This is a genomic window from Streptomyces sp. NPDC048254 (genome assembly GCF_043201895.1).
Lineage (GTDB): Bacteria > Actinomycetota > Actinomycetes > Streptomycetales > Streptomycetaceae > Streptomyces.
The window spans coordinates 1-115343 of record NZ_JBICZJ010000011.1; the positions used below are offsets into that span (position 1 = coordinate 1).

Annotated in this window: 94 protein-coding genes and 5 pseudogenes (1 of these 99 running past the window's edge); 59 read left to right on the forward strand and 40 right to left on the reverse strand. The window is 69.4% G+C overall.

Annotated elements, in window-relative coordinates; all coding sequences use genetic code 11:
- Positions 1 to 160: 160 nt before the first annotated feature.
- The 7 genes from ACGFZQ_RS28890 to ACGFZQ_RS28920 all read left to right on the forward strand — a co-directional run bounded on the left by ACGFZQ_RS28890 (position 161) and on the right by ACGFZQ_RS28920 (position 9129).
- The gene (locus ACGFZQ_RS28890) at positions 161 to 658 is read left to right on the forward strand and encodes a hypothetical protein (protein ID WP_393842810.1); all 498 of its coding nucleotides are present in this window, start codon (positions 161 to 163) and stop codon (positions 656 to 658) included.
- 800 nt (positions 659 to 1458) lie between these two features.
- Complete coding sequence (locus tag ACGFZQ_RS28895; RefSeq protein WP_393842811.1) at positions 1459 to 2007, forward strand: hypothetical protein; 549 nt, start codon at positions 1459 to 1461, stop codon at positions 2005 to 2007.
- Between the two features lie 269 nt (positions 2008 to 2276).
- Positions 2277 to 4331: a hypothetical protein gene (locus ACGFZQ_RS28900; protein WP_393842812.1), complete on the forward strand. Its 2055-nt coding sequence runs from the start codon at positions 2277 to 2279 to the stop codon at positions 4329 to 4331.
- On the forward strand, positions 4315 to 5076 hold the full coding sequence (locus tag ACGFZQ_RS28905) for a hypothetical protein (RefSeq protein WP_393842813.1): 762 nt from the start codon (positions 4315 to 4317) through the stop codon (positions 5074 to 5076). The genes ACGFZQ_RS28900 and ACGFZQ_RS28905 overlap by 17 nt, the downstream gene beginning before the upstream one ends.
- A gap of 185 nt (positions 5077 to 5261) precedes the next feature.
- Complete coding sequence (locus ACGFZQ_RS28910) at positions 5262 to 6638, forward strand: hypothetical protein (RefSeq protein ID WP_393842814.1); 1377 nt, start codon at positions 5262 to 5264, stop codon at positions 6636 to 6638.
- On the forward strand, positions 6635 to 7201 hold the full coding sequence (locus ACGFZQ_RS28915; RefSeq protein WP_393842815.1) for a hypothetical protein: 567 nt from the start codon (positions 6635 to 6637) through the stop codon (positions 7199 to 7201). The genes ACGFZQ_RS28910 and ACGFZQ_RS28915 overlap by 4 nt, the downstream gene beginning before the upstream one ends.
- Positions 7198 to 9129 carry an AAA family ATPase gene (locus tag ACGFZQ_RS28920; protein ID WP_393842816.1) on the forward strand — a complete coding sequence of 644 codons (1932 nt, stop codon included), beginning with the start codon at positions 7198 to 7200 and terminating at the stop codon, positions 9127 to 9129. The genes ACGFZQ_RS28915 and ACGFZQ_RS28920 overlap by 4 nt, the downstream gene beginning before the upstream one ends.
- Positions 9130 to 9266: 137 nt before the next feature.
- Here ACGFZQ_RS28920 and ACGFZQ_RS28925 read toward each other — a convergent pair whose 3' ends face one another.
- The 5 genes from ACGFZQ_RS28925 to ACGFZQ_RS28945 form a co-directional block, all read right to left on the reverse strand.
- Positions 9267 to 9578, reverse strand: coding sequence for a hypothetical protein (locus ACGFZQ_RS28925; RefSeq protein ID WP_393842817.1), 312 nt, complete (start codon positions 9576 to 9578; stop codon positions 9267 to 9269).
- Between the two features lie 127 nt (positions 9579 to 9705).
- The gene (locus tag ACGFZQ_RS28930) at positions 9706 to 10566 is read right to left on the reverse strand and encodes a hypothetical protein (protein WP_393842818.1); all 861 of its coding nucleotides are present in this window, start codon (positions 10564 to 10566) and stop codon (positions 9706 to 9708) included.
- Positions 10563 to 11276 (reverse strand): ParA family protein, encoded by a 714-nt coding sequence (locus ACGFZQ_RS28935; RefSeq protein ID WP_393842819.1) that lies wholly within the window; start codon positions 11274 to 11276, stop codon positions 10563 to 10565. The genes ACGFZQ_RS28930 and ACGFZQ_RS28935 overlap by 4 nt, the downstream gene beginning before the upstream one ends.
- Positions 11277 to 11465: 189 nt before the next feature.
- On the reverse strand, positions 11466 to 12053 hold the full coding sequence (locus ACGFZQ_RS28940) for a helix-turn-helix domain-containing protein (RefSeq protein WP_393842820.1): 588 nt from the start codon (positions 12051 to 12053) through the stop codon (positions 11466 to 11468).
- Positions 12035 to 13540: a transcriptional regulator gene (locus tag ACGFZQ_RS28945; protein ID WP_393842821.1), complete on the reverse strand. Its 1506-nt coding sequence runs from the start codon at positions 13538 to 13540 to the stop codon at positions 12035 to 12037. The genes ACGFZQ_RS28940 and ACGFZQ_RS28945 overlap by 19 nt, the downstream gene beginning before the upstream one ends.
- A 670-nt stretch (positions 13541 to 14210) precedes the next feature.
- On the opposite strand from ACGFZQ_RS28945, the pseudogene ACGFZQ_RS28950 reads away from it, so the two are divergent.
- Positions 14211 to 14582, forward strand: a pseudogene (locus ACGFZQ_RS28950) (SMI1/KNR4 family protein); the annotation flags it as partial.
- 309 nt (positions 14583 to 14891) lie between these two features.
- Here the strand turns inward: ACGFZQ_RS28950 and ACGFZQ_RS28955 are convergent.
- Both ACGFZQ_RS28955 and ACGFZQ_RS28960 read right to left on the reverse strand, forming a co-directional pair.
- A complete protein-coding gene (locus ACGFZQ_RS28955; RefSeq protein WP_393843041.1) occupies positions 14892 to 15335 on the reverse strand; it encodes a hypothetical protein in 444 nt (147 codons plus the stop codon).
- A 43-nt stretch (positions 15336 to 15378) separates the two neighbouring features.
- Entirely contained in the window at positions 15379 to 17865 is a 2487-nt protein-coding gene (locus tag ACGFZQ_RS28960; protein ID WP_393842822.1) for a hypothetical protein, read from the reverse strand.
- A 341-nt stretch (positions 17866 to 18206) separates the two neighbouring features.
- Between ACGFZQ_RS28960 and ACGFZQ_RS28965 the strand changes: the two genes are divergently transcribed.
- Positions 18207 to 20093, forward strand: a complete 1887-nt coding sequence (locus tag ACGFZQ_RS28965) for a DNA/RNA helicase domain-containing protein (protein ID WP_393843027.1) — start codon at positions 18207 to 18209, stop codon at positions 20091 to 20093.
- Between the two features lie 192 nt (positions 20094 to 20285).
- Positions 20286 to 22394, forward strand: a complete 2109-nt coding sequence (locus tag ACGFZQ_RS28970) for a DNA/RNA helicase domain-containing protein (protein WP_393843028.1) — start codon at positions 20286 to 20288, stop codon at positions 22392 to 22394.
- Between the two features lie 73 nt (positions 22395 to 22467).
- Here the strand turns inward: ACGFZQ_RS28970 and ACGFZQ_RS28975 are convergent, their stop codons facing one another.
- From ACGFZQ_RS28975 to ACGFZQ_RS28985, 3 genes are all read right to left on the reverse strand, one after another.
- Positions 22468 to 22596 (reverse strand): DUF6408 family protein, encoded by a 129-nt coding sequence (locus tag ACGFZQ_RS28975; RefSeq protein ID WP_388711075.1) that lies wholly within the window; start codon positions 22594 to 22596, stop codon positions 22468 to 22470.
- Positions 22597 to 22972: 376 nt separating this feature from the next.
- The gene (locus ACGFZQ_RS28980) at positions 22973 to 23392 is read right to left on the reverse strand and encodes a hypothetical protein (protein WP_393842823.1); all 420 of its coding nucleotides are present in this window, start codon (positions 23390 to 23392) and stop codon (positions 22973 to 22975) included.
- Positions 23389 to 25719 carry a competence protein CoiA family protein gene (locus tag ACGFZQ_RS28985; RefSeq protein ID WP_393842824.1) on the reverse strand — a complete coding sequence of 777 codons (2331 nt, stop codon included), beginning with the start codon at positions 25717 to 25719 and terminating at the stop codon, positions 23389 to 23391. The genes ACGFZQ_RS28980 and ACGFZQ_RS28985 overlap by 4 nt, the downstream gene beginning before the upstream one ends.
- 397 nt (positions 25720 to 26116) lie before the next feature.
- On the opposite strand from ACGFZQ_RS28985, the gene pglW reads away from it, so the two are divergent.
- Complete coding sequence (gene pglW / locus ACGFZQ_RS28990; protein WP_393842825.1) at positions 26117 to 30826, forward strand: BREX system serine/threonine kinase PglW; 4710 nt, start codon at positions 26117 to 26119, stop codon at positions 30824 to 30826.
- Positions 30823 to 34437 (forward strand): BREX-2 system adenine-specific DNA-methyltransferase PglX, encoded by a 3615-nt coding sequence (gene pglX, locus ACGFZQ_RS28995; protein WP_393842826.1) that lies wholly within the window; start codon positions 30823 to 30825, stop codon positions 34435 to 34437. Before pglW ends, pglX begins: the two co-directional genes overlap by 4 nt.
- On the opposite strand, the gene ACGFZQ_RS29000 is transcribed toward pglX, so the two are convergent.
- Entirely contained in the window at positions 34364 to 34948 is a 585-nt protein-coding gene (locus ACGFZQ_RS29000) for an ATP-binding protein (protein ID WP_393843029.1), read from the reverse strand. The genes pglX and ACGFZQ_RS29000 overlap by 74 nt on opposite strands.
- Positions 34949 to 35153: 205 nt before the next feature.
- Here ACGFZQ_RS29000 and ACGFZQ_RS29005 point away from each other — a divergent pair, with 205 nt between their 5' ends.
- From ACGFZQ_RS29005 to ACGFZQ_RS29015, 3 genes are all read left to right on the forward strand, one after another.
- Positions 35154 to 35984, forward strand: coding sequence for a helix-turn-helix domain-containing protein (locus ACGFZQ_RS29005; RefSeq protein WP_393842827.1), 831 nt, complete (start codon positions 35154 to 35156; stop codon positions 35982 to 35984).
- Positions 35981 to 36175, forward strand: coding sequence for a DUF397 domain-containing protein (locus ACGFZQ_RS29010; protein WP_393842828.1), 195 nt, complete (start codon positions 35981 to 35983; stop codon positions 36173 to 36175). The genes ACGFZQ_RS29005 and ACGFZQ_RS29010 overlap by 4 nt, the downstream gene beginning before the upstream one ends.
- 381 nt (positions 36176 to 36556) lie before the next feature.
- The gene (locus ACGFZQ_RS29015; RefSeq protein WP_393842829.1) at positions 36557 to 37420 is read left to right on the forward strand and encodes a hypothetical protein; all 864 of its coding nucleotides are present in this window, start codon (positions 36557 to 36559) and stop codon (positions 37418 to 37420) included.
- Between the two features lie 125 nt (positions 37421 to 37545).
- Here ACGFZQ_RS29015 and ACGFZQ_RS29020 read toward each other — a convergent pair whose 3' ends face one another.
- Together ACGFZQ_RS29020 and ACGFZQ_RS29025 are read right to left on the reverse strand one after the other, a co-directional pair.
- Positions 37546 to 38181 (reverse strand): DUF6879 family protein, encoded by a 636-nt coding sequence (locus ACGFZQ_RS29020; protein ID WP_393842830.1) that lies wholly within the window; start codon positions 38179 to 38181, stop codon positions 37546 to 37548.
- Positions 38174 to 38443, reverse strand: a complete 270-nt coding sequence (locus ACGFZQ_RS29025) for a hypothetical protein (RefSeq protein ID WP_393842831.1) — start codon at positions 38441 to 38443, stop codon at positions 38174 to 38176. The genes ACGFZQ_RS29020 and ACGFZQ_RS29025 overlap by 8 nt, the downstream gene beginning before the upstream one ends.
- A 229-nt stretch (positions 38444 to 38672) precedes the next feature.
- On the opposite strand from ACGFZQ_RS29025, the gene ACGFZQ_RS29030 reads away from it, so the two are divergent.
- From ACGFZQ_RS29030 to pglZ, 4 genes are all read left to right on the forward strand, one after another.
- Positions 38673 to 39083 carry a hypothetical protein gene (locus ACGFZQ_RS29030; RefSeq protein WP_393842832.1) on the forward strand — a complete coding sequence of 137 codons (411 nt, stop codon included), beginning with the start codon at positions 38673 to 38675 and terminating at the stop codon, positions 39081 to 39083.
- Positions 39080 to 41236: a tetratricopeptide repeat protein gene (locus ACGFZQ_RS29035; RefSeq protein WP_393842833.1), complete on the forward strand. Its 2157-nt coding sequence runs from the start codon at positions 39080 to 39082 to the stop codon at positions 41234 to 41236. Before ACGFZQ_RS29030 ends, ACGFZQ_RS29035 begins: the two co-directional genes overlap by 4 nt.
- A gap of 443 nt (positions 41237 to 41679) precedes the next feature.
- Positions 41680 to 45567: a phage resistance protein gene (locus tag ACGFZQ_RS29040; RefSeq protein WP_393842834.1), complete on the forward strand. Its 3888-nt coding sequence runs from the start codon at positions 41680 to 41682 to the stop codon at positions 45565 to 45567.
- The gene (pglZ, locus tag ACGFZQ_RS29045) at positions 45564 to 48467 is read left to right on the forward strand and encodes a BREX-2 system phosphatase PglZ (RefSeq protein ID WP_393842835.1); all 2904 of its coding nucleotides are present in this window, start codon (positions 45564 to 45566) and stop codon (positions 48465 to 48467) included. The genes ACGFZQ_RS29040 and pglZ overlap by 4 nt, the downstream gene beginning before the upstream one ends.
- A gap of 519 nt (positions 48468 to 48986) precedes the next feature.
- Here the strand turns inward: pglZ and ACGFZQ_RS29050 are convergent.
- Positions 48987 to 50033, reverse strand: a complete 1047-nt coding sequence (locus ACGFZQ_RS29050) for a CBS domain-containing protein (RefSeq protein WP_393842836.1) — start codon at positions 50031 to 50033, stop codon at positions 48987 to 48989.
- Positions 50030 to 51847 carry a DUF262 domain-containing protein gene (locus ACGFZQ_RS29055; protein WP_393842837.1) on the reverse strand — a complete coding sequence of 606 codons (1818 nt, stop codon included), beginning with the start codon at positions 51845 to 51847 and terminating at the stop codon, positions 50030 to 50032. Before ACGFZQ_RS29055 ends, ACGFZQ_RS29050 begins: the two co-directional genes overlap by 4 nt.
- A gap of 198 nt (positions 51848 to 52045) precedes the next feature.
- Between ACGFZQ_RS29055 and brxD the strand changes: the two genes are divergently transcribed.
- Together brxD and ACGFZQ_RS29065 are read left to right on the forward strand one after the other, a co-directional pair.
- Positions 52046 to 53386 carry a BREX system ATP-binding protein BrxD gene (brxD, locus tag ACGFZQ_RS29060; RefSeq protein WP_393842838.1) on the forward strand — a complete coding sequence of 447 codons (1341 nt, stop codon included), beginning with the start codon at positions 52046 to 52048 and terminating at the stop codon, positions 53384 to 53386.
- Positions 53386 to 55581 carry a DEAD/DEAH box helicase gene (locus ACGFZQ_RS29065; RefSeq protein WP_393842839.1) on the forward strand — a complete coding sequence of 732 codons (2196 nt, stop codon included), beginning with the start codon at positions 53386 to 53388 and terminating at the stop codon, positions 55579 to 55581. The genes brxD and ACGFZQ_RS29065 overlap by 1 nt, the downstream gene beginning before the upstream one ends.
- Positions 55582 to 55664: 83 nt before the next feature.
- Here the strand turns inward: ACGFZQ_RS29065 and ACGFZQ_RS29070 are convergent.
- Positions 55665 to 55850 (reverse strand): annotated as a pseudogene (locus ACGFZQ_RS29070) (helicase); the annotation flags it as partial.
- Between the two features lie 548 nt (positions 55851 to 56398).
- Between ACGFZQ_RS29070 and ACGFZQ_RS29075 the strand changes: the two are divergent.
- From ACGFZQ_RS29075 to ACGFZQ_RS29090, 4 genes are all read left to right on the forward strand, one after another.
- Positions 56399 to 56962: a hypothetical protein gene (locus tag ACGFZQ_RS29075; RefSeq protein WP_393842840.1), complete on the forward strand. Its 564-nt coding sequence runs from the start codon at positions 56399 to 56401 to the stop codon at positions 56960 to 56962.
- 23 nt (positions 56963 to 56985) lie between these two features.
- The gene (locus tag ACGFZQ_RS29080; RefSeq protein WP_393843030.1) at positions 56986 to 57156 is read left to right on the forward strand and encodes a DUF4291 family protein; all 171 of its coding nucleotides are present in this window, start codon (positions 56986 to 56988) and stop codon (positions 57154 to 57156) included.
- 486 nt (positions 57157 to 57642) lie between these two features.
- Positions 57643 to 57888, forward strand: coding sequence for a hypothetical protein (locus ACGFZQ_RS29085; protein ID WP_393842841.1), 246 nt, complete (start codon positions 57643 to 57645; stop codon positions 57886 to 57888).
- Positions 57889 to 57936: 48 nt separating this feature from the next.
- Entirely contained in the window at positions 57937 to 58176 is a 240-nt protein-coding gene (locus tag ACGFZQ_RS29090; RefSeq protein WP_393842842.1) for a DUF4291 family protein, read from the forward strand.
- Between the two features lie 283 nt (positions 58177 to 58459).
- Here the strand turns inward: ACGFZQ_RS29090 and ACGFZQ_RS29095 are convergent, their stop codons facing one another.
- The gene (locus ACGFZQ_RS29095) at positions 58460 to 62179 is read right to left on the reverse strand and encodes a S8 family serine peptidase (RefSeq protein WP_393842843.1); all 3720 of its coding nucleotides are present in this window, start codon (positions 62177 to 62179) and stop codon (positions 58460 to 58462) included.
- Between the two features lie 311 nt (positions 62180 to 62490).
- On the opposite strand from ACGFZQ_RS29095, the gene ACGFZQ_RS29100 reads away from it, so the two are divergent.
- The 3 genes and pseudogenes from ACGFZQ_RS29100 to ACGFZQ_RS29110 all read left to right on the forward strand — a co-directional run.
- Positions 62491 to 63459: a winged helix-turn-helix transcriptional regulator gene (locus tag ACGFZQ_RS29100; protein WP_393842844.1), complete on the forward strand. Its 969-nt coding sequence runs from the start codon at positions 62491 to 62493 to the stop codon at positions 63457 to 63459.
- Positions 63460 to 63821: 362 nt separating this feature from the next.
- Complete coding sequence (locus ACGFZQ_RS29105) at positions 63822 to 64331, forward strand: hypothetical protein (protein ID WP_393842845.1); 510 nt, start codon at positions 63822 to 63824, stop codon at positions 64329 to 64331.
- A 132-nt stretch (positions 64332 to 64463) separates the two neighbouring features.
- A pseudogene (locus ACGFZQ_RS29110) lies at positions 64464 to 64571 on the forward strand (SAM-dependent methyltransferase); the annotation flags it as partial.
- A 56-nt stretch (positions 64572 to 64627) separates the two neighbouring features.
- Here ACGFZQ_RS29110 and ACGFZQ_RS29115 read toward each other — a convergent pair.
- The 3 genes from ACGFZQ_RS29115 to ACGFZQ_RS29125 are packed head-to-tail and all read right to left on the reverse strand — an operon-like array spanning position 64628 to position 68306.
- Positions 64628 to 66931, reverse strand: coding sequence for an FtsX-like permease family protein (locus tag ACGFZQ_RS29115; protein WP_393842846.1), 2304 nt, complete (start codon positions 66929 to 66931; stop codon positions 64628 to 64630).
- Positions 66932 to 66978: 47 nt separating this feature from the next.
- On the reverse strand, positions 66979 to 67776 hold the full coding sequence (locus tag ACGFZQ_RS29120; RefSeq protein ID WP_393842847.1) for an ABC transporter ATP-binding protein: 798 nt from the start codon (positions 67774 to 67776) through the stop codon (positions 66979 to 66981).
- The gene (locus tag ACGFZQ_RS29125) at positions 67773 to 68306 is read right to left on the reverse strand and encodes a PadR family transcriptional regulator (RefSeq protein ID WP_362577717.1); all 534 of its coding nucleotides are present in this window, start codon (positions 68304 to 68306) and stop codon (positions 67773 to 67775) included. The genes ACGFZQ_RS29120 and ACGFZQ_RS29125 overlap by 4 nt, the downstream gene beginning before the upstream one ends.
- A 126-nt stretch (positions 68307 to 68432) precedes the next feature.
- Between ACGFZQ_RS29125 and ACGFZQ_RS29130 the strand changes: the two genes are divergently transcribed.
- The 6 genes from ACGFZQ_RS29130 to ACGFZQ_RS29155 all read left to right on the forward strand — a co-directional run bounded on the left by ACGFZQ_RS29130 (position 68433) and on the right by ACGFZQ_RS29155 (position 76455).
- A complete protein-coding gene (locus tag ACGFZQ_RS29130) occupies positions 68433 to 69701 on the forward strand; it encodes an ABC transporter substrate-binding protein (protein ID WP_393842848.1) in 1269 nt (422 codons plus the stop codon).
- 145 nt (positions 69702 to 69846) lie between these two features.
- Positions 69847 to 71508, forward strand: a complete 1662-nt coding sequence (locus ACGFZQ_RS29135; protein ID WP_362577720.1) for a glycoside hydrolase family 13 protein — start codon at positions 69847 to 69849, stop codon at positions 71506 to 71508.
- 40 nt (positions 71509 to 71548) lie between these two features.
- On the forward strand, positions 71549 to 72880 hold the full coding sequence (locus ACGFZQ_RS29140; RefSeq protein WP_393842849.1) for an ABC transporter substrate-binding protein: 1332 nt from the start codon (positions 71549 to 71551) through the stop codon (positions 72878 to 72880).
- 5 nt (positions 72881 to 72885) lie between these two features.
- A complete protein-coding gene (locus ACGFZQ_RS29145) occupies positions 72886 to 74250 on the forward strand; it encodes an ABC transporter permease subunit (protein ID WP_393842850.1) in 1365 nt (454 codons plus the stop codon).
- On the forward strand, positions 74247 to 75086 hold the full coding sequence (locus ACGFZQ_RS29150) for a carbohydrate ABC transporter permease (RefSeq protein WP_393842851.1): 840 nt from the start codon (positions 74247 to 74249) through the stop codon (positions 75084 to 75086). Before ACGFZQ_RS29145 ends, ACGFZQ_RS29150 begins: the two co-directional genes overlap by 4 nt.
- A 259-nt stretch (positions 75087 to 75345) precedes the next feature.
- The gene (locus ACGFZQ_RS29155) at positions 75346 to 76455 is read left to right on the forward strand and encodes a polyprenyl synthetase family protein (protein ID WP_393842852.1); all 1110 of its coding nucleotides are present in this window, start codon (positions 75346 to 75348) and stop codon (positions 76453 to 76455) included.
- A 69-nt stretch (positions 76456 to 76524) separates the two neighbouring features.
- On the opposite strand, the gene ACGFZQ_RS29160 is transcribed toward ACGFZQ_RS29155, so the two are convergent.
- On the reverse strand, positions 76525 to 77088 hold the full coding sequence (locus tag ACGFZQ_RS29160) for a PadR family transcriptional regulator (RefSeq protein WP_393842853.1): 564 nt from the start codon (positions 77086 to 77088) through the stop codon (positions 76525 to 76527).
- 151 nt (positions 77089 to 77239) lie between these two features.
- Here ACGFZQ_RS29160 and ACGFZQ_RS29165 point away from each other — a divergent pair, with 151 nt between their 5' ends.
- Positions 77240 to 77914 (forward strand): RNA polymerase sigma factor, encoded by a 675-nt coding sequence (locus ACGFZQ_RS29165; RefSeq protein ID WP_393842854.1) that lies wholly within the window; start codon positions 77240 to 77242, stop codon positions 77912 to 77914.
- A 4-nt stretch (positions 77915 to 77918) separates the two neighbouring features.
- Here the strand turns inward: ACGFZQ_RS29165 and ACGFZQ_RS29170 are convergent, their stop codons facing one another.
- From ACGFZQ_RS29170 to ACGFZQ_RS29180, 3 genes are read right to left on the reverse strand one after another with little or no spacing between them, the layout of a single operon-like run.
- Positions 77919 to 78101 (reverse strand): hypothetical protein, encoded by a 183-nt coding sequence (locus tag ACGFZQ_RS29170; RefSeq protein WP_393842855.1) that lies wholly within the window; start codon positions 78099 to 78101, stop codon positions 77919 to 77921.
- Position 78102: 1 nt separating this feature from the next.
- Positions 78103 to 78735 carry a DUF1345 domain-containing protein gene (locus tag ACGFZQ_RS29175; protein WP_393842856.1) on the reverse strand — a complete coding sequence of 211 codons (633 nt, stop codon included), beginning with the start codon at positions 78733 to 78735 and terminating at the stop codon, positions 78103 to 78105.
- Between the two features lie 40 nt (positions 78736 to 78775).
- A complete protein-coding gene (locus ACGFZQ_RS29180; protein ID WP_393842857.1) occupies positions 78776 to 79189 on the reverse strand; it encodes a MazG-like family protein in 414 nt (137 codons plus the stop codon).
- A 164-nt stretch (positions 79190 to 79353) separates the two neighbouring features.
- Between ACGFZQ_RS29180 and ACGFZQ_RS29185 the strand changes: the two genes are divergently transcribed.
- From ACGFZQ_RS29185 to ACGFZQ_RS29230, 10 genes are all read left to right on the forward strand, one after another.
- On the forward strand, positions 79354 to 79779 hold the full coding sequence (locus ACGFZQ_RS29185) for a hypothetical protein (RefSeq protein WP_351731889.1): 426 nt from the start codon (positions 79354 to 79356) through the stop codon (positions 79777 to 79779).
- Positions 79780 to 79938: 159 nt separating this feature from the next.
- A complete protein-coding gene (locus ACGFZQ_RS29190) occupies positions 79939 to 80766 on the forward strand; it encodes an ABC transporter ATP-binding protein (protein ID WP_351731892.1) in 828 nt (275 codons plus the stop codon).
- Positions 80767 to 80779: 13 nt separating this feature from the next.
- Positions 80780 to 81634: an ABC transporter permease gene (locus tag ACGFZQ_RS29195; protein ID WP_351731895.1), complete on the forward strand. Its 855-nt coding sequence runs from the start codon at positions 80780 to 80782 to the stop codon at positions 81632 to 81634.
- Positions 81635 to 81761: 127 nt separating this feature from the next.
- Complete coding sequence (locus tag ACGFZQ_RS29200) at positions 81762 to 82877, forward strand: ABC transporter substrate-binding protein (RefSeq protein ID WP_393842858.1); 1116 nt, start codon at positions 81762 to 81764, stop codon at positions 82875 to 82877.
- Between the two features lie 35 nt (positions 82878 to 82912).
- Positions 82913 to 83974, forward strand: a complete 1062-nt coding sequence (locus ACGFZQ_RS29205) for an LLM class flavin-dependent oxidoreductase (protein ID WP_393842859.1) — start codon at positions 82913 to 82915, stop codon at positions 83972 to 83974.
- On the forward strand, positions 83974 to 84639 hold the full coding sequence (locus ACGFZQ_RS29210) for a cysteine hydrolase family protein (protein ID WP_393842860.1): 666 nt from the start codon (positions 83974 to 83976) through the stop codon (positions 84637 to 84639). Before ACGFZQ_RS29205 ends, ACGFZQ_RS29210 begins: the two co-directional genes overlap by 1 nt.
- Before the next feature lie 5 nt (positions 84640 to 84644).
- On the forward strand, positions 84645 to 85970 hold the full coding sequence (locus ACGFZQ_RS29215; protein ID WP_393843031.1) for an NtaA/DmoA family FMN-dependent monooxygenase: 1326 nt from the start codon (positions 84645 to 84647) through the stop codon (positions 85968 to 85970).
- Position 85971: 1 nt separating this feature from the next.
- Positions 85972 to 87381, forward strand: coding sequence for an MFS transporter (locus ACGFZQ_RS29220; RefSeq protein ID WP_393842861.1), 1410 nt, complete (start codon positions 85972 to 85974; stop codon positions 87379 to 87381).
- Positions 87381 to 87641: a hypothetical protein gene (locus ACGFZQ_RS29225; RefSeq protein ID WP_393842862.1), complete on the forward strand. Its 261-nt coding sequence runs from the start codon at positions 87381 to 87383 to the stop codon at positions 87639 to 87641. Before ACGFZQ_RS29220 ends, ACGFZQ_RS29225 begins: the two co-directional genes overlap by 1 nt.
- The gene (locus ACGFZQ_RS29230) at positions 87638 to 88138 is read left to right on the forward strand and encodes a flavin reductase family protein (RefSeq protein ID WP_351731912.1); all 501 of its coding nucleotides are present in this window, start codon (positions 87638 to 87640) and stop codon (positions 88136 to 88138) included. The genes ACGFZQ_RS29225 and ACGFZQ_RS29230 overlap by 4 nt, the downstream gene beginning before the upstream one ends.
- A 107-nt stretch (positions 88139 to 88245) precedes the next feature.
- Here the strand turns inward: ACGFZQ_RS29230 and ACGFZQ_RS29235 are convergent, their stop codons facing one another.
- Complete coding sequence (locus ACGFZQ_RS29235) at positions 88246 to 88791, reverse strand: DoxX family protein (protein WP_393842863.1); 546 nt, start codon at positions 88789 to 88791, stop codon at positions 88246 to 88248.
- A 119-nt stretch (positions 88792 to 88910) separates the two neighbouring features.
- On the opposite strand from ACGFZQ_RS29235, the gene ACGFZQ_RS29240 reads away from it, so the two are divergent.
- Together ACGFZQ_RS29240 and ACGFZQ_RS29245 are read left to right on the forward strand one after the other, a co-directional pair.
- Positions 88911 to 89237 carry a nuclear transport factor 2 family protein gene (locus tag ACGFZQ_RS29240; RefSeq protein WP_351692568.1) on the forward strand — a complete coding sequence of 109 codons (327 nt, stop codon included), beginning with the start codon at positions 88911 to 88913 and terminating at the stop codon, positions 89235 to 89237.
- Between the two features lie 58 nt (positions 89238 to 89295).
- Positions 89296 to 90282: an aldo/keto reductase gene (locus ACGFZQ_RS29245; protein ID WP_393842864.1), complete on the forward strand. Its 987-nt coding sequence runs from the start codon at positions 89296 to 89298 to the stop codon at positions 90280 to 90282.
- An 18-nt stretch (positions 90283 to 90300) separates the two neighbouring features.
- Here ACGFZQ_RS29245 and ACGFZQ_RS29250 read toward each other — a convergent pair whose 3' ends face one another.
- Together ACGFZQ_RS29250 and ACGFZQ_RS29255 are read right to left on the reverse strand one after the other, a co-directional pair.
- Positions 90301 to 91083, reverse strand: coding sequence for an ABC transporter ATP-binding protein (locus ACGFZQ_RS29250; RefSeq protein WP_393842865.1), 783 nt, complete (start codon positions 91081 to 91083; stop codon positions 90301 to 90303).
- An 86-nt stretch (positions 91084 to 91169) separates the two neighbouring features.
- Entirely contained in the window at positions 91170 to 92642 is a 1473-nt protein-coding gene (locus tag ACGFZQ_RS29255) for an ABC transporter permease (protein ID WP_393842866.1), read from the reverse strand.
- A 200-nt stretch (positions 92643 to 92842) separates the two neighbouring features.
- Between ACGFZQ_RS29255 and ACGFZQ_RS29260 the strand changes: the two genes are divergently transcribed.
- Positions 92843 to 94030 (forward strand): D-alanyl-D-alanine carboxypeptidase family protein, encoded by a 1188-nt coding sequence (locus ACGFZQ_RS29260; protein ID WP_393842867.1) that lies wholly within the window; start codon positions 92843 to 92845, stop codon positions 94028 to 94030.
- A 239-nt stretch (positions 94031 to 94269) separates the two neighbouring features.
- Here ACGFZQ_RS29260 and ACGFZQ_RS29265 read toward each other — a convergent pair whose 3' ends face one another.
- Positions 94270 to 95028, reverse strand: coding sequence for an SDR family oxidoreductase (locus ACGFZQ_RS29265; protein ID WP_393842868.1), 759 nt, complete (start codon positions 95026 to 95028; stop codon positions 94270 to 94272).
- 124 nt (positions 95029 to 95152) lie between these two features.
- Complete coding sequence (locus ACGFZQ_RS29270; protein WP_393842869.1) at positions 95153 to 96154, reverse strand: Gfo/Idh/MocA family protein; 1002 nt, start codon at positions 96152 to 96154, stop codon at positions 95153 to 95155.
- A 132-nt stretch (positions 96155 to 96286) separates the two neighbouring features.
- On the opposite strand from ACGFZQ_RS29270, the gene ACGFZQ_RS29275 reads away from it, so the two are divergent.
- From ACGFZQ_RS29275 to ACGFZQ_RS29290, 4 genes are all read left to right on the forward strand, one after another.
- Positions 96287 to 97630, forward strand: a complete 1344-nt coding sequence (locus tag ACGFZQ_RS29275; RefSeq protein WP_393842870.1) for a multidrug effflux MFS transporter — start codon at positions 96287 to 96289, stop codon at positions 97628 to 97630.
- Positions 97570 to 98769 (forward strand): serine hydrolase domain-containing protein, encoded by a 1200-nt coding sequence (locus tag ACGFZQ_RS29280; protein ID WP_351731937.1) that lies wholly within the window; start codon positions 97570 to 97572, stop codon positions 98767 to 98769. Before ACGFZQ_RS29275 ends, ACGFZQ_RS29280 begins: the two co-directional genes overlap by 61 nt.
- 55 nt (positions 98770 to 98824) lie before the next feature.
- Entirely contained in the window at positions 98825 to 99817 is a 993-nt protein-coding gene (locus ACGFZQ_RS29285) for a small ribosomal subunit Rsm22 family protein (RefSeq protein WP_393842871.1), read from the forward strand.
- Positions 99818 to 99914: 97 nt separating this feature from the next.
- A complete protein-coding gene (locus ACGFZQ_RS29290; RefSeq protein ID WP_393842872.1) occupies positions 99915 to 100658 on the forward strand; it encodes a bifunctional DNA primase/polymerase in 744 nt (247 codons plus the stop codon).
- A 173-nt stretch (positions 100659 to 100831) separates the two neighbouring features.
- Here the strand turns inward: ACGFZQ_RS29290 and ACGFZQ_RS29295 are convergent, their stop codons facing one another.
- From ACGFZQ_RS29295 to ACGFZQ_RS29320, 6 genes and pseudogenes are all read right to left on the reverse strand, one after another.
- Positions 100832 to 101842 carry a hypothetical protein gene (locus ACGFZQ_RS29295; protein WP_393842873.1) on the reverse strand — a complete coding sequence of 337 codons (1011 nt, stop codon included), beginning with the start codon at positions 101840 to 101842 and terminating at the stop codon, positions 100832 to 100834.
- Positions 101781 to 102674 carry an iron uptake transporter permease EfeU gene (gene efeU / locus ACGFZQ_RS29300; protein ID WP_393842874.1) on the reverse strand — a complete coding sequence of 298 codons (894 nt, stop codon included), beginning with the start codon at positions 102672 to 102674 and terminating at the stop codon, positions 101781 to 101783. The genes ACGFZQ_RS29295 and efeU overlap by 62 nt, the downstream gene beginning before the upstream one ends.
- A 3-nt stretch (positions 102675 to 102677) precedes the next feature.
- Positions 102678 to 103931, reverse strand: a complete 1254-nt coding sequence (gene efeB / locus ACGFZQ_RS29305) for an iron uptake transporter deferrochelatase/peroxidase subunit (protein ID WP_393842875.1) — start codon at positions 103929 to 103931, stop codon at positions 102678 to 102680.
- A 10-nt stretch (positions 103932 to 103941) separates the two neighbouring features.
- Positions 103942 to 105078 (reverse strand): iron uptake system protein EfeO, encoded by a 1137-nt coding sequence (efeO, locus tag ACGFZQ_RS29310; RefSeq protein WP_393842876.1) that lies wholly within the window; start codon positions 105076 to 105078, stop codon positions 103942 to 103944.
- Positions 105079 to 105240: 162 nt separating this feature from the next.
- Positions 105241 to 106115 (reverse strand): annotated as a pseudogene (locus tag ACGFZQ_RS29315) (heme ABC transporter ATP-binding protein).
- Positions 106112 to 106222 (reverse strand): annotated as a pseudogene (locus tag ACGFZQ_RS29320) (iron chelate uptake ABC transporter family permease subunit); the annotation flags it as partial. The pseudogenes ACGFZQ_RS29315 and ACGFZQ_RS29320, both read right to left, overlap by 4 nt.
- A gap of 292 nt (positions 106223 to 106514) precedes the next feature.
- Here ACGFZQ_RS29320 and ACGFZQ_RS29325 point away from each other — a divergent pair.
- Positions 106515 to 107225 (forward strand): PhzF family phenazine biosynthesis protein, encoded by a 711-nt coding sequence (locus ACGFZQ_RS29325; protein ID WP_393842877.1) that lies wholly within the window; start codon positions 106515 to 106517, stop codon positions 107223 to 107225.
- On the opposite strand, the gene ACGFZQ_RS29330 is transcribed toward ACGFZQ_RS29325, so the two are convergent.
- From ACGFZQ_RS29330 to ACGFZQ_RS29340, 3 genes are all read right to left on the reverse strand, one after another.
- On the reverse strand, positions 107215 to 107397 hold the full coding sequence (locus tag ACGFZQ_RS29330) for a hypothetical protein (protein WP_351731959.1): 183 nt from the start codon (positions 107395 to 107397) through the stop codon (positions 107215 to 107217). The genes ACGFZQ_RS29325 and ACGFZQ_RS29330 overlap by 11 nt on opposite strands.
- An 80-nt stretch (positions 107398 to 107477) precedes the next feature.
- Complete coding sequence (gene npdG, locus ACGFZQ_RS29335; RefSeq protein WP_393842878.1) at positions 107478 to 108206, reverse strand: NADPH-dependent F420 reductase; 729 nt, start codon at positions 108204 to 108206, stop codon at positions 107478 to 107480.
- 37 nt (positions 108207 to 108243) lie between these two features.
- On the reverse strand, positions 108244 to 109323 hold the full coding sequence (locus tag ACGFZQ_RS29340) for an exo-alpha-sialidase (protein WP_393842879.1): 1080 nt from the start codon (positions 109321 to 109323) through the stop codon (positions 108244 to 108246).
- An 80-nt stretch (positions 109324 to 109403) separates the two neighbouring features.
- Between ACGFZQ_RS29340 and ACGFZQ_RS29345 the strand changes: the two genes are divergently transcribed.
- Positions 109404 to 110006 carry a hypothetical protein gene (locus ACGFZQ_RS29345; protein WP_351731967.1) on the forward strand — a complete coding sequence of 201 codons (603 nt, stop codon included), beginning with the start codon at positions 109404 to 109406 and terminating at the stop codon, positions 110004 to 110006.
- A gap of 85 nt (positions 110007 to 110091) precedes the next feature.
- Positions 110092 to 111360 carry an MFS transporter gene (locus tag ACGFZQ_RS29350; RefSeq protein WP_393842880.1) on the forward strand — a complete coding sequence of 423 codons (1269 nt, stop codon included), beginning with the start codon at positions 110092 to 110094 and terminating at the stop codon, positions 111358 to 111360.
- On the opposite strand, the gene ACGFZQ_RS29355 is transcribed toward ACGFZQ_RS29350, so the two are convergent.
- Positions 111361 to 111594, reverse strand: coding sequence for a hypothetical protein (locus ACGFZQ_RS29355; protein ID WP_351731972.1), 234 nt, complete (start codon positions 111592 to 111594; stop codon positions 111361 to 111363). It lies immediately after the preceding gene.
- Positions 111595 to 111652: 58 nt separating this feature from the next.
- On the opposite strand from ACGFZQ_RS29355, the gene map reads away from it, so the two are divergent.
- The gene (map, locus tag ACGFZQ_RS29360; RefSeq protein WP_393842881.1) at positions 111653 to 112510 is read left to right on the forward strand and encodes a type I methionyl aminopeptidase; all 858 of its coding nucleotides are present in this window, start codon (positions 111653 to 111655) and stop codon (positions 112508 to 112510) included.
- 156 nt (positions 112511 to 112666) lie between these two features.
- Entirely contained in the window at positions 112667 to 113314 is a 648-nt protein-coding gene (locus ACGFZQ_RS29365; RefSeq protein ID WP_393842882.1) for a heme oxygenase (biliverdin-producing), read from the forward strand.
- A 28-nt stretch (positions 113315 to 113342) separates the two neighbouring features.
- Here the strand turns inward: ACGFZQ_RS29365 and ACGFZQ_RS29370 are convergent, their stop codons facing one another.
- A complete protein-coding gene (locus tag ACGFZQ_RS29370; RefSeq protein WP_393842883.1) occupies positions 113343 to 114143 on the reverse strand; it encodes a site-2 protease family protein in 801 nt (266 codons plus the stop codon).
- A gap of 139 nt (positions 114144 to 114282) precedes the next feature.
- Between ACGFZQ_RS29370 and ACGFZQ_RS29375 the strand changes: the two genes are divergently transcribed.
- Positions 114283 to 114828, forward strand: coding sequence for a Uma2 family endonuclease (locus ACGFZQ_RS29375; RefSeq protein WP_393842884.1), 546 nt, complete (start codon positions 114283 to 114285; stop codon positions 114826 to 114828).
- Positions 114829 to 114863: 35 nt separating this feature from the next.
- Positions 114864 to 115343 carry the beginning of a BTAD domain-containing putative transcriptional regulator gene (locus ACGFZQ_RS29380; protein ID WP_393842885.1) on the forward strand. The gene runs 2787 nt beyond the window's last position, so the window shows 480 of its 3267 coding nt (coding positions 1–480); the start codon lies at positions 114864 to 114866; its stop codon lies off the right edge, out of view.

The following is a 115343-nucleotide window of genomic DNA, read 5'->3' on the forward strand; positions in this document are numbered from 1 at the left end:
TCAGGGAGCGGAACTCACCCGTGGAAGTGCGCCCCGGGCAGACGCCCGCGCACTCCCAGCCACTGATCCCGTACACCACGACGAGGGACACCATCCGCTGAGGCGACTGGACCGAGACCCGGCCACCGCCGGAGGCCGGGCACGCCTGCTCCTGCACGACATGCTGACGAACCCACTCGACAGCCACGTCGAATGGACTGTCCTCACCGCCCGGCTTCTGCGGCTGCTGCCGGACCTGACCCAGAGCCCCTTGAAGGGCGTCACCCGTCTCACCGACCCCCTTGCCCACATCCCGTACGTCACCCAGCCAGCGCCCGTGCCCGATGCGCCGGCTGACGCGGACCACGGTGTAGTGGCGTCGGTTGCGGGATCGATCCAGAGCGCCAAGGGCGAAACCCACGCGGCCACACTCATCCTCGAATGCCTGGAACGCAGCGGCAAGAAGCATGACGTACACGAGGTCCTCGGACTCCTGAGCCGACAACAGGACGCCTCCAAAGCCCTGGTCACCATCCAGCGTGCGGCACAACTCGTCTTCGTGGGCGCCACCCGCCCCACCCACCTGCTCGCCTTCGCCGCGCACCGCACAAGAGCCGAACCGCACATCGAGGCGATGACCGCCCGTCGCTGGTCTGTCCACGACATCCGCACTCTTTGAGCGGCTGCTGGCTGGTCACGCACGACCGGGCAGGTGACCGGGACGTTGCGTAACTGCCTCTAGGCTGGATGGCGATCTTGGCGCGCCTCCGGACGACCATGCGGTGCGATCGGCCGAGCAATCGGCCTGTGCTGGAGCGTGAGGAGCGGCACAGGCTAGAACGCGCCCTTGCGTCCGGTCAGAAAATGCGATCAGGAAATCGCTTCGGGTGCGATGTCAGGGGGAGTGCGGCTCTGCCTGGAAGGAACTGGAGTATGCAGGCCTTAAGAGGGAAGGCCCTTGCTCGCCAATATTCCGATGTCTGGTTCGTGATGCGGGCGCGTTCTGCGTCGCAAGAGTGCGAGAAAAGCGTCAGTCGGCCGCAATCTGAGCGGTCACGCTGAATGGCATGCGTCTGACTCTCGCGCGATTACTGCTGTCCCCCGTCACCAGTGGCCGTGCCGCCTGGGCGGTGGCCCGTAGTCGTGGACGGCTCTCCTTCGATGTTGCGTGGCGCCGAGAACGCCTGGCCAGGCACCCTGATGAGTTGGTCTACCGGCTACACGGACACCTCCCGCCGCAGAGTCCAGGAGCCGGACGTGACACCGGACCTGTACACGGGCAACCGGACGCAGAACCGGGCCGCGAATACGAGACGTGAAGTCATTAGCGTTCGCGCTTAAGTGACTCCTGATACGGGAGAAACATGTGTGACAGAGGGGGAGCGGATGTCTTTCGGTCACGTTTTCAAAGAGGTGATTTCGCCGTTGGAGTGCGAGCGAGAATTTCTGGCATGAATCGACGCGAGCCAGGGGGAGTTCATGTCTGACTTCAGTGCTCTATCCGCGTTGCTCGGTGCCGGGCTGCCGGCCACGTTCACGTTCCTCTACCAGCGTCTTGCGAACCTTCTGGACGGGCATGGCGCACCTGAGGCCGACTTGACGGCACCAGTGCCGCTGCGAGGCGAGTTGGCCCTGCCTCTGACCGCCGATGAGGAGCAACTCGCGACGCATCGGGGAGAGCTGGAACTGCTGCGCGATGCTCTCGGCTCGTACCACCGCGGTGAGTCGCCCGTCGACGTGGGCAATCCCGAGCTGCTACGGGTACTGGGGCGACTGCGCGGCAGGCTAGAGGAGCTCTACGGACAGCGGCTGACGTTCCAGGGTGAGGAGGACCGGCAGCCTTCTGGTCCGTTCTCGCGGCAGAAGATCGACACCGTGCACGGCCACGTCACCGGCATGCATGCCGACGAAACCATCAGTGGATACGCGGAGACAGACCAGGACATCACCACGGTCGCCGAAGGGGCCACAGTCACCGGCATGCGTGCCCGGAACATCGGAAGCCCTGCCAGGCGACCTAAGGACTGAACCGTCACTTCCCGTGCCAGCCTCCAGAAGGGCTTCCTGTGACCTCCAGTGCTGCCTCGCCGCAAACCCCGGACGCACCCCCGGCCACTGCCTCATTCCCTGCACCACACCTCGTCTCGGGCCCCGCTCCTGACCCAACCACGGGGTCATCCAACGCATCCGAACCCGGCGAGCATGAAGCCTCCCCTGTCCCCGGCTTCCCCGAAGACGTCCCGACACCCCACGTCCCGGAGAAGTCGGACGTTCCCGCGCAACAGGGAGCCCCTGAAGTGGACGGCAGCTCCGAAGACACCGACCTCCACGATGAGATCACCGAGCCCGGCTGGACCGGACAGGTCAGCCAGCGCATCGGCACAAACCGCGGCACGGTCATCGGCACTCTCATCGAGCAGGGATTCCGCCGGCTGCGAGGCGTCACACTGCCTCCCGTGGAAGTCGCTGCGCAGCTGAAGACCTACGTCCGCCACGAAGACGACGACCAGGCCATACACAAGATCCTGGACCAATGGCCGGTCGTCGTCCTGACGGGAGCAGATGGCAGTGGCCGCTTCAGCACCGCCCTGGACGTACTGCGCCGCCGTGTTGGCGAGAACATCCGCCAAGTGCGCCGGGAACCAGATGAAGCGTTCCACATGGCTGGACTGCAAGAGACCGAGACCGGATGGATCCTGGACCTGCGCGCGGAACAGCCCCCAGCCGGCTTCGGCCGCGAACTGGTCGAGGACGCAGACCGGCTGCCCGAGGGATCCTGTCTCGTCGTCCTGATGAGCACCACGGCCTGGGGCAAATGCGGTCAGGGAGCAACGGAAATCGCCAGGCCACTGGAAGGGCCAGCACGCAAGGACATCCTGCGCAAGCAGCTGAAACAGGCTCCGTTCGCCATAAAAATCGACAAATGGCTCGCGCCCGAGCCCATCAGCAGGAGCCTCGACTCCCTTCTGCCGACGCAAGTGGCCGCCTGGGCGAATGCCATCATCACCACCGAGGACATCGAACGCCGCAACGGCCGCCCGGCATCCGACGCGTCGCCCGACACCGACTACTTCAAGGGCTTGGTCCTTGAGGTGGTCAAGGCCGCTGAAGACTGGCGCACCGAGCTTCTCAACTGGCACAACACCCATAGCGACAGCGCCTACCGCAACTACCTCCTGGCGGCCGCTGTACTGGAGGGCGCGAGCTCGGACAAGATCTACGACGCATCCGCCAGCCTGGCCACGGCACTCAAAGAGACGCCCGAGCCCCGCAGCGGCCAGCAGGGGCTGGGGGTCGTCGCACTGACACACACAGCCAACGCCGACCTGCAGCCCGACGGCACCATCCGCTTCCGGTACCACAACTACGCCGAAGCAGTCGTCGACTACTTCCTCGACGACCGCCCTCACCTTCTGGAGGAGTTCACCCGCTGGACCGCCGCCCAAGTCACCACCCTGGGCGAAGCAGATCTGGCCGCACCACTGGCCCAGCGAGTCAGCCACTGGACCGTGCGCTACACCGCGCGCCACCGCAGGACGAGCCTCCTGCGCTCGCTGGCCGAACAATGGTCCTCCTCCTACGCCGACGCCGCATGCGACCTGCTGGTCCTCGCCGCAATCGACGACCACGCCGGCGCTCTGGCCCGCAGCGCCTACCGGAGATGGACCAAAGAGACGGACACTCTCGGCACCGGCTTCAAAGTCGTCCTCATCCGGGCCTCCCAGCGCCTCGCCACCATCTACCCGACCAGCATGCTGAGCAGAATCGCTGAACTGGCCACCCCCGCACACCAGGACACCGTCCACAGCGACAAGGTCACCGCAGCCATCAGTCAGGCCCTAAACGCCCTGTGGGACCAGGACGACCAACGATCGGCCATCCATAAGCAGCTCACCCAGTGGGCTGGGGACCACCGCAAGCCCCAGCAGTCGGCGGCGCAAAGCACCTTCGCCCACCTCGCCACCCGCCGCACGCCTAACGGGCCAGCCCTGCTGACAGACTCACAGATCACGACTGAGTGGCTGACCGACATGTGGCGCAGCGCCCTGCCCACGAACGTCTGGTCCCCGACCGTGGCCCAGGCATTCGCGTACTGGATGCAGACCGCACTGGACACACCCGACTTCAGCCCCACCATTCAGCAGATCTTCCTGCACGCTGTACATCGCCCCACCGACCCCCACTACAGCGCACCACGCATGATCGCCATGCAGAACCTTCTCTACAGCTGGGCCCCCGCGCCGCCTTCGCAACAACCCAGCGACGCCACCCAACTGCGCGACCAGCTGTTGACCCGCCTGTGGGCCGAAGACCCCGCCGCACCCCCTGACGCCCATGCGCCGCGACCGTAACCGAGCCGGCTGGCCCGCTCCCCGGGCCGGCAAGCTCACCGACAGCGACAGCATGTACGCGCTGCCCAGCAACGCCCCCGGTTACAACTTCCACACACACCTGACCGGACGATGGGAGGAAACACCCGCCGCCCGGCAACACCACGACCCCCGTGCGGCAGCCACCCACCACGCTCTTGAAACAGCCCGCGTCGTGACACGCCTGTATCCCCTTACTGAACATCAGGCTGCTCAAGCTCACATCAACAGCCGACTCGGCACCTCACACGACCTCGTCGATGCTCCCGTCCGCCTCCTATGGGCGCGAGTGCAGCTGACAGCTGACACATCAGACATCGAGGCGGTCGTCTGCCTCCAACGTCGGATCCACGACGAGGCACTGAACGAACAAGCCAACCGCCAACGCCAGCGCCAGGCGGAGGAACTGCACCGGGCCTTGTCCACGACGCCCACACTGGCTCTCGCCCACTGGCTCATCCACCAGCCACAAGCCGCCGACCAGAACACCATCGAAGCCTTGAGTCAGCTGACACGAGAAATCACCACCTACGCTCCGCATACTGTCTGGGTCCAAGTCGCCCACCTGCTCCAGTCCTTTGTGCAGGACCTCGACGTGCCTGCCCGCATGAACCTCGTCGACAGCCTCGCTCAGATCTTCACCCGTTACGACCAGCCAGAACTTGCAGACCATCTGCGTTCTATCGCAACGCAGATGCAGTCCGTCAACGGACACTCGCCGAGCTAACCGCGCCCCGGCGCGAGAAATGCGGCATTTGGCATGCCTGTCGCTGATGACGCCGGCGTTAGGGGCACTGATAGCCGGGCCGCTGCGCGCCATCTCAAGAGGTGTATGGCCCGCCGGTCGCGCAGCAGGACTTGACCGTGAGCTTGCGAACACGGAAAGTTACGCCTGTGATCCAGGGGGTGTAATTGGACGCGAACGCAACGGGCCCGACCGCTGTTGAGCTGTTCTGGACGGTGCCGCAGCCGGACGACGCAGGCGCGCAAACGGCCGACCTGTTTGATTGGCAAGCAGCGATGGCTACCGCCGACGGTCTGTCCCTCTACGAGACGGCGCTCGACAGCGATGGCCTCCTTGCAGCAGATAACACCTGCCGCATCGTCTGCGAACGCCACGAGGACTGGGCAGTCGTGGTCGACGACGACGTCGAACTGGTTTCAGCAAAACACCGAGATGCCCCTTACGGCGCCTACACCACCATCAATCAGCTCGCTGACGATGGCGGAATCGCCCACCTGTTCAACCGATGGCACACCCTGGGCGAGAAGCCCACCTGCCGCCTGGTGACCACTCCTGGACTGTCGGGTACCGCCCAAGACCTGGCCACCACCATCCAGCACCTCCGCGCACTGCGCATGAGCGGCCTTCCCCTCGCCACCGGCGAAGAGCAGCAGAAGCCGATCAAGGACTTGTGCCGGTGCATACGGCAGCACACCAAACCGGAGCGCCTCCCAGCCCTCTGGAATCAGAACAGCAACCCGAGGGAACCGACAGAGGAAGAACAAGCCCAGGTTGCCCGCTTTCTCTCCATGCTCGTCATCGACCACACCCGTCTTCCACGGGGCTTCGTCGCATACGCAGCGGCCAACATGTACGCCAAACCCGTACTGGAACGACTCCGCACGCAGGCGGCACCAGACCCGGTGTGGCAGGCCGTTCACGACCTCATGCGCGTCCGGATGAGGGCAGCAGGCCCCATACCTCGCGGGAAGCTCCCAGCGGTCCTCGCCTACAAGCCAGGCACCCCGCTGCCCAGCACCGCGGACCTGGAACGCGCGGACGTCAGTCGCATCGTTGCCATGACAGATATCGACATCGCGATCAGAACGGCAATAGCCCATCCGCGAGGCTTCCAACCGCTCGTCCCCCAACCTCGTCTCAGCCACCTGTCGGTCAAGATGAACGCCGGCCACTGTGGCGACAACAGCATCGAACGGGCAGAAGAACTGCACCGCGAGTACCGGGACTACTGGCGCCAACGGCTCAGCGGAGATCCTGCTGCCCGCGCCGAGCAGGCCAGACTTCGCCGACGCCTGCACCGTGTGAGTGACGAGGCCGCAGCAGCGGCATCGAATCCCACCATTCAAGGAAGAGCGCTCTGGCGAGAACTGCAACGGCGCGTTGATGACCTCCCCGAAGAGGCGCTGCCCGTGGGCATGGACGCTGACCTGGTCCTCGGCGGTATCTGCGACCTCACCAGCGAGTGCAAGGTGTGGTTCAGTGAGCGCTTCGACGTCGAAGGTGAAATCGCGCGCCTTCGAACCCAGCGAGGAGATGCATCATGAGCCACGATGCCATCGAACTGGCTCTGTTGCGCGAAGACCTTGCCTACCACCAGGCCCGAGTCCTACTCCTCGTGACGGCCGTCGCTTCCACGCCCGGACATCAGAGCAAGCTCGACGGCCTCACCAAACTGGCGAAGCTCGATTTTCTGGTCCGCTACCCCGCACTCGCACCGCAGGTTCTTGAAGAACTCCAGCCCGCAGATCCGCGGCTGCATCTCACACCGGCTGACGACGCGCACCCCACAGATGTCGAAGCGCCCATGACCCGCTACAAATACGGGCCCTGGGACGATCGCTACTACTCGGTGATCGGTGCCCTCGTCGGACGCGGACTCGTCATCTACAAGCGCGGCCGACAAGGAAGTGTCGCCCTCGCCCCCACCGCCGCCGGCAAACGACTCAGCAGAGACATGTCTGCCACGAACCAGTGGGCGCCGATCAGCGACCGGTGCCACGCAGTCGCCGAAGCAGCCACCGGACTCACAGGGAACGCCTTGAAGGACCGCATCTACCAGCGACTTGCACCGCTCATGAACCGCCCCCACCGGCAGGTGATCCGATGAGCACACAGTTCCGGATCAATGCGGTCACTCTTGCCACCACGGAAGGAGAGGTCAACTACCGCTTCCCTTCCGACCTGACCGTACTCGCCGGACCGACTGGCGTCGGCAAGACCACCTTGCTGGAACTCATCAAGTTTGGCTTCGGCGGCGATGCGAGGCTGGCCACCGTCGCCCAAGAACACGTCAACGACGTCATCCTCGACGTCACGATCGGCGACCAAAGGCTGCGCATCGCGCGCAGTCTCGACAGCACCAAGCGCAAGAAGGCACGCGTCACCGACCTCACTGCGCAAGAGCGTCTCCCGGACCACCACATCGGCACGGCCCAGCCCAGCCTCAATACTCTCCTGCTCAGCGCTCTGGGACTCCCCGACGACATGAAGGCTGCGGCATCCGGACAGAGCACCAAAGCCGGCAGCCGAATCACATTCAACGATGTCTTCTCCGTTCTGTACCTTCCCCAGTACGAAATCAATATCGACATCGCCAACAGCCGGCAGAGCTATCTTGAACCCAAACGGAAAACCGTCTTTGAGCTCATGTTCGGGCTCACGGACTCCTCCATTCTGGACATGCGCTCCCAGGTAAATCTACTCAAAGGTAAAATCGCAACAGCAACTGAACAGTACAATGCGGTTCTCCAATTCCTTCGTGACAGCTCAACCACGCAAAGGATTGAGGCAGAGGCAGCCTTCGAGCGGGCAATTGTCACAGAACATGAAGCAGAATCTGAGCGGACTGCACTGCGTGATGAAATTGATCCCGTAGTCGATCGTCACACACAAGTCATGCGCGACCTGCTCACAGAGGCAGAGCGAAGTCTCGCCGACACCCGTGCCACGGTAAAAGAACTGCAACGCCAAAAAAACGAATGTGCTCAAGAGCGGCGGCGAGTCCAGTCGGATCTGGACCGGCTCAACAGAATGCGCGACGCTGGCGAGCGACTCGCCAACATCGAATTCCTCGTCTGCCCGCGGTGCATGCAGTCTCTGTCCGGGCGAGAGGTGCCCGCAGACACCTGCCGCGTCTGCCTCCAGCCGGACCCCGTGGAGGCCTCTGGCGAAGAGGATCAGTACGAGCTGCGCCAGCTGACCCAGCAACTTGAAGAGATGGACGACCAACTTGACTCCCTGATCCTGGGAATCAGTGAAGCGAATGACGCAGCAGAGGGCAGGGAAAACCTGGTCCAAAAACTCACCGAAGAACTCGACAGCCGCACCGTTGACCGCGTCACCCCCAGACTTCAGGCCTACAGCGACGCCACGGAGCGTCTGGCCACAGCCCGGGCCCAGCAGGAGCAACTCGAAGGGGTGCTGCGCCAGTGGGACCGGGTCAACGACCTGGAAAACGCAGTACAGGAACTGCGGACTCAGCAGGAACGACTCCAGGCCCGGATCGACCAGGCGACACTAGCGCTTACATTGCGGCGAAACGAGATACTGGACGAGATCTCGGAAGAATTCCAGGCCGCAGCGACAACGCTTCGCATTCCAGGGGTACAGACTGCAGCAATCCACCGCACCAACTATTTGCCAGTCCTCAACGGAAAAATCTTCTCGGACCTCATGCCTCCCGGCGGAGGCATGATGACCGCAACGCAGCTCGCATACTGGACTTCACTTCTGGCCGTAGCGCTCAGAAACCCGGATACTCCCTACCCGGCGTTCCTTCTCATCGATACACCCCGACTGGCCCTCAACACCCCCAATGACGAGCTAGCGGCCGCACTGTATCGGAGGCTGGTAACGCTGGCTGACGCCAATCAAAGGAAAGTGCAGTTCATCGTCGCCGATAACAATCTGCCGGCCGAGTACCGAAGCCACTACTCTGAGATCGACTTCGACTACGACAGCCCCACCGTTTCAACAATTCACCACCCTGGTTTGTTGAATGTCAAGACAATCGATAAACCTGCGGAACCCTCGTAGAGGTCGTGAGTGGTGATCCTGAGTGCACAGTGCCTGTGCTGTGGGGTGATCTAGCAGCACGAGCTGCTCCAGTTTTTTGGTTTGGGCACGGGGTGCGGGATGGCCGATTCGAATCGCAGTTGATCGGGCTGCCCCGGTCATGGCGTTTCCCTCTTGGTCGGGGCGAGGCCGGGCAGGTAGCCCTTTGCCCGGAGCCAGGTGTCGAGGGCGAGGGCGACGATGTCACCGTGGGGGATGTCGGTGTCGGCGTTGTAGCGGCGGATCCGGCGCTGGAGCTGGAGGACTTCGGGGACGGCGTAGTTGAGTTGTCCGCGTTTGGTGTGCCGGTTTCTGATGATGTCCAGAGTGTCCGGGTGCGGCGTAAGAGCGTCGTTGTTTGGATGCGACTCGGTGTCGAGCGCGTCGGCGATTTCACGCAGTCGGCGGGCATGATGGGAGTGATCAGGCACGAGAGCTGCTCCGGTCGGTCCGGCTAGGCGGATAGCTATCCGCCTATTGGGATATTGGAATAGTCGGAACGAGAGGCGGCCGCATCCCGCGGTGGGGACGGCCGCCTCTCGTGCACTGCGGTCGGATTCAGAAGCCGCGGGCGGTGAGCCACTCGTCCAGTGCGACCGAGACGATGTCGCCGATGGGCAGGTGATCGAGTTCGTTGTCCAGCGCGAAGCGCTTGATCCGCTTCTTTAGCTTGAGCGCGGCGGGGACCGACGAGTCGAGGCTCTCGCGCGCGATGATGCGCTGGTTGAGAACGACGGCGGTCTCGGGAATGTCCTTGGGACGGCCGGGGCCATGGGCCCACGGGGTTCCCTCGCTGGGAGCCTCCTGCGATCGAGTGTCCTGTTCCTGGTGAGCCCCCGGACCCTCGGTCCTCACCGGGAACGCGGTGCCGCCTGCGACCGGAGGGACTGCCGGGCGAATGGCTACCTCGGCGGCCGGAGCCGCACCGGAAGCCGCGGACGTGACAGGAGACGGACCATGCTGCGCAACAGGTTCAGCTGGCTGTGTGGGCTGGACCGCAGGTGTTGCAGGCTCGGCAGCCGGGACCACAGGCGGCACCTGCCGCTCAACAGGCTCCCCACCGGCCCCCGTCCCCGCCTCAGGGGCGACGACGGCCGGGCGAACCGGCTGACTGGCGGCCGGCTCCGGCATGGAGCCGCTCGGCGCCTCGGCAGTCGGCTGGGCTGAGGTCTGCGCCACTTCGGGCACCGCCTCGGTCGGTCCCTGTGCCGATGCCTGGGCGGGAACGGCGGAAGGTGCGGGCTGAACCTGTGGCCTGCTGGCAGCGGGATGGACATTGCCCTGGTCGGCTGCCCGTTCAGCAGCGAACTGCTCGGGGGTGAGCTCGGCGGCCGGCGGCGGGGGCGGCGGGGTCGCCTTCTTGGTGCCGCCGAGGGCGCGACCGGTGCGGCGGGCCGGGGGCTTCATACGCTCGGTCATGCCGTCAGCTCCTTCATCAGCTCGGCGTACTCGCTCAGCTCGGTCGGGATCTCGCCGAAGGCCTCCATGTAGTGCACCCAGGAATGGATGGTGGTCTCGGCGAGCGGGAACGCCTCGTCGCGGTCCGGGCCGATGCCCTCGCCCTCGGCGGGGTCGAGGAGTTGGTCCTTTGCCCGGCTGGGCAGGCTGGTGCGGTCGTCGGCTTTGACCATCACGACGTGGGCGGTGACGCCGTGCTCGTTGCGGGCGGCGGCGCGTTCGGCCTCGTCGAAGGTGGCCACGAGCTTGCGGCGCTCGATCTTGGTGGGTGCGACCGGCACGATCAGCCGGTTCGCCTCGATAACAGCCTCGTGGAAGATGCGGGCACTGCCGCCGCCGGCGTCGACCACGATCGCGCCGAACTCGGCGCGCTTGGCGCGGATGTACTCGGCGATGTCATCGAACGGGTACCGCTCGACCACCAGGTTCTCGGGAATCTCGAAGCCGGCGGCCTGGGCGACCTTGAACCAGTCGTAGGCGGACTGGCTGGTGGCGTCGGCGTCCAGCAGCAACGTGGGCAGGCCGAGGACGACGGCGTAGTAGAGGGCGATGAACCAGGCGGAGGTGGTCTTGCCTGTGCCGCCCTTGAGCATGCCGACGACGATCACGAAGGCGTCCCAGGTGCGGGCTGTGGCCGCCGCCAGGGTCTTGTGACGGGTGTTCTCGTTCACGTGTGCTTGATCTCCTGAAATTGGAAGGGGTGTTGTCCTGTGGTCGCCGACGGCAGCGCCGACGTTCGGTCGTGGCTGCTTGTCGACGACGGGGGTGCACGTGCTGCAGTGCTGTGTCCGGGATGGCGCACGGTCGGTCTCTTCATCTGTCGGGCCTGGCGAGGGACCACTGCGAGGACGGCAGCGCCCTCATGAGAGGTGCCTCGGGCCGCGGGCCGGGCCGTGGTTGTGCTGGGAACGCATGCGGGTGCCGGCTTGGTGCAGGAGCCGGTAGACGGTGGCGACGGAGTAGCTGTGTTCCTTGGCGAGGTCCGGGACCGTGGCTCCGGCCTCGTACCGCGCCCGCAGGGACACCGCGAGCTTCCGCCGCTCGGCGGCCCGCGCTGCGGCCCGCATCCGCAGCGTCTGCTGCGTGGTGCGCACGGTGCCGCCGGCCTCGATCAGCAGACGTCGGGCACCACGTCTCGTCTCTCCCGCAGCCGCGGAGAGCTCGGTGAGGGTCGCGCCGTGCTGCTCGTACAGGGTCCGCAGATGGGCCGCGAGGCGTTTGCGCGCCTGCGGATCCTGACGCATCCGACGGGTCTGCCACGACGTCCGCATCACGGTCCCCGCGTCGTGTAGCCGATTGAGGACCGTGCCGTACGACAGGCCACTGCTCGCAACGAGTTCGTCGACCGTGGCACCGGACTCGTACTGCTCGCGAAGCGCTTGGGCGGTGACCTCCTCGCTGTGACTGGCCGGGGTCGGAGGGGGTGGGTTCACGCTGCGGACTCCCATTCGCTGAGGGCTTCGGCATGGGCGGCGGCCAGCTCGTCGTAACTGCGCTGGTCGGCAGGGGTGATGAGGATCAGCCGTCCATCGGTGGCGATCCGCCAGTCAGGAGCGGCGCGGCCGGTGACCGGATCGAGGACGCATCCGTCTGGGGCCTGCCACGCGGAGGGAATCTCGTCGGGGCGTGGTGCGGGGACCAGAACCCGGCGCCCATCGCGGACGATCACCACGGCCTTGCTGCGGTGCTCCGACAGCCGCTCCAGCACATCCCGGTACGCCCCGCGCTCGGCAGCGTGCAGCGCCTCGCGCTGGGCCGCGACGCCCGTGGTTCCATGCCGCTTCGCTACTGAGTCCCAGCCCTGAGCCGGCTTGGCGTTCTCTTCGGTCGCAGCCTTCAGAGAGCTGCTGCCGAAGCCCTCCAGGGCGCGAGGTGCGAGAGTCCAGGTCTCACCGCTGTGGTGGACGAGGCCGTGGTCGGCCAGGCGTCGCAAGGTGCGGTAGATGGTGGCGCGGGATACCGATGACGAGCCGACAAGTTCGCCGACCGTCTGTGCCGGGCAGGCGTGCAGTGCGCCGATGATCAAGAGAGCGGCGCTGCCCAGGCCGTGGTGGGCGAAGGCATCGTGGCCCATCAGTCGGCCGATGACGGTGGAGTCGATGTCGGCCGCTGCGCCCGTCTCAGGGGTGGGCCACTCCTCAAGTGCCGGGTCGGGGGGGTACTGAGTGGTCCGGAAACGAGATTGCGCTACGGGGATGCTGTGGCGGTCGGGGCTGCCGTCGGCGAGATACCAGGTCGAGCCTTCGCGGCCGTGGCCGACGCGCAGACGTCGCAGCCAGCCCCGCGGTTTGAGGACGGTCTCGTAGACGACCCGGAGGGTGGTGCGGGATATCCCCGCTTCCTCCGCGGTCTGCCGCTCGCTGGCGTGGTGCAGGGGACCGCCCGCGATCTCGGCGAAGTTCAGATGCGCCCGCAGGACCCGCAGCGCGGTCCGTCCACGTTCCCCTCGCCAGGGCGTCGTCTCGATGCGGTCGCGCAGCTCGGCAAGCACCTCGTACGCGTGGTGCCGCGATTCCAGCACCGTCGTGCTGCTGACCGCGGCCGAGGCGCTGGCCCATACCCGGCCGATGTACGCCAGGGCACGTGAGTGCCCGGAGCGCAGCGCGATGTTCCGGGCGTGCCGCCCGCCCTCGTGCTCGGGGTGCAGCAGTAGCTGCGTCAGCTGGTCGACGGTGCCGCCGGCGCGAGCGACATGGCAGGCGATGGCCGACGTGATCCGGTGCCCGTGCTCGGCCGCGCCCTGACGGTTCCCGCGCAGGGACACGTTCTGGCCGTCGGAGGCGAGCTTGCTGTAACTGCCCGCCGCGTAGCGGCCGGTGAGGTCCCCGAGCAGAATGAGATCGGCTGCGGCCGTAGGCAGCTGGTGAAGGCCCAGTCGCTCGCCTGGGTGAAATGGCCGTCGGGAAGAACCTGTCTGGTGGGTGCTGTGTGGCACTGTGGAGCCGTCCCGCAAGGACAGAGACGCCACCCAGGCCCGCTAAAACCACGGGTGGTGTCCGGTACCGACCTCCAATCGGTGCCAGCGAAGCCTCCAGGATGGCCATCCTGGAGGCATTCGTATGCCTGGCTCCGATGCTGGAGGCAGACGTCCCCATCGCGGCTCGACCGAGGTCGATTCCGAGTGCCGTCAGCTGGTTCACAGCCTGACCAACGCCGTCTGACCTGGGCCGACTCGGACCAAAACAGAGGACGATTGCCTCTGATTGCCTCCGAGCAGCTCGGTTCGAATCGGGGTCGAATCAGAGCGGTTTCCTCTGACTGCCTCCGGTCGCCTCTGCAACCCGACCTAGCAGGTCACAACCGATACGCCCCACGAAAGCGCAGGTCAGAAAGGTGCTCCAGGAATACCCGGCGTACAGCCCGACTCGTCTGCCTCGCCCTATGGTCGAGCACCCCTGTCAGTCTCGATGCCCCGTCGATGCCTCGGTCCCGCTCTAGGTGCATTCGCGGCTCCGAATTTTCCGTGGCGCAGGCCACAGTAGCGAGCGCAGGGGGCCCGTAGCGTCGTGGGCATGACCGACGACCAGCAGCACAAGGGGGCCGTGGCGGGCGCCTGGGCGAGGATCGAGACGTGGCTGAGGCAACACGCTCCACGCTCCTACCGGATGCTTCCCCCGCCCGCCCCGGAGGCCGACATCCACGAGGTCGAGCAGGAACTCGACCTCACCATCCCACCGGGGCTCAAGGCCTTCTACCGCATCCGCAACGGCACCGGTCATCCAGCGGACTTCGGCTGGACACCCGAACCTGAGACTGGGCTCCCTCCGCAAGGACAGGGAGCGGCCTGGCTGCTGCCGATGAAGCACGCGATCCCCCCGGTGCAGCATCTGCCGACCTGGGGCGAAGGCCCCCACACCATCGGCCGACCCGCAGAACACGCGATGCGATACCTGGCCTTCGCCGCGACCGACCGCAGTGGCCTGTACGGGCTGTTCGCCGACTGCACGCCAGGGCCGGGCTACGGGCGAATCGGGACCTTCGAAGAGGCCGGCGTCCCCGAACTGGGCGTGTGGTCGTCGTTCACCGACTACCTCATCGATGTCGCCGACGCCCTGCACGAGATCCGCGGCGTGGAGTACGCGGACGGACGCCAGGACACCACCGTGCCCGGTCTCGTCGATCCAGGCCCTGGTCTGGGACGGCCCCGTGTATCCGGTGGATCCGGACTGGATGCGCTTCGCATAGCCCTGTGGCCGGCTCCGTCCTTCGGCTCGGGGTGGAGAGGCTGCTGCGCAGGTGCGGCCACCGCGGCGATGCGTCAGCGCAGTCCCGGGCTCTCTCTGCGGTCAGCCGCCCAGCCGTCGGGTGAGCTCCTGCGCCAGTTCGTCACCCGCTGCCGAGACCGTGCTGCTGACCAGCGGGTCCAGGAGAAAGTGCCGTACCGCGTCGGCGAACTGGGGGAGGCGGCGCCGGAACCAGCCCTGGACGTGCTCCATCGTCGCCAGATCGGGAACGTCGGCGGTGACGGCCTCCTCCAGATCGTCGAGTTTGGCCAAGGCGTCGGCCGCGACGTTCGCGTCGAGACCCGCGGTCTCGATCAGGTCGCGAAGTCCGGCGATGGCCGTCGTCAGGTCCGCCCTGTCCGCGACCGGTTCCATCGCCGGTGTCACGGTGGTCGTGGTCTGGTGTTGCTCGGCGGTGACGTGGTGGCCGACCGTGATCTGACCGGTCGCGTCCCGGCCGACACGGATGGTGACGTTCTGGCCGCCCGGAGGCTGTTCATGCTGCATGGAGTGGTTCCTCAGTGCCGGGGCCGAACCGGCCCGCTGGTCCTCAACTGCCGTCGGAGGTGATGGCTTCGCATACGTCGGTGCCTGACGCGTCCTCAAGATCGTGCGCGGTGGTGACGCACGCGGAGAGCGGCAAGTGCTGCCCGCTCTGGGCGTCACTGCTCTTCTGCCACGCCTTGAAGGCGGTGATACGTTTGTCTGTCATCGTGAACGTGCAGGTGGCGGAGCGCCGACCTTCGTCGCAGCCGTACCAGACCGGCGTGGTGTCGTACGCCTCGGGCTGGCCGAACCGAAGAGACTTGTACGGGTCGGGTCCGTCGATCACGGCGGTCAGCCGGATGCTGCCGCCGACGGCGAGCCGGAACGGACCACAGGCGGTCGACCCGCCGCTGTCGGGCGTGACATGGGCATCGAAGGTGTCGTGGAAACACTCGCCGCCCGCACCGGTGACCGTCACCCGCCAGTTGCTGGGCATCGAGATCATGTAGGGATACGTGACGGGCTTCGCGTCCGAGGGGTTCGAACGCCCACAGGTGGCGCGGCCGTCCGCGTCTTCGGAGCTGTCGGTGGAGACACACACCGTCTTGGCCTTGTCGGCGGTGATCGTGCACGTGGTGGCCGCCGGGCCTTCCTCGCACCCCCAGTAAAGGACTCTGGTGCCCGTCGGCAAGGTTCCCGCCGGGTCCACGGACACCGGGCCCTTGCGACCCTTGGCCGTCTTCACCACGGTCGTACAGTCGGTGCCGGACGCGTCCTGGCGGCAGCCTGCCTGTGGTGTGCCGGGCATGGTGACCCGCAGGGCCGAGGTGACGACGTGGACCTTGACCGGCACAGTGTCCTCGCCGCCACGGTGCAGCCCGAGCACGGTGCCGCCCGCGACGGTGGCCGCCAGAGCGCCGCCCACGACCAGTTTGGCGCCGATGCCCAGTTTCGAGGCGGTCGCCTTCGCGATGGTTGCCGGACCATGGCCGTGGACGGGGGCCTGGCCGGAGGACGAGGCGGGATCGTGAGACGCGGTGTGCCCGCCGCCGTGCTGGGCGATGTCGGTCGGAAGAGAGCCGGGGGCGCACAGGGATGTGCCGTGCTCGGCGGCGTGCGCCCCGCCCTGTTCGCCGAGCTCGCGCCACAGTGTGGCCGCCAGGGCGAGTGCCGCCACGGCGGCGACGCGTTTTCCTGTCACCAGCCGGCGGATACCGTCCTCATGGGTGAAGTAGGCGATCAGAGGGCGGTCGCCCGCCTTCCGGGCCGCTGCGCCGCCTCGCTCCAGGATCCGGCCCCAGGCGCCCATCCGCAGCGAGAGTGCGGTGCCCGGGGCAGCGGTCCGGGCCAGCCGCGCACCGGGCGCCGGGTGTCCTGCCGTCGTGACCGCGTCGACGACTCCTGCGATCAGCTCGGCCTGTGCCGCGAGGTCGGCCGGGGTCCGCTCCGGGTCGGCCACCCAGTGCCGCAGGCGTTCGCACAGAGCCACCAGTTCGTCCGCGTCCGCTTCGGACCCGGCACCGGTCTCGCGCGGCACACCTGGCGCCCATCGGTAGCCGTGATCTGTTTCCACAGCCAGGCCGGCCGTGACCAGCCGATCGCAGACATCGCGCATGTCGTCCAGGCCACGTGCCGTGTTGGGCTCGCCGTCCGCCTGCTGAGGAAGCAGCACCGACAGGAGCCTTGGGCCGGTGCCCCCCTCGCCGGCCAGTGCCAGGATCTGCCTGACCGCGCGCTCGCGAGCGGAGAGCCGTTCGATGACCAGCGGCAGTAGTTCCGCGACCTGCGCCGGGCGAGGCAGCGGCCCCCCGGACCGGTCAGCCACCGCGGCTGCGGCGAGCAGCTGAAGAGGGGCCCCCTCGGTCAGTCGCCACAAGGCCTTCGCGGCACGTAACTCGTCGGTGTCGAGATCCCGTGCCAGGGTCCGTTCCAGCAGCTCAAGGGAGTCCGCCTGCCCGAGTCCGCCCAGTCGCCTGGCAAGACCCTCGCCCCACAGGGTGCGCTCCGTGGTCGTCATCAGGTATGCGGCGGACGGGGCGGCATCGAGCAGTTCGTCCAATTCCTCTGCCGGACAGCCGATATCGTCCAGTAGAAGTCGGAACTCGTACCCGGACATCAGGGCACGCAGTTCGGCCCGGCCCGGCCGGTAGCCGGGCGCTTTGTAGCATGCTTCGAAGACATCCTGCAGTACGTCGCCAAGCTCGCGGCCGGTCGCGGACAGGAAGACGACCCGCTGCCCGTCCTCGGCCATCCGATGCGCCACCCCGCGCAGCAGCGTGCTCTTGCCGATGCCGGCGGCCCCGTGCAGCTGCACCGGGCCACTTCGGTCCACCATCCGGACGACGTCGGCCGTCTCGTCCTCCCGCCCAACGACGTGCAGGGCAGGGCGCGGCAGCAGCATCACGTCCTGCCGTGGAACCGGAGTGGGCAACTGGTCGGACTGCACCACGGTGACCGTGGAATAGCTGCCCGCCACCTGAATCACATGGTGCCCGACCGCGATCTGCCCGCTGACATCCCGGCCGACTTCGATACCTATCGCGCCAGTCATCCCTACCCCCTAACCGGCGTTCCCGTCCAGGGAATCCACTCGGGGCGGAAAGCCTCCCGCGCGCAGCACCACGGGAACAGGGCGCGCGGAGGCGTCCGTCGGGCGCCTCCGCGCAACTCACCACTCTTCATGCGCGGGCGCGGCGTCCTGCTCTTGGCAAGGGAGACCAGGCATGGCATCTTCCGCCGCCACTGCGACCAGCGGTACGACGGTCAGTACCGCCAGGTACTCTCAAACACATCGTCAACGCGGCCCGACGGGCTTCCGCTCTGCCCCGGTGGAGTCTCGAAGGACACGCCCCCACCCGCACGAGTCCTTTCGTGCTGCCTGGGGGGAAGTCCTTGCTGTTCCGCGCGTCCGCGAAAACGGTCGCCGTCATGGCACTCGACGGTTCGCTGTTCCTGCACCTCACCGACAATTTCGTCCACATGCACGGCTATCGGCCCGGCGCCTCGGAGGTGCGTTCCTGGGAGCGCAGCGTCCCCGTCCTGGCCGCCGCCCTCAACGACGCCGGCCTGGGCGACGTGGAGGTCATGCTGGAGTACTCGCTCCCGCTGAACAGCAAGCGTGCAGACGTCGTGCTCGCTGGAGTGCACCCGGTCACGGGCGAACCGTCGTACGTCGTTGTGGAGCTGAAGCAGTGGAGCCAGGCGCTTCCCCACGAGGACGACCCCACTCTCTGCCACGTCGACGCCTATGCCCATCCGGTCCTCAACCCCATCGAGCAGGTGCGCCGCTACTGCGAATACCTCGTCAATTTCAACGGGGCAGTGTCCGAACACGGGCACCGGGTCGCCGGAGTGGCATTTCTGCACAATGCCACCGAGTTCGGCGTCGCAGGGCTGCGGGAGATCGAGCGCGATGGCAAAGGCCTGCTCTTCACCGCGGAACGCCGTGGTGCCTTCCTCGACCACCTTCGTACGAGGCTGAGCGACAAGCACCCGGGGGCCCGGGCGGCGGACGATTTCCACGCAGGGGCCACGGCGCCGTCGAAGCAGCTCATGTCCGTGGCCGCCGAGGAGGTACGCGAACGCACCCAGTTCGTTCTCCTCGACGAGCAGCAGGTCGCCTACCGCATGGTGCTCAACGCGGTGGAGAAGGCGAAGCGCGCCGATCGCAAGGAGGTCGTCATCGTCACGGGCGGGCCCGGTACCGGCAAGAGCGTGATCGCTCTCCAACTGCTCGGCGAGCTCTACCGGCGTGGGGTTGCGGCACTACACGCCACCGGATCGCAGTCGTTCACGAAGACCATGAGGAAGGTCGCCGGAGCGCGCAAGCGGGAAGTCCAGGACCTGTTCAAGTACTTCAACAGCTTCATGGCGGCCGAGAAGAACAGCCTGGGCGCCCTGATCTGCGACGAGGCTCACCGTATCCGGGAGACCTCGGCCAACCGCTACACGCGCGCCGCGCACCGTACCGGCAGGGCACAGATCGACGAGCTCATCGACGTCGCCTACGTGCCCGTCTTCTTCCTCGACGAGCACCAGGTCGTCCGCCCCGGCGAAATGGGCACCGTGGCCGAGATCAAGGCAGCGGCGGCGAAGCGGGGCATCCCGTGCAGTGTCGTTCCGCTGGACAGCCAGTTCCGCTGCGGCGGCAGCGACGCCTACCTGCGCTGGGTAGTTCGCCTCCTCGGCCTTGAGCCGGGCGGACCGGTCGTATGGGAACCCGACGACCGCATGCAGTTGCTGGTCGCCGGCAGCCCGCAGGAGATGGAAGCCTTCCTGCAAGCCCGCCGGACCCAGAACTACGGCGCCCGTATCTCCGCGGGCTACTGCTGGCGCTGGTCCCCGGAACCCAAGCCCGGCGACCCGCTCCCGCCCGACGTCGTCATCGGCGACTGGGCCCGCCCCTGGAACCTGCGCGGTGACCGATCCGTGTCCGGTGCTCCCCCGGCGGCCCTGTGGGCCACCGACCCGGCCGGCTTCGGACAGGTCGGCTGCGTCTATACCGCACAAGGCTTCGAGTACGACTGGTCCGGAGTTATCATCGGCCCCGACCTGGTCTGGCGCGGAGACCGCTGGGTGACAGACCGCACGGCGTCGAAGGACCCGGTGTTCAAGAGGTCCACTCCCGACGCGGACGTGGACCGCCTGATCCGCAACACGTACAAGGTGCTCTTGACCCGCGGAATGGTCGGCACGGTCGTCTACTCCCCGGACCGGGAAACCCAGGAGAAACTACGGGAGCTGGTGGGTGCCGAGCGGGGCGTGGCTGTCACGGCGTGAACGACCGGCCCCCACGCAGCTTTTTCGCCAACTTGCCGCTGGCATGCCATGAGCTGACCGGAGGCGCGCGCGTGAGCTGCCGCGTTCTCTAAGATCACCCGTACCAATTGCGGCCCGACGGGCTTCCCCTGCGTGAGGACACGCCCCCACCCGCACGAGTCACTCGTGCCCTGGGGGAACCACCTCGTGTCCATGCTCCTGCTGAGATTGTCTGCGCAGGATTTGCTCACCTTGAACTCCAGACGGCGGATGGTGCCGCACCTCGCAGCCAGATACCGGTACTTCCGAGGGCGCGATGTGTCCGATGGCGAACGGGAGGCGTGGGCCGCGAGCCTGGTCGAGCTGGCGGAAGACCTGGTTGAAGCGGATCGGGGCAACGTCGAGATGGTCGTCGAATGCGCGGCTACGGTCGACGAACCGGAAAAGGGAGAACCACCCCTCATCGATGTCGTGCTCGTAGGCCGTCACCCCGAGACGCACCTGCCCTCGTTCCAACTCGTGGAGCTGAAGCGGTGGTCACTTGTGACAAGGGTGGAAGCCGCCACCGCGGAACTCGTCAGAGTGCCGGGATACAAGAAGCCCAAGAAGCATCCTGCGCTACAGCTCCGGAACACGTACCAGTTGTTCACCGGGGATCAGGGACCACTGCGTGGCATCACCGTCGAATGCGGCGGATTCGCGTACCTGCACAATGCCACCGATGACTCCGTCCGGCCGCTGCTCGATACATTGGCACCGACGGGAGCCTATGAGCGGGTGTACACCCTCGACAGCCGAGACCTGCTCCTTGCGGACCTGCGTCGGCATTTCGCGGAAGACGGCGCGGCTTCCGAGGCCGAGCAACTCCTGCGGTTGATGAACCTGCGCAACACACCACTCCTCGATGCGATGATCAGGTCGCGCGGAGAGGACACGGTGTTCACCTTGCGCGGACAGCAGAAGAGAGTGGCGGAGAGCGTTCTCCAACGAGCCGCCCGAGTTCTCGGCAGTCCTGACGAGCCCGTGCCGCCGCAGGACGACGAACGAGCCGTATTCATCGTCACGGGTGGCGCAGGCACTGGAAAGAGCGCGGTGGGTCTGCAGCTCAGGGCAGACTTCGAGGCGGCCGGACACGCCGTGATGTACGCCAGCGGCAGCCGCGCCTTCAACGGAGCGCTCCAGGAGCAGGTGGGTTACACGGACAAGGAGTTCAGGAAGAGGTTCGCCTTCTTCAGTCACTTCGTGAGACCTCCGGATCCTCCCTTGGATGTTCTTATCTCGGACGAGGCGCATCGCTTGAGAGAGCGAACCATCGACCAGTACCGCCGAAAAGAGAAGATGGGTACTCAGCCTCAGGTCGACGATCTGCTCGACGCCGCCCGGCTCACGGTGTTCTTTCTCGACGAGAGCCAGTCCGTGCGGCCCAAGGAGGTCGGGACGGTGAGCCTGATCGAGGGAGCCGCAAGAGCGCGGGGGATCACGCCACTTCGCTATGGGCTCAGGGAGGAATGGCGCTGTGGGGGAAGCGACGCGTACATCCGCTGGGTGCGGGCTGTTCTCGACATCGAGGCAGGAACCACCGAGTGGACCCCGGACGGTTTGATGCATGTCGAGGTGGCCGACAGCCCAGAGGAACTGGAGTACATCATCAGGACCGAGGCGGAGGCGGGAGCGACGGCGCGCATGGTGGCCGGCTTCTGCTGGCCGTGGACCGATCCGTTGGGCAAGGGGAAGGCGGCGCGACTGGAGACAGATGTGCGGATCGGTGACTGGCACCGACCGTGGAACGCGAAAGGCGATTCCTTTCGCGAGAACGGCGCGGTGCCGCCGTCCACGAAATGGGCAGTGCATCCGTACGGCATCAACCAGATCGGCTGCGTCTACTCGGCTCAGGGGCTTGAGTGGGACTGGTGCGGGGTGATCGTTGGCGAGGACATGGTGAGACGCGGCGACCGCTGGGTCTACCGCAAGGGGCGGTGGTATGAGGACCCGGAAAGAAAGGTCAAACGCGTCAAGGTCCCCGGTTCGTTCGACATGAAGCTTCGGGAGGGGACGGGAAGTGAGGAGGACAAAAAGGAGGAGTTCGAGCGTTGTGTTCGGCACGCCTATCACGTGCTCATGACCAGGGCGAGCCGGGCGACGGTGCTGTACTCCACGGATGAGGAGACGCAGGCCTACCTCAAGAGCTGCGTAGGCGAGGTGCAGATACACGGCCTGCGGCCCACGTGGGAAAACCTCCCTGCCGAGGCACGGATACCACATCCTCCCAGCCCGAAGAGGAAGGGCAACGACACCGATCCCGACCAGGAACTGCTCTTTTGACGGGGCCTCGTCGTATGGCGGGCCCCGGCACACAGAAGAGTGGCGGGCTCACCGGGCCCGCCACATGCCTGCCTCAGATGAGGTGGCGCGCTGCCACCGCCAGTGCCTCCCACACGAGGTTGGAGATCAGACTTGCGGCGGCGCCGGCCAGGATCTCGCGGATCCAAGGACGACGCGCAGGCTTGTACTCGACCGGTTCCATGATGGGCCACTCCAGGTTGTGAGTTCGGAATGGCAGGGATCGCCCTACCGGGCATCCGCCCTCACCGAAGTGAGGTCCACGTGGTGGATCAACCATCCGTCACTCACGACCAGCGGACTGAACCGCGGATCCGCCCCGTACCCTCCGGGAAGGTGCGCAGCGAGTAGTAACCCTAGCGCACAGCTCGGACGTCGGATCAGGTCAACTCGCAGACCACACAGGGCGGTCAGCGCCTCAGTAAGCACGAGCACGCGACCATGCGTCCTGAGGTCGTCCACGGATGCGGGGTGCTTGTCCCCACGTCGCAGGCGGGCGTGAGGGTGGACGCTGCCGTGGAGTTCGTGATGGACGCCCCAGCGGGTGTGTGCCAGCGCGCTCAGAAGATCTTGCAGAGCGTCATCGCACGCGTGTCGACCTCGCCCGGCGATCCGAGGACGGAGTCGCGGCCCACATAGACGGTGTCCCAGGGGGAGGTTCCGGCTGGGCAGTTGCCGGTGCTGAGGAGCAGCCCGCCCGAATGGTCTGAGTGCAGTGTGCTCGCGTCCGGCAACTGCTGGGTGGCCGGTTCAGCGGAGGCGGCGGGCTCTCCCTGGTCACCTTTGGCGCCGCGCTCGCCTTGCGGTCCTTGCTCGCCCTGAGGGCCCCGGAGTCCTTCCGGTCCCGCCGGGCCCCGGGCGCCGGCGGGGCCCGTCCCTACGAAGTAGGTGCCGGCCACTGCTCCTGCTGCGCCGGAGAGGGCGACAACGGCTGCGGTGGCGGCGACACCTATCGCCACACGGCGGCGGTTCGGTCTCATGTTCTTTCCTCCGGGTCGGAGGTGCTGGTAGTGCTGTATGCCGCGAACGTGCGGGCCTGTTCGGTCTTGCGGACCTGGCCCAGTTCGATAGGGCGTAGGACGTGGGGCCGGCCGACGTGTTTGAGGATGGCGCCGAAGTACGGTACGGGCGTGTGCTCGTAGGCGACCACAAGGGAGGAGAGCAACACCCCGTAGGCGGGCGGGCTGTCAACGGCTATGAGGATCGCCTCCCTGGCGCTGTCGGAGAGGTCCGACGGCTTGAGCCCGGCGGCAGCGGCGAGAGTGTGCCAGCCCACACAGACCTGGCGCTGGGCGGCGTCGACGAGCGCCCGCCGTACGGCTACGACCACAGCCGCCTTGGTGGTCCCGAGCTGGCCCCAGCGCACGTGGTCCTTCTTGGCCGCCGGAACGGCACTGCCACTTTGAACTGTTGACGCGGACCGCGCACCGCGCGCGTATACACGGTCCAGGGCGGCCTGCCAGGCCGCCTGCACAGTCGGGGTGGTGGCGTTGGGCTCCCAGCCCAATTCGGCCAGCACGTCACCGAAGAACGGAGCCGGGCCAGGGGCCTGGCCGTCCGCCTTCACCAGGGCCGACAGCAGGCCACCGCTCGCGAAGTACGGCTTGTCCACCGTGGCCAACAGCCTGACCTGGTCCTTGGCGGACAGTGTGGAGGGCGGGATTCCTTGCCCCTTCAGCAGGGTCGTCCACTTGATGAGGCTGCGCCCGTTGGCGACGAGGTTCAGACGTACGCGGATCCGGCCCACCAGTTGGGCGTCCTCCCATGGACGCGCGGCACTCTGCCCCGCCGAGGCGGTCGGGGACTGCCGGTGTTCCGGCACTGATTGGCTCCGGGCGAGGGCGTACGCGGTCCTCCGCTCGCGATCCCAGATCTCCGCAACCTTCGCCTCGGACAGGTCCGATCTCCAGCCGAGGCCGGCGAGAACGTCGGCGAAGTACGGGGCGGGTGCGTCCGAGGCGTCTGCGGATTTGACGAGTGCCGAGAGCACGGGATTGCCGTCGGCCCGGGGATGGTCCACTGCGGTGAGCAGGCGGACGCGTTCGTCCGGGCTGATGCTGCCGGGCGCTGCGCCGGCGTGGTTGATCAGCGTCTCCCAGTCGATGGTGCCGCGGGTGCGCGCGACGAGGGCGAGCTTGGAGCGGAGAAGGCGGATTGTCTCGTCCTCGTCCAGAGGGAGAGCGCCGGGCGTTGCGGCCGGTTCGGTCGTGGTGGGGGCTGGGATGGCCGCGGCGGGTCGCTCGGGCGGCACCGGCTTGGGGCGCAGGTCCGGCCAGCGGGGATCGGTCCGCTGGGGGAGGGGCGAGGCACCCTCTGCACGTATCAGCCAGTCCGTTCCGGAGAGTGCCGCGTCCGTGAGCGGCAGCAGGTGCGCTGAAGAGTAGATGACGTGGAGCTGGTGCGGTGGCGGGGCAGGGTGGTCGTGCGGCAGGGTGATCCGGACCCGGACGGGGGCCGATCCGAGCGGCTGGGCGTCGGCTTCGTAGTGGCGTACGGCGGGGGTGTCCGACTCCGGCACTGGTGCCGGGTATTCGGTGGTCGCCGTGAAGGCGATGGTGCCGGGCGCCAGCGGGAAGGCGACGGAAGCGGGCGTGCTGGTCACGGTGGGTTCGGCTTCGAGCCGCGGAGTGACGATCCCTTCGTCCGACAGGCGGCACTCGGACAGAGCCGACCACGCGAGGCTGTTGTCCGGATACTGGGTGCCCACGTACATCGCGCGGGTCTCGCCCTCGGTGCGACAGGATATGCGGATGGCGTGCCCGGCAACCTCCACCTCGCTGTGGGAGAGCCCGCAGTATGGGCCGTACGCCCAGTGGACGTGGGTGTGCCGTTGCGCGAGCCGGTCGCGGGTCTCCTGCCATTCGCGGAGGGACATGCGGGCCATCTGCACACGGACGAGTCGAGTCCGGCCCTGGCCGTACCGGACTTCGACAGCCCCGCCGTGGGGCGAACCCGGGTCCAGGTAGCTGACCTCGGCATCCTGGTACCCCTGTCGCTGCAACCAGCGCCGCAGCGCCTGCCCGACGTACAAGTGGTCAGCGCTGGCCTCGCCAGTCTCGGTACGGCGGCAGTGCACGGGCGGGCGGTGCGCGAAATGGCACTTCTTTTCGGTGTACCGCTTGGGCGTCAGCTTCTTGCCGCAGCCGCCGAGCAGGACCCCGCAGTAGAAGTCGTCGCGGGTCCGGCCGCGCATGAACCGGTCGAAGTCGTCGTGGTCGTACGGCAGGAACACCGGCCAGTCGGAGTGTGCCTGGCCAACGACGGCCGTCTGGACCTTGCGGGTGTCTTCGTCTTCGAACGACGGCATGCGGCCTCCGGGCGGCGGGCAGGGGCGGCGAGACTGTGACCCGCGGCGGACCGGGGTACGTGGACGGGTAGCGGATTATGAGCATCGCCAGCGGGCTGGTCTGGTTCAAGAGCGGGTACGGCGGCTCCGAAGGAGAGGAGTGTGTGAAGTCGTACATGCCCCAGGAGCAGTGCATGTACGTAGGGTGATTTCATCGGTTATGCAACAGCACTGATTGATCTGTATGCACAATGGCCTCTTGAGGTCGGGCGGCCGGTTTTGATCACGCAGGCGGTATGTCCCATAACCCCGTCCTTCACCGCCTCTTCTCATGTCACATGCAACCACTAGGATCTGCGTCGGGGTCTGGCCACGGGGAACGGCGGCCTTTGTGGGACACGAGAAGCGGGGAACAGGCATGCGGGAAGGCCGGTGGGTCACGGTCACCGAGTCGGAGTTCGATCACGAACGCCGCGGCCTTGACGCGATCCGGGAGAAGCTGCCGGACTCCGATCCCTGGCGTGCCTGGTCGAACTTCACGTTCACCGCGAACACCGGCCACGTCCGTGAGGTGGACCTGCTGGTCGTCGCTCCCGGCGGCGTCTGCATGATCGAGCTGAAGGACTGGCACGGCTCGGTCACGTCCGAGAACGGCACCTGGGTGCAGACCACACCCGGCGGTCGTCGCCGTACGCACGGCAACCCGCTCCACCTGGTCAACCGCAAGGCCAAGGAACTGGCCGGCCTGCTCGCGCTGCCCGGCAACAAGCGGGTCTGGGTCGCCGAGGCCGTCTGCTTCACGGACAACAGCCTCCGTGTACGGCTTCCCGCTCACGACCAGAACGGCGTCTACACCGTCCACCAGCTGGTGGAGATGCTCAAGCAGCCCCCGAACGACGAGCGACGCCGTATCACCGCGATCGCGTCGCGCGAGATCGAGGCGGCCCTCAAGCACATCGGCATCCGCAAGAGCGACGCGCAGTACAAGGTCGGCCCGTACGAGCTGGAGCGGAAGTCCTTCGACTCCGGGCCCACCTGGGCGGACTATCTCGCCCGCCACAGCGACCTCCCCGAGGCCGCCCGCGTCCGCATCTACCTCAGCGAGCGCGGCTCCGACGCCTCCCTGCGCCAGTCCGTCGAGAACGCGGCCCGCCGCGAAGCCGCGGTGCTGGGCCGTTTCAAGCACCCGGGCGCGGTCGAGCTCAAGCAGTACTTCCCCTCCGGGCACGCGGCCGGCCCAGCGCTGATCTTCGACTACCACCCGGACACCCTGAAGCTGGACGAGTACCTGGTCCAGTACGGCGAGAAGCTGGACATCCTCGGCCGGATGGCGCTGGTCCGCCAGCTCGCCGAGACCATGCGCTCCGCGCACTCCAGCCGTATCCACCACCGCGGGCTCGCCGCCCGCTCCGTGCTCGTCGTCCCCCGACCGCGCGGCAGGAAGGGCCGGGCGGTGGGGGAGGAGGCCGCCTGGCTCACCCCGCACCTGCAGATCTCCGACTGGCAGATCGCCACCCAGCGCAGCGGCGACTCCTCCCAGGGCCAGGGCATGACCCGCTTCGCGCCGACCGCCCTGTCCGCGATGCACCTGGCCGACGACGCCGACGCCTACCTCGCCCCCGAACTCACCGCCCTCCACCCCGACCCGGTCCACCTCGACGTGTACGGCCTCGGCGTCCTCACCTACCTGCTGGTCACCGGCAAGGCCCCGGCCGCCAGCCAGGCCGAGCTGCTGGCCCGACTGGAGGCGGGCGAGGGCCTGCGCCCCAGCTCCCTGGTGGACGGTCTGTCGGAGGACGTGGACTTCCTGGTGCAGGCCGCCACCGCCTACCGCCCCGGTCAGCGCCTGTCCAGTGTGGACGAGTTCCTGGAGCTGCTGGAGGTCGTGGAGGACTCCCTCACCGCCCCGGCCCAGGAGGCCACCGGTACGGAGGAGCCGGGCGACGAGGACGACCGGACCGCCGACGACAAGGACCCGCTGGAGGCCGTCGCCGGTGACGTGCTCGCCGGCCGGTGGGAGATCCGCCGCCGCCTCGGCACCGGCTCCACCAGCCGCGCCTTCCTCGTCCGCGACCTTGAGGCCGAGGCCCGCAGGACCCGCCCGCTCGCCGTGCTGAAGGTCGCCCTCTCCGACAGCCGCAGCGAGATCCTCGCCCGCGAGGCCGAGGCCATGGGACGCCTGCGCCCCCACTCCGGCATCATCCGACTCGTCGAACCCGAGCCGCTGCACCTCGGCGGCCGTACCGTCCTGGCACTGGAGTACGTCGGCGACGAGCGCGACGACAACGGACAGGGCACCGAGGGCGGCGGACGCCCTCGCCGCCGCGAGGAGACCGTCTCCCGCCAGCTCCGCGACAACGGCCGCCTCCAGGTCGACCAGCTGGAGGCGTACGGCGACTACCTCTTCGGGGCCGTCGACTTCCTGGAGGGCGAGGGCGTCTGGCACCGCGACATCAAGCCCGACAACATCGCCATCCGCATCCGCCCCAACCGCACCCGCGAACTCGTCCTCATCGACTTCTCCCTCGCCGGCTACCCGGCGAAGAGCACCAACGCGGGCACCGACGGCTACCTCGACCCCTTCGTCGACGTCATCACCCGCGGCTCGTACGACTCGCACGCCGAGCGGTACGCCGTCGCGGTCACCCTGCACCAGATGGCCTCCGGCGAGCTGCCCAAGTGGGGCGACGGCAGTGTCCTGCCCCGCATGACCGACGCGAAGGAGTGGCCGTACCCGACCATCGCGGCCGAGGCCTTCGACCCCGCCGTACGGGACGGTCTCGTCGCCTTCTTCCAGAAGGCCCTGCACCGCGACGCCGGCAAGCGGTTCCCTGAGCTGAAGCCGATGCGGGACGCCTGGCGCAAGGTCTTCCTCGACGCCTCGCAGACGGTCCCGTCCAGCCACCGCACCCGCGCGTCGGCCCCGGTGGCTACGGCGGCGGGGGAGGCGCTGCCCGCTGAGGGCGCCGCCGCTGCGGCGATCGCGGACGCCGAGCCGGAGAGCGCCGAGCAGCAGCGCGACCGGCTCGCCGCCGAGGTCACGCGGGATACTCCGCTGACGGTCTCCGGACTTACGCCCGCGGCCCAGTCGTTCTTGTATGGCCTGGGCATTACGACGGTCGGCGAACTACTCGACTACAGCCGCCGCAAGCTCGTCAACGCCCCAGGCCTGGGCGCCAAGACCCGCAACGAGGTCCAGCAGCGGCAGCGGGAGTGGGGCGAACTGCTGCGCGAGATCCCCGTCTCGCCGCTGACGCCGAAGGGCCGGGCGGAGGCCAAGGAGGAGCTGGAGCAGCTCACGGCCGCCGAGTCGGCCGTCGTCGGCCAGCTCGCGACGGGCGACTCGGCAGGCACGCTGTCCCCGCGCACGTTGCGCTCGGTCAGCCTCGACACCCTCGCCACCGTCTTCGTGCCCGCCGTCAACAACAACGGCTCCAACCGCAACAAGGCGGAGATGGTGCGGCTGTTGCTGCGCCTGCCCGACGAGCACGGGGTCCTGCCGGACATCGGCGTCTGGCCGAAGCAGAAGGATGTCGCGGACGGTCTTGGGCTGAGCCACGGCCGTATCCCGCAGATGCTCAAGGAGGAGCGCAAGCGCTGGAAGGCGGAGCCCGCTGTCCAGGCGCTGCGCGAGGAGATCATCGACCTGTTGGTGAGCATGGGCCGGGTCGCTTCGGCGGTGGAGATCGCGGATGCCCTGGCGGTCCGGCGCGGCACGCATCTGGCGGGGCGTGAGCAGCGGCGGGCGATGGCGCTGGCGGCCGTACGGGCCGTGGTCGAGGTCGAGCAACTGCTGCCTCAGGAGGCCGAGTTCCAGCACCAGCCGAACCGCAAGGCAACGGACGAGTCCCTGGGCGCCGGCCTGCTGGCCCTCGACGTACGGGAGACCGACGGTCCGGATACCCCCACTGCGCCGGGCTTGTTGGAGTACGCGACTCGTCTCGGCAAGACGGCTGACCGGCTGGCCAGGCAGGACACTTTGCCGACGGCGGCGACCGTGCTGGCCGAGCTGGGCGGGCTGACGGTGCCGCCGGGTGCGGTGGACTGGGACGAGCGGCGGATGGTGGAGCTGGCGGCTGCGGCGTCGCTGAATGCGGCTGCCACTCCGCGCCTGGAGATCTACCCGCGTGACTTGTCGCTGGTCCGGGCGCTGCGCCTCACGCAGGCCGGGCTCGTCCGCTGGATCCCGGGTATGCCGGAGGGGCAGCAGCCGGGCCTGACCGGTGAGGCGGTGCACGAGAGGGTTCGGGCTCGCTTCCCGGAGATGGTCGTTCCTGACGGGCGTGGCGGCACGCACCACGAACTGCCGACGGGCGGCCCGCTCACCAAGGCCTTGCGCGACGCCGGCTTCGAACTGTCGCTCAGCATGCATGAGCGCGAGGGCGTGCTGCGGTATCTGCCGACGCGGGTGGACGACGCGTCGAGCTATCTGACGACGGGTGCGTGGCGGCAGTCGACGCGTACGGGGGCGGTGACGCGGTACGCCGACGATCCGCAGCTCGCGGGCGCGGTACGCGCGGAGGAACGGCTGCTCGCGTCGGCCCGCCGGGACGGGTACCGGGTGTTGACCGTACGGCAGCAGTTGGTACGGGATGCGGTGCGGGAGCTGGGTGCCGGGCGGTTGGGCACGGATGCGGTGTCGGTGACGGAGCTGTTCCTGGAGGCACTGCACGCGCAGGTCACGCCGGGTACCAAGCCCACGTGGGAGACCTTGCTCAAGGCGGATGCCGCTGAGCCGGGTTCGAAGGGCGCGGTGCGGTTCGCGGAGTACACGCGGACGGCGTGGGGTGCGGTGGAGCCCCGGATCGCGGAGCTGCTGGGTGACGGTGGTGGGGGCGGCGGGGCTGGGCCTGTACTGCTGACGGAGGCCGGGGTGTTCGCGCGGTACGACGCGATGGGCGTCCTGGACCGACTGGCGTCGGCGGCCCGGCGGGGCGGGCGGGGGCTGTGGCTCCTGGTCCCGCAGAGCGACCCCTCGCGCGAGCCCCGGCTCGGGCAGGTGGCTGTGCCGTACCAGGCCGGCCTGGGGGAGTGGATTCAGCTTCCGGACACGTGGGTGGGCAACGCCCATCGCGGGTCCGGCGAGGTTGTGGCTAGTGCCAGTGGTGTCGAGGGAGACGCGAAGTGATCGACCGCAAGGCTCTGTTGAACGACCTGAAGCAGCAGGTCAAGGCGGTCGAGACCGACCTCGGGCGACAGGTGAAGGCGCTGGGGGATGTCGGTGCGCGGCTCAGGGCTGAGTACGACCAGGCGCGCAAGCTGGGGCGTACGGCGGCGACGTGGACCTCGTGGCTGGACGAGCGGGTCACGCAGGTCGCGGTGGCGTGGGTGCTGGGGACTGTGTTCGTGCGGTTCTGCGAGGACAACCGGCTGATTCCCGAGCCGTATCTGACGGGGCCGGACGGGGATCGGCGGGAGCTGGCGGAGTCTCGGTACGACGCGTATGTGGAGTCGGACGAGGATCCGACATATCGAGGCTGGCTGCGACGAGCCTTTGCGGAGGTAGGCGACGGACGGGCCGGTCGCCTACTGTTCGATAGCAACCACAACCCCCTGTACCTGATCCCGCTCTCGCACGACGGTGCGCGGGAGTTGGTCGAGTTCTGGCGGCAACGTGACGATGCGGGCGTCCTTGTCCACGACTTTACCGACCCGCTGAATGAGGACGGTACGGAGGGGTGGGACACACGGTTCCTGGGCGACCTCTACCAGGATCTGAGCGAGGCCGCCCGGAAGACGTACGCGCTGCTCCAGACGCCGGAGTTCGTGGAGGAGTTCATCCTCGACCGGACGATGAATCCTGCGGTGCGGGAGTTCGGGTACGAGGAACTGAAGATGATCGACCCTACCTGTGGGTCGGGTCACTTCGTGCTGGGCGCGTTTCGGCGGTTGGTGCGGCTGTGGAGCGAAGGCCAGCCAGGCAAGGGCGTGCATGAGCGGGTGAGGGCTGCGCTGGACTCGGTGCACGGCGTGGACATCAATCCGTTCGCGGTGGCTATTGCTCGGTTCCGATTGCTCGTTGCGGCTATGGCGGCGGGCGGTGTGTGGACGCTGGCTGAGGCTGCGAAATACGAATGGCCCCTTCACCTCGCAGTGGGGGACTCGCTCATCAAGACGCGGCAGCTGGGGCTGTTCGACGGCGCTGAGGGCGGTGATGGGCTAGCTGAGTTCGCGTACACGACGGAGGACATCCACGACGAGCACGCGGGGATCCTGCAGCAGGGCCGGTATCACGTGGTAGTGGGTAACCCGCCATACATCACGGTCAAGGACAAGAAACTGAACGCCTTGTATCGGGAGCTGTATAACGCTTGTGCTGGCAAGTATGCGCTGTCCGTACCGTTCGCTCAGCGGTTCTTTGAACTCGCCAAGCGGGGGACTGCTGACGGTCGCGATTACGGAATGGTTGGCCAGATCACGGCGAACTCGTTCACGAAGCGCGAGTTCGGATCCAAGCTCATCGAAAGCTACTTCGGTCATGACGTTGAACTGACAGAAGTCATTGACACGTCCGGGGCATATATTCCAGGGCATGGGACGCCTACGGTCATCCTAGTTGGTAGGCCCCGAACGGGCAGCAGCCGTTCCGCAACGATCCGGACGGTGCGGAGCGTCCAGGGCGAACCCTCTGCGCCAGAGCGCGCGGAGAACGGTAAGGTCTGGCGAGCAATCGTTGAGCAGATCGACAAGCCAGGCTCGAGTGGGCAGTGGGTAGCGGTGGACGATCTGGATCGACTGCGGTATTTTTCCAAGCAGCCGTGGGTCCTCGCAGACGGTGGTCTTGAGATGCTTGAGCGAATTTCTGAGGCTCAGCAAACCGCACTGAAACAAGAGATCTCGCGGATTGGCTTCTACGGTGTAATTGGCTCTGACGACGCCATGACGGCAGCATCTCATGTTTTTCGTCGAATCAATGCCGAGCGCACATTCGTGAGGCGTCTGGTAGTTGGCGACGAGGTGCGAGACTTCGGCTTCCTTGAGGGCGATAGTGCGTTTCATCCTTATGACGTGGAGCGAAACCTGCTGCAACTCGACGCCTTTCCCCGCTTGGGTCAGTGGCTCTGGGCGTCGCGTACAGAGCTCGGTAATCGTGCGACCTTTTCAGGCGGTACGTATCTCAGTGATGGTCGCCCCTGGTGGGAGTGGCATCAGTTGCCAAAGGATCGACTTGTGCACACATGGGCAATCACCTGGGGGGAAATCACCACATTTCCAAGCTTCGTGCTAGATAGGGGTGATTTTGTATTCAATCGCACAGCCCCGGTGATTAAGCTGAAAAGTGAAGCGTCGGAGGCTGATCACCTTCGCATTTTCGGATTGCTGAACAGCTCGACGGCCGCCTTCTGGCTTAAGCAGGTATGTTTCGACAAGGGCAATGGTGGCATTGGTGGAGGTATCTCGGACGAATTTTGGGAACATCGTTTCGCGTTCAATGGAACGAACGTGGAGCAGTTTCCGATTCCCGCAAATTGCCCGACTGTATTCAGCGCTGCTCTCGATACTCTGGCCCGTCAGCTTTCCACAGCTGCTCCCTCTGGTATCTGCGCAGTTGGTGCGCCGACCGTAACGTCCTTGGGTCAAGGGAAGGAAGTTTGGGAGTCCACTCGCGGCGGCATGATCGCCCTCCAGGAGGAACTGGACTGGCAGATCTACTCCCTCTACAACCTCCACTCAGAAGACCTCCGTGTCTCCGAGAACCCCAACGACCCCAGCGTCCCGGAACTCGCCCTTGGGGAGCGTGCCTTCGAGATCGTGCTCGCCCGCCGCGTTGCAGCAAGGGAGGTCAGCGACGAGTGGTTCAAGCGGCACAACTCCACCCCCATCACGGAGATCCCCGCCCACTGGCCCGCGCCCTACCGCGAGGTCGTTCAGAAGCGGATCGACGCCATCGAGTCGAACCGTGCCATCGGCATGGTCGAGCGCCCCGAGTACAAGCGCCGCTGGGCCACAGAAGGCTGGGACGCTCTCCAGGAGAAGGCACTGCGCTCCTGGCTGCTCGACCGTATGGAGAACCGCGATCACTGGTTCGACGAGAACGGCCAGCCCACCATCCTCACCCTGGCCCGTCTCACCGACGTGCTCTCGCGCGACGAGGACTTCGTCTCCGTCGCCAAACTCTATGCGCCTCGCAAGGAGCTTGCGAAGGTCGTCTCCGAGCTGATCACCGACGAGCATGTGCCGTTCCTCTCTTCCTTGCGTTACAAGCCGTCCGGCCTCAGGAAGCGCGCCGACTGGGAAGAGGTGTGGGACCTTCAGCGCAAGGAGGATGCCGCCCCGGACGAGCCCGCCAAGCGGAAGATCCGGGACTCCATCCCTGTGCCGCCGAAGTACACCTCGGCAGACTTCCTCCGTGCCTCCTACTGGAAGGCGCGCGGCAAGCTCGACGTGCCCAAGGAGCGGTTCATCTCTTACGGGCAGACCAACGCCGCCACCCCCGAGCTGTACGGCTGGGCCGGCTGGGACCACCGGGAGCAGGCGCAGGCCCTCGCCACGTACTTCACCAACACCGCACTGACCGCCGAGGAGATCACGCCGTTCCTCGCCGGCCTGCTGGAACTCCAGCCGTGGCTGTCCCAGTGGCACAACGAGTTCGACATGCTTTATAGCGGCTCCCCGGCGGACTTCTTCGCCGGTTACCGCCAGCAGAAGCAGGGCGAGCATGGACTCACGGACGACGATCTCCGTGACTGGCAGCCTCCGGCAGCCACCCGAGGCCGTCGCGCCGATGTGAAGAAGTAGCCGGAAACGACTCGGTGTTGTGCCCGTATGCCGACGCCGAGTCTGCCGGACCAAGGGTCGCCGGGTGGGTGTGCGAGCGGCCCCCGTTCGGTACGCGTAGCTCCGCCCATACCGTTTTGCCGGGGGCGGCCGGGCGAGGGGTGACGCCCCAGTCGTCCGCGAGGGTGGCGATGAGAAGTAGGCCGCGGCCGGACTCGGATGTGAAGTCGGGGGTCAAGGGAGTGGACGGGGGCTGCTTCTCGGCTCGGGTGTCGGTTACCTCGATGCGGAAGGTGCCCTCGGCCAGGGTGAGTTGGACGTGGAAGTCCCGGCCGGGGATGTGACCGTGGCGTACGGCATTGGCGCTGAGTTCGGCCGTGATGAGGGTGAGCGTTTCGTTGGCCGGGGTCGTGTAGGGGTGGCCCCAGTCGTTCAGGCGGTGTGAGACGAGTCGGCGGGCGAGGCGGGCGCCGCGTGGGGTCGAGGTGAAGCGCATGGTGAACTCGCGTTCGGGTGTGAGGTGCTGTGGCATATGCCCGTTCGGGGGAGTTGCTGACTTCATGGGGTCAACGGTTGCGGACTCTGCGTAGCGTTGACCAGGAGCGACGTGCTGACGGGTGCGGGCTGTACACGTGGGCGGAGCGCTTGTACGTGATGTTGGCGTGACCGGATCCAGGGCCGTGTGTTGGGCGGGCGGAGTCCGGTGACTGTGATGGTCGTACGGGAGGAGCTGCGGCGTGGATGACGAGGTTCAGCAGCCGGAGTATGAGGTCGGGACGGGCGTTCTGTGCGTGTTCGGGCGGCAGTTGAAGCTGTTCCGGGAGCGGGCGGGGATGGACCGCGCGGAGCTCGGTTCGCTGACCGGCTACTCGGCCTCGACGATCGCATCGTTCGAACAGGGGAGACGTATTCCGCCGCCGAAGTTCATTGACCAGGCGGATGAGGTGTTGGGGGCTGGTGGGGTGTTGGGCGCGAGCAAGGAGGAGGTGGCTCGGGCGCAGTATCCGGCGTTCTTTCGGGATGCGGCCAAGTTGGAGGCCGAGGCGGTCGAGCTTCATGTGTATGCCAACCAGGCGGTGCCCGGGCTTTTGCAGACCGAAGAGTATGCGCGGTCAGTATTCACCAACTGGCGGCCCTTGCTGCACGAGGACGTGGTCGAGCAGAGGGTGACAGCCCGCCTGGCCCGGCAAGAGATCTTCTGCCGCGCACAGTTGCCCACCATCAGCTTCGTCATCGAGGAGTCGGTCCTGCGTAGGCCGCTGGGCGGCCGGGGCGTCATGCGGGGGCAGTTGGAGCAGGTCCTGCTCCATGGCCAGCGGCGTAACGTGGAAATCCAGGTGCTGCCGACCGAGCGGGACGAGCACGCTGGACTGGCTGGTCCGTTCACCTTGATCGAGACTAAGGAAGGGCGGAGGATCGCCTACGTGGAGGCTCAGCAGGACAGTCGCCTCTACACGGCGCGGAAGCCAGTCCGGGAGATCGAGGAGCAGTATGGACTCCTTCGGGCCCAAGCGCTCACTCCGCGCGAATCGCTGGCCTTCGTCGAGAAGTTGCTTGGAGAGAGATGAACGTCGAACAGCCTGTACCTGAGTCGGCCTGGTTCAAGAGCAGTTACAGCAGCGGCGCAGGCGGCGAATGCGTCGAGGTCGCCGTCCGCCCCGGCAGGGTCCACATCCGCGACTCAAAGGGCACAACCCCTACCGCACTGGCCGTACAACCCACGGCCTGGACCGCGTTCGTCCAGTTCGCGGCACTCTGACAGGAACAGGGTGGCCCTTGGCAGGCGTGTACTCGCCGAGGGCCCCTCACGTTCCCGTATCGCGCGAAACGTTCAGTGGCTCCGGTGGCCTGCCCTTGAGGTGCCGTGCCGGCGCGGCTCGGCCAGAGCGCTCAACGTTGGCGCAGAGAGACTCAGCTCGCAGCGGCGGTCGCCCTCCCGGGTGACCATCAGCATCCTGCCGGACCCAGCCGGCGTAGGCCGGAGGGGCAAGCGAGGCAAGGTGACCCCGGGAGCCCAACTCGGCCGCACAGACCGCGCGTTGCGGCCGGCCAGCCCGCCAACTGCCACTCACATGAGGCGGCCCGAACTGACCGGACGAAACCTGGTCACTGGACGTCAAAGCTACTGTAAGTTCCTGCTATGAATCAGGGCAAAGTGAGCGAGAGTCCCGAGTCGCGCTTCTCCGCGGTGCTGGTGGGCGCGGCCAGGCTTCCGGGAGTGCGTATCGGCAGGGAGACATACCTCCGGAAGGCGCTGGCACGCTATTGCTCCGAGGACGAGATCCGCACAGCCATCGAAGAGACCCCCGCGGCGGCGGGTATCCCGGTCGGCGTTCTGGACAAGGCGGCCGACGACTCCATCCGCTACGAAACCGCGAAGGTCAGCGCCCTCTCCGCCGCTGCCGGGCTACCTGGCATCTTCGCCCTTCCCGCCACCGTGCCCGCCGACATGGCCCAGTACTTCGGCCACATGCTGCGTATCGCGCAGAAGCTCGCCTACCTCTACAGCTGGCCCGATCTGTTTGATGGCGACGGCGATGACGTCGACGACGCGACCATGGGGGTGCTCACGCTGTTCTTCGGCGTGATGTTCGGTACCCAGTCCGCGAACGCCGCCGTGGGGAAGGTCGCAGGGATGATGGCGGAGCAGGTCGCCAAGAAGCTGCCGCAGAAGGCACTCACCCAAGGCGTCATCTACCCCATAGTGAAGAAGGTCGCGGCCTACATCGGTGTTCAGATGACGAAGCAGACCTTCGCCAAGAGCGTTTCGAAGGCCATCCCCGTCGTCGGGGCCGCTGTTTCCGGCGGGCTCACCTTTGCGACCTACCGGCCCATGGCCAAGCGGCTGAAGAAGCACCTCTCCGAATCGGAACTGGCGAAGCCCACGCACCGAGTCGTGGTTGTGGAAGCCGAGGAAGTTCACGAGTCCTTCGTCGCGGAACATGCTGAGAGCCATGCCTCGGACGGAACTGCCGCCACGGCAGAGGGCCCTCGGTCCTTCTAACTCACCCGCCGTGAGGGGGCGGAGGGGAGCTCCCTCGCCCACTCTCGTTCGTCTGCGGGCTGTACGCGTGTGCATACACGATGGGCTTGTACGTGGCGGTGGGCGTGACCGTTTCACGGACTTGATCAACGGGAGTCAGACGCATCCGCCCAAGTACCGGAGACTCTGGGCGGGTCGAGCGGCAGAATCTCCCGCTCGAAGAACTCGTGAAACCCCTCACCGCGCTCGTAAAGCGCGTCAAATCCACTAGAGGTTTCCCGGATCAGTTCCCGTTCCGCGAAACGGTTGGCGCCCGCAGCGTTCCCGTCGTCGTAAACGACTTCGTACATGACGACGTCCCCGAGGATGACCACCTCGGGAACTGGACGGTCCTTCTCGATGTCCCTGATGTTCCGGGCGTCGAGCACTTTGATGTCGTCGCCCTCATCCACCCGTACGCGAAGCACGAACAGCTCCCACTGTACGTACGGTGTGACGGGGAATTCCACGACACGAAGGCGGCGGTGCGAAATTCCCAGCCGTGCCGCTTTCTGTAGTTCCTGCGCGTAGTCGTCGCGCCTCTCCTCGGCCAGGGACAATGCTCGCGTCCAGTTGCCGGCGGCGAAAGCCTCCCAGCTGGCGAAGCCGCGCTCCTTGAAGTGCTGTCCGCGTTCGAGCTTGTTCAGGAAGCCGATGCCGCTGGTGTAGACCCGGCCGAAGTCCTCGTGGTACGCGGGACGATCCATACGCTCGGAGACGCCGACGGGGAAGGAATCAAACACTGGGGATATCCGGCTTCGCTGCGACGATCATGTTCCGCGGGATGACGACGAGGCGTTCGTCCGAGCCGATTGAGACCCCGTCGGGCAGATTCTTGCCGAGTGACTGGGTGAGATCGCGGCCGATTACGGCGATGTCTCCGTTGGCGAGTTCCCAGATGTCCGGGCAGTCAGGAGTTCCGGTTGTGTTCCCGAGCTCCTGGGGTGATTTCCCCAAGCGCTTTTTGAAACTGGTGTCCGGATCGGCTTCCCATGGCCTGGCCATCCTCGTCGCCCCCTCGGTCGTTCGGATTGCGTCACTGTAGCGCGCGTCAGGGGCGCCTGACCATGTGTTAGTCGCGGGTGGCGAGGGCTATGGCCTGGATTGATTCCTCCTTGTCTGGTGTCGTTCAGGGGTGAGATGATATTGATCGGGAAGAAAAATAATGCAAACGCCTGGCAGGTGGGACGTTTTTTCTGTGCTGTAGGGAAATCGTCGGATGGAAGGGGTGCAAGTGGACCCGGAAGTGACCTCGCTCGCGCAGAGCGCGGGAACCACCTTGGTCACGTTGATGGCGGCCGATGCCTGGCACCGCACGCGGGATGGGTTCGTCCAGCTCTGGCGTCGTGTGCAACCCGAACGTGCCGAGACCGTCGCCGCCGAGTTGGAGGTCGCTCGCGAGGATGTTCTGGCGGCCACGGCGGCTGACGACCAGGAGACCTTGGACGAACTGCGTGCGCAGTGGCAGGGGCTGGTACGGCGTCTGCTCGTCGCTCGGCCCGACGCAAGAGACGAATTGCGCAGGCTGCTGGACGAACTCGATCCCGGCGGCTCGGGCGCCCGGCAGGTCACCCAGCACGCCACCGCGTCCGGTCAGGGCCGGGTCTATCAGGCCGGACGAGACCAGCACATCACCGAGCGATGACGGGCGGGATGGACGGTCACGCCGAGGACCAGGGGCGCGTCTACCAAGCGTCGGGGGACCAGCACATCAACGAGCATCACCATCACGGCGGTGACGGGCCGGGGCCCGGTGGCCCGGACTCGGTGCGCCGCCCGGCAGTGGGGCGACCTCCCGCCGTTCTGCGTGACCGCAACGAGGTGATGGAACGCCTGCGGGCGAGTGTCGAGGCAGAGCGCGGTGGCGACGCCTACGTGCTGTACGGCATGGGCGGATCGGGCAAGACGGCGGTCGCTTGCGCCCTCTTCCAGGAGATCGCCGACGGACAGGGCCGGGTGGCTCTGTGGGTCAACGCCGCCGACCGTGCGAGCCTGCGCGGAGGCATGCTGGCCGTGGCCGCCGACCGAGGGGCGGGCGACGGCGAACTGCTGGCCGCCCGCAACGGCCTCCGCCCCGCGGCGGATCTCGTCTGGCGGTATCTCGACCACTCCGCCGAGCCCTGGCTACTGGTCCTCGACAACGCCGACGAGCCGGAGATCCTGCGGGACGGCAGCTGGCTGCGCACCAGCCCCCGCGGCGTCGTCCTGGTGACCACGCGGCGCGCCGCGGCCCGCTGGTGGCCGGGTGCCGAACTGCAGCACATCGGCGTACTGCCGCGTGAGGATGCGGCGTTGGTGCTGTGCGACCTCGCCCCGGACAGCGGTACGCCCGAGCAGGCGGCGCAGATCGCGGACCGGCTCGGGCGGCTGCCTCTCGCCCTCACCCTGGCCGGCGGTTTCCTCTCCCACCAGGTGCTCGACCCCTGGACGATGGACGCCTACGGACACCACCTCGACGGAGACGAACGAGTTCAGCTGATCGACCGGGGAGCCGACGCGTTGTCCGGCCCGGACCCGCGGCACATGGTCGGCCTGACCTGGCAGCTGACACTCGACGCCTTCGAGGCACGCGGGCTGCCCGAAGCGGCGATGCTGCTCAGGCTGCTGGCCCGGTTCGCCGCCGAGCCCCTGCCGCTCGGCCTTCTCAACCACGCCGACATCGACGACGTCCTTCCCCGGGCTCGTACCGAGACAGCCCTGAGAGCACTTCTCGACCAGTCGCTGTCCGAGCTGGTCGACATCGCCGGCGCGCGCTGCGTACAGAGCCATGGAGTGCTGCTCGACAGTGTCCGCGCCGCGACTCCCGGGGACCTGCTGCCTGTGCTGGACACCACGGCCGTCCGGCTGCTCGACGCGGCCGTTCCCCGCCTACCTGACGCGGGCCCGCACGATCCGCGGCTGCGACTGCTGGTGCCTCATGCGCTCACCTTGGTGCGACGTATCGGCGAGCCCTCGGCCGCCGCCGACGCCCTGGCCGTCGCGACGCGCCTCTCGGTCGCCCTGCACCGGACCGGCGACTACCTCTCCGCCTGGGAGACCTCCCGCACCACGGCGGACCTCGCACAGCGACTGCTCGGCCAGGACGACCGGCTGGTCCTCGCCGCCCGTTCCAGAACCGGCCGGGCACTGTTCCGGCTGGGCAGGTACGTCGAAGCCGAGTCGGTGCTCCGCGGTGTCCGCGCCACGCAGGAGAACCTGTTCGGGGCCGATGACCCCGACACCCTGGACACTTCTTACGGCCTTCAGCTCGTGCTGGCGAACCTCGGCAGACGCGAGGAGTCGCTCGCACTGCTCCGGGCTGTCGTCACCGGCCGGCGAACGACACTGGGCCCCGCACACCCACTGACCCTGCGCGCCCGCGCCAGCCTGCTGGAGATGCTGCCTGCCTCCGAGGTGGTCATCGCAGAAGACGGCGCGTTGCTGTCGCTGCCGTCGGAATGTGCCCGGCTCCTCGGCCCCGATCACACGGTGACGCTCGGCGCCGCGCACAACCATGCCTGGGCGCTGTACCTCCTGGGCCGATTTGACGAGGCTGACGAGGAGATCCGGCTGGTCGGAGACGCGTATGTACGGCGCTTCGGCCCCGAGTACCCGATCGTGCTCGCAGCCCGGCAGCTCTTCTCCAGGACCCGGTCCGCGCTCGGCCACACGGACGTGGGGATCGAGCTGATGACCGATGTCGTCGCACGGCGGGAACGCGGCCTGGGCCCCGAGCACCCCTTCACGGTCGCGAGCCGTCGGCTGCTCGACGAGTACCGATCAGGGCGATGGCGCCCACCGCGGCCGCCCGGTGGATGAGAGTGGATGCGAGAGGGGCGCGCGACAGTGCGTTCCGGATCGCGTGGTCTCTCGTGCCCGCAAGGCGTTCCGGCGCCGTGGTTCCCACGTCGGCTGTGCCCGGGGGTATACGGCGCGGAGACGGTCGGTGTACCGATGTAGGGTGCTATGCGCAGGCCGCGCGACCGGTCGTTCAGTACGAGGGGGAAACGAAGTGCAAGCGACGCAAGCCCGCCTCCCTCGGCCTGGCCGATGCCGTGGACGCCGTTCTCGCCCAGCGGTACGCGACTGACCTCCTCCCCGCCACCGGGCAGGACCACCGGCACGCCGCAGCGCCCACCCGTACTTCCGGGTCCTCCCCTGCGGCCCGGACCGGTGACCAGCTCCGGGTCGGCGCGGCAGCCCCGCACCACATCGAGTACGAGCAGCAGTACCGAACACCGTCAGGGAGAGCGAGACCCGCAATGGCCCAGCAGCCCCTTCTCCGCGATGTCATCGACATCAAGGAGAACATCTCCACCTCGGACTTCGTGCTGTCCCTCGCCGAGGCGACGACATCCGAGGGTGCCCAGAAAGCGCTCAAGGACTACGTCGTCACCGAGCGGCTCCTTGAGAACTTCGACGAGGCGCTGGCGCTCATCAAGTCCTCGCTCGACGGGCACCGCTCCAAGGCGGCCTACCTGCACGGCTCGTTCGGTTCCGGTAAGTCGCACTTCATGGCCGTGCTGTACGCGCTGCTCAGCGGCGACCCGGCCGCCCGTGCCCGCACCGAGTTCGACCCGGTGCTGACCAAGCACGAGTGGCTGACCACGGACGGCAAGAGGTTCCTGCTCGTGCCGTACCACATGCTCGGCGCGAAGGCCCTCGAACAGCGGGTGCTCGGCGGATACGTCACACACGTCAAGAAGGTGCGCCCGGACGCTCCGACCCCGCAGGTGTACCGGACCGACTCCCTCTTCGCCGACATCCGGGCCAACCGTGCCACCTACGGTGACGAGGCGGTCATCCGCGGCCTGGGCGGCGGCGACGCGGGCGACGGCGAGACGGACGAGTGGGGTGAGGGCTTCGCCTGGACCCCGCAGCTCCTCGACACCGCCCTCGCCGCCGAGGAGAACCACGAGGGGGGCACCCCGCTCAACCTCCGTAACCCCTCCACCCCTGCCGAGCTGCGCGCCAAGCTGGTCAACGACGCCGGCACCAACCTCTTCCCCGGCTTCGCCAAGAACGCCGCCGAGAACGAGCACGGCTTCATCTCCCTGGACGCCGGTCTTTCCGTCATCGCCGAGCACGCCAAGTCGCTCGGCTACGACGGCCTGATCCTGTTCCTGGACGAGTTGATCCTCTGGCTCGCGACCCTCATCCACGAGCAGAAGTTCGTGGCCCGCGAGGCCAGCAAGATCACGAACTTCGTGGAGGGCGGCGACGCCCGACGTGCCATTCCCATCGTGTCGTTCATCGCCCGCCAGCGCGATCTGCGTGAACTCGTCGGCGAAGAGGTGTCCGGCGCGGCGGAAGCCTCCATCCAGGACACCCTCAACCTGGCCTCGGGCCGGTTCGACAAGATCACCCTGGAGGACCGCAACCTCCCGCAGATCGCTCACGCGCGCATCCTCAAGCCGAAGGACGCCGAGGCGGAACGCCTTGTCGAGGCGGCCTTCGAGCAGACCAAGCGGGTCGGCACCCAGGTCTGGGACACCCTCCTCGGCTCGGAGAAGGGCACGACCGGCGCGGACGCGGAGTCGTTCCGGCTGACGTACCCGTTCTCGCCGGCCTTCATGGACACCCTCGTCCACATCTCGTCCGCGCTGCAGCGCTCCCGTACCGGTCTGAAGCTGATGGGCCAGCTCCTCGCCGACCACCGCAACGAACTCCGGCTCGGTCAGCTCATCCCGGTCGGCGACCTCTACCCGGTGATCGCGGAGGGCGGCGACAAGCCGTTCACCGACAGCCTGAAGGTCGTCTTCGAGGCCGCCGACAAGCTCTACAAGACCAAGCTGCGGCCCTACCTCCTCAGCTCGTACGACATCACCGAGGACGACGTCGAGCAGTACGTCAACCGGCCCGAGTCCATCAGCGACCCGCAGCGCGCCAACCGCTGCCGGATGTTCGTCGGCGACAACCGGCTCGTGTGCACCCTGCTGCTGTCGGCGCTCGCGCCCAGCGTGCCCGCACTGGCGGAGCTGACCATCCGGCGGCTCGGAGCCCTCAACCATGGGTCGGTCCTCGCACCCATCCCTGGCGCCGAGGTCGGCATCATCAAGAACAAGGTCGCCGAGTGGGCGGCCCGGTTCCCCGAGATCAAGGAGACCGGCACCGACGCCAACCCCGGCGTACGGCTGGAACTGTCCGGCGTCGACGTCGACTCCGTCATCGCCAACGCCCAGGTCAACGACAACCCCGGCAACCGGGTCGCCCTCGCCCGGCGTCTCCTGTCCGAGGAACTGGGCGTCGAGCACGGCCAGTTGAGCGACCAGCTTAGCTTCATCTGGCGCGGCACCTCCCGCACCGCCGAGATCGTGTTCGGCAACGTCGCCGACGAGGACGAGCTGCCCGACCACGACCTGATGCCGCAGGAGGACGGCCGCTGGCGTATCGCCATAGACCTCCCCTTCGACGAGGGGGAATGGGGTCCCGTCGAGGACGTCAACCGCATCCGGCGGCTGCGCGAGCGCCAGCAGGGCGAGCGGTCCCGTATCGTTGCCTGGCTGCCCGCTCATCTGTCCGCGCAGCGCTTCGCCGACTTCCGGCGACTCGTCGTCATCGACAAGGCCCTCGCCGACGAACACCGATTCGACACCCAGTACGCCGGCCACCTCAACGCCGATAACCGCAGCCGCGCCAAGGGCCTTCTCGAAACCCAGCGCGAGGCTCTGCTCAAGCAGGTCAAGGGTGCCTTCAAGCAGGCGTACGGGCTCGCCCAGAAGCAGGCCGCCGACGTCGTGCCCGACTTCGACGACCACCTCGTCCCGCTGCCCGACGTCGACGGCCTCGCCCTGTCCTTCGGACAGAGCCTTCACGACGGCATCCGGCACGTCGCGGGCAAGCTGCTCGCCCACCAGTACCCGGCACACCCCGACCTCGACGCCGACGGCACCGGGATCGCCGTCAAATCCGCCGACGCCCGCAAGGTGTTCACCCATGTGCGGGCCGCCGCCGAGGCGCGCGATGGGCGGGTGGAGGTCCCGGCCGCCGAGCGCAAACTCATGGAGCGGATCGCGGGGCCCCTGCGCCTCGGGCAGCAGAAGGAGGCGTACTTCGAGCTGTCCCGCTACTGGGCCGACCACTTCCGCCAGCTCGCCAGCGCCCAGGGCGTCACCGGGGACCTGTCCCTGATCACCCTCACCGACTGGACGGACAAGCCCGACCCGCGCGGCCTGCCCGACTTCCTCGCCCGGCTCGTCGTCGCCGCCTTCGCCGAGATGGACGACCGGGTGTGGGTACGCGGCGGCACCGTACTCGACCCCGCGCCCGAACTGTCCGCGATCAAGGACCATGACGCGCTGCGCAGCCAGCCGCTGCCCGCCGAGTCGGACTGGGACACGGCACGGCAGCGCTTCGAGACGATCTTCGGGCAGAAGGCGCCCGCCCTGCGGCGCGGCCGGATGGTCAACCAGTTCGCCCGCCAGATCATCGAGACCGCCCGCGCCCACCGGGACCACGCGGCGGATCTGGTGCACCAGTTGGAGGCCCACGCCTCCTTCCTCGGCCTCGACCAGACCGCCGACACCGGACGGCTCGCCCTCGCCCGCCACTCCCTGCAACTGCTGGACGCGCTCACGGCGGAGGCCGGCAAGGGCGCGGCCGGGGCGAAGAAGACCGTGGAGGCCCTCGCCTCCTTTGACCTGGGCGAGACCAGCGCCGACCGGTACGGCACCTCCATCAAGCAGGCCCGCAGCGTCGCGGAGGCCGTCGCCTCCGCGCCCTGGAGCACCCTCGAACTCGCGGCCGGACTCGGCCCCGAGGGCGCGGCACTGCTCGACTCGCTGCGCAACGTGGCCCGTGACGACCAGCGCACCGCGGACCTGCGCGACACACTGACCCGGACCCAGCGCGAGGTCGTCGCCCTGCTGAAGCGCAGCCAGGCCGCCGCCACCCCGCCGCCCCCTCCTGCCGTGCCGCAGCCCACGGCCGACGACCTCTCCCTGAACACGCCGACCAGCGACCCGCGCATCCCCTACACCCCGCAGGAGACACCTACTCTGGCCTCGCCGGGCAGCGGCGCCGCCCGGACGTCCGGTGGCCGCCGTACGACCGTGGCGCGGGCTGCGTCCGACCTCCAGGCGGAACTGTCCGAACTGGCCGCCCGCCACCCCAACGCGACCATCGAGATCACCTGGAAGGTCGTCGAATGACGGACACCGTCGCTGCCGCCCCCGGCGCCGTCCGGCTGAACATCGCGACCGTCACGCAGTACCTGTCCTCGCAGTCCTCTCTCGCAGCCTCCCTGACGGGGGACAGCGAGGGCAGGCGCCGAGTCGTGCTGTTGCGGTCCGCGCCCCAGTGGGATGGTCCTGCCGAACCCACTTGGGGCGAGGGCCGGACAGCCAGTGTCGCGGTGGCACCCTCGCCGCTCGCCGTCCACGAACTCGTCCTCGACCACCTGACGGGCCGGCGACCGGGCCCCGCCGCCCTGGTCGTCCTCACGGACCGCGAGCAGAACGAACTCGATCCGGCGATCCTGGCTCGCGTTCACAAGCTGCGCATCGACACGGTCGACAGCTGGGATGTCGTGCGGGAGGCGTTCGGTGCCCGGCAGATCGACCCGCGCCTGAAGGACGTCAACTGGGCCGCCGAAGCCCTGCTCGACGCCACTCCGCCCGGCGGCTGGCCGCCTGTGCCCGGCGGTTGGCTGTCCCAGCAGTACGCCCTCACCGCGCTCGCCCAGCGCCGCCTGCGCCTCGGCCGCTACGACACCGAGGGAGGCGAACGGCGCCCCGGAGACGACCGGCTCGACGCGCAGAGCCTGCTGCACTGGTCGACCCGGCCCGGCGCCCCCGAGCGGCTGCTGGGGCTGCGCGGCCCCGAGCGCGCCGGACTGACCGCCTTCCTCGGCGAGGAGGACCAGGCCGGTCTCGCCGGACGCGCCCTGCTCGCCCTCGTCGACGCCGAGCGTGGCGCAGACGCTGCCGCCTTCGGTCTCGTGTGCGCGGCACTGTGGCAGCATGCCGAGCCCGCCCCCGAGACGTACCAGGCGCGGGGTCGTGCCGAACGCTACTTCGGCGACCAGCCCCCGGCCGTCGGCGACCAGCTCGACGCCCTCGTGACCTTCTTCGGCCGGTCCGCCGAGGAGTACGTGATCACGATGTTGACAGCCGGACAGCGCAACGGCGGCACCGATGCCGACCAGGCCCGCGAGGCGCGCCGCACTACCGGCATTGTGCTCGATCGGGCCGCCGTGCTGGCCCGCCAGTTCGGCGCGGAGGCAGCCGTCGCGGCGAGCCCCATCCTGCGCGGTGGGCTGGAAGCCCGGTTCACCGCCGTCGGCCAGGCCCTCGCGGCAGGCGACACGGCCGCGGTCGCGGAGGCCGTCCGACGGCTTGCCGACCACCGGCTCGCCGCTGACCCGGAAGAGGCCGCCCGCATCGAGCGTGCCCGCATGGGACAGCGACTCGCCCGCTGGCTGGCCACCGACCCGCCCGTCGACGCCCCCACCGTGGCTGACGCCATACAGCGGCACATCGGCGAGACCGGCTGGGCCGATCTCGCCCTGGAGCACGTCGAGGCCGGCGGCGACCCGGACCCTGTCCTCAAGGCCGCCTACGACACTCTGGGCACCCGTGTCAGGGAACGGCGACGACAGATCGACGCGTCCTTCGCGCGATCGCTCGCCGGCTGGGCGGAGGACGGCAAGCCCGGCAGCATGCTCACCGTCGAGACCTTCCTCGACCGGGTGGTCGGGCCCGTCGTCCGGCGCGGGGAGGAGCGGCGGGTGCTGCTGCTCGTGCTCGACGGCATGAGCGCGGCCATAGCGAACGATCTCGGCGAGGAACTACGCCGTTCCTGGGCGGAGTTCGACCCCCTGACCGAGGGCCACCCGCTTCGGCGGGCGATGGCTGCCGCCCTGCCCACCGTGACGGCTGTGTCCCGGACGTCGCTCTTCGCGGGCACCCTGGTGAAAGGCACCCAGGCCGACGAGAAACGGCTGTTCCCCGCGCTGAAGCTGTGGGGCGGGGTCCCGGCCGCCGTCTTCCACAAGGACGACCTGCGCACCGAGACCGCGGGCGACACCTTCGGCCCAGCTCTCACGGAAGCGCTGACCGACGGCAGGACGCACGTCGCCGTCGTCCTCAACGCCATCGACGACCGCCTCGCCAAGGAACAGAAGCTCGGCGACGGAGCGTGGCGGGTCGACGACGTACCCGGCCTGCGCGACCTGCTCCGGGTGGCGGCGGCCCAGGGCATGGCCGTCATCGTCACCAGCGACCACGGCCACGTCGTCGACCGGCACGGCACGAAGGCCGACGCCGCCACCGAGCCCGCGTCCGCGCGCCACCGTCTGCCCGGCGGCGGTACGCTCGGCGAACGGGAGATCGCCCTCTCCGGGCCGCGCGTGGTGTGGCCCGAACCTGGCGCATCCATCGTCGCACTCTGGGACGCCGACTCCCGCTACACCGCGCTCAAGGCCGGCTACCACGGCGGGGCGTCTCTCGCCGAGTTCACCATTCCGGTGCTCGCCTTCCTGCCTTTCGGGGCGGAACCGCCCAAGGATTGGCGGGAGTTGGGGGACCAGCGGCCTATCTGGTGGGCGCCGGAGGAGGCGGGGAGGCCGGTCTCGGACGAGCGGGCGGCTCAGACGGCCGGTGCGGCTACGAAGAAGGGGAGCGCGAAGCCCCGGAAGAAGCAGCCCGAACCCGGGACGCTGCCCGACGCACTCTTCGACGTGGCGCTGACGGCCGGGGGAGACGACGCCCTGCTCACACCTGCCGTGGTCTCGCGGACCGAGGCGCTCGTGACGGCGCTCCTCGACTCCGAGACATATCAGGTACAGCTCGACGGTCTGGCACGCAAGCCGCAGCAGGAGCAGGTCCACAAAGCCCTCGCCGCCCTGCTCGACGCGGGCGGCACCCTGCCCGTGACCGCGCTCGCCCAGCGTGCGGGCATGCCCACCACCCGCGGTGACGGCTTCGCCGCGGTCCTGCGGCAGCTCCTCAACTACGACGGCGTGCAGGTGCTGGAGACCCTGCCGGACGGGCGCACCGTACGACTCCACGAGGCGCTGCTGCGCGAACAGTTCGCCCTCGGAGGTGGCTGACCTCTGGCGCGGCCCCCTTCGTTTTGAAGCGGGGCCGCCCCGAGGGCGCTACGAGTCGCGCTTGACGTGCTTGAGGACGTTCATGCCCGCCGTGAGGACGGCCATGAAAGCGCCGCCGCTGGTCGTCAAAGTCGCGAGCGGGCTCGTGTGAAGCGCCATGGTCACGACAGCGGTACCGAGGGAACCCACGCCGGACGCAAGCGCGACGATGGTGATGTCACGTGCCCGGTGGTGACAAGCGTGCTGGGTCGAGTGGATCGACACCGTTCCTCCTGAGAATACTCGCTCGCTGGAAATGGGCATGGCTGACTGGGGTCAGTCCTGCCTCCAGCGCTGCGCGTACGGGTCCTACGGGGCCCGCAACCAGCTGGTCGCTGATATGAGCGCGTGCAGCGAGCAAGTCAAAGAGGCCTCCGGAAAGTATGGGGGATAAATAATACCCCCCAACTAGCCTACGGAACAAAGCAGTTCCGGGTCTCTTTGCCGAAGCGCCGGCCCAGGGGCGCGCCTCGCGTATTCCTACGACACGAACGCTCGCAGCAGCTTCGCGAAGGTCGTCAGCTCGTCGATCATCTCCTGCGGAAGAGGCTTCTCGTCGAAGTGGGCGATCCGGTTGCGGATGTCCTTCACTCGCTTCAGGCGGCCGATGAACTGTTCCCTGGGCATGTTGGGCCACTTCAGGGCTTCCCAGTTGGCGTCGGCCGCTTCGGCCAGCGAAGTCTTCGTCTGGTCGCCGTCCAGGAGCCTCAGATAGTCGCCGAACATGAGGTCGGAGACCTGGCCGGTGCGGTGCTCGGGTTTCTTGTTCGTCTGGACGGCCTTGATGGTCTCCTCGTCCAGTGCCGCGCCCAGGCAGCGGCGCAGCAGGGACTCGATCTCCCCGACGATGAAGAAGGGCCGTGCCGCGCCCTCGAAGCGATCCGTGACATCCGCGGCGGTGACCATGCCCGAGAGACAGCCGTCGTCGCCGCGGACCAGGAGGTAACCGTGTTCCCGGATGACCGGCAGGGCGGAGAAGAACTCCTGGCGGGTGTCGGCGACCGGAAGGGAGTCCTTCTCCATCGCGTTGTCCAGGGTCGGCTGCTTGCCCGCCTCGTACATCTTGGCGACCGATCCCCAGGTGACCACCCCGTGGATCTGCGCCATCCCCGTGGTCACCGGGATCTGCGCGATGCCCTTCGTCCGCATCAGGAACGTGGTCTGCGCCAGGGGTGTATTGGGGCCTACGGACACCAGGCCGCGCCGCGCCGACGGGATGTCCCCGAGTAGCAGGCGCTGCGGAAGGGCGGCCGAGGGCAGGGCCTCCTCCGTCTCGTCGTCCTCCTCGTCGACCGGGGCGGCCTGCGCGGGGATGGAAGCGAGCGGCACGACATCAACGTTGCTGCGCAGGCCGCAGACGGCGAAGTTCGGCAGTGTCGTCAGCCCGGCGTCCGTGAGTGCCTGAGAGATGCGGTGCACCGTCCGGTGGTCGCGGACTCTGACCTGGAACAGGTCGAGGATGTCCTGCACGGGCACGGTCCTGCCCTTGAGCGCGGTGAGGACCTGCCCGCTCGGTGCGGTCGTCATCGGGCGTCGCCCTCCGCGAGGTCACGGAGCATGGTCCTCTTGCCCATGGCAGCATGGACGAGGTCCTGCAACTGCTTGGAACGGTCGTTGTAGAACCGTTCGTAGTCGTTGTCGCGGAGCGCCTCCGGATCGATGAGATGGGTCGCGAGTACATCGTCGAACCACTCGGGGCGCATGTCGGAGGCAGCGACCATCGTGGACAGATAGGACGCCGGCGCTCCGGTCATGTCCATCGCCGCGCGGTAGGACAGAGGGGTCTTGTTGACGATGGAGTTCGTGGGCAGGCCCTCGCTGTTGCCCCGCCGGAACCAGGTCTTGGGGAAGATCTGCCGGACGTCCACGCTGTACTCGTCCAACCGGCCGGGGCTGAGAGGGCTGTCCGTGTGGTGCCAGTCCACTGCCCCTTGCTTGATCAGCAGGGCGTAGATGCCCTTGTAAGCAGCGCTGTTGCGGGTGGTCAGGCTGTCGAGGCGGTCAGCGAAGAAGAACGCGTCCGTGACGGTGTCGGGCGCCCGTTCGTCCTGCGCGATCCAGGGGACAAGCTGCTCGACGTCACGGGTGAAGCGGGTCTCGGTGGAGCCGCCGTACATCTCGCCGAGGACCCCGCACCAGTACCACTGCTCGGTCCTCTCCTCCGCTCCCAGGCCGTCCAACACCGTGTCGAGGATGGCGCGGACGGCCGCGAGCGGGACGAGCTGAGTTTTGTACGGCAGGTCGTTCGGACGGACGATGCACTGCCGTTCAAGGAAGTCGCCCACCCAGGCGAAGGCGTCGGCGAGTTTCGGCGCCAGGCGGACGAAGTCGGTCAGCGGAAGCTCCAACAGATCCCGACGCTTGCACGACACCGTCGCTCCGATGCCGGATTGCTTCCGCTCCCAAGTACGTACCAGGGCGATGGCCTGCAGAAAGTCAATGCTGCTCAGCCCGTTCTCAATGCCGCTTTCCAGGCGGCCGAAGACCGGGTACTTGGCAGCCAGCCCCTGTTTGATCTCCCGCCACACCTCGGGGAGTTGGTAGTAGTCTCCGGTCCGGTCCACGTACTCGCGGTCTCCGGCGTAGGTCGCGGTGAGCAGTTCGAAGACGTTCAGCGGCACACCGCCCGTGTTGACCCGCTCGAACACCGCGCAGACGGCGTCCATGGAGGTGGAGGCGGCCAGCCGGATCATCGGTACCTGGAAGGCGCGAACCTGCTGGAGGACCAACTCGTCGAACTGCCCCCACAAGTCCCAGTTCCGGTCCTCGTCCGCCTTGACGTACGACATCATCCACTGGTTCACGCGCTGTGCGTCGAAGACGAGATGCAGAGGGAAGACGCCGGCCGCGCACTCGTTCTCCGTGGTGCTCAGATCCAGCACCACCGTGCGGTTGAAGTCGGTGCGGAGCACCTTGTCCGCCGGGACGGACAGGATGGCCTCGTCACGGTCTGCGGACGGGCCGACGGCCTTCGCGATGTCGACGTAGTACCACCGTTCGATGGGCTTGCCGCGGGCGTCCGCGGTCTCCACGGGGGCATCCAGCCAAAGGGCCTGGAAGAGGGAGGTGAGGCGCTGCTGCCCGTCCAGCAGGAGGAGATCCGCCGCCGGATCCCCGTCCGGGCGTGCTCCGGTGAGCGTCCGGGAACGGAACCGTGTGGCGCCGCCGGTCTGCAGCGTCATCACCACGCCGAGCGGGTAGTCCAGCGTCACCGTCGCGATGATCGCGCGGATCCGGTCGTCGTCCCACTTCCAGTTCCGCTGGAAATCGGGCAACTGTAAGGAGCCCGACGCGACGTCCGCGAGCACGTCCTTCAGCTTCACATTGTCCAGTGCCGCCACGTGAATCCCACTCCCCACCCTGCTGCCTGTACGGAGAGTGATTTCAGCAGCGCTTTCCGGTCACCGTCAACCGATTCTGCCGAGTAGGGCACGAACGAGCCTCCCGTCGTGCAACACCGCGGCGCGGGTCAAGGGTGTGCGCCCCGCTTACCGGCAGGAGGGGACCTCGGGCGGCACGTCGGATGGGAAACTGACAAGGTGACCCAGCACCGCACCACGCCTGTCTCGGCTGCCCGCCGCCGTACTGTCATCGACGCGCTGCGGCGCGGCGCCGTGCCCGAGAGCGGACTCGACCTGCTGGCCACCGGACTCGACCGGTTCGAAGCGGCCCTGGATGCAGAACTGGACGCCGTGGCGTCCGGTGGCTCCGTTTTCAAGGCCGTGCGGGGTGAGTACGGGTCCGGCAAGACGTTCTTCACCCGCTGGCTGGGGGAGCGGGCCAAGCGCCGCAACTTCGCCGTGGCCGAGATCCAGATCTCGGAGAACGAGACCCCGCTGCACCGGCTGGAGACGGTCTACCGGCGGCTCACCGAACGACTCACGACCTCCAGCTTCCCGCCCAGCGCACTGCGGCCTGTGGTCGACGCCTGGTTCTACGCCCTGGAGGAGGACGCCCTCGCGGCCGGCGCGACCGAGGAGGAGCTTCCGCGCAAGGTGGAGGAGCTGCTCGTCGCACGGCTCGCCGAGGTGTCCCGGCATGCTCCGTCCTTCGCCACCGCCCTGCGCGGCTACCGGGCAGCCTTGGCGGACGGCGACGAGGCGACCGCCGCGGCCGTCCTGGCGTGGCTCGGCGGCCAGCCGCACGTCGCGGCCTCCGCCCGCCGGACCGCCGGGGTGCGCGGAGATCTCGACCACTTCGGCGCCCTTGGGTTCCTGCAGGGTCTCCTGACCGTGCTGCGCGACTCCGGGCACACCGGACTGTTCGTCGTCCTCGATGAGGTGGAGACACTGCAACGGGTCCGGTCGGACGCCCGCGACAAGGCACTCAACGCGCTGCGTCAGCTCATCGACGAGGTGTATTCGGGCCGTTTTCCCGGTCTCTACCTGGTCATCACGGGCACCCCAGCCTTCTACGACGGCCAGCAGGGTGTGCAGCGGCTGGCTCCTCTTGCTCAGCGGCTGGCCACTGACTTCACCACCGACCCGCGCTTCGACAACCCTCGCGCCGTACAGATCAGGCTCCCCGGCTTCAATCAGGAGTCTCTGGTCGGACTCGGTGTCACCATTCGTGACCTGTACGCCGAGGCCGCGCAAGCGCCCGAGCGAGTGCGGAAGGTTGTCGACGATGCGTATGTCGCGGACCTCGCGCTGGCCGTCGGCGGGGCACTGGGCGGAAAGGTCGGGGTGGCCCCCCGGCTGTACCTGAAGAAACTCGTCGGGGACGTGCTCGACCGCGTGGACCAGTTCGACGACTTCGACCCCCGCCAGCACTATCGGCTCACCGTCGCCGCCCGCGAACTCACCGATGTCGAGCGGAACCTGGCTGCCACGGTCTCCGGGGGCTCCGCGTCGGCTGACGACATCGACCTGGAGCTGTGATGGCGGACGCAGAACCCCTGGCAGGGAAAGACCCAGGTGACGCGGGCGTCGACGTACTCGACCGACTCGATCCTGTTGTCCTGCATCACATCGTCAACACCCTTGGCTGGCCCGACCTGCGACCCCTGCAGCGGGCGGCGATCACACCGCTCATGGCGGGACAGGACGCTGTGCTGCTGGCTCCGACAGCGGGGGGCAAGACCGAGGCGGCCTGCTTCCCCCTGCTGTCGGCGATGACCGAGCAGAAGTGGACTGGCACGTCTGTGCTGTACCTGTGTCCGCTCAAGGCACTCCTCAACAACCTGGTCGGCCGTGTCGACGCGTACGTCCAGTGGCTGGGGCGGCGCGCTGCGCTCTGGCACGGCGACACCAAGGAATCGCAGCGGCGGCGCATCCGGACCGAGGCGCCGGACGTCCTGCTGACCACGCCCGAGTCGCTCGAAGCGATGCTGATCGGCGTAAAGACGGATCACGCCCGTCTGTTGGGAAGCGTGCGGGCCGTTGTTGTCGACGAAGTTCATGCGTTCGCAGGGGACGACCGGGGATGGCATCTGCTTGCCGTGCTCGAACGGTTGGAGCGGGTTACCGGACGGCCCATCCAGCGCATCGGACTCTCGGCGACCGTTGGCAACCCCGCCGAGTTGCTGCACTGGCTGCAAGGTGCCGGCGCCGACAGCCGCCCTGGTCAGGTCGTCGCCCCTGGAGTGCATCTGCCGTCCGACGGCAGCGAACACACTGACAAGAGGGGCGCCGAACCGTCCCGCAAGCCGGCAGGCGAGGTGGAACTCGACTATGTCGGCTCCCTGGACAACGCGGCCAAACTCATCGCGGTGCTGCACAGGGGTGAGAAGCGGCTCGTCTTCTGCGACTCGCGCCGCCAGGTCGAGGAACTGGGCGCCGCGCTCCGAGCGCGCGAAGTGACCGTCTTCCTCTCCCACGCCTCCCTCTCGGTCGACGAACGCACCCGCTCCGAGCAGGCGTTCGCCGAGGCACGCGACTGCGTCATTGTCTCCACGTCCACTCTCGAACTCGGCATTGACGTCGGTGACCTGGATCGCGTTATTCAGATCGATTCACCGACCACCGTCGCCTCGTTCCTGCAGCGCATCGGACGTACCGGTCGGCGCGCGGGCACGGTACGCAACTGCCTGTTCCTCACCACACGCAAGGACACGTTGCTGCAGGCGGCGGGTCTGCTGCTGCTATGGTCGCGAGGCTGGGTGGAACCTGTCGTCGCGCCGCCCGAGCCACGCCACCTGGTGGCCCAGCAACTGCTCGCCGTCACGCTGCAACAGCACAAGCTCGGCGACCAGTTGTGGGACCGAGAATGGAACGGGCTCGCCCCTTTCGACAGGTCGGCCGCCCCGATCCTGCGCTTTCTTACAGAGGAGGGCTTTCTCGACACCGACGGCGGCATGCTGTTCGTCGGACCCGAGGCAGAACGCCGTTTCGGCAGGCGGCACTTCATCGAACTCACCGCATCCTTCACCGCGCCACCTCAGTTCACCGTCCTGTCCGGTCGCACGGAGATCGGTCGCACCGACCCGAGTGTGCTCACTGAGGAACGTCCCGGCCCACGGCGCCTGCTGCTCGGCGGACGCAGTTGGCAGGTCACCTACGTCGACTGGCTGCGTAAGCGCGTCTTCGTCGAACCTGCCGACGGAGGGGGCATCGCCAAGTGGATGAACGGGGGCATCGCGGGACTCTCCTACACATTGACACGCGCCATGCGCGAAGTGCTGCTGGGCGCGGACCCGCCGGTCTCACTCACCCGGCGAGCTGAAGCCTGCCTGTTGGAACAGCGTGAGACCGACGCCCCCGACACCGTCCACTCGGGTGGGACGCTCGTGACTCGCGTCGGCAGCGACGTGCACTGGTGGACTTGGGCCGGCTACCGAGCGAACGCCACGCTCGCCGCCACATTGCAGTCGGTCACCGATCCGCTGCAGCGACCCACCGACAGTTGGCTGCGCCTCCGAGAGAACCTCACCCCGGCCGACTGGCGCAGGGCCCGCGAGAACATCGGCGAGAACCTCGTCCTGCCCGACGTGGACCACCGAGCCGTGCGCGGCCTCAAGTTCTCCGCCGCCCTCCCGGAACGTCTCGCCGTCGCCACGGTCGCGGCCCGCTTGGCCGACTTCGAGAGCGCCCGCTTGGTGCTCGGCGAGCCGACGCGCTTTCAGTACGACGGCTGAACCGACAAATCCGCCCAAGGCTGCTTCGAACGGACACCGGGTGTGACGCCCGCCCTAACTGCTTTGTCACCACTTGATGCGCAGGAAGGCAGGACGCGCAGGCGGCGGAACTTCCGGTGGAAGGCGAAGGCGTCTTGGCGGCCGGAGAGGGAGCGTCAAACGAGGGCTACATCGAACTCGTGGCCCTGAAGGCGGTTGGCGGTGTCCACAGTGATGGGCTTGAGGCCGCTTGCGAGTCGGGATCGAATCGCGTCCGCCTGCCGACACCGCGTAGGTGCCGCACGGCCCAGCAGTCGATGGGCTCGCGGTCTACGCGACCACCATCGGGTTCGCCTGCAGTATGCGAAGGCAGCCGAATGGAGACGGACTCGGACGTCTTCGAGCGCATCGAGCAGACCGTCTGACCCCAGTAGTGACGAAGACTCCGTCCGGACCGCTGTAGGGCGGGATGTCATCTTACGTAGCCATCAAGGTGGCCACACAAGTGTCCTCCCTGCACGTTTGCTCAGGTCTTAGCGCTGCGGTAGTACTCCCCGGTGTATAACCCGACTCGTCTGCCGCTACATGCAGCCTTTCCTTGAAAAGGGTCTCTGATCTGCACCGGAGGCCCTTTCCGATCCAGAGGGGGATTGCCGTGTTAGGTGGCGGAAATTCCCTCGGGCAGGGCTGAAAAGTCCCTGAAAAGTCACTGGTTTTTGGAATGGTATCCACCCAAGGGGAAGGACCTCTAGGAATCCCGGCCGAGCTCCTCGATGAACTCCGTGACAACATCATCAAGGACTCCGGACGTGTCGTACAGAAACGATAGGATCGCGCGATGATCCACAGCGAGGAGAGTGTCGCTGCCGAGCTGGACCGCGTTCGGCAGCGCCCCGGGATCGAGTCGGCTCCTCCGGTACTGGCCGCTTTCACTGTCGATGTATTCGAGGAGACCCCCGAGGCGTACGCGCTACGCGTACGTCGCGTCCTGTCGGCCGCCCTCCACCTGGCCTGCACGGCGGAGTTCGGCGATGAAGATCTGCTGACGGACGAGTTCCCTGACTGGTTCAAGGCGGTCTCCATCCGGGAGGGTGAGGCGCTGCCACAGGAATTCGCCCGACACGGCCGCACCGCGTATGTGGACCGTAGCGGTGGAGGCCATTGGTCCTTGCAGAACTGGATCTATCGGTTCGACCCGGAAGAGGATTCTCGCGGCTGGGAGTTCTGGGACATTGTCCGGGTGGGGCCGTCGCGGGTCAGCGTCTGGGTCGACAGCTGGGGAGATTCCTTCTTCGGCTCCCTCGAACTGCTGTGGCTGCTGTACGCGGCCGGTGCCACACGCGTCGAGGGACCGGAGGTTCACAAGGCGGGTACGTGGGCGTCCGAGGTGCGCGGTCGGTGACGGAGGCAGAGCAGGGGCGCATCGTGCGGGCGGCATGCGCCGGTTCCACGATCGCGGTGTGTCAGGCATACCCGCAGGAGATCGCGGAACCTGCGGTGCGCGCTCGGACGTTCGTAGCGCCATTCAAGCGCGAACGTATGACGTGGGCCTTGCTGTCATACCGTCAGTCTTCTGACGAGGCTCGGATGGTATAGGCATCCGGAAACATCCGTCTCGCGGCGGGACTGCGCTGATCGGCACCAAGTAGCGTCGCTCGCGTGGACTTTCATCTCAAGCATGCGCCCGAGGGGCTGACGAAGCGGGCCCGATATTTTGTCCTCGCTCACGGCACCAAGGTCGACGTGCCGCGGGTGAACCGGCACAGGGAGCAGTGGCTTGCGCTCGGGATTCCTTCTGCGGAGATCGACCGGGTGACGGCGTATCAGGAGCACTGGGGTGGTCTCGTCCTGCCTCCCGCGCCCCACTACGACGGTGGACCCAAGTACTTGGATACCGACGTTCCGGAAGGTGCACATGCTGAAGGATGGTGGTTCGAAGCGGGGCCCCAGCGGAGCGCGGTTCCCTACTCGTTCATGATCGGCCCCGGGGGTGAGTTCGGCATACACGGCGATCGGTGGACGCCTCTGCACCGGACCGTCGAAGGGTGGGTGGAGTCCGTCGCACTCGCTCACCATGCGTCGATGTGGGCGAAGCAGATCACCAAGGTCACCGGCGATGACGTCGACGCGCTCGCCCTGGACACGTTCGAGCCGGTGAAGGAGGTGACAGGACTGGCGGACACCTGGTGGCGGGGAAGCGACTCGTTGGTGGCCGTGTACGCGGGAGAGGCCGAGTGCCTCTCGGCTCCGCGATGCCGCACCGCGTTGGTCTACTCCGGCCTCGACGAGTGGGGGTTGTACGGAGGAGTCATGGACGGCGCCGGGTGAAAAGGCTGTGAACGCTGCTTGACCTGGTTCAAACCGTCGTTCCTGTAGATGATTCGTCGCTCCGGCTGGGCCCGGAAGCCGAACCAGGAAAGAATTGTGCGGATCGACATGGACCGGGCCGGATTCGAATGGGCGCTTCCGCACGCGGCCCTCAGTCACTTCCAGCCTGGTGTGCACGAGGACCGGGCTCAGTGGCGAGCGGAGGTCGCCGAGTGCCCGGTGCGTGTGCAGTGGGACCCAGACTGGGTCCTCGTCCTCGAGGATCGGCCACTCACCCCACGCCACTGAATCCGCAGGGCGCTCGCTCCGTCCGTGTCTGCGTCTTCGAGGTCCAGCGCCTTCCGTGCAGCGTCTCGCGATCGAGGCCCTGGAAGAACGAATCGGCGAGGGCGTAGTCATCACCCGACCCGACCCGACCCGACCCGACGCGACCCGACCCGACCCGACGCGACCGATGCTGTGGCAGATGCCGTAAACAGATGTCGATGACGCCTCGGTGCGGCGGGCCACCCCGGGGGATGGCCCGCCGCACCAGTGGTGCAGGTCCCGAGCGCGGGTGGCCCGCTCTTGGTCAGCGGAGGCCGAAGGCCCGGATCACGGTCTGTGCGACCGCGTTGCCGGCGCTGTCGTGGGCGTGCGCCCGCAGCGAGACGAACCGGGCCTGCTTCGGGGCGGACAGCCCGAACCGACCGTCATGTCCGCTGGTGATCTTCCGCCAGGTGCGGCCGTCGTCGTAGGACACCTCCAGGGTCACCGCCGACAGCTTGCCTGCGCCCACGGCACCCGGGAGTTGGGTGGCCGACACCGCAAGCGTGGCGTTCTTGGTGGTCTTCCCGGCCGCGTCCGTGCTGACGGCGTACTTGATCTGCGGCAGGGGCAGGACCGCCTGTTCGTCGCCCGACGGGGCCTTGGAGGTGAAGTCCCATTCGGTGTGCGTCGTGGGGGAGTACGGGCTCACCGTGCTGTCCCGGCCGGCGTCCAGGACGAGACGGTAAGGCAGCTTGCCGGCACCGGGTGCGTCGGCCTGCACCATGGTGTTCCCCGCGTTCTGGGCCAGTTGGGTGTCACCCTGGTACAGCGTGAGGGACTGCCGTGTGCGCTCGTAGTCCATGGACATGCCGACGTGGTCCGAGCCGCCCCAGGCGGGGATGTCGAGGACCAGGTGGCTCCCACTGCGGGTGGGCGGCTTGTAGTTGTCGTTCAGGTACGGGCGTTCGATGGGCTTGAACCACTGTTGGGTCTGCGTGCTGCCCGCCCGGTAGGTGGTGCGCGGCTCGATCTCGTAGAGCAGGTCGTCGACGTACGCCTCCTGGCTCCAGGAGTATCCGGGTCCGGTGGAGACCCAGTCGACCCGCTGGGAGTTCATCGGCTCACGCATGGTAGTGCCGATGCCCCAGGTGCTGTTGTAGACCGGCCAGTCGAAGCGGAACTCACCGCCGCCCAGGGTCGGGTCGGGGCTGTCGAAGGTGACGTTCACCCGCGCGAGGTTCTTCGGGCCGCCCTGGACGACCAGGTGGTCCGGGATCTGGTTGTGCCACGTCCACATCAGGTCGTACACGTAAGGGCTGACCGGCTGCGAGTCCACCGAGAGCGCCGCCCCGCGAGCGGAGGCCTGGCCGAAGAGCTTCTCGCCCTCGTCCGTGCTCAACAGCGCGACGTCGATTCGGGCGGGGCCTATCCACGGCTCCTTGCTGTAGCTCCGGAACCCTCGCCCGGGTGTGTTGTTCACGACCAGCAGGAGCTTGGCGCCCGCCTTGATCGCCGCGACGGCCTGGTCGGCGTCGCTGATCGTGTCGTTGCGGCGGACGACGACCGCCTTGCCCCGCGCGTCCACACCGGCGTAGTCCGCGTTCGTGCCGTCGCCGGCGGCCACGAGCGGGAGCCTGTAGTGACCCTGGGACAGCGGGGTGACGTCCTGTTGCCGGTGGGCGTCCGTGAAGTCGGTGGTCTTGGTCGCGATGGCCAGTGCCGGCTGCTCCTTGCGCCAGCGGGCGCCGAGGTAGAAGTCGCCGTGGGTCACCTTGTGCGTGGTGGGCTGGGCCCACAGGCTGTCGTAGTTGGTCTGGGTCTCCATGTAGTCGCGCCACAGCCGGCCGCCCATCGAGCGGGCGTACTCCAGGCGCTGGTAGGTCGCCTCGGTCCGCTGCGGCGTGGTCATGTCGATCCGCTCGATCTTCGTGGCGTCCAGGGTGACCGTGGCGTCGTGGTCCATCACGACCTCGGGGTCACCGAGCAGTGCCATCCCCATCGAGTGCGGGCCGTGGATGCCCTGCACGGCCTTGAAGGACAGCACCGAGTAGACGTCGTTCGGGAGGTACATCTGGGACGTGCCGGTCTCGTCGACGAGCCAGAACTGGGGCGCGTCGTCGCCGGACCGCAGCAGCTCGACGACCCCCGACATCGGCTTTCCGTGTGCGTCCTTGAGGACCACGGTCAGCTTGTGGGTGACGTCGCCCAGCGACACCGCAGTGTGGGTGACGACCTTCCCCGCGGTGTCGGCCGCGACGACCTGGCCGCTCCAGCGGCCGTTCCCCGTCGCTCCGGAGCCGTCGATGGTGACCGTGACCTCGGCGGTGCCGTGCGCCGGCACGACGACCTCGGGGGCGGACAACCGGAACATTCCCGCAGGGGCGTTCGGGGCCTGAACGGACAGGTCGAGGGTGACCGGGACGTCACCAATGTTGGTGTATGTGACCGGGCGTCGCACCGCGTCGGACGCACCCGTCGTCACCTGGCCGGCGAACGCGGTCGCGGAGGCGAAGACGTCGGCGCTCAGCGCCGACGGGACGTCCACCCGGCCGCTGCCCGCCTGGAAGGCGTCGTACTTGGGCGTCTGCTTCGAGCTGCTCACCAGGAGGTTCTTCAGCTGGGAGCCGGTCAGCCCGGGGTGCGCGGCCGCGAGGAGGGCCGCGGCGCCCGCGACATGCGGGGTGGCCTGGGAGGTCCCGCTGAACGTCAGGTAGCTGCCCTCGCCGAACGGCGAGTACTGGGAGCGCGCCGCCAGCACGTCGACGCCGGGCGCGCTGATCTCCGGCTTGAGCCCGCCGTCGACGCGCGGGCCCTGGCTGGAGAAGTAGGCGATGTCGTCCGAGGAGTCGACGGCTCCCACGGTCAGGGCGGCGTCGGCCGCGGCCGGGCTGCCGATGCTGTGGTCCGTATCGGTGTTGCCCGCGGCGACCACGAACAGGGCCCCGGTCTCGGCACTGAGGCGGTCGACCGCCGTGCTGAGGGGGTCGGTGCCGTCGGACGGTTCCGAGGAGCCCAGGCTCATGTTGATGATGTCCGCGTGCTGGTCCACCGCGGCCCACTCCATGCCGGCCAGCACCCAGGAGTCCTGGCCGGAACCCTCGTCGGAGAGCACCTTGCCGATGTGCAGGCGCGCGCCGGGGGCGACGCCCTTCTCCTTGCCGTCCGACGCGGCTCCCGTGCCGGCGATGGTGGACGCGACGTGGGTGCCGTGCCCATGGCGGTCCGTCACGTCCTCGTCCGGGACGAAGCTCCGCGAGGCCGCTATCCGACCGGCCAGGTCGGGGTGTTCGGCGTCGATACCGGTGTCCAGGACGGCGACGTCCACGCCCTGCCCGGTGTCACCGGCCTCCCACGCCTGCGGTGCGCCGATCTGGGAGGTGGACTCCGCGAGGTCCGCCTTCACCACCCCGTCGAGCCAGATGCGGGCGATACCCTCGCCGAAGGCCGGTCCGCCGGACGCGGCTGCGGCTGCGGCTGCCGTGGTCCTCGAGCCCGACGCCGGCGCGGAGGTGACAGCCCGCCAGAAGTCCGCCGACCGGTCCCGGTCCTCGGCCAGCGCGGCACCCCGGACACTGCCGAGGACCCTGACCCGGGTAGCGCCCTTGGGGGTTGCGGAACGCAGTCCTGAGGCGGCCTTGCTGTCGTACGAGACGATCAGCGGCAACCGATCGCGATGTGCGTCGTCGTAGCCGTCCGCGACGAGCCTGCTGATGTTGAACAGGCGCTTGTCCAGCGTGCCCGCTGCCACGTAGGGGAGAACGGAGTCGGGATAGACGTACAGGTCGCCGTTCGTCTCCATGATGTGCGCCTGGGCTTCCGCCCCGGCGGCACCACGCACGTCGACGGTGCCGCGGCCGGCACCGGACTGCCGCGTGACAACGACGTCACCCGTGATCAGGGTGACCGAGTGGGTGCCCGGAGGCACGTTGCGCTGCGCGGCGGGAGCGGCGGAGCCGTCGGTGGCGGCTGCCGCGGCGTGGGCGGCGGACAGGGCGGCGGGTTGTGCCAACGACAGGAGGGCGGCGCCGGCGACGGCGAACACACTCCAGCGTCTCGGTGATGATCTCAAGGGATTCCCTGACTGTTCCGTGGGGCCGGGGTCAGCCCGCAGGCGATTCATGGCTGAAGTGACGGATCGGCGGGGGGAGAAGGGGGAGGGGGAGAGGGGGGAGAGGGAGCCGATGGCCGATCGATGGTGAGGGTTCTGGGATCGCGGCAGGCGTGGACGATCAGAGTTAAGGCTTGTGGCCGGGAGATGTATAGATCAGGCTCGTGTCTGATATCGCCAGCTGGCGAATCGCGCCACTGCCGGCCCGACGGGCCGCCGGGAGGTGACGACCAGGAGGATGCCCGGTGCTCGACGCCCTTGGGATCAGCGAGTTCGACGAGCGGGTCTACCGCGCCTATCTGGCCGAGCCGGACCGGACAGCGCGGGAGATCGCCGACCACCTGGGCGCCACACCCAGCCGGATACACCACGCGGTGGCCCGGTTGGTGGAACTGGGCGTGCTGCGAAGAGAACGACACGGCGAGTACCGGCCGGTCAGCCCGCGGACCGCGTTGAGCGCCCTGCTCGCCAGGCGCCGGGCCGATACCGAGGCGGCGTTCACCGCGGTGTGGGACGCGGTCGACGACCTGGCGAGTGAGTACCGCGCCAACCGGCTGCAGGGGGATCCGACCGAGCTGGTGGAGGTGATCTCCGGTGAGGCGGCGGTCACCCTACGGGTGGCCGAGCTGACCCAATCGATGCGCACCCACTTCTGGGTTCTTGACCGGCCTCCGTACCTGGGCCCGTACAGCGTCGAGTTGGAGGAGACCTTCACGATGGAGCTGCTGGGCCGCGGCCTCGACATACGGTCCGTCTACACCCCGGAGGGGCTGGAGCTGCCTGGCCGATTCGAGCTGATCACCCGCCTGGCCAAGCTCGGCGAGCAGGCCCGGCTCCTGCCGTCTCTGCCGTTCCGGCTGCGGATCATGGATCGTCGTGTCGCGTTGGTCGCACTGATCGGAGGACAGTACGACAAAATTGCCGTCGTCCATCAGTCGGGTCTGCTCGATGCGATCCTCGAGCTGTTCGACGTCTACTGGCAGCGGGCACAACCCATCGCCTCGACGGCCCCGGAGACCCCCGACCAGCCGAGCACGGACGATCTCCTGCTGCTGAGAATGCTGCAAGCGGGCTACAAGGACCAGGCGATCGCCCGGCAACTGGGGACGAGCGCGCGCACCGTGACCCGCCGCATCGCCGCGATCGCGTCCCGGCTCGGCCTTGATACCCGCTTCCAGCTGGGCACCGAAGCCGCCAAGCGAGGCTGGATCTGAGTGGGCGCTCAGGTGTGCATTACGCCGTCAAGTGCGGTACGGGGACCAGGGGTTGCATAGCCCAGTGACCCGTCCGACGCCCGATGGGCCTTGATCGAACCGACGTTGACAACCTGGAGGAAGCCCGGCTCGACCGCAGGCCCACCGGAAGGCCGGCACAGGGCAGGAAGAACAGCGTCAGGCGGCGGGGCGCGTAGGAGCCGCTGTGGTCTCCGGGACGGCCGGTGCTGGACGGGCCTGAGTGCCGCAATGGACTGTTCCACCACGCACAACCTTCCGGAAGGCCGCCGGTCTGAACAGACACACACCTACGCGAACTACCGGGGGTAGTCATGCGACGGATAGGTACTGCACTGGCAGCGATGACGCTGGCGGGCGGCGGTCTGTTGGCCGGCACGGTTCCGGCGGTGGCCGCGCCGACGGCCGTGGACTGTGCCGTGACGTGGGGGAGCCTGGACAAGACCGGTGACTCTGTTGCCTCCAGGCGACTGGCCGACGTCAGGGCCGGACAGCACGAGTGCTTCGACCGGCTGGTGTTCGACGCCCAGGGCACGGCGGCCGACCCGATCGGCTACACCGTCCGCTACGTCGACGTACTGCACCAGGACCCGAGCGACGTCGTGGTGCCGATCAAGGGCGGAGCCATTCTGGAGATCTCGCTGTTCGCCCCGCGCTACGACCCGGCGACCGGACAGCCCTACCCGCCGCTTCCGGCCGTCGACGTCACCGGGTACCGGACGTTCCGGGAGTTCAAGGTCACAGGTGGCTCCGAGGGCTACACCCAGGCCGGACTGGGCGTCCGCGCCCGGCTGCCGTTCCGGGTCTTCCAGACGGCCAACCATCTCGTGGTGGACGTGGCTCACACCTGGTGACCCCGCACGGCCGGGGTGCGTTTCCACCAGGGCCGGCAGGGAGGAGAGCCGGTCGGCTTCCGTCAGCGGTCCGGTCGCCGGGGTGGCGACGACCCGCTCGGGTGCGCTGCTGACCTTCTGAACTCCGAGCATGGTCTGGAGCTCGTCGAACCCGGTGTCGTGTCGGTGACGGAGTGGCGGCCGGGGGCCGGTTCGGGGCCTCCGGAGGTCGTCGCCGAGCACGGTGCGCGGAAACCGTAACGGCAGGGGTGCGCGGCCAGGCGGACGGGACAGTAGCGGGTGGGCGGCGGTGTCGGTCAGGCCACCGCGCTCAGCGTGTCCGCCAGGCGGCGCCTGGCCGCGCGGGTCGCCGGGAGGGCGGACAGGGCCGCCGCGCCCAGGACCGCGGCCGTGCCGAACACGGCCAGCAGCGCCAGTGGCGGGCCTTGTGCGATGCCCGCCCCGATACCGCTCGACCTGCCCTGCGTGTTGATCAGCCAGTGGGCGAGCGGGGCGCCCAGGGCCGTGCCCGCCAGGACCGCTGCCAGTGCGGTGCAGGCGGTGGCCGTGACGGTGACGCCCGTGATCTGGCGCGGGGAGAGGCCGATGGCCTTGAGGGCCAGCAGGTCGCGTTCGCCCTCGCGTACCGTGCCACCGATGGTGGTGAGGAGTTCGATCAGGCCGATCAGGGCGAGGACGGCTGTCACGCCGGCCGCCACTCCGCGCAGCGGGGAGAGTCCGTCCGCCGGGTTGGTCACGGTGTGCACGTCCAGGCGGCCGTCTCCGGCTGCGGTCAACCGACCGGCGGCCTGGCGTACGTCGGTGCCGGGGCGCAGGCGGACCTGGTACAGGGTGGGGGCGAGAGCGGGGTCGTTCTCGCGCAGGGTGTCCAGGGACGTGGAGATGACCCGGCCCGCGTTCTCCGTCTCGATGCTGCGGCCCACGATGTGCAGGATCTGCGGCTGGTTGCTGACGGTGATCCGTATCCAGGTGCCGACGCGCACGTCCAGCAGGTCGAGCAGGCCCTGGCCGGCCACCGCCTCGTCGGTACGGCGCGGGGGGCGGCCCTCGGCCAGGGCGTACGGGTAGGGGTCCCGTTGGGTGCCGAAGCCGCGCAGGGCGATCGTGGCGTTCTGTCCCGGGGCCAGCGCGGCCACCTCGACGCCCGGATAGGCGGCGGTCACCTGCGGGTCACGGGCCAGCAGGGCGCGGGTGTCGCGGTCGTCGAGGCCCGCGTCCGCGTGGACGGTGAGGGCGGCCGGGAGCCCGATCCGGCCGGGTTCGCTGTGGAAGCGGCTGATGGTGGTCCACGCGCTCATCGCCACGACGATGAGGAGGAGGGGCAGGGCCAGCCGCGCCACGGTCGTGAGTGAGCGTGTCCGGCGGGCGAACGCGGTGTGCCAGCCCAGGACCAGGGCGGGGGGTACCCGCAGGCCCAGTGCGCGTCGGGCGGGGGCCGAGAGCCGCCCGCCCACCTGCGGGGTGGCGGCGCTGCCCCGGACCGACGGGAGCGGCGTCGGGACCGGTGGTACCCGGCCCGCCCGCCAGGCGGCAAGGCCCGTCGTCGCGGCGATGAACAGCACCGCGCCGGCCGGGATCGCGACGAGCGTCACCGTGTGGCCGGGCAGGCTCTGCCAGAGGGCGATCGCGTCGCCGAGGCGGCCGGGGAGCCTGCTGCCGAGGGACCGCGTCAGGGTGGCCGCGGTCACCGCGCCGAGCAGCGCGTACGCGATGTGCTGGAGGAGGAAGACGCGGACTACCTGCTCCGGGGTGAAACCGATCGCCTTGAGGATGGAGATGTCGCGGAGATGGCCGCGGATGCGGGTGGTGATCGCGCCGTGGACGGCCAGGCCCGCGGCTATCAGCGCGCCCAGTCCGAACAGGCCCAGGACCTGGCCGAGCAGCCGGTTGTCGCCCTGTGCCTCGGCGCGCGCCTGCTTCCAGGTGGCGACCTCGCCGATCACGCCGGAGCCCAGGACGGTCACGGCGCGCTGCACGGGGAAGTCCGTGTCGTCGGGGTTGGTCAGGCGCAACCCGATGACCTGGCCGTTCGGGGTGTGGACGACGGATGGCGGGGCCCAGACGAGGCCGGGCTGCTCGTCCGGGTCGTAGCGCGGCTCGGCGCTGTCGGCGATGCCGAGCACGGTCACCGTCCGGGCGGTGCCGAGCAGGGTGAGCGTGTCGCCGGGCTCGGCGAGCAGGGCGCGGGCCAGATGGCTCTCCAGCACCACGCCGTCGGGACTCGCCGGGTCGAGCCAGTGGCCGGAGGCGAGCAGCGGGCGGCCGATCGTGAGGTGCTGGGGGGTGGCGCGGAGTTCCACGGCGGCGCGGGTGCCGTGGGAGGTGAGAGTGGTGGACTCGGTGGTGTACGGGCCCGCGACCGACTCCACGCCGTCCAGCCCACGGAGCTTTTCCAACTGCGCGGATCTGGCGGTGTGGATCCACACGTGCGCGCCGCGGCTCTGCTCGAAGACGCGCTGCCAGGGGTTGGTGGCGTAGCCGAACAGGGCCGTCGCCAGCAGCAGGGACAGGACGATTCCGGCCGTGGCCAGCACCAGGAACAGTGCCTCGCCGCGGTGCGTGCGCAGATCGGAGTGCGCCCAGCGCAGGGTGGCCCGCATGCGCCTCAGTCCCTCGGGGGGACGTCGTACGTCCGCATGTCGGCCCGTCAGTCCGTCAGTTCCAGCACGCCGGATATTCCGGTGCCGCGGGTGGGCGTGCCGTCGAGTTCCGCGTCGTCGGCTATCCGGCCGTCGAAGAAGCTGATCACCCGGTCCGCGGCGCTGGCCAGCCGGGCGTCATGGGTGACCAGCAGGATCGTCTGCCCGCGGCCGTGGAAGCGGGACAGCAGCCGCATCACCTCGCGGGTGCCCTTGCTGTCCAGGCTGCCCGCGGGTTCGTCGGCGAGGAGCAGCGGGGGATGGTTGACCAGGGCGCGGGCCAGGGCGACGCGCTGCTGTTCGCCGCCGGACAGTTCGCCGGGCAGGCTGCGGTCCTTGCCGTCCAGGCCCAGTTCGGCGAGGAGTTCCATGCGTTTGGTCCGTGCTTGCTTCGGGGGGACACCGGCGAGCAGCGCGGGCAGCTCCACGTTGTCGGCGACCGACAGGTTCGACACCAGGTTGAAGAACTGGAAGACGATCCCGATCCGCTTGCGGCGCTCGACGGCCCAGCGGGCCTCGCTCCAGTCGTCCGCCCGGGTGCCGTCCAGCCAGACGCTGCCGGCGTCCGGCCGCTGGAGTCCGCCCAGCAGATGCAGCAGCGTCGACTTGCCGGCCCCGGACGGACCGGTGACGGCGACGAACTCGCCCGGCCGCAGGGAGAGGTCCACCCCGCGTACGGCCCGGGCGGGGGCGCCTTCGCCGTGGTGTGTCCTGACCAGGCCCTCGGCGCGCAGCGCGGGAGTGGCCGGACCCCCGGCGCGCAGCACAGGAGCGGGAGCGTCACTCAATCCGGCTCCTCCAGTCATTCCAGTTCTTCCAGTCCTGCCAGGTCTTCGAGTTCTTCCTGGCACCGTTCCAGCCAGTCGAGGTCGGCCTGCAGGTGCAGCATCGCGCCCTCGATCAGCAGATGGGCGATCCGGTTGTCGCGGTTCTCGGCGGCGGCCAGCTTCGACAGGCTGCGCATGGTGGTCAGGTACTGCCGCCGCTGTCGGTTGATCAGGGCGATCTGGTCGGCGAGTCCGGTCCGCGGAGCGAGCGCCAGCTTCATGAAGAACTCGTCCCGCACCCGGGGCTCGTCCTCGGGTTTCTCGAACCAGGCGCGGAGTTCGTCCTGCCCGGCCTCGGTGAGGCGGTAGACCTTCTTGTTGGGCCGGCTGGACTGCTCGACGTCCTCGCCCTCGATCAGCCCCTGCTTCTCCAGACGGCCCAGGGTCACATAGACCTGGCCGACGTTCGGCTGAGGGTACGCGGAGCCCAGCAGTTGCTCAAGGTCCTGCTTCAGCTCGTAGCCGTGGGCCGGACCGCGCGCGAGGAGTGCCAGGAGGGGCAGGCGCACGTGTGCAGTCCTCCTGTCTACCGATTGTGCTCCGCACCCTAGTATCGCCCATACCTAACAGGTATACATGGCCTCCGACTCGGGGTGAAGGTGCCCCGTGCGGTCGCGGTGCACAGGGAGGAACCTATGCGGTGGTTGCGTGCCGCGGGTAGGGGTCTCCTGGCTCTGATCGTGGTCATGACCGGTTACGTCGCCTCGGAGGCCCACCCCGGACAAGGCGGCGGCGGCCGCGGCCCGCTGACCGTGGCCACCGCGGGGGACCTCACGGGCTATCTCGGCCCGCTCCTGGAGGGCTGGAACCGCACCCACCCGGGCGAGCGGGTCACCCTCGTCGAACTCCCCGACTCCGCCGACGAGGCACACGCGCAGATGGTCACCGACCTACGCGGCGGCGACCGCAGCCGGTTCGACGTCCTCAACATCGACGTCGCCTGGACCTCGGAGTTCGCGGCGGCGGGCTGGATCCGGCCGCTGCCCCGCGACCGTTTCCCGCTGGGCACCTTCCTGCCGCGGGTCCTCGACACGGCGACCTACGACGGACGGCTGTACGCGGTTCCGTACGTCACCAACGCCGGCCTGCTCCTGTACCGCGCGGACATCCTCGCCAAGGAGGGGGTGCGCCCGCCGCGCACCTGGGCCGAGCTGGAGCGGGACGCGAAGACCATCGCGCCGAAGTACGGACTCGGCGGTTACGCGGGCCAGTTCCTGCCCTACGAGGGGCTCACCGTGAACGCCGCCGAGGCCGTGTACTCGGCGGGCGGCACCATCCTCGGGGACGAAGGCGCCAAGGTCACCGTCGACTCCGCGGCGGCCCGCGAGGGCATCGGGTTCCTCGCCCGCGGGGTGCGGGAGGGCTGGATTCCCAAGGCCTCGCTGACGTACACGGAGGAGGAGTCCAAGCAGGCCTTCCAGGACGGCCACCTGCTCTTCCTGCGGAACTGGCCGTACGCGTACGTCGGCGCCTCGGCCAAGGGCTCGGCGGTCGCCGGCAAGGTCGGCGCCGTACCGCTGCCCGGGCGCGACGGGCCGGGGACCAGTGTCCTCGGCGGCTCCAACCTGGCCGTCAACACCCATGCACGGCACCCCGACTCGGCCGCGCGGCTGATCGCGTACCTCACCAGCGCGCCCGTGCAGCGCCAGGTCCTCACCCGCGGCGCACTGCCGCCGGTGCGCGCCGCGCTGTACGACGATCCTGCGCTGATCCGGGAGTTCCCCTATCTGCCGACCCTGCGCGCCAGCGTGCAGACGGCCCGGCCGCGCCCCAAGAGCCCGCGCTACGACCAGGTCAGCCTGGTGGTGCAGGCGGTCGTGCACGACGCGATGACCGGGCACGAGACGCCCGCGGCGGCGGTGCGCCGACTGGCGCGGGAGTTGGCCGCCCTCTCCGACCGTTAGACACCTGCCGCTAGTTACCTGTTAGGTAACGCGACGGTCACTTCTGTGCCCTTTGGTGGGCAGTATTTCCTGATATGGCAACCCAGCTCGGCAGTAGCTTTCGCCTTACTCGTTGACACCTTCTCGATACGTCTACCTAACATGCATGCATAACGGCTGCCCCTCGCAGAGACAGGTCAACGGGTTGAACAAGCACCCTTGGTGGCGTGACGCAGTGATCTACCAGGTGTACGTCCGCAGCTTCCTGGACAGCACCGGCGACGGAATCGGCGACCTGGCCGGCGTCCGGGCCGGGCTGCCGTACCTGAAGAAGCTCGGTGTCGACGGGATCTGGCTGAGCCCCTTCTACCCCTCGCCCCAGCACGACCACGGCTACGACGTGGCCGGCTACCGCGACGTGGACCCGCTCTTCGGCGACCTCGCCGAGTTCGACCTGCTGACGGCGGCCGCCCGGCGGCTCGGCATCAGGGTGCTGCTCGACATCGTCCCCAACCACTGCTCCGACGAGCACCCGTGGTTCCGGCAGGCCCTCGCCGCAGCCCCCGGCAGCCCGGAGCGCGGCCGTTTCCACTTCGCCGACGGCCGGGGCCCCGACGGCTCCGAGCCGCCCAACAACTGGCACTCCATGTTCGGCGGCCCGGCCTGGACCCGGGTGACCGAGCCGGACGGCCGGCCCGGACAGTGGTACCTGCACATGTTCGCGCCCGAGCAGCCCGACTGGAACTGGCGCACCCCCGAGGTCGCCGCCGAGTTCGACCAGGTGCTCCGCTTCTGGCTCGACCGGGGCGTCGACGGCTTCCGCATCGACGTCGCCGCCGGTCTCTTCAAGCACCCCGAGCTGCCCGACTCCCCGGACCCGGAGGCCGACGCCCGCACCCGCGACTCGGTCAACCCGCTGGCCTGGAACCAGCCCGAGGTGCACGACGTCTGGCGGCACTGGCGGGCGGTGTGCGAGGAGTACACGGCACGCGACGGCCGCGAACGCCTCCTCGTCGGCGAGGTGTCGGTGCCGACCGCCCGCGACCACGCGCTGTACGTCCGCCCCGACGAACTCCACCAGGCCTTCTTCTTCGACCTGCTGAGCGCCCCGTGGAACGCCGACGCCTTCCGCAAGGTCATCGGCGAGGCCATGCAGGACATCGCCGGCACCGGCTCCACGGTCACCTGGGTCCTCAACAACCACGACCAGGTGCGCACGGTCACCCGCTACGGCGAACCCACCCCCGAGGGCAGCGGACTCGGCGCCGCCCGCGCCCGCGCCGCCGCCCTGCTGATGCTGGCGCTGCCCGGCGCAGCCTACATCTACCAGGGCGAGGAACTGGGCCTGCCCGAGGTCGTCGACCTGCCCGACGACGTGCTCACCGACCCGATCTTCCGGCGCACCGGCAGCCGGGCCCGGATCCGCGACGGCTGCCGGGTCCCGCTCCCGTGGTCCGGGCAGGCCTCCCCGTTCGGCTTCACCTCCGGCGCCGAAGGGGCCCGGCCCTGGCTGCCGCAGCCCGACTACTTCGCCGAGTACGCCACCGACCGCGCCCTCGCCGACACCCGCTCCTTCTGGCACCTGTACCGCGACGGACTCCAACTCAGGTCCCAGCTGCCTCAGCTGGGAGACGGGCCACTGGAGTGGCTGGACACTCCGCCCGGCGTCCTCGGCTTCGTCCGCGGCGACGGCCTGGTCTGCGCCGTCAACTTCGGTACGGCACCCACCCCCGCACCCGTCTCCGGCACCCCCCTGCTCGCCAGCGGCCCCTGCCCCGCCGGAGTACTGCCCGGCTCCACCGCCGCCTGGTGGATCAACGACCTCTGACCTCCCGTTCAACTGGCGCTCTCCCGAAGGAACATCAACGATGATGCGACGACGCACCACCCTGCTCACCGGCTGCACCGCCCTCGCCCTCGCGCTCGGCGCCACCGCCTGCGGAGGCAGCGGCGGCCCGGTCTCGGCCGGCGGCGGCGACAAGGCGCTCAGCGGCCAGACCGTCACCGTGGCCGGCGTCTGGTCCGGCGACGAACTGAAGAGCTTCCAGAAGGTCCTCGACGCGTTCAGCGCGAAGACCGGCGCCAAGACCCAGTTCGTGTCCACCGGCGACAACGTCTCCACCGTCATCGGCAGCAAGATCGAGGGTGGCAACGCCCCCGACGTCGTCATGGTCCCGCAGGTCGGCGTGCTCCAGCAGTTCGCCAAGAGCGGGTGGCTGAAGCCGCTGTCCAAGACCACCCAGCAGTCCGTGGACGGCAACTTCGCGCCGGTCTGGAAGAACTACGGCAGCGTCGGCGGCACCCTCTACGGCCTCTACTTCAAGGCCGCCGACAAGTCCACCGTCTGGTACAGCCCCGACGCCCTCGACCAGGCCGGCGTCAAGCCGCCCACCAGCTGGGCCGAGCTGCTGAAGGACGGGCACACCGTCTCCGACTCGGGGCTCGCCGCCTTCTCCATAGGCGGCGAGGACGGCTGGACCCTCACCGACTGGTTCGAGAACATCTACCTCTCCCAGGCCGGACCCGAGAAGTACGACGCCCTCGCCGCCCACAAGCTCAAGTGGACCGACGCGTCCGTGGTCAAGGCCCTCGGCACGCTCGGCACCCTCTTCAAGGACAAGCAGCTGATCGCGGGCGGCCAGAAGGAGGCCCTCAACACCGACTTCCCGGGCTCGGTGGAGAAGGTCTTCGGGCCCAAGCCGGAGGCCGCCATGGTCTACGAGGGCGACTTCGTCGCCGGCGTCGCCCACGACCAGTTCGGCAAGACGATCGGCAAGGACGCGACGTTCTTCCCGTTCCCGGCCGTCGACGGCGGCACGGCGCCCGTGGTCAGCGGCGGTGACGCGGCGGTCGTCCTGAAGGCGGCCAAGAACGCCACAGCCGGCATGAAGCTCCTGGAGTACCTGGCCACGCCGGAGGCCGCGGCCGTCTGGGCCAAGGAGGGCGGCTTCCTCTCCCCGAACAAGAACCTGGACCTGTCCTCCTACGGCGACGACGTCACCCGCGCCATCGCCAAATCCCTGGTGGGCGGCGGCGACTCGGTCCGCTTCGACATGTCCGACCAGGCACCCGCGGCCTTCGGCGGCACCAAGGGCGCCGGCGAGTGGAAGATCCTCCAGGACTTCCTGGCCGACCCGTCCGACCCGAAGGCGACCGCCGCACAGCTGGAGACCGCCGCGGCCAAGGCCTACAAGGGCTGACGGCCGTGACCGCGACCGTGGTCTCAGAGAAGACCAGCCCACCGTCTACCGGGCAGGCCGAACGTGCCAGACGGACCCGGCGCCGCGGGCGGATCATCGCCCTGCTCTTCGTCTTCCCGGCCCTGCTCCTGCTGGGCGCGCTGGTCGTCTACCCCGTGCTGTTCTCGATCGGCCGCAGCTTCTTCGACGCGTCCGGCACCCGGTTCGTCGGCGGCGACAACTACACCGAGATGTTCCGCGACCCGGCGACCCTCAAGGCCATCCGCAACACCGTGATCTGGGTGCTGGTGGCCCCGACCCTGCTCACCGGGCTCGGCCTGATCCTCGCCGTGCTGGTGGAGAAGGTGCGCTGGGCGACCGCCTTCAAGCTGCTGCTGTTCCTGCCGATGGCGGTGTCCTTCCTGGCCGCCGGCATCATCTTCCGGCTCGCCTACGACGAGGACCCGCACAAGGGCGTACTCAACGCGGCCGTGGTCACGGTGCACAACGCGTTCAAGGGCACCGCCGAGTACCCCACCGCCCGTGCCCGCACCGGCCAGGACCTCACGGCCGAGAAGGACGGCTCGTACCGCACGGCCGCGAACCTCGGGCCGGGCGACACGGTGACGCTCGGACTGGTGGGCGTCGCACCGAAGGACCTGCCGGGCGGCGCACAGCCCGCCTACCCGGCGGCTCAGCGCCGGGCCGCGTCCGGTGACCTGGGCGGGGTGGTCTACCTGGACTTCACCCCGGGGGGCGGCGGCAGCCCGGGTGTGGTCGACCGTACGGAGAGCGGGCTGCCGCGGATGAAGGTCGAGGCGGTGCGCGCCGACGGCAAGGCGGTCGCGAGCACCAGCACCGCGGCCGACGGCTCCTTCCGCTTCACGGGACTTGCGGCCGGCTCCTACGAAGTGCAACTGCCGGCCTCGAACTTCGCGCAGCCCTACCAGGGCGTCTCCTGGCTCGGACCCGCCCTCGTCACGCCCGCCATCATCGGGGCCTACCTGTGGATCTGGACCGGGTTCGCGATGGTGCTGATCGGCGCGGGGCTGGCCGCTCTGCCCCGGGACGCCCTTGAGGCCGCCCGGATGGACGGTGCGAACGAGTGGCAGATCTTCCGGCGTATCACCGTGCCGCTGCTGGCGCCGGTGCTCACCGTGGTGTTCGTGACCCTCGTCATCAACGTGATGAAGGTCTTCGACCTCGTGTACATCATCGCGCCCGGGCCGGTGCAGGAGGACGCGACCGTCCTCGCGACCCAGATGTGGCTGGTGTCCTTCGGCGGCGGCAACAACCAGGGGCTCGGCAGCGCGCTCGGCGTGCTGCTCCTGGTCCTGGTCGTCCCCGCCATGGCCTTCAACGTCCGGCGCTTCCGGAGGAGTCAGCGATGAACGTGATCAGGCGCGGCCTGGGCAACGCCGTGGTGCAGGCCTTCCTCGTGGTGGTCGGGCTGGTCTGGCTCACTCCCCTTGCCGGGCTGCTGCTGTCCTCGCTGCGGTCCTCGCAGGACTCGGCGAGCAGCGGCTGGTGGACGGCGCTCACCAGCCCCGGGCAGCTGTCCTTCGACAACTACTCGGCCCTGCTGAAGAGCTCCGGCATGACCCAGGCCTTCTGGAACACCGTGCTGATCTCGGTGCCGGCGACCACCCTGGTGGTCGTGGTGGCCGCGCTCGCCGGATACGCCTTCGCCTGGCTGGACTTCCCGGGCCGCGAACCCGTGTTCCTGCTGGTGGTCGCCCTGTTGGTGGTACCGGTGCAGATCGGCCTGCTGCCCGTCGCCAAACTCTTCGGGCAACTGGGCCTGTTCGGCACGATTCCCGGCGTGGTGCTGTTCCATGTGGCGTACGGACTGCCGTTCGCGGTGTTCCTGCTGCGGAACTACTTCGCCGAGATGCCCAAGGAGATGCTGGAGGCCGCCCGGATGGACGGCGGCAGCGAGTGGCGGATCTTCACCCGGCTGGTGCTGCCGGTGGGACGGCCGGCGATCGCCAGCCTCGCCATCTTCCAGTTCCTGTGGGTCTGGAACGACATGCTGGTGGCCCTGCTGTTCGCGGACAGCTCCTCGCAGCCGCTGACCGTCGAACTCCAGTCGCAGATCAGGCAGTTCGGCAGCAACATCGATGTGCTGGCGCCGGGCGCGTTCCTGTCGCTGGTGGTGCCTGTGGTGGTGTTCTTCGCCTTCCAGCGGCACTTCGTGCAGGGCGTGATGGCGGGGTCGGTCAAGTAGCCCCCGGTATGCGGGGCGTGCTCGCACGCCCCGCACACCGGGTACGTCAGGCCACACAATCCGCCGGACGAGAAACGGAGTTCGGCACCGGCGACCCCGGGTGCTTCGCCGTGTCGTCCAGCGGCGCAGGGCGACCGGGTCGTCCGCCGTCGGGTGCCGGGGTGTCCCCGGCCGCCGTCCCGGCACGGTGCGGGCGATCGGCACTCCGTCACGCATCATGGGACACCTGTGTCCGCACGCCCCCTCAGGAGCCTCCGCCATGCCCGACACCGCTGGTGTCAACGCCCCGTTGATGGCTCGTGTCGCTGGCCATACCCAGGCCTTCGAGAAGCTCTTCGAGGAGTACTTCGACTCCCTGGGCGATGCCCTCGACACACCCTCGTTCAGCAGGTTCACCCCGGAGTGCCTGCACCTGCTGAGGGAACTGTCCCTGCGCGGCGGGAAGCGGATCCGGGTGGTGATCCTCAACGAGGCGGCCCGCCTGGTGACGGACGAGCCCGTGCCGGGACTGGAGCACGCGGCCCTGAGCCTCGAACTGCTGCACAGCCACGGCCTGATCCACGACGACCTGATCGACGACAGCCCCACCCGCCGAGGCGGTCCCTCCACCTACTACGCCTACCGCGAGCGGTTCCCCGGCCGCCCCCGGACCGCGCTCGGCCTCACCGTGCTCGCCGGCGACCTCGCGCTGGCCCTGTCCCTGCGGGTCCTCCTCGACGCGCAGGCCGCGCCGCCGGTACGGCAGGCCATGATCGAGGCGCAGACCAGGGCGGCGGCGGAGACGTTCCTGGGCCAGATCATCGACCTGGAGCGCGATGTCACCGGCGGACTCCCGGACACCGAGGTCATCGACCAGGTGGCGGACTACAAGTCGGCCCGTTACTCGCTGCTCGCGCCCCTGCGGCTGGGACTCCTCGCCGCCGGTGCGCAACCGGAGGACCACGAGCGCGAGTTGAGCCACTACGCACGCCTGGTGGGGATCTGCGGGCAGATGCGGGACGACTATCTGGACCTGTTCGGGGACGGCGAGGTGATGGGCAAGCCGACCGGAACCGACATCCGCGACGGGAAGCGCAGCTATGTGGTGGCCGCGCTGCTGTCCTCGGGCGACGGCCGCGACGGCCTCGACGGCGCGGAGCGGGCCGTGCTGGAGGCGGCGCTCGGCGACCCCTCCTGCACCGCCGGGACGATCGACACGATCCGGGAGATCGCCGAGGCGCGCGGGGTGGCCGGCCGGCTACGGGCGCGGATGCGTGACCACGCCGAGCAGGCCGCCCTGGTGGCCGGGGGCTGGCGGCCGCGCTGGCGGAGCGAGGCGGTCGCCTTCTTCGAGCTGCTGCCGCGCTGGAGCATCGAGCGCTCCCACTGAACCCGCCCGCTCACAACTGAACCCGCCCGCTCACAACGCCCCGACGCTTACGGCCCTGCCGTGCCGGTTCTAGTCCGGTTCCGGTGCCTCCGGCCGGTCGGCCGGCTCCTTGACGTGCCCCTCGCGGAGCTGCTCGGCCGCCCAGTGGGCCCACTCCTGTTCCAGGACGCGCTGGCGCAGGCCGTGCTCCAGGACGAGCCGGCCGCACTCGGTCAGCGCGTCGCGGTCCCAGTCCTCCGAATCCCGCAGCGCCAGCAGGGCGTCGTACTCCTTCGCGGCGGTGTCCGCGTGCCGCAGGAGCCGCTCCACGGCCTCGTCGCGCGGCAGGAGTCCCAGGAAGAACGTCTGCAGCAGCATCGGGTTGCGCTGCGGCCGGTGTTCCTCCGTCTCGGCCAGCCAGCGCCGCGCCTCCGCGTGCCCTTCGGGGGTGAGCGAGTACTGCTTGCGGCCCCGCGGGCCCTCGTCGGTGACCTGGATCAGGCCGGTGGCGTCCAGCTTGGTCAGCTCGCCGTAGATCTGGCTCTGCTTGGCCGGCCAGACGTAGTTGAGCGAGGTGTTGAACATCTTCAGCAGGTCGTAGCCGCTGCCGGGGCGGAACACAAGCAGACCCAAGAGGGCGTGACGAAGGCTCATGCCCGCACTGTAACCCCTCTCCCTCCAGTATTGACAGGTCGGATCCCCACGTTCCGGTGTTGACATGTTGATTGCGGAGCTTCTACCTTCTACCTGTCAAAGTTGGAACCTCGCGGCGCCGGCCATGGCCCGATCCGAAACGGGGGACGTCATGCTTCGGGAAGCCGCTGAGGCCGCGTGCGTGCAGGACGCGGTGCTGACGCGGGCGGCCCAGTCCGGCGAGGTCGCCGCGCTGGGGGTGCTGCTGGAGCGGCACCGGGCGGGGATGCGGGCGGTGGCGCGGAGCGTGCTGGGGGCGGCAACCGACGTCGACGACGTGCTGCAGGACGCGGCGCTCACCGCACTGCTGCGGATCGGGGACGTGCGGGATCCGGCGGCGGTGGGCGCCTGGCTGCGGATGATCGTGCGCAACGGGAGCCGGGCCGTGCTGCGGCATTCCGCCCTGGTCCGGCCGGTGGAGGAGGTGCCCCTGCCGGCCCCGGACGCCGGTCCCGAACAGTGGCTGGAGCGCACCGCCGTACGGGACTGGATCTGGGCGGCCATGGAGGAGCTGTCCCCGGTGCTGCGCATGCCGCTGGTGCTGCGTTACCTCTCGGCCGGGGACGCCTCCTACGAGCAGGTCGCCTTCGCCTGCGGGGTGCCGGTGGGCACGGTGCGCAGCCGGCTCAGCCGGGGGCGGGCCGAGCTGGCGGCGGCGCTGGCCGCGACCGCGGACGTCGCGCACGGTGACGCCAGGCAGCGGGTCCGCGCCAGCCGCGCCGAGGCCCGCCGGATGCTCGACGCCGCCCGGGAGCGGGCAGGCGTCGGCCCCATGCCGACCTCCTGAGGGTTCACGCGGTCCGCAGCGGGGCCGCCAGGCCGGTGAGCGCGTCGCGCAGGCCCGCCCGGGAAGTGACGTTCTGTTTCGGGAGGGCGTTGCTCAGATGCCCGGCCACCGTGCGGGGCCACAGGAAGAGCCGGGCGGTCACCAGGCCCTTGGCGGTCGTGGCCCGGCCCCGCCCCGGAGCCGCCACCTCAGCCGCTGACGATTCCCACGACGAGATTGATGGCGGTGGCGAGAATGCCGGTGCCGAAGACGTAGGACAGCAGTGCGTGACGCAGCACGATCGCCCGGATCGTCGAACTCGACACATCGGTGTCGGACACCTGATAGGTCATGCCGAGGTTGTAGCTGAAGTAGAAGAAGTCCCGGTACGCCGGCGGGTCGTCCGAGTTGAAGTCGATCCCGCCCGCGGACTCGTAATACACGTAGGCATAACGGGCGGCGTACATCAGATGCAGCGCGGCCCAGGCCGTGAAGACGCCGCACAGGGCGGTCGCGGCCGCCACGTGGCCGGGGTCGGACTTGCCGCGCAGGAGCAGCAGCACGATGGCGGCCAGTCCGCACAGGGCCACCGCGACCACCACGAGTTCATCGGTCACGGGACGGAAGTCCTCACGTCGCGCATTGCGGTGGGTGGCCGTGGCGTCCATCGGCCACAGCACCGCCCAGCCCGCCAGGACGAAGGACAGTTCCGTCGCGGCGATCGCGGCCAGTGCGCCCAGTTCTCCGTCGGTCGCCAGCGCCACGGCCACGCCGACCACCGCTCCGACGACCGCCGCGCCGGTGAGGCGGGGCACGGCATCCAGGGGCAACCAGCGTCTCATGCGTCATCACGGTAGCCCCGTAGCCGCCGGTCAGCGCGGTTCACGGCGTCTGATCGACACGGCGGGGCATGGGCCCGTCCGAGGGGGGAGTGTTCGTCGACTGGCCCAGCGAGCGTTCCGTCACCCGCTCCAGATGCCGCCCGAAAACCCCCTCTGTATCCGGCGTCAGCGTCCGCAACGCCACCAGTGCCGTGATCACGACATCGCACAGCTCCCCCTGCACGTCCTCCCACGTATGGGTGACGCCTTTGCGCGGGTTCTGGCCCGTCGCGCCGATCACCGCCTGGGCGACCTCGCCGACCTCCTCGGTGAGTTTGAGCATGCGCAGCACGAGGCCGGTCTCGCCGCCGTGCTTCCGGTTGGCGTCCAGCCAGGTCCAGAGGTCCTCGACGGAGGTCCACAGGTCCGGGGCTTTCGCCGGCGGTGTCGTCCGCTGTTCCGACTGTTCTGTCATGGCGGTGAGCCTGCCCTGCCCCGCCTGGCGGCTACTCCTCGAACAGGGCTTCCTGCCCGCCCTCCTTCTCCCGCTGTACCCGCCGGCGATCCGGACCGGCATCTTCTGACTCCGGCCAGAGGCAGGAAACACCTGCGAAACGGGACGTTCCTAGACTCCGGGACGTGCGACTGACAGTGCTTGACGCCCCCACCGAGTGGAGCCGGTTCGCCGAGGGCTCCGTCGAACGCCGCATGCTGCTCGCCCTCGGGGACCGGCTCGGCACCGCGCTGCGCCCGAGGCCGCTCATGCTGCCCGACGGCAGCCGTGTCGAGGTCGAGGGGATCGACGCCTCCGGCCGCGTCCTCGTCCAACTGGTCGGCAACCAGGGCGCCTACAAGCCCGCCTACCGCAACAAGGTCATGGCGGACATGTTCAAGCTGCTGTGGCTGAGGAACTCGGTGCCGACCGCCGAGCGCACGGTCCTCCTCGTCACCGAGGTGATCGTGCAGGCGCTGGGCGGCTGGGTGGCACGTGCCGCCGCGGATCTCGGCGTCGAGGTCTACGTGTTCGACGGCGACACCGTCGTCACACTGCCGCGCCGGACGTAAAGCCGATGAAACGGACCGCAGCGGCTGGATGAAACACGGGGTTCCTAGGGTCGGAGGCACCTAAGCGGATTTCCGCGTGGCAGTTCCGCACTCGCCACGCACGCTCTCCGACTTCCAGGATCGGGCCTTCGTGCTCGCGACATGGATGGGAGCGTGAAGGTGACTGGTACGCCGGCACTCGACCTGCGGTCGGTACGCCGGGTCTACGCGTTCGGACCCGCCGCGACGACCGCCCTCGACGATGTCCACCTGTCGGTACCGGTGGGCCGCTTCGTCAGCCTGATCGGGCCCAGCGGCTGCGGCAAGTCGACGCTGCTGCGGCTCGCGGCCGGTCTGGAGGAACCCGATCACGGCACCGTACGGGTGCACGGTGTCCCGCCCGCCGAGGCGTGCGCCGCCAAGATGATCGGCCTTGTGCCGCAGAGCCCGGCCCTGCTGCCGTGGCTGTCCGTACTGCGGAACGTCACCCTGCCACAGAAGATCAACAAGGGCGCGGCGCGGCGCCGGGAGCGGATCGCGGGCAACGCGGAGCGGGCGGTGACCGATGGTCCTGACATGCGAGAACTCCTGGTCAAGGCCGGCCTCGGCGAGGCCATGCACAAGCTCCCCGCCCAGCTCTCCGGCGGTATGCGGCAACGGGCCGCGATCGTCCGCGCCTTCGGTCTGCGGCCCGACGTCCTCCTCATGGACGAGCCCTTCTCGGCGCTCGACGAGTTCACCCGCGAGAGTCTGCAGGACCAGCTTCTCGACCTCTGGGACGAGCTGAAGACGACCGTCCTGTTCGTCACGCACTCCGTGTCCGAGGCCGTCCGGCTCTCCGACACCGTGGTCGTCATGGCCCCGCACCCCGGCCGCATCGTCGACACCATCGAGGTCGACCTGGACCGGCCCCGGGGCGACCGTCTCTTCGGGCAGCGCCGCTTCCACGAGTACGAGGACCTGATCCGGGACCGACTGCGCCGCGCCTGGCACGGCGAAGCCGCGTAAGGGGGCACGAACGATGACCGTGGCCGACGAACGCACCGCGCCCGCCACCGGCGCCCAGCCGCCCGCCGAACCGTCCCGCTACAGCCTGCGGCACCCGAAGTCCCGGATCGCCTGGATCCGCCCCGCCGTCTGGGCGCCGCTCCTCGTGATGCTGGCCCTGCTCGCGGTCCTGTGGCAGTGGGGCGCCGACGAACTGCCCTACCTCCTGCCCCCGTTGCCGAAGATCGGCGCCTCGCTCACCTCCGAGTTCGGCTACTACGTCGACAACGCCCTGGTCACCCTGGGCGAGGCGACGGCCGGTCTGGGGATGGGGTTCGCCGCCGCGTTCGTCCTCGCGGTGCTGACGAGCGAACTCCCGCTGTTGCGGCGGGCGGTCATGCCGATCGCGGTCGTCCTCAACGTGACCCCGCTGGTGGCGATCGCGCCCGCCCTGGTCGTCGCCTTCGGCTTCGGCCCGCTGCCCAAACTCGTCATCGCGGCCCTGATCTGCTTCTTCCCGATCCTCATCAACACCGCGGCAGGGCTGCGGTCGGTGCCCCGGCAGGTGCTCCAGGTGTACCGGACGATGGACGCCGGACGCGTCGAACTGCTCTGGTACGTACGCATCCCCCACGCGCTGCCCTTCCTGTTCGCGGCGCTGCGCATCGTCTTCCCGCTGTCGATCATCGGTGCCGTCGTGGCCGAGATGTCGGCGGCCGGATCGACCCGCGGCCTCGGCACCGTGATCAGCGTGGCCTCGTCGATGAACCAACTCCCGGTCGTGTACGCCTCGATCCTCGTCCTCGCCGTCATGGGCGTCCTGCTGCTGTTCGCCGTGACCCTGGTCGAACGCCGCGTCCTGCACTGGCACGACAACACGCACGACTGACCGAGCCCCAGCTCGGACGGTTCCGCCCGAGGTCCGCGACGGCCGGGGCGCCGGCACCCATGCCCTCACCCCCGCATAGCCATCTCCACCCCAACGCCCGGCGGACACCGCCAGTTTGGAGTCACCCATGCAGTCGCACCTCGCCAGATCCGGTCTCGCCTGCCTCGCCGCCGTCGTCCTGACGGCCGTCGTCGCGGGATGTGGCTCGGGATCCGACGCCACCACGTCGAAGGGCTCGGAAGGATCCGCGATCTCCGCCGAGCGCTGTGCCGAGAACAAGGCCGCGGGCAGGATCACCTACCTGTCCGGCTACCAGTACCAGTCGTCGGCGTCGATCCTCGAATACATCGCCGCGAGCAAGCTCGGCTACTTCAAGGACCTCTGCCTGAACGTCACCCTCAAGCCCGGCACCGGCGACACCTCGCAGAACACCAAGCTGCTCGCCAGCGGACAGGCCACCGTGAGCCCCGTCGCCGAGCAGGACGTCGTCCAGGCCCGCGCCAACGGGATCGACATCACCGGCGTCTCCTCGTACTCCGACGCCGGCCTGGACATCCTGATGACCAACAAGGACATCACGAAGCTGACGCAGCTCGACGGCAAGGTCGTCGGCCACAAGGGCTATGTGCCCGCAGCGGTCCGGGCGATGCTGGTCAAGGCCGGAGTGACGTGGGACTCGCTCAAACTGGTCAAGGAGGGCTACGACCCCTCCGTACTGCCCCGCAAGCAGGGCGGCCTCGAAGCGCTCACCGGATTCGTCTCCAACGAGCCCAACCAGCTCAAGGCGGCCGGCCACGACGTCACCGTCTGGAAGCCGGTCGACTACGACGTCCCCAGCTCGCTGGGCGCGATGGCGGTCAACCCGGCCTTCGCCAAGGCCCACCCGCACGCCGTCGAGGACATCCTGCGCGCCGCCCTGCACGCCTACGACTACTGCTCGGCGAGCGCCGCCCACATCACCGAGTGCGTCGGCTACGCCGCCGACCTGTCGGGACCGACGTACGACAAGAAACTCAACGCGACCATCTGGAAGACCGAGACCCAGGTCGTCAAGGACAACCCGACACCCGGACAGCCCCTGGGCGGCCTCGACCCCGCGAACGTCACGGCGCTCGTCGCCATGCTGCACCAGTTCGCGATCGTCCCCGCCGCCGTGACCGCCGACAAGGCCGCGACATGGTTCGACCCGTCGTACGTCAAGAACATCTACACCGGCGACAAGCTCGTCTGGCCGGCTCCGTAGCGCTCTGGTACCACCCCGACGGAAAGGCCCGCAACGTGCCCACGAAAGAGTACGGAATCTTCCTCCCCATCGGGAACGGCGGCTGGATGCTGTCCACCACCGCACCCCACCCGGAGGCGAGCTACGCCTGGAACAAGCGCGCCGCCGTGCACGCGGAGACCATCGGCCTCGACTTCGTGATGTCGATGGCGAAGTGGCGCGGCTTCGGTGGCAGCACCGACCACTGGGGACGCTCGCTCGAATCGATGACCATGATGGCCGCCCTCGCCGAGGCGACCAGCCGGGTCAGGATCTGGGCGACCCTGCACGCGAACGTCCACAACCCCGCCGTCGCCGCGAAGATGTTCGCCACCCTCCAGGACATTTCCGGCGGCCGCGCCGGCATGAACATCGTCAACGGCTCCTACGCGGGCGAGTTCGAGCAGTTCGGCGAGTGGGACCCGGAACTCAGCCACGAGGACCGCTACCGGATGACGGAGCTGTGGACGGAGGCGGTCACCCGCCTGTGGGCCGAGGACTCCGTCACCATGCACACGCCGTACTTCGACCTCGTCGACTGCGAGTCCCGCCCGCGTCCGGCGGTCCGCCCGACCCTCATCAACGCGGGCCGCTCCGCAGACGCCCGCCGTTTCCAGGCCCGGTACGCCGACGGCGCCTTCCTCGCCGCCGAGAGCCTCGACGAGATGCGCATGCTGTCGGCGGACGTCCACGAGCGGGCCGCGGCGGCCGGCCGCGTCTGCCGGACCTACTCGATGCTCACCGTCGTCCAGGACGAGACCGACGAACTGGCCGCCAAGAAGGTGAGGGAGTGGGGTGCCGGCCTCGACCGGGAGGCGCTCGCCCGTATGCGCGGCACCTGGGGCATCCCCGAGGAACAGGCCCGCGCCTGGGCCGACGGGGCGGACGGGGAGGCGGCGTTCCAGACCCCGTACGTCGCGGGATCGGCGAGCACCGTCACCGACCACATCGAGTACATCGTGCGCGAGGCCGACCTGGACGGACTCATGCTGATCTTCCCGGAGTACGACGAGGACATGCTGCTGTTCGGCGAGACCGTGCTGCCCGAACTGCGGGCCCGGGACGAGGTGACCGCCTGATGCCCGGCACCGACCTGCGGGAGAGACAGCTCGCCCAGCTGATGCGGCCCGGCAGCGGGCCCGCGCTGGTCGTGGTCGACGTACAGCGCGACTTCGCCGAACCGGACCGCCTGGCGGCCTACGGCCTGACGGATGACTGTCTTTCGGCCGTCGACCTGGCCGTCACCCGCGTCGAACTCCTCGTCACCGCCGCACGCGAGGCCCAAGTACCGGTCTTCTGGGTCGAGTTGGGAAGCGACCCGGCGCGCCCCTGGGGCGCGAGCAACTGGCTGCGCGGCGGCGACTACGACGCCCCCATGGGCCCGGACGAGCCGTGCGTCCTCGGCACGGCGGGCGCGCAGTGGTACCGGGTGCGGCCCGCCGAGAGGGAGGAGCGGGTCGTCAAGCGCGGCTACAGCGGGTTCCTCGGCACCGACCTCGACGCGCGGCTGCGCGCGGCCGGCTGCGGCTGGCTGGCCGTCGTCGGCCTGACCAGCGAGTGCTGTGTGTACGCGACCGCGCAGGACGCCGTACAGCTGGACTGGCCGGTCGTCGTCCCGCGGGACGCCACCGCCGCCTACGACCTCGACGTCAACGCCGCCGCCCTGGTGCAACTGGGCCTGAACGTCGCCGTACTCAGCGACGCCGACGAGGTCGTCGGCCTGTGGAAGCGGGGCGCCCGGTGAACGGCATGCACATCGGCTTCGACCTCTCCTTCACCCACACCGAGGGCGCCTGGGCCCGGCCCGGCTCCTGGATCGGGACGGACTTCCCCGACGTCCGCATGTACATGGAAGTGGCCCGGACCGCCGAACGCGCCGGCGTCGGCCTGCTGTTCTTCGGCGACGGCAGCGGCATTCCCAGCACCTGGCGCGGGAACATCGAACCGGCCGTCGAGTGGGGCATCCAGTGGCCGCGCCACGACATGTCCCCGGTCATAGCGGCGATGTCCACGGTCACCGAGCGGATCGGCTTCGGACTGACCTACTCGTCCACCTTCATGCACCCGTTCTACGTTGCCCGGCTGCTGAACTCGCTCGACCACGTCACCGGCGGCCGTATCGCCTTCAACGTGGTCGCCTCCACGCGCGGCGCGGACGCGGCGAACTACGGTTTCGGCGAGCTGATGGACCACGACCTGCGCTACGAGCGGATGGAGGAGTTCGTCGCGGTCTGCCGTGCCCTGTGGGACTCGGTGGCACCCGACGCCATCGTCCGCGACCGGGACACGGGCCGCTTCGCCGACCCGGCCAAGGTGCACCCGATCGACCACAAGGGCCGCTTCTTCACCGTGAAGGGCCCGCTCGCCTCCGTGCCGAGCCCGCAGCACCACCCGCTCATCGTCCAGGCCGGCAACTCGCCCCGTGGCATCGCCGCCTCCGCTCGCTTCGCCGACCTGATCTTCGGCTTCGGCGGCAACCTCGCCGCCCAGCAGCGGCACCGCAAGCTGCTCGACGAGGCACTCCTCGCCGAGGGCCGCGACCCGGCCGGCGTGGGCATCCTGTGGGCCACCCAGGTCATCGTCGGCCGTACGACGGCAGAGGCGCGGGCCCGCCGCGACGCGGCACTCGCCTTCTGGAACGAGGAGACCGTCGCCACCCACCTCTCCCACAACATGGGCTACGACCTCTCCACGCTCCCGGAGTCGTTCCGCCTGGGCGAGCTGCGGGACGAGATCGTCGCGGCCAACGCCAGCCCGGCCGGTCTCGTCGGTTCGCTCGTCGCGGAGTTCGGCGCCGAGCGCTCGATGAGCCGCGAGGAGTTCTTCACGCACGCTCGCAGCAGGGCGACCGGGCTCGACCACGGCATCGTCGGGGACCCCGCCGCCGTCGCCGACGCGCTGGAGGAGAACTTCGCGGCGACCGGATCACGCGGCGGGTTCATGTTCTCCAGCCCCCTGGCCATGCCCTCCGGCTTCGCCGACATCTCCGAACTGCTCCTCCCCGAGCTGCGCCGCCGTGACAGCCTCGCCCCGGCCTACCCCGGCACCACGCTGCGCGAGAACCTGGCGGTGTGAGATGACCGCAGGGAGCGAGCGGCGCGACTGGCTCGCCCTCGCCAGCCTGTGCGCGGGGTTCTTCATGCTGCTGCTCGACAGCACCGTCACCTCGGTCGCGCTGCCCGCGCTGATCAGCGGCCTGCACACCACCGAGACCGTCGCGATCTGGGTCAACAGCGGCTACCTCATCGCCTGTGCCGTCCCTTTGATCATCGCGGGCCGGCTGGGCGACCGCTACGGCCACCGGCGCGTCCTGCTCGCCGGCCTCGCGGCGTTCACCTTCGGCTCGCTGCTGTGCGCGCCGGCCCCGAACGTCGAGGCCCTCGTCGCCTGGCGGGTGGTCCAGGGCGTCGGCGCCGCGCTGATGACACCGCAGTGCCTCACCGTCATCAAGGCCCTGTTCCAGCCGCCCCGCCTCGCCGTCGCGCTCGGCGTGTGGGGTGCGGTCGGCGGGGCGGCGGTGGCCGCGGGACCGCTGCTCGGCGGCCTGCTCGTCGCCGTCGGCGGCTGGCCCGCGGTGTTCTGGGTCAACGTGCCCATCGGCATCGCGGTGATGGCCGCCGTGGCCGCGTTCGTACCCGCTCTGCCCCGTCAGGAGGCCACCATCCCGGTCTGGGCGATGTGCCTGAACGCGGCCGGTGCCGGGGCACTCGTCCTCGGTGTCCAGGGCACGGACGCGGCGCGCGCCGACGTCCGGGGCATCCCGCGCTGGCTGCTCGCCGCCGCCGGAGCGCTGCTCGTCGTCCTGGTCGTCTGGCTGCAACGCCGGTCAGGGAAGCGGGCGTTGGTGCCGATCGCCGTACTGCGCAGCCGCGGGTTCGGCACCGCGGCCTGGGGCGCCGCCGCGGCCTCCTTCTGCTCGGGCTCGGCGATGATTCCGCTGATGCTCTACCTCCAGCGGGAGCGCGGGCTCAGCCCCGGCGCGGCCGCACTGACCCTCGTACCGATGGGCGTGGTGTGCGTGCTCGGGGCCCCGGTCTCGGCCCGCCTCAACAACGGGATCGGGACACGTGCCGTAGCCGTCGTCGGCTCGTCCGCCCTCGTCCTGTCCGTCGGAGCCTCGGCGGCGCTGGTCGCCACGGACGCGCCGATCCCCGTCCTGACCGCCGCCTTCGCGGTGTACGGGGTCGCCAACTCGTTCGTCTGGTCGCCCTTCTCCATCGCCGCCGTGACCACGGTCGCCCCGGACGAGGTCGGGGCGGCGTCGGGCACCTTCAACGCCGTGAAACAACTCGGCGCGGTCCTGGGCAGCGCGGTCTGCGCCGTCCTGCTGGCCGGGTTCGGCTACGCGGCCACCCTGGGCTCACTCGCCGCCGTAGGACTGCTCACGCTCCTCGCCTCCGTGCTCCTGCGGACCGGCCATCACCCCGGGGCGGGACCTCCCGGGACGACCGCCGCAACCCCCCGACTACCCACAGGAGTCGCCTGATGAAGGCCGTCGCCGTCGTCGGAAACCCCAAGGCCGCCTCACGCACCCACGACGCCGTCGAGCGGGTACGGACCGCCGACGTCGTGACCGCGGCCTGTCCCACCTACAAGGGCGCCTACACCGGCCTGCTCGAACTCTGCCCCTCCCAGGGCCTCTGCCAACTCGACTCCACCTACCTCACGGACGACTCCCTGGCCCGCTGGACGGGCCGGTGGGGACCGACCGTACTCAACACGGCGAAGGCGAGGACCGCACGATGACGACGCCGGAGGGCTTCACCTCGGATCCCGGCGACATACAAAGGGCGTTCTCCGGATTCCCTTCCGGCATCGCCGCCCTCTCCGCGCGCGTCCACGGCGAACCGACCGTCATGATCGTGTCGTCGTTCGCCGTCGGCGTCTCCCACCGCCCGCCCATGGTCTCCTTCGCCATCCAGCGCACCTCGACGACCTGGCCGACGCTCGCCCGCGCACGGACGATCGGCGTCTCCGTCCTCGGCGAGGAACACAGCGGTAAGGCCCGTCAGCTCGCGTCCCGCAGCAAGGAGGGCCGCCTCGTGGGCCTCGGCACCCTGGAGACGGCATCGGGCGCCATCTTCCTGGAGGGCGCCCCGATCTGGCTGGAGTGCACCGTCGAGCACACCTACCCGGCCGGCGACCACGACATCATCGTGCTCCGCGTCCTCGCCATGATGACCGACGACGACCGGAGTCCGGTGGTGTGGCACCGGCGGGAACTGAAGATGCTGGCGGGGTGAGGCGGAGACGAGCAGCCGGGACGAGACCGGGACGCGGGACCTCCGGGGCCGGAGCGTGGTCTCACGCCGACGGACTGGCGGGAACCCTGCCCCGCCCCGCCCGGCGGCTACTCCTCGAACAGGGCTTCCTGCTCGCCCTCCTTCTCCCGCCGCAACCGCTGGTTCCTGGCCCCGATCACCACCGCCGTGACCGCCGCCGTCACCCCCAGCGCCACCGGGACCATCCAGCCCCGGTCGAAGACATGCCCGAACGTGTGGTCCAGGGAGAGCCGGCCGGGACCCGACACCGCCAGGCCCGCGGCGGCCAGGCCCACGCTCGCCGCGTACTCGTAGCCGCCCTCCGCCGCGAAGAAGCCGTTCGGCAGGTGCAGCGCGGCCGCGCCCGCCATCGCGCCGGCCGCCGCGGCCCCCGCCGCCGGGGTCGCCAGGCCCAGCGCCAGCAGCGTGCCGCCGCCCGTCTCCGCCAGTCCCGCCGCCAGCGCGCTCTGCCGTCCGGGCGCGTACCCCACCGACTCCATGAACTGGCCCGTGCCCGCGATACCGCCCCCGCCGAACCAGCCGAACAGCTTCTGCGCGCCGTGCGCCACCAGTACCCCGCCGGTCCCCAGCCGGAGCAGCAGCAGGCCCACATCACGTCGGTCGTAGCAGGTCACGGTGGCTCCTCCGGCCGGGGTGCGATCAGGTCTCCACCGTCGCACCGGGACACCCGACCGGCTCGTCCTCGGCGCCGTTAGGGTGGCGGGCCCCCGGCCGCGGTGTGAGGCTGACCGACATGACGATTCACACCGACAGACTCAGCGACCCGGCCGTCCGCGCCTTCGTCGGCGCCGTCAACGCCGGTGACCGCGCGAGCCTCCTGGGGCTTCTCACCCCGGACGCGACCATGGCCGACGACGGCTCCGACCGGGACCTCGCCGACTGGCTCGACCGCGAGATCTTCTCCTCCCACGGTCACCTGGACGTGGACAGCGAGTCCCGCGACGGCCGCTCTCTGGTCGCCGGCTACCGCAACGACACCTGGGGCGAGATGCGCACCAAGTGGTCCTTCACCGTCGAGGACGACGGCCGTATCTCCCGCTTCGAGACCGGGCAGGCCTGACGACTCCCGTGTCCGCCCCCTTGTCTTCGTGTGCGCTTCAACTCCTAGCGTCTCGGGCATGGACAGCTACAGCACCACCAGGACCCTGGGACGTTCCGGCATCGAGGTCAGCGCGCTCGGCTTCGGCTGCTGGGCCATCGGCGGCGAGTGGCAGGACGGCACCGGGCAGCCGCTCGGCTGGGGCAAGGTCGACGACGAGGAGTCCGTACGGGCCGTCCACCGCGCCCTCGACCTCGGCGTCACCTTCTTCGACACCGCCGACACCTACGGCACCGGGCACAGCGAGCGCGTCCTCGGCCGCGCCCTCGGCAAGCGCCGGGACGAGGTCGTCGTCGCCACCAAGTGGGGCAACGTCTTCGACGAGGAGACCCGCACCCTCACCGGCAGTGACGACTCCCCGGCGTACGTCCGCCGCGCTCTCACCGCCTCGCTGCGCCGCCTCGGCACCGACCACGTCGACCTCTACCAGCTGCACCTCGCCGACGCCGACCCGGCCCGTGCCGCCGAACTCCGTGACGTCTGCGAGGAGTTGGTGGCGGAGGGGCTGATCAGGGCGTACGGCTGGAGCACCGACGACCCGGCCCGCGCCGCCGTCTTCGCCGAGGGGTCGCACTGCACGGCCGTCCAGCACACCCTCAACGTGCTCCAGGACGCGCCCCAACTCCTGGAACTGGCGGAGGACCTGGACCTCGCCGCCATCAACCGCGGTCCGCTCGCCATGGGGCTGCTCGGCGGCCGGCGAGCGGCGGCCACGGCCGGGGACATCCGCAGCACGCCGCCGGCCTGGCTGCCCGGGTTCGGGGACGGCTCCGGGCCCGATCCCGAGTGGGTCGCGCGGATCGACGCGCTGCGGGCCGTCCTCACCAGCGGCGGCCGGACCCTCGCGCAGGGCGCCCTCGCCTGGATCTGGGCCCGCAGCCCGCGGACGGTCCCCATCCCCGGCTTCCGGTCCGTCGCCCAGGCCGAGGACAACGCCGGCGCGATGGCGAAGGGGCCGCTCACCGCCGGGCAGCTGGCCGAGATCGACGGGCTGCTCGGGCGCTGAACGGCCCCTGCGGGTGGGTCAGTAGCCCTGTCCGCCGCCGTACTGCTGCTGCACGTACGGCTGCTGGCCGTAGCCCTGCTGCCGGCCGTCGTAGCCGGCCGCCTGCTGTGCGTACTGCTGTCCGCGGCCCTGCTCGGTGAGGGTGATCTGGCCGGCCTTGATGGTGGCCAGGCGCGGGGCGCGGCGGGCGATGGAGGAGTCGTGGGTGACCATGATGAAGGTCAGCCCGTACTCGTGCCACAGGCCCTCCAGCAGGCCCATGATGTCGTCCCGGGTGCCCTCGTCGAGGTTGCCGGTGGGCTCGTCGGCGAGCAGCACCTTCGGCTTCTTCACCAGCGCACGGGCGATGGCGACCCGCTGCTGCTGGCCGCCGGAGAGCTCCGCGGGGGCGTGGGTGAGGCGCTCGCCCAGGCCCACCGAGCGCAGCGCCTCCGCCGCCCGCTCGCGCCGCTCGGCCGGCTTCACGCCGAGCGGCACCAGGGCCGTCTCGACGTTCTCCTGCGCGGTGAGCGTCGGGATCAGGTTGAACGACTGGAAGATGATGCCGATCTTCTCGGCCCGCAGCCGGGTCAGCTTCGCCTCGCTGATGCGCGCGAGGTCCACGCCGTCCAGCTCGACACTGCCCTCGGTCGGACGGTCCAGGCCGCCGATCATCTGGAGCAGGGTCGACTTGCCGCCGCCGGTCGGGCCCTGGATGACGAGCTGGTCGCCGTCCTCGATGGTCAGGTCGACGCCGCGCAGCGCCTCGACCGTCTCCTTGCCCCGGGTGTAGCGCTTGGTGACTCCGGTGAGTCTGTACATGGGTTCTCCACAAGGTGGTAAGGGGGTGGGGCGCCGCGTCCCGGGGGGAGTGGCGGCGCGGCGCCCCGGTTCAGGGGCCGGCGGTGTTACGAGACGCTGCGCAGGGCGTCGGCCGGGCGCATCCGGGAGGCGCGCCAGCCGCCCATCGCGCCGGCGATCAGACCGCCGGTGACCGCGAGGCCGACCGCGAGCGCGATGGTGGTGAGGGAGACCGGCGCGGTCAGCGCGATCTCCAGGGTGTTCTGGGAGGCCTGCCGGCCGGGGCCGCCGCCGCCCGGGCCGCCGCCCATGCCGCCACCGCCGCCGGTGGTGCTGCCCACCTGGGCGGTCAGCTTCGGGCTGATCGCGGTGACCACGTAGGCCGCGCCGACGCCGAGGGCGATGCCGAGGGCGCCGCCGAACAGGCCGTTGACCATGGACTCGCCGACGACCTGGCGGGTCACGTTGCGCGAGGGCCAGCCGAGCGCCTTCAGGGTGCCGAACTCACGCACCCGGCGGGACACCGCGGAGGAGGTCAGCAGCGCCGCCACCAGGAAGGCCGCCACCAGCACCGCGATGGACAGCCACTTGCCGACGCTGGTCGCCAGGCTGGAGGCGGTGGAGAGGGAACCGGATACGGTGGACGCCAGGTCGGCGGAGGTGGTGACCGTCGTACCGGAGATGTTGGACGTGATCTCCTTCTTCACGGTGGAGATCTGCTTGGAGTCGGTCGCCTTGACGTAGATCGTGGTGACCTGGTTCTTGGCGTCGCCGAGGGTCTGCGCCAGCTTCAGCGGGATGAACACGTCGGTGTCGGACTCGCTGCTGTCCGGGGTCGCGATGCCGATGACCGTGAACTTGGTGCCGGAGATCTTGAAGGTCGAGCCGACCTTGTACTTCTTCTCCTTGGCGTACGACTTGCTGACCACCGCGGCCTTGGTGCTGGTCTGCGCCGAGGTGAAGGTCTTGCCCGAGGTGATCTTCATCGAGGCCAGCGGGCCGAGGCCCTGGTGGGCGACGTCGACGCCGGCCACGGAGTAGCTGTTGACGTTGAAGTTGGCGCCGCCGCCCTGGACCTGGGGCTGGCCGGTGGAGGTGCCGCCGCCCGGCTGGCCCTGGCCACCGCCGCCGCTGTTGCTGCTGCTGCCGCTGGAGCTCTGTGCCTTGCCCTGGGTGAAGGAGCCGTCGACCTTGGTGACGTTCAGGGAGAGCGCTCCGACCGCGCTCTCCACGCCCTTCTGCGCGGCGACCTTGGTGACCAGGGTCGACTTCAGGGCCTGACCTCCCTGCGTCTGCACCCGGTCCGAACTCTGCGTGGAGCTGCTGCTGGACTTGGCGTCGAACTTGAAGTTCGGGCCGCCGGAGCTGCCCGACGTGGGTGCCGTACGGGCCTTGGTGACCGTCATGTCGGTACCGAGGCCGTAAAGCGACTTGAGGACCTTGTCTTGCGCCTGGGTCATGCCGGCCGACACGGAGTTGACCGTGATGACCAGCGCGATTCCGAGCGCCAGACCCAGTGCGATGACCAGGGCCGCCTTCTTTCTGCGGCCCAGTTCGCGCTTGAGATAGATGCCAAACATCCCGTTCCTCGAAGGTTCTTGGCGCCCGCTGTGGACGCGAGCTCAAGCTAGGGAGAAACCTTTGAGTCACACTGGGTAAAAGATGTGTCAGAGCTGAGAAAGCTCGTAGTCTTATCAAACTTTCATAAGACAGCAAATTCCTACCGAGGCGAGGGGGCCCTCCCAGGAATCCGCTGTTCGATGCGGTGTACGGTCCCGGGGTGCGTGATTCCTCTCGGCTGACCAGGCGTGCCGTCCTCGGACTGGCGGCCGCCGCTCTGCCCCTTTCCCCCCTTTCCGCGGCGACCCCTGCCTCCGCCGCCACCGTCATAGGCGGCGAGCGCCTCGCCCGCGGCGGCGTCCAGGTGCGCGGTGCCACCGGTCTTCCCAAGAAGATCACCGCCCACGCCTGGCTGCTCGCCGACTGCGAGAGCGGGGAGGTGCTGGCCTCCTTCGACGCGCACCGGCGTCTGGCGCCCGCGTCCACTCTGAAGATGCTGTTCGCGGACACCGTGCTGAAGAAGTTCGAGCGGACCGAGCGCTACAAGGTCAAGGACGCCGACATCTCCGACGTCCCGGCCGGCTCCAGCCTGGTCGGCATCAAGCCCGGCATCACCTACACCGTCGAGCAGTTGTGGCAGGGCGTCTTCCTGCGCTCCGGCAACGACGCCGTGCACGTCCTCGCCCACATGAACGGCGGCATCGCGAAGACCGTCGCCGAGATGCAGGCCAGGGCGGCCGACCTCCAGGCCCTGGACACCCATGTGGTCAGCCCCGACGGCTTCGACCACCGCGGCCAGCTCTCCTCCGCCTACGACCTGACCCTCTTCGCCCGGCACGGGCTGAAGGACGACGACTTCCGGGGCTACTGCGGGACCAGGACCGCGAACTTCCCGGCCGGCGGCAAGAAGACCTTCCAGATCCAGAACACCGACCGCCTGCTCACCGGCTCCTGGGGACTCGGCGTCTACAAGGGCCTGTTCGGCGTCAAGAACGGCTACACCAGCCACGCCGGCAACACCTTCACCGGAGGTGCCATCCGGGGCGGTCGCACTCTGCTGGTCACCGTGATGCACCCCGACAGCGGCAGCAACGCCGTCTACGAGGAGACCGCCGCGCTGCTCGACTGGGGCTTCGGGAAGGGGAGTTCGGCGCAGGCGGTGGGCACGCTGGTCGATCCGCTGAGCGAGGGCGGCGCGAGCGCGAGCCCGTCGCCGACGACGGCCAAGGGCGCCGCGGGAGCGGCCGGGACGGGCGCCGCGGCCGGTTCGGGGGCGTCCGGACCGTCGCCGTGGCGGCTCGCGGAGGGGGGCGCGGGAACGCTCGCGCTACTGGGCGCAGGGGCCTGGGCGCTGCGCCGGCGCCGCCGGGCGGCCGGCGCCGACTCGGCCGACACACCGGTGAGTTGACGTCACGCGGCAGCCGTCCCGCCCACCGGTGCGTACCCGCGGTCCCGCACGGGTCCACCCCCACCCGGTCCGGTGGGACGGCTGCCGCCTCCCCCCTCGGTGTGGTCGGCGGAACACCAGAGCCTCAACTGTGAAGTTCTGGTGGAGGAAAGTTGAGCATAGGCGCGTTACCGGCCGCAATACCGCGGACGTTCGGATTCCGTTTGTGCATGTTGCGAAGGTCCGGGCTGAACGGTGGTTCAGCCCCGCCCCACGTACGGCATCGTCGTCGCCAGCACGGTCGCGAACTGCACGTTCGCCGCCAGCGGCAGCTCGGCCATGTGCCGCACGGTGCGCGCCACATCGGCCACGTCCATCACGGGTTCCGGGGCGATCTCCCCGTTCGCCTGCAGGGCGCCGGTCTGCATCCGGGCCGTCATGTCCGTGGCCGCGTTGCCGATGTCGATCTGCCCGACCGCGATGCCGTACGGCCGTCCGTCCAGGGACAGCGACTTGGTGAGGCCGGTCAGCGCGTGCTTGGTCGCGGTGTAGGGGGCGGAGTTCGGACGGGGGGTGTGCGCCGAGATGGACCCGTTGTTGATGATCCGGCCGCCCTGCGGCTCCTGCTCCTTCATCTGCCGGAACGCCGCCTGCGCGCACAGGAACGCCCCGTTGAGGTTGGTGTCCACGACGTGCCGCCACGCGTCGTAGGCGAGATCCTCCACGGGCACCCCGCCGGGCCCGAACGTCCCCGCGTTGTTGAACAGCAGGTCCACTCGCCCGAACCGCGCCACGACCGCCGCGAACAGCCCGGCCACGTCATCCGGTTGCGCCACGTCCGTGCGTACGACGAGGCAGGCGCCCTCGGGCACCAGCCCCGCCGTCTCCTCCAGGGTCCGGGGCCGCCGCCCGGCCAGCGCCACCGACCAGCCGGCCCGCAGCAGCTCCACGGCCACGGCCCGGCCGACGCCGGAACCGGCGCCGGTGACCACTGCGATCTTCGATTGCTTGGCATTCATGGGCCAGCAGCGTAGGCGCTCCGCTGGGGAGGGCCGTGTTGGGTCGTCGGTCGGCTGCGGCGCGCGTCGTGGCTGGTCGCGCCCACGCGGCGGAGCCGCATGTCGGATACCGCCCCGCGCCCCTTCAGGGCGCTTCGCCCGCGTAGCGGACGCCGATCAGCTCCCGGAGGGTGTCCAGGGTGCGCATGACCGCCAGGGTGCCGTCGAGCGGGACGAGCGGGGACTCCTTCTCGCCGGCCCGCAGGGCGCGCATGACCTCCCGGGCCTCGTGGCGGAGCGTGTTGCGCGGGCCGTCGGCCGGGTCCAGGGCGAACTCCTCGGGGTCGCGGCCGTCGCGGTGCAGGACGAAGCGCTCGGGGTTGAAGAAGCCGTCCGGGATGTCGATCCGGCCCCGGGAGCCGGTGACCGAGGCGGTGGTGCCGGTGCCGCCCACGATGGAGCAGTGCACCGCCGCGAGAGCACCGCTCTCCCAGGAGAGCAGCGCAGCCGTCTGGAGATCGACGCCCTCGTCCGAGAGCACCGCTCGCGCCGACAGCCCGTCCGGCTCGCCGAGCAGCAGATGCGCGAACGACACCGGGTACACCCCCAGGTCCAGCAGCGCGCCCCCGCCCAGCGCCGGGTCCCGCAGCCGGTGCGCCGGCGGGAACGGCCCTTCCAGCCCGAAGTCCGCCTGTACGGTCCGTACCTCGCCTATCGCGCCGTCCAGGACCAGCGCCTTGAGCCGCCGCACCAGCGGGTTGCAGTACATCCACATCGCCTCCATCAGGAAGCGGTCGTGCTTCTTCGCCAGCGTGACCAGTTCCCCGGCCTCGCGGGCGTCGATCGTGAACGCCTTCTCGCACAGCACGTTCCGCCCCGCCTCCAGGCACAGCCCGGCGGCCACCCGGTGTGCCGAGTGCGGAGTGGCGACGTACACGACATCGATGTCCTCGTCCCGGGCCAGCGACTCCCAGTCGCCGTACGCCCGCCCGATCCCGAACCGCTCCGCGAACGCCTCCGCCGACCCCGCGGACCGCGAGGCCACCGCCGCGATCTCCGCGTCCGGCAGATCCACCAGGTCCGCCGCGAACGCGGCCGCGATCCCGCCGGTCGCCAGGATCCCCCACCGCACACTCTGCTCAGCCATCCCGGCCGCCCCACCCTCGCTCATGTGTTTCCAGGCAGTCCCTACGAGCTGAGAGCATAGGCGGCGGACATCGGGGTCCACCAAGGCAGGGACTCGGCGAACGCGCGACTTCAGGAGAGAGCGAGGGGGCACATGCCCGAGCAGCCGGCACCGCCGACATCGGACACCCAGGACACCGCCGCACCCGCACCCGTATCCGCACCCCGTGGGCCCGGCACCCCCGCCTCCACCTCCACCCCCGCCGCCCGCCGGGCCGGCCTGCTGCTGGTGCTGGTCCTCGGCGCGCTCACCGCGACGCCGCCGCTGGCGATGGACATGTACCTCCCGTCGCTGCCGGAGGTCACCCGCACCCTGCACGCCCCCGCCGCGACCGTCCAGCTCACCCTCACCGCCTGCCTCGCCGGCATGGCCCTCGGCCAGCTGGTCGTCGGCCCGATGAGCGACCGCTGGGGCCGCCGCCGCCCGCTGCTGGCCGGCCTCGCCGTCTACGTCGCCGCCACCGCCCTGTGCGCCCTCGCGCCGAACGTCGAGACCCTGGTCGCCTTCCGCCTCGCCCAGGGCCTCGCGGGCGCGGCCGGCATAGTCATCGCCCGGGCCGTCGTACGCGACCTCTACGACGGGGTCGCGATGGCCCGCTTCTTCTCCACCCTGATGCTGGTCTCCGGGGTGGCCCCGATCGTCGCCCCGCTGATCGGCGGGCAGATCCTGCGGGTGACGGACTGGCGGGGCGTGTTCGTCGTCCTGACGGTCGTCGGCGCGGTCCTCGCCACGGTGGTGTGGGCGAAGCTCCCGGAGACCCTGGCGGCCGCCGACCGGCACGCCGGGGGAGCGGCCGCCGCCGTACGCGCCATGCGCGCCCTGCTCGCCGACCTCCCCTTCACCGGCTACATGCTCGCGGGCGGCTTCGCCTTCGCCGCGCTCTTCGCCTACATAAGTGCCTCGCCCTTCGTGATCCAGGAGATCTACGGCGCCTCCCCGCAGACCTTCAGCCTGCTCTTCGGGCTCAACTCGGTCGGGCTGGTGATCGCCGGGCAGGTCAACGGCAAGGTGCTGGTCGGCCGGGTCAGTCTGGACAAGGTGCTGGGCGCGGGCCTGGCCGTGACCGTGCTCGCCTCGACCGCCCTGCTCCTCATGTCGACCGGGGTCTTCGGCCCGGTCGGCCTCGCCCCCGTCGCCACCGCCCTGTTCGTGCTGATGTCCGCGATGGGCTTCGCCCTCCCCAACGCCCAGTCCCTCGCCCTGCTGCGCACCCGGCACACCGCCGGATCGGCGTCCGCGCTGCTCGGGACCTCCTCCTTCCTGGTGGGCGCGGTCGCCTCGCCGCTGGTCGGGATCGCCGGAGAGAGAACCGCCGTGCCCATGGCGATCGTCCAACTGGCGGGGACACTGGTGGCACTGGCCTGCTTCGTGGGAATGTGCCGTCCCTGGACAGCGCGTGGGAACACACGTGCGGTGTTGGAGGGAGCAGAGAGCTGAGCGTACCGAGACTGCGCGTCGAGACACCGGAACGGGCCGGGCTCGACCCCGCGGAACTCAGGCACCTCGTGCGCGAAGTGCGCGCCCTGACCGCCGGTGAGCGACCCTGGGCGGCCGGGACCGTCGTGGTCGCCGGACGCGGTCCCGTGATCGCCGTGCAGCAGGCGGCCGGCTGGGCGGTGCGCTGGTCCGCGTACGACGCCGAGACCGACGCCGGTGTCGGACTGCCGCCCGCCGCACGGGTCCCGATGACCGTGGACACCCCCTTCGACCTGGCCTCCCTGACCAAACTCTTCACCGCGGTCGCCGCCGTGCAGCAACTGGAACGCGGCACCCTCGGCATTGACGCCCTGGTCGGCGCCTACCTCCCCGACTTCCGGGCGGCCGCCGTCCACCACATCACCGTCCGCCAGCTCCTCACCCACACCTCCGGCCTGCGCCCCGAACTCCCGCTCCACGACTGCCCCGACGACGCGGCCCGCCTCGACCTGCTCCGCGCCGAGGCCCCGAGCAGCGCCCCCGGCGCCTACCGCTACTCGGACCTCAACATGCTCCTCCTCCAGCACGTCCTGGAGCGCATCACCGGCCGCACCCTCGACGTCCTCGTCCGCGAGGGCATCACCCGCCCGCTCGGGATGACCGCCACCGACTTCGGCCCCTGCCCGGGCGCGGCGGCCACCGAGGACCAGCGGCGGCCGTGGGCCAAGGCGGACCGGGGCATGCTGCGGGGTGTCGTGCACGACGAGAACGCCTGGGCGCTGGGCGGGGTGGCCGGGCACGCGGGCCTGTTCTCCACGGCCCGGGACCTGGCCGTCTTCTGCCGGACGCTGCTGGCGGGCGGTGCGTACGGCCCGGCACGCATCCTCGGCCCCGACTTCGTGGACCTGCTGCTGGCCCCGCCCGGACTGGGGTTCCTGGTGGACCAGGCGTGGTTCATGGGCGAACTGGCGGGACGGGGCGCGGCCGGGCACACCGGGTTCACGGGGACGAGCCTGGTGCTGGACCGGGCGACGGACACGTTCCTGGTCCTGCTGGCCAACACCGTCCATCCACGGCGGCGGCCGGGCGACAGCGCCCCGAGAGCGGCGGCGGCGACCCGCCTGGCGCGGGCGGTGTTCCTCAGCCCGTCGGGGGTGTGAGGGCGGGTCCGCCGGGGAGGTGAGGGCGCGGGCCGGCCACCCCTACAATCTCCGGGTGAACCACCCCGCATCCCCGGCCGACCGGCTCCGTGCCACGCTCTCCGACCTTCTCGACGGCCTTCCCCCGAAGCAGGCCGCCGGCGCCGTCGAGCGGCTGATCGCCAGCTATCGGGGGGCCACCCCGACCGACGCGCCGATCCTGCGGGACCGGGCGGACGTGGTGGCCTACGCGGCGTACCGGATGCCGGCGACCTTCGAGGCGGTACGGGCGGCGCTGGCGGCGTTCGCCGACGCGGTGCCGGAGGGCTGGGCGCCGGGGAGCCATGTGGACGTCGGCGGCGGGACGGGCGCGGCGACCTGGGCGGTGACCGACACCTGGGCCGGGACACGGCCGGTGACGGTCCTCGACTGGGCCGAGCCGGCGCTGGCCCTCGGCCGGGAGATCGCCACGGCCAACCCGGAGCTGCGGGAGGCGGTGTGGCGGCGCTCTCGGATCGGAGCGGCGCTCACCATCGAGAGCACTGATCTGGTCACGGTGTCGTACGTCCTCAACGAACTCGACGAGGCCGCCCGCACCGCCCTCGTCGACGCCGCCGCGGCCGCCGCGCAGGCCGTCGTCATCGTGGAGGCCGGCACCCCGGCGGGCTACGCCCGGGTCATCGAGGCCCGCGACCGCCTGATCGCCGCCGGCTTCCGGGTCGCCGCGCCCTGCCCGCACAGCGCCGCCTGCCCGATCGTCCCCGGCACGGACTGGTGCCACTTCTCGGCCCGGGTCAGCCGCTCCTCCCTGCACCGCCAGGTCAAGGGCGGATCGCTGCCCTACGAGGACGAGAAGTTCAGCTATGTGGCGGCCACCCGCCTCCCGGCCGCCCCGGCGCCGGCCCGGGTGGTGCGGCGGCCGCAGATCCGCAAGGGTCAGGTCATCCTCGACCTGTGCGCGGCCGACGAACAGCTGCGCCGCACGACGATCACCAAACGCCACGGCGACCTGTACAAGGCGGCGCGGGACGCGGACTGGGGCGACGAGTGGCCGCCGCCTGGTTCGTGAAGGTCACGTCGCCGGGGTCGACCCTCGCGTACCCCCCTTCACGCCCAGATGGGACGATAAGGCATGCTGGCCGGACCACAGGGAGGCGAGGCGATACATGAGCGGGACGTTCGGCGGCCGTAGCGGCCGGCAGGGCAAGCTCTCCCAGTGGCTGCTCGGGCGGCGGCCCAAGGAAGCCGCCGCCACCGGTGACGCCGGCCGTGCGGCCCTGCTGCTCGCCGCCGCCGGGGCGGGCCTCCCGCTGGCCCCCGCCGCGCATCCCGCCCCCGGCTACGGCTGCTCCTGCGACCGCGTGGGCTGTCCCACCCCGGCCCGGCACCCGGTGTCGTTCGCGTGGCAGACGCAGTCCACCACCGACCGCGCCCAGATCGAGCGCTGGGCCCGGCACCAGCCGCAGGCCAACTTCATCACCGCGACCGGGATGACGCACGACGTCCTGGACGTCCCCCTGGAGGTCGGCAGGCAGGCGCTGGAGCGGCTGCTCGCGAACGGCGTCGAGGTCGGCCCGGTCGCCGAGAGCGACGACGGCCGCATGCTGTTCTTCACCCTCACCCGCGGCACCCCGGAGGACGAGGACGAGTGGTGGCCGTGCGAGCTGGACTGCCACCCCGAGACCATGGACGAGCACCCGGGCCTGCGCTGGCACTGCCGGGGGTCGTACGTCCTCGTACCGCCCGCCCGGCTGCCCGGTGACGGCGACCGGCGGGTGCGCTGGGTGCGTGGCCCCGAGCACCCGCTGCCCGACCCGCTGACCCTCCTGGAGATCCTCACCGACGCCGGCGCCCGGCACGCCGACGAGGAGCCCGACCAGGTGGGCACCGCCTGGCCGGTCCGCCGCTAGGTCCTGTCGTCAAATTCCCGTCGTCCGCCCGGAGGGCGGGCCCCGCGGCGTCAGGTGCGTGCTCTCGGCGTGCCGGGCCCTGAGCCTCGTACTGGACGTACTTGGGTCAGGGCCCGGTGCGGCGAGAGTGCGTGCATGGCGTCGCGGGGCAGACGGGAATTTGACGACAGGGCCTAGGAACCCTCCGCGGAGGTCAGACCCTGGATGCGGCCCAGGATCGAGACCTTTCCGGTGCCCGCCGGGTCCAGGGCGACCTGGTTGGAGACGAACTCCATGGTCAGCGACTGCTTGATCTCGCCCTTGGTGAGGGCCTTCACGTCCTGGTTCGGCGTCGGCAGCGAAGTGCCCGCGGCCGCGGTCTCCTTGGCGTAGTAGCGGGTGGTGAAGAACACCATCGCGCCGCCGTCGGTGGTGCGCAGTGCGAGCGGCGCGTAGTCGCCGTTGGTCAGCGGCTCGTCGATGTACTGGGTCGCGAGGCCCGGCTTGGTCGACTTCCTGCGGTCCGTGCGCCAGCCGCTGGTGTGCGCGCCGTCCGCGAAGACGGCGCCGCCGCTCTTCAGGTACGTGGCGTAGTCCTGGCTCAAGTCGGCTGGACTGGCGGTCAGTTGGGCGCTGTTCGCCGGGACCGCCTCGGCCCAGCCGTCCTTGTCGGTCGTGAACTTCGGTACGGCGTCCGGCGCGACCAGCGTCAGATACGCCACCTGGAACGGCTCGGAGAGGCTGTCGCGGGTGAAGACCAGCAGCCAGCGGTCGTCGCCGCCCTTGTTGCCGTGCGCGTCGGCGAGGAACCAGCGCGGCCAGCCGGCCTTCTTGGGGATGGTGTAGGTGACGTCGTCGAACTCCAGTGGCGAGTGGCCGGAGTTGCCGCTCGGGCTGTTGACGTGCCCGGCCTTCAGGCGCGCGGAGTCGATGTCGGCGAGGGCGCCGGTCGTGTAGTCGGCGTCCAGGGAGCCGTCGTAGGCCTCGTCGGCCTTGTTGTAGGCATCCGTGAACTGCTTCAGCGCCTTGGCGGCCTCGGCGCGGGTGGTGGTGGGGAGCACCTCGCGTTCCCCGTGCACCACCACGCATCCGCTCGCCGTCAGCGACATAGCGGTCAACGAGACCGCGATGAGCGCGTTCCGATCACGCCTGCGGAGTCTGCGGAGCCGCCGAGGGCCGCGCTCCCTGGTCGTCAGGTGCGTCATCAGGTGCCTTCACCTTCCCCTTCCCGGAGCCGAACCCTACCGGGGCGAAGAAGAGTACGAGAGTCGGGACCAGGTACAGCAGCCACACCGTGACCTGGAGCACGGTCGGGTCGGGCTGGAAGTTGAAGACGCCCTTGAGGAGGGTGCCGTACCAGCTGTCCGGCGGGATGGTGCCGCTGATGTCGAAGGCCTGGTTGGTCAGGCCCGGGATCCAGTCGGCCTCCTGGAGGTCGTGGAAGCCGTACGCCAGCACGCCGGCGGCGACCACGACCAGCATGCCGCCGGTCCAGGTGAAGAACTTGGCGAGGTTGATCCGCAGGGCGCCGCGGTAGAACAGCCAGCCGAGCAGGACCGCGGTGGCCAGGCCCAGGGCGACGCCGATCAGGGGGCGCGGGGTGCCGTCGCTGGCCGCGTGCACGGACGCCCACACGAACAGGGCGGTCTCGAGTCCCTCGCGGCCCACGGCCAGGAACGCGGTGGCGACCAGTGCGCCCGTGCCCATCGCGAGGGCCGCGTCCAGCCTGCCGTGCAGCTCCGCCTTGAGGTGCCGGGCGGTGCGCCGCATCCAGAACACCATCCACGTCACCAGTCCGACCGCGACGATGGACAGGGACCCGCCGAGCGCCTCCTGGGCCTGGAACGTCAGCTCCTGGGAGCCGAATTCGAGCGCGCAGCCGAAGCCCATGGCGATCAGCACCGCCACGGCGATGCCGATCCAGATCGGCCGCAGGGCGTCCCTGCGCTCGGTCTTGACCAGGTAGGCGATGAGGATGCAGACGACGAGCGAGGCCTCAAGGCCTTCGCGCAGCCCGATCAGGTAGTTGGAGAACACGGCTCACGCCCCCTTGGCGGACTCGGAGAACAGCGTCCGGCCCCACCAGTCGTCCTTGTCCCGGACGCCGGGCGGGACCGCGAAGACCGCCGAACCCACGTGCTGGATGTACTCGTTGAGAGCGTCGGACGCCGACAGCCTGCGCTGCAGCGGGATGAACCCCTTGCGCACGTCACGCTGGTAGGCCAGGAAGAACAGCCCCGCGTCGAGCCGCCCGAGTCCGTCCGTGCCGTCGGTGAACGAATAGCCCCGGCGCAGGATGGTGATCCCGTCGTTGGAGTCGGGGTGTGCGAGCCGCACATGGGCGTCCGGCTTCATCGCCTTCAGGAACGGCGCGTCGTGCTCCTTGGCCTTGCCGACCGGGGCTCCTTCGCCCTTGTCCCGGCCGAAGACGTCCTCCTGCTCCTGGAGCGAGGTCCGGTCCCAGGTCTCGATGTTCATCCGGATGCGCCGGGCGACGAGATACGACCCGCCGCTCATCCACGCGGGACCGTCGCCGTCGCCCACCCACACGAACTTCTTCAGCCGGTCGGTCTCGGTGCCCGCGATGTTGCGGGTGCCGTCCTTGAACCCCATGAGGTTGCGCGGGGTCTGGGCGTCCGGTGTGGTCGAGGACGTCTTGCCGAAGCCGAGCTGGGACCAGCGGATGGCGACCTTGCCGAAGCCGATCCGGGCGAGGTTGCGGATGGCGTGCACGGCGACCTGGGGGTCGTCGGCGCAGGCCTGGACGCACAGGTCGCCGCCGGTGCGGGCGGAGTCGAAGTTGTCGCCAGGGAACTGCGGCAGGTCGACCAGGGCGGCCGGGCGGCTGTCCGCCAGCCCGAACTTCTCGAAGAACGACGGCCCGAAGCCGATCGTCAGCGTCAGCCGGGACGGCTTCAGCCCGAGCGCCTCGCCGGTGTCGTCCGGGGGTGCCTCGGCGAGCCCGCCGTAGGCGCCGTCGCCGATCGCCTTCCCGGCGGTCAGCCGCTGGGCCGCGGCCGTCCAGTCCTTCAGCAGTTGGACGAACTCGGCCCGGTCCTCGGTCTTCACGTCGAACGCGGCGAAGTGCAGCCGGTCCTGGACGGGGGTGGCGATACCGGCCTGGTGGGCGCCGTGGAACTCCACCGCGCCACCGGCGTCGGCGGCGGCCGGGTCCATGTCGTCGCCGGCCTCGGTCATCGCCACCGCGCCCCCGGCCACGGCGGCGCCGAGCGCGAGCCCGGCCCCGCCCCAGCCGATGAGCGCGCGCCGCGACGGATTGGTTTTCTCGGCCATGTCCCGCCCCTTACTTGATGACGGCCGCGGCGAGCTTGGACAGCGGCTCCGCGAGGGCGTTGACCGCGTCGGACAGCTCCTTGCGCTGGGCCTTGGTGACCTTGTCGTACGACACGAAGCCGTCCGAGGTCGAGGTCGTGCGGTACTTGTCGAGCAGCGTGTTCAGCGCGGTGAACTGCTTGTCCAGCTCGGTGGTCAGGGCCGCGTCGTTCTTCTGGGCGACCGGCTTGAGCAGCTCGTACGCCTTCTGCGCGCCGTCGACGTTGGCCTTGAAGTCGCTGAGGTCGGTGTGCGAGTAGAGGTCCTCCTCACCGGTGATCTTGCCGGTGGCGACCTCGTCGAGGAGTTCCTTGGCGCCGTTGGCCATGGAGGTCGGGGTGATCTCGGCCTTGCCGACCCGCTTCTGCCAGTCATTCAGGTCGGTGAGCAGCTCGTCGGCGAGGGTCTTCTGCGCGGCGCCGATCTTCTTGTCCTGCCACAGCGCCTTCTCCAGCGCGTGCCAGCCGGTCCACTTCTGGCCCTTCTCCAGGCCGTCGGCGCGGGTGTCCGTCTTGGGGTCGATGTCCCCGAAGGACTCGGCGATCGGCTCGGTGGTCTCCCAGCCGACGCGGGAGGGGGCGTAGGCGCTCTTGGCGGCCTCTATGTTCCCCGCCTTGATGGCGTTGACGAACGTCTCCACCTTCGGGATCGTCGCGTCGGCCTGCTCCTGCGCGTACTCGCGGTAGTCGGCGACGGCCTTGTCGAGCGCCGGGTTGCGCTTGGCGACGGCGCCGGAGCCGGTGACGGTCAGCTTCTGCCGGACCCCGTGCCCCTTCATCCCCGGCCGGCAGGCAATTTCGTACGACCCCTGCTTCACCTCGGCGGTGAGCGTGTACTTGGTCCCCGGGCCGATGTTCTCCTTCTCCGAGACGATCCGGTCGTCCGGGAAGAGGATCTCGACCTCGGTGGCCTTGGAGCCCTTGTTCTCGATGGCGAGCGTGACGTGTCCGGCCGGCACGGACTTGGCCGACGTCTCGCACTTGGCGTCGGCGGCGGTGACCTGGATCGCGTCACTCCCCTTGGCGTCGCTCTTCGCCGTGCAGGCCGAGAGGGCGGTCAGAGCTGCCGCGGTGGCGGCGGCGGTGACGGTGAGTCGGACGGCACGCATGCAGGCTCCAAGCGGGGGAGGTGTGGTGAGGCTGGCCTAACTTACATGAGGCTTACCTCACTGATACCCATCCGGGCCGGGATTGACCAGACACAGAAAGATCACAGATACGGCTTGATATCGGCGGCCCAAAACTGACACCAAAAGATGGTCAAGGAAAGGTCAAGGAAGCCGTTTCGGTCCTACGACGACCGCGCCCGTCCGCGGATGCGGCAACACCTCGACCGGGTGCCGTACACCTCCGACAGCAGCCGCTCCTCGAACACGTCGGCGAGTGGGCCGTCGGCGACGATCCGGCCGGCCCGGAGGATCGCGACGCGGTGCGCGTAGGCGGCGGCGAGAGCGAGGTCGTGCAACACGACGACGACCGCGTCTCCGGCGGCCGCCCGCTCCCGGCAGAGCCGCAACACCAGTTCCTGGTGCTTGAGATCGAGCGCGGCGGTCGGTTCGTCGAGCAGCAGCAGCGGCGCGTGCTGGGCCAGCACCCGGGCGAGCGCGACCCGCGCCCGCTCCCCGCCGCTCAGCGCGGAGAACGGCCGTGCGGCGAACTCCGTCACCTCGGCGACCGCCATCGCCCCGGCGACCGCGAGTTCGTCCTCCTCCGGGGTGGCGGTGGCATGCGGCGCCCGTCCCATCCGGACGACGTCCGCCACGGTGAACGGGAAGGACAGCGCGGCCGCCTGGGGCAGCACGGCCCGCCGCAGGGCGAGCTCACCCGCGGACCACGCCTCGGCAGGCCGCCCGAAGACCCGCACGACCCCGTCGCCGGCCGGTACGTCAACGGCGAGCGCCCCCAGCAGAGTCGACTTCCCGGCCCCGTTGGGCCCGACCAGCGCGACCACCTCCCCGGCCCGGGCAACCAGATCGACACCGACGAGAACAGACCGAGCCCCGAGCCGAACACAACCGACGCCGCCGCGCCGAAAAAAGAGGTGCCGGCGACACCCAAGGGGCGCGGGGAACTGCGCGACAAGCCACGACGGCGCCGCAGCCGGCCAAGTGCCCGTCGGAGTCGGTCGGGCAGTCGGGTGGCTCATGCCCAACCCCCCTGCCGGCGCCGGTTTCTCCGGAGGAGCCAGAAGAAGAACGGGCTTCCGAGCAGGGCCGTCAGGACGCCCAGGGGGAGTTCGGCGGGGGACGCGACCAGCGGACGCCTCCGGCACGGCGAGCGGCGGCGTCACCGGCTCGACCACCGGTGGCACCGGTGGTACCGGCGGCAGCCTCGCCGCCACCGGCTCGGCCCTCCCGGCCGCCGCCCTCGGCACGGCGGCCGCGGTCACCGTGGCGGCGGGCGCGGGCGTGGTGTTCGCGATACGCAGGCGCCGTACCGAGGCGTGATCCCCGTCGGCGGCGGCCGGGCGTCCCCTGTCGGCGGCGGCCGGGCGTCCGCCGCGTCTGGGACGACCCGGCCGCCGCCGCAGTGCTTCAATGCCGGAGTGACTGATTACGACGTGCTGCGTGTCTTCTGCGCGGCGAACGGCGGCTACGGCAAAGAGCTCGGGGTCGTCCGCGACGGCTCGGTGCTGCCCGCGCCGGAGGACCGGCAGGCGCTGGCCGCGAAGCTCGGGTTCAGCGAGACCGTGTTCGTCGACGACCCCGAGCGCGGGGTCATCGACATCTACACCCCCACCCTGCGGCTGCCCTTCGCCGGGCACCCCTGCGTCGGCACCGCCTGGCTGCTGGACGTGCCCGAACTGGTCACACCGGCCGGTGTGGTCGGCGCCCGGCTGGACGGGGAGTTCAGCTGGATCGAGGCGCTCCCCGAGTGGGCCCCGCCGCGCACCCTGCGCCAGTACGCCACGGCCGCCGAGGTGGACGCGCTGCCGGTGCCGGAGCCCGGGGAGCGAAGCGAGACGGGGGTCCCCCCGGACGAAGTCTGGGGGAGGATCTACGCCTGGGCGTGGGAGGACGAGTCGGCCGGGCGGGTGCGGGCCCGCGCCTTTCCCGGGCGCGGCGACGGCATCGACGAGGACGAGGCGACCGGGGCGGCGGCGCTGCTGCTCACCGACCGGCTGGGCCGAGCCCTGAACATCACCCAGGGCAGGGGCTCGCAGATCCTCACGGCACCGCAGCCGTACGGCTGGGTGGAGATCGGCGGGCGGGTCCTCCTGGAGGGCGAGGAGAGGCAGCCCGGGATCAGCTGGTGACCGACGTGTCCTGCCGGCCGCGCCGCACGTAGTACCAGGTCATGTTCGACGACAGCCCCGTCAGCAGCACCCAGACGACACCGATAGGCCAGCTGCCCTGGACGAAGGAGACGACGGCGGCGACGACCGCGAGGACGCAGACGACCAGGGAGTAGAGGGCGAGGCGGGGCATGTCGGAATCGCTTTCGGATCGGTCGGCCGGGGGACACCGGTGGCAGCCACCAGTGTCCCCTATCCGCTCAGAGGATCCGCTCAGACGTCCGTGACGCGGAGCCCGGCGTGGGCCTTGTAGCGGCGGTTGACCGAGATCAGGTTCGCGACCAGGGACTCCACCTGGTGGGCGTTGCGCAGCCGCCCCGCGAAGATGCCCCGCATCCCCGGGATCCGCCCGGCCAGCGCCTGCACGATCTCCACGTCCGCGCGCGCCTCGCCCAGCACCATCACATCGGTGTCGATCTCCTCGACCTCCGGGTCCTGGAGCAGCACCGCCGACAGATGGTGGAAGGCCGCCGCGACCCGGGAGTCCGGCAGCAGCGCCGCGGCCTGCTCCGCCGCGCTGCCCTCCTCCGGCTTGAGCGCGTAGGCGCCCTTCTTGTCGAAGCCGAGCGGATTGACGCAGTCCACGACCAGCTTCCCCGCCAGTTCCGCGCGCAGCGACTCCAGCGTCTTGCCGTGCCCGTCCCACGGTACGGCGACGATCACGAGGTCACTGCGGCGCGCGCACTCGGCGTTGTCGGCGCCCTCGACACCGTGCCCGAGTTCGTCGGCGGCGGCCTGCGCGCGCTCGGCGGCCCGGGAGCCGATGATCACCTTCTGGCCGGCCCGGGCCAGCCGGTAGGCGAGGCCCTTGCCCTGCGGGCCGGTGCCGCCGAGTACACCCACGACCAGACCGGAGACGTCGGGCAGGTCCCAGGGATCCTTGGCGGGGGCCTTCTCGGCCGCCGCCCGCTGTGCACTGTCGGAAGTGTCGGAAGAGGTCATGGGCCGACTCTACGTCCGTGGCGGCGGCCGCACCCGGTCAGGTGAGCCGGTTCACGGGCACCCGGCGGAAGGTGATCGTCTCGTACGCGCCGAAGTCCCCGGTCTCGTACAGCAGTCCGACGGTGTCCTTGTCGATCCGGGTCAGGTCGGAGTACGCGGCGGGCAGGCCGTCGAGCGGGTGGACGGGGCGCCAGGTGGTACCGCCGTCGCCGGACGCACGGATCGTCATCAGCGCACGGGTGGCGGGGTCGGCGGGGCCCGAGTAGAGCAGCAGATCGGGGTCCCGCAGCTGGAGCACGGAGGCCTCGCAGACCGGCGCGGTGAGCCCGGCCTGCGGCCGGAACGGCTTCACCAGCGTCTTCCCGCCGTCCTTCGAGTGCGCGTCGGCCCGGTTGCCCGGCGACGGCGAGTCGTTGCGGGTGTTGAAGTAGACGCGCCCGTCCGGGAGTTCGGCGGCGGTGGTCTCGTTGACGTTGATGTAGTTGTTGGGGTTCTCGTCGACGTAGCCGAGGTACCAGGTCTCGCCCCGGTCGTCGCTGAGCAGGCAGTGGCCGCTGTTGTACCTGCCCTCGGTGCCGTTGTCGGTCCCGGTGGGCGGCACGGTGTGGTTCGCGGCCACGACGACCCGCCCGGTGCGCAGCTGGATGGCGTGCCCGGGGGTCGTGGCGTACCACCGCCACCCGGCCTTCTTCACCGTCTTGGTGATCTCCTTCGGAGCGGACCACGTCACCCCGTCGTCGTCGCTGTGCTGCACCCACACCCGCCGCCCGTCGGCGTCCGACACCTGCCCGCGCAGAATGGCGTCCTCGGTGGCGGAGGCGGCGCTGCGGACGTGGACGAGCAGGATCCGGCCGCTGTCCAGCACGACGGGGGCGGGGTTGCCGGCGAGGTCGCTGCCGTTGTTCGCGGCGACCTGGAGCGCCCCCCAGGTACGCCCCCCGTCGCCGGACCTCTTCAGCACCACGTCGATGTGCCCGTGGTCGGCACCGGAGTTGACCCGCCCCTCGCAGAAGGCGAGCACGGTGCCCGCCCGGGAGACCACCACGGCCGGAATCCGGAAACTGGCGTAGCCCTCGGTGCCCGCGCGAAAGGGAATGCTTGCTTCTACGTCGCTCATGGGCCGCCTTCTCCCCTTGTCGGGCGAATTCAGGGTGAACTCCGCGTCACGAGTGACCGATTGCGGCAGTATGCGGGGGCATGGACGCCGTACGGGTCGCGTTGCTGCGCGAAGTGCTCGCCGGGACCGAGTGGTTGGGGGCGACGCGCAGATTCGCGGGCGCGCTGCGGGGCTCGGTGGTGACGCACGGCGGCGGACTGCTGCTGCTCGGCACCCCGGAGTACGAGCCGTGGCATCTCGCCGCGCACCTGGTGGACGAGGCCGCGTGGTCCGGTACGCCGGAACTGGCGCCGACGCTGGTACGGCACGGGGCCCGCCCCACGGATCCGGCGCATCTCGCGGCCGGCCTCGGTCGTATCGAGGCGGCCCGCCGGGGGGAGACGCTGCTGGTGGTGGCGCCGGGCGACTCCTCGGAACCGCTCCTGGACCACGTCCACACCGCCCGCCGGGCCGGGGTGACGGTGCTGGCGCTGGCCGCCACGGCCGACGACGCGCTGACGGCGATGGCCCACGAGACCCTCACGGTGCCGGAGGGCGCGGAACTGGACCTGGACACGGTCCAGCACCTGGTCAGCGCGGCGACGGGGGAGAACGGCCCGTCCCCGAGAGCCCGCCGCCGCTTCCGCGACCGCCTGTCGAGGCTGGCCGAAACGGTGACGGCACCGCCGCCGACGCCTTGGTAACCCTCCGCCCGGCCACGCCCCTCGCACGCGGCTCCGCGCAAAAAGCGGTTGAGGCGGCGCCGGTGGGCGTTCAGCATGGCTCGGCGTGACCGTGCTTCCCGACCTCACCCCCTGGCGGGCCTCCGTCGACTTCCGTCGGCTGTGGGCCTCCGGCCTGATCAGCAACTTCGGGACCTTCCTGACGTTCGTCGCACTCCCGGTGCAGATCAAGGACCTCACCGGGAGCGCGGCCGCCGTAGGAGCCGTCGGCGCGGTGGAGCTGCTTCCGCTCATCCTCTTCGGCCTCTACGGCGGCGCCCTCGCCGACGCCCTCGACAAGCGTCTGCTCATCCTGTGGACCGAGGCAGGTCAGGGCCTGCTCAGCGCGGCCCTGCTGCTCAACGCCCTGCTGCCGCACCCGGCCGTCTGGCCGCTGTACGCCGTCGCCGCGCTCTCCTCCGCACTGGGCTCGGTCCAGCGCCCCGCCCTCGACTCGCTCTGGCCGAGGATCGTCGCCCACGACGACCTTCCGGCCGCGGCGGCCCTCAACTCGTTCCGCTGGACGGTCGGCGGCGTCGCAGGACCCGCCGTCGCCGGCCTGGTCGTGGCGTACGCGGGCCTCGGCTGGGCGTACGGCGCCGACCTCGTCACGTTCGCCGTCTCGGTCGTACTGATCCTGCCGATCGCCGCGTCCCCCGCCGCCCACGAGGCGGTGAAGCCCTCCCTCCGCTCCATCGCGGAGGGCGCCCGCTACGCCTGGTCCCGCAAGGAACTCCTCGGCACCTACGCCGTGGACCTCGCGGCGATGTTCCTGGCGATGCCGCTCGCCGTCCTGCCTTTCCTGGCCGACGAGTTGGACGCGAAGTGGTCCCTGGGGCTGATGTACGCGAGCATTCCGGCCGGGTCGCTGCTGGTGAGCCTGGTCAGCGGCTGGACCGGGCGGGTGCGCCGGCACGGGCGGATGGTGGTGCTGTCGGCCGCGCTGTGGGGCCTGGCGATCGCCGCCGCCGGCGCCGTGCGCGACGTATGGCTGGTCCTGCTCCTGCTGGCCGTCGCCGGCGGCTGCGACATGATCAGCGGGATCTTCCGGGGCGCCATGTGGAACCAGACGATCCCCGACGAGCTGCGCGGCCGGCTCGCCGGGATCGAGCTGCTGTCGTACTCCGTGGGCCCGACCCTCGGCCAGGTACGGGCCGGCGGCATGGCCGGATGGCTGGGCGTCCGGGCGTCCGTCGGCGTGGGCGGCCTGCTGTGCGCGGGCACGGTCGGCCTGCTGGCCCTGTGCCTGCCCGCCCTGATGGCGTACGACGCACGGACCAACGAGCACGCCGTACGGCTGCGCGCTCGGCGCACGGCCGCACCGACCCGGCTCTGATCAGCCCTCGTCCGAGGAGTCACCCGCCGGCGCGTCGTGCCACTTGGGATCGTTCTCCCACTGGAGGTTGCGTTCCCGGGCGATCTCCATCGCGTGCTCGGCCTCCTGCCGGGTGGCGTAGGGGCCGAACCGGTCCTTGGCAGGGCACTCGGGGCCCTCCTCGACCTTCTTGTGCTCCAGGCAGTAGTACCACTCGCCCGGCTTGCCGACGGTCCGCTTCTTGAACAGGGCCATGACCGGCTCCTTTCGCCTTCCACATGTTCCCGCATGCCCGCTGGTTAGACTCGCTGGCATGTCTGGCCAGTCGCTGCTCGTACCAGGGGAGCTCTCTCCCACCCGTTCGGTACCCGGAAACATCCGCCGCCCCGAGTACGTCGGCAAACCCGCGCCGACCCCGTACACCGGGCCCGAGGTGCAGACCCCGGAGACCATCGAGGCGATGCGGATCGCCGGCCGTATCGCCGCGCAGGCGATGGCGGAGGCCGCGAAGATCATCGCGCCGGGGGTGACCACGGACGAGCTGGACAAGGTCGCGCACACGTACATGTGCGACCACGGGGCCTACCCGTCCACGCTCGGCTACCGCGGCTTCCCCAAGTCCCTGTGCACCAGCCTCAACGAGGTCATCTGCCACGGCATTCCGGACTCGACCGTCCTCCAGGACGGTGACATCGTCAACCTGGACGTGACGGCGTACATCGGCGGGGTGCACGGCGACAACAACGCGACCTACCTGGTCGGGGACGTCGACGAGGAGAGCCGGCTGCTGGTGGAGCGGACCCGGGAGTCCCTCGACCGGGCGATCAAGGCGGTCCGGCCCGGCCGGCAGATCAACATCATCGGCCGGGTCATCGAGTCGTACGCCAAGCGCTTCGGGTACGGCGTGGTGCGGGACTTCACCGGCCACGGCATCAACTCGTCGTTCCACTCCGGGCTGATCATCCCGCACTACGACAGCCCGCAGGCGACGACCGTGATGCAGCCCGGGATGACCTTCACGATCGAGCCGATGCTGACGCTCGGGACGCACGAGTACGAGATGTGGGACGACGGCTGGACGGTCGTCACCAAGGACCGCAGGCGGACCGCGCAGTTCGAGCACACCCTGGTGGTGACCGACACCGGCGCGGAGATCCTCACCCTGCCGTAGCCCCGCTTCAGCCCCGCCGTTCCGCCGGGCCCGTCCTCCCCTCGGAGGGCGGGCCTTTTTCGGGTACGCTTTTACCGACAGCGTGTCGGTAACTTTACCGACGAGGCGTCGGCAAGGCATTGACTTAGGTAAGCCTTACCTTAGAGGATGTTGCCCATGGACTCCTTCTCGACACTCATCCGCAGCGCGTCCCATGAGCAGCACGTGGAGGTGGGGACCTCGACGTTCATGAGCGATCTGCTGGGCGGCCGGCTCGGCGTGCGGGCGTACACCCGCTACACCGAGCAACTGTGGTTCGTGTACGACGCGCTGGAGGGCGCGGCCGACCGGCTGGCGTCGGACCCGGTGGCCGGGCCGTTCGTCCGGCCCGAGCTGTTCCGGCTGACGGCGCTGGAGCGGGACCTCGCGCATCTGCGGGGGGCCGGGTGGCGGACGGGGCTCACGGCGCTGCCGGCCACCGAGGAGTACGCGGCCCGGGTACGGGAGTGCGCCGAGGCCTGGCCGGCCGGCTACATCGCCCACCACTACACCCGCTACCTCGGAGACCTCTCCGGCGGCCAGATCATCCGCGACCGCGCGGAGCGGACCTGGGGTTTCGAGAAGAAGGGCGACGGCGTCCGCTTCTACGTCTTCGAGGGCATCGCGAACCCCGCCGCCTTCAAGCGCGGTTACCGCGAACTCCTCGACGCGGTCGACGCCGACGACCTGGAGAGGCAGCGCATCGTCACCGAGTGCAAGCGCGCCTTCGCCCTCAACACGGCGGTGTTCCGGGAACTGGGCGAGGAGTTCCCGCTGACGGCGTGACGGCGTGACGGTGTCACGCCGCGCGGGCTCACTGGGCGATGGAGCAGTACTCGTTCGTCCCCTGCCAGAAGCGGTAGAGCTCCTGACCGCAGTACTGCGAGACGTCGTCCACACCCAGGCCGCGCAGCAGCGCGTCGATCACGTCGAAGAACGCGCTGTTGACCGACGGCACCCACAGCAGCGCGAACACGAAGAGCAGGCCGAACGGGGCGAACGGCTCCACCTGCCGCTTGATGTTGTACGACAGCCAGGGCTCGATCACGCCGTAGCCGTCCAGGCCCGGCACCGGCAGGAAGTTCAGGATCGCCGCCGTGACCTGGAGCAGGGCGAGGAAGGCGAGAGCGTAACGGAAGTCGCGCGGGACGCCGTCCAGGGAGTGCAGCCAGAACGGCGCGGTGCAGACGGCGGCGAAGACCACGTTCGTCAGCGGTCCCGCCGCCGAGATGAGGCTGTGCCGCCAGCGGCCGCGGATCCGGTTGCGCTCGATGAACACCGCACCGCCCGGCAGACCGATCCCACCCATGATCACGAACAGTACCGGGAGCACGATGCTCAGCAGGGCGTGGGTATAGGCGAGGGGATTGAGGCTCAGGTAGCCCTTCGCGCCCACGGTGATGTCACCGCTGTGCAGGGCGGTGCGCGCGTGCGCGTACTCGTGCAGGCAGAGCGACACGATCCAGGCCGCCGTCACGAACAGGAACACGGCGACCCCGGGCTGCTCGGCGAACCCGGACCAGGTCGCCCACCCGGTGACGGCGGTGACGGCCAGGATCCCGACGAAGACGGGACTGATCCGCCGGTCGCTGTGGCGGGTGGTGGTGGCGGTCATGGGGCGGGACTCCTGGGGCGCGTCGGTGACGGTGGCGTGCGGGGTCGACCGTACAGGTGACGTGAGAAGAACGTCATGCGGAGGGCTGTGGGTTCCTGGTAGTCGTTACGCTGATATCGAGTCGAACGAGGAGGCGCGCATGACGATCGCAGACGGATGGGTCGAACTGGTCCAGGACCAGATCGAGATCCCGCGCAGCGCGCGCCTTCGGCTGACGGAGAACGGCCTGACATTGGTACCGGTCACTCACGCGCACACCACGACGGCACGGCGGATCGCCAACCAGATCGAGACCGGGCTGCCCGGCTGGGCGGCCGTCGGAGAGTTCTCCGTCGTCCCGCCCCGGGAGGGGTACAAGCCCGAACCCGATGCCGCGGCGCTGCCTCTGGATCAGGTTCGCTCGGGCGACAGCGAGGTCAGCGAGAAGTTGCTGCCCTTCGTGGTCGAGGTCGTCTCCCCGGAGAGCCGCAACCGGGACTACAACACCAAGCCGGGCCACTATGCCCTGCGCGGTATCCCCGCCTACCTCATCGTTGACGTGCTCTCCGCTCGCTGGACCCTGCTCACCCGCCCTGAGAACGACGAGTACCAGCACAACGAGTCCGGCGTCTTCGGCGACCGGATCGAGATCCCCGTCGCCGACCAGACCCTCACCCTGGACTCCTCCCAGTTCATGCGCATCTGAAACCCCGAGGCGAGGTGCGGGCGTCCCCAGCGACAATGGACCCCGTGCGCTACCGGATTCTTGGCACCACCCAGGCCCTCCGCCCCGACGGCACGGCCGTCCCCGTGGGCGGTTCTCGGCTGCGTGCCCTGCTGACCGTGCTCGCGCTGCGGGCCGGACGCGGGGTGCCCGCCGGGCTGCTCGTCGACGAGGTGTGGGGCGACGAACCGCCCGCCGACGCGACCGGCGCCCTCCAGGCCCTGGTCGGCCGGCTGCGCCGGGCGCTCGGCGCGGACACGATCGAGTCCACCGACGGCGGCTACCGCCTCGCGGCCGCCCCCGACGACATCGACCTGCACCGCTTCGAGCGGCTCACCGGCGAAGCCCTGCGCGCGCTCGCCGACGGCGACCCCGCCAAGGCGGCGACCGTCCTCGACGACGCCCTCGCCCTGTGGCACGGCCCGGCCCTGGCCGACCTGCCCGACCGCACCGCCGAGGCGGCCCGCGTCGACGTCCGCCGCCTGGACGCGCTGCGC

Coding starts and splice junctions, on each gene's coding strand:
- ACGFZQ_RS28890 (WP_393842810.1), top strand. CDS start 161: ATGCTGACGAACCCACTCGACAGCCACGTCGAATGGACTGTCCTCACC.
- ACGFZQ_RS28895 (WP_393842811.1), top strand. CDS start 1,459: ATGTCTGACTTCAGTGCTCTATCCGCGTTGCTCGGTGCCGGGCTGCCG.
- ACGFZQ_RS28905 (WP_393842813.1), top strand. CDS start 4,315: ATGCGCCGCGACCGTAACCGAGCCGGCTGGCCCGCTCCCCGGGCCGGC.
- ACGFZQ_RS28915 (WP_393842815.1), top strand. CDS start 6,635: ATGAGCCACGATGCCATCGAACTGGCTCTGTTGCGCGAAGACCTTGCC.
- ACGFZQ_RS28920 (WP_393842816.1), top strand. CDS start 7,198: ATGAGCACACAGTTCCGGATCAATGCGGTCACTCTTGCCACCACGGAA.
- ACGFZQ_RS28930 (WP_393842818.1), bottom strand. CDS start 10,566: ATGACCGAGCGTATGAAGCCCCCGGCCCGCCGCACCGGTCGCGCCCTC.
- ACGFZQ_RS28940 (WP_393842820.1), bottom strand. CDS start 12,053: ATGGGAGTCCGCAGCGTGAACCCACCCCCTCCGACCCCGGCCAGTCAC.
- ACGFZQ_RS28955 (WP_393843041.1), bottom strand. CDS start 15,335: ATGCAGCATGAACAGCCTCCGGGCGGCCAGAACGTCACCATCCGTGTC.
- ACGFZQ_RS28960 (WP_393842822.1), bottom strand. CDS start 17,865: ATGACTGGCGCGATAGGTATCGAAGTCGGCCGGGATGTCAGCGGGCAG.
- ACGFZQ_RS28970 (WP_393843028.1), top strand. CDS start 20,286: ATGCTCCTGCTGAGATTGTCTGCGCAGGATTTGCTCACCTTGAACTCC.
- ACGFZQ_RS28975 (WP_388711075.1), bottom strand. CDS start 22,596: ATGGAACCGGTCGAGTACAAGCCTGCGCGTCGTCCTTGGATCCGCGAG.
- ACGFZQ_RS28980 (WP_393842823.1), bottom strand. CDS start 23,392: ATGAGACCGAACCGCCGCCGTGTGGCGATAGGTGTCGCCGCCACCGCA.
- ACGFZQ_RS28985 (WP_393842824.1), bottom strand. CDS start 25,719: ATGCCGTCGTTCGAAGACGAAGACACCCGCAAGGTCCAGACGGCCGTC.
- pglW (WP_393842825.1), top strand. CDS start 26,117: ATGCGGGAAGGCCGGTGGGTCACGGTCACCGAGTCGGAGTTCGATCAC.
- ACGFZQ_RS29000 (WP_393843029.1), bottom strand. CDS start 34,948: ATGCCACAGCACCTCACACCCGAACGCGAGTTCACCATGCGCTTCACC.
- ACGFZQ_RS29010 (WP_393842828.1), top strand. CDS start 35,981: ATGAACGTCGAACAGCCTGTACCTGAGTCGGCCTGGTTCAAGAGCAGT.
- ACGFZQ_RS29015 (WP_393842829.1), top strand. CDS start 36,557: ATGAATCAGGGCAAAGTGAGCGAGAGTCCCGAGTCGCGCTTCTCCGCG.
- ACGFZQ_RS29025 (WP_393842831.1), bottom strand. CDS start 38,443: ATGGCCAGGCCATGGGAAGCCGATCCGGACACCAGTTTCAAAAAGCGC.
- ACGFZQ_RS29035 (WP_393842833.1), top strand. CDS start 39,080: ATGACGGGCGGGATGGACGGTCACGCCGAGGACCAGGGGCGCGTCTAC.
- ACGFZQ_RS29040 (WP_393842834.1), top strand. CDS start 41,680: ATGGCCCAGCAGCCCCTTCTCCGCGATGTCATCGACATCAAGGAGAAC.
- pglZ (WP_393842835.1), top strand. CDS start 45,564: ATGACGGACACCGTCGCTGCCGCCCCCGGCGCCGTCCGGCTGAACATC.
- ACGFZQ_RS29050 (WP_393842836.1), bottom strand. CDS start 50,033: ATGACGACCGCACCGAGCGGGCAGGTCCTCACCGCGCTCAAGGGCAGG.
- ACGFZQ_RS29065 (WP_393842839.1), top strand. CDS start 53,386: ATGGCGGACGCAGAACCCCTGGCAGGGAAAGACCCAGGTGACGCGGGC.
- ACGFZQ_RS29075 (WP_393842840.1), top strand. CDS start 56,399: ATGATCCACAGCGAGGAGAGTGTCGCTGCCGAGCTGGACCGCGTTCGG.
- ACGFZQ_RS29085 (WP_393842841.1), top strand. CDS start 57,643: ATGTGGGCGAAGCAGATCACCAAGGTCACCGGCGATGACGTCGACGCG.
- ACGFZQ_RS29090 (WP_393842842.1), top strand. CDS start 57,937: ATGATTCGTCGCTCCGGCTGGGCCCGGAAGCCGAACCAGGAAAGAATT.
- ACGFZQ_RS29105 (WP_393842845.1), top strand. CDS start 63,822: ATGACGCTGGCGGGCGGCGGTCTGTTGGCCGGCACGGTTCCGGCGGTG.
- ACGFZQ_RS29115 (WP_393842846.1), bottom strand. CDS start 66,931: ATGCGGGCCACCCTGCGCTGGGCGCACTCCGATCTGCGCACGCACCGC.
- ACGFZQ_RS29120 (WP_393842847.1), bottom strand. CDS start 67,776: ATGACTGGAGGAGCCGGATTGAGTGACGCTCCCGCTCCTGTGCTGCGC.
- ACGFZQ_RS29130 (WP_393842848.1), top strand. CDS start 68,433: ATGCGGTGGTTGCGTGCCGCGGGTAGGGGTCTCCTGGCTCTGATCGTG.
- ACGFZQ_RS29135 (WP_362577720.1), top strand. CDS start 69,847: ATGCATAACGGCTGCCCCTCGCAGAGACAGGTCAACGGGTTGAACAAG.
- ACGFZQ_RS29140 (WP_393842849.1), top strand. CDS start 71,549: ATGATGCGACGACGCACCACCCTGCTCACCGGCTGCACCGCCCTCGCC.
- ACGFZQ_RS29150 (WP_393842851.1), top strand. CDS start 74,247: ATGAACGTGATCAGGCGCGGCCTGGGCAACGCCGTGGTGCAGGCCTTC.
- ACGFZQ_RS29155 (WP_393842852.1), top strand. CDS start 75,346: ATGCCCGACACCGCTGGTGTCAACGCCCCGTTGATGGCTCGTGTCGCT.
- ACGFZQ_RS29160 (WP_393842853.1), bottom strand. CDS start 77,088: ATGAGCCTTCGTCACGCCCTCTTGGGTCTGCTTGTGTTCCGCCCCGGC.
- ACGFZQ_RS29165 (WP_393842854.1), top strand. CDS start 77,240: ATGCTTCGGGAAGCCGCTGAGGCCGCGTGCGTGCAGGACGCGGTGCTG.
- ACGFZQ_RS29175 (WP_393842856.1), bottom strand. CDS start 78,735: ATGAGACGCTGGTTGCCCCTGGATGCCGTGCCCCGCCTCACCGGCGCG.
- ACGFZQ_RS29180 (WP_393842857.1), bottom strand. CDS start 79,189: ATGACAGAACAGTCGGAACAGCGGACGACACCGCCGGCGAAAGCCCCG.
- ACGFZQ_RS29195 (WP_351731895.1), top strand. CDS start 80,780: ATGACCGTGGCCGACGAACGCACCGCGCCCGCCACCGGCGCCCAGCCG.
- ACGFZQ_RS29200 (WP_393842858.1), top strand. CDS start 81,762: ATGCAGTCGCACCTCGCCAGATCCGGTCTCGCCTGCCTCGCCGCCGTC.
- ACGFZQ_RS29210 (WP_393842860.1), top strand. CDS start 83,974: ATGCCCGGCACCGACCTGCGGGAGAGACAGCTCGCCCAGCTGATGCGG.
- ACGFZQ_RS29215 (WP_393843031.1), top strand. CDS start 84,645: ATGCACATCGGCTTCGACCTCTCCTTCACCCACACCGAGGGCGCCTGG.
- ACGFZQ_RS29220 (WP_393842861.1), top strand. CDS start 85,972: ATGACCGCAGGGAGCGAGCGGCGCGACTGGCTCGCCCTCGCCAGCCTG.
- ACGFZQ_RS29225 (WP_393842862.1), top strand. CDS start 87,381: ATGAAGGCCGTCGCCGTCGTCGGAAACCCCAAGGCCGCCTCACGCACC.
- ACGFZQ_RS29230 (WP_351731912.1), top strand. CDS start 87,638: ATGACGACGCCGGAGGGCTTCACCTCGGATCCCGGCGACATACAAAGG.
- ACGFZQ_RS29240 (WP_351692568.1), top strand. CDS start 88,911: ATGACGATTCACACCGACAGACTCAGCGACCCGGCCGTCCGCGCCTTC.
- ACGFZQ_RS29245 (WP_393842864.1), top strand. CDS start 89,296: ATGGACAGCTACAGCACCACCAGGACCCTGGGACGTTCCGGCATCGAG.
- ACGFZQ_RS29250 (WP_393842865.1), bottom strand. CDS start 91,083: ATGTACAGACTCACCGGAGTCACCAAGCGCTACACCCGGGGCAAGGAG.
- ACGFZQ_RS29255 (WP_393842866.1), bottom strand. CDS start 92,642: ATGTTTGGCATCTATCTCAAGCGCGAACTGGGCCGCAGAAAGAAGGCG.
- ACGFZQ_RS29265 (WP_393842868.1), bottom strand. CDS start 95,028: ATGAATGCCAAGCAATCGAAGATCGCAGTGGTCACCGGCGCCGGTTCC.
- ACGFZQ_RS29270 (WP_393842869.1), bottom strand. CDS start 96,154: ATGGCTGAGCAGAGTGTGCGGTGGGGGATCCTGGCGACCGGCGGGATC.
- ACGFZQ_RS29275 (WP_393842870.1), top strand. CDS start 96,287: ATGCCCGAGCAGCCGGCACCGCCGACATCGGACACCCAGGACACCGCC.
- ACGFZQ_RS29290 (WP_393842872.1), top strand. CDS start 99,915: ATGAGCGGGACGTTCGGCGGCCGTAGCGGCCGGCAGGGCAAGCTCTCC.
- ACGFZQ_RS29295 (WP_393842873.1), bottom strand. CDS start 101,842: ATGACGCACCTGACGACCAGGGAGCGCGGCCCTCGGCGGCTCCGCAGA.
- efeB (WP_393842875.1), bottom strand. CDS start 103,931: ATGGCCGAGAAAACCAATCCGTCGCGGCGCGCGCTCATCGGCTGGGGC.
- efeO (WP_393842876.1), bottom strand. CDS start 105,078: ATGCGTGCCGTCCGACTCACCGTCACCGCCGCCGCCACCGCGGCAGCT.
- ACGFZQ_RS29330 (WP_351731959.1), bottom strand. CDS start 107,397: ATGCCCCGCCTCGCCCTCTACTCCCTGGTCGTCTGCGTCCTCGCGGTC.
- npdG (WP_393842878.1), bottom strand. CDS start 108,206: ATGACCTCTTCCGACACTTCCGACAGTGCACAGCGGGCGGCGGCCGAG.
- ACGFZQ_RS29340 (WP_393842879.1), bottom strand. CDS start 109,323: ATGAGCGACGTAGAAGCAAGCATTCCCTTTCGCGCGGGCACCGAGGGC.
- ACGFZQ_RS29345 (WP_351731967.1), top strand. CDS start 109,404: ATGGACGCCGTACGGGTCGCGTTGCTGCGCGAAGTGCTCGCCGGGACC.
- ACGFZQ_RS29355 (WP_351731972.1), bottom strand. CDS start 111,594: ATGGCCCTGTTCAAGAAGCGGACCGTCGGCAAGCCGGGCGAGTGGTAC.
- map (WP_393842881.1), top strand. CDS start 111,653: ATGTCTGGCCAGTCGCTGCTCGTACCAGGGGAGCTCTCTCCCACCCGT.
- ACGFZQ_RS29365 (WP_393842882.1), top strand. CDS start 112,667: ATGGACTCCTTCTCGACACTCATCCGCAGCGCGTCCCATGAGCAGCAC.
- ACGFZQ_RS29370 (WP_393842883.1), bottom strand. CDS start 114,143: ATGACCGCCACCACCACCCGCCACAGCGACCGGCGGATCAGTCCCGTC.
- ACGFZQ_RS29375 (WP_393842884.1), top strand. CDS start 114,283: ATGACGATCGCAGACGGATGGGTCGAACTGGTCCAGGACCAGATCGAG.